Genomic DNA, 115343 nt, shown 5'->3' with positions numbered 1-115343 from the left:
ACCAGCAATTGGAGCAGCAGTCCCCCTTCTTTTGAAAGCATTTCCTAATATTTTAATCATTATTGTTGCTATTTCTATTTTAATTAATGCTCCTTCAATAGTTGAATTTATTAAGGTTGAAAAAGAAAAAGTTCATGATATTATGCCTATTTTAGTGGCAACTTTATCCCTAACTATTACATTGGGGGGATTTGCTTTTAGACAGTATAATCAATATAAAAGTAAACAAATTAAGTTTCAAAAAGAAGTAAGTGATACTTTATTCTTTAAGAATTTAGCGAATAATGCTAGTGTTTTTCAAGCTTTAGCTGATATTGCAGAAGAAGAAGAATGTAAGGAAATTATTTTAGTTTATTATCATTTATTAACCAGTAAAGAAAAATTAAATCCTGAACAACTTGATCAGAAAATTGAACAATGGATGACGGAAAAGTTAGGAATTGATATTAATTTTGATATTCATGGGCCACTGAATAATTTACAGAATATTCATGGTAAAATTCTAACAGAAGAAAGTAATGAAAATGAGCAAAAAGATGTGCCAATTTTATCCTATGATGAGAAAGGGAATATTTTAATATTACCCTTGAAACAAGCAAGAATGGTAATTGATTATGTTTGGGATAATGCGTTTCAATATAATGGGTGTTAATTAAACTGAATAATTACAGCTAATGTAAAAAGAGCTTTATTATTTAAAAATAAAGAAGATTTTGTTACACTTCTAAGCTAATAATTATACTAAAATTGATTATAGAGATAATTGACCCTGATTGAAAACAATGTTAAACAATTCTACAATTATCAGTGTATCGTCTGAAATCATGAGTGGCAGTCCCGTTTTTGCTGGTACTAGAGTCCCAGTGCAAACTTTGTTAGATTATTTAAAAGCAGGAGAATCAATTGATGATTTTTTAGACGGTTTTCCCACTGTCACCAAAGAACAAGTGATTACCTTACTTGAAGAAGTTGAAAAACAACTAATTAGTAAGGTCGCTTAACATAAAAATACTGTTAGATGAATGTATTGATCGAAGACTAGCGAGAGACTTTAGTAATTATGAAGTGAAAACAGTTTCACAAATGGGATGGTCAGGCACAAAAAATGGTCAATTACTTACTCTTGCAGCAGCCGAATTCGATGTTTTTCTAACAGTTGCTCAAAATTTACCTTTTGAGCAAAATCTCCAACAATTTGCTCTTGCTATTATCGTTCTACGGACTTTTTCTAATCAATTGTCTGACTTAAAGCAATTAGTTCCCCAGATTATCTCTATCTTACGAACAGTCCCTAAAGGACAAGCAACAATTATTAGTCAATCCTAATTGATATCAGACTAGCAATTTTTAACCAATTCCCGTAAACTGTGATCTTTGAAACGCACCCTCATCAAAAACCAGTAAAATAACATGACCAATAACCCCATCAAACCCTTTTATTTCGATATTACAGACGAAGAAATTGACTTTTTCGCCGAGGAGTCAAAAAAAATTCTTAAGTCCGGTAGACTCATTTTAGGGGAAAATACGGCCGAATTTGAAAAAGCCTTTGCTGAATATGTTGGCACAAAACACGCGATCGCCGTTAATACGGGTTCATCGGGACTAGAAATCATTTTACGTCTCAAAAAAGCTGGAGGGACAACGGTTTTAGTCCCTACTAACACTAATTTTGCCACCGTGGCCGCCGTTTTAAGAGTCGGGGGACAGGTTCAATATTTGGACATGGACGAGAATACCTTTGCACCCTCTTTAGAGATGGTAAAAGAAGCTGTGGAAAAAGGGGCAAACCCGGCCATTTCTGGGGTGTTATGGGTACATATTGGAGGTGTTATTTCCGCTGAGTTTCCCCAAATTGTGGAATATTGCCACGAAAACGGCTTATTTGTCCTAGAGGATACTGCCCATGCTCACGGGAGTCAAATTAAGGGGGTACAGGCCGGAAATTTAGGAGATGGGGCCGCTTTTTCCTTCTTTCCTACCAAAATTATGACCACCTTTGAGGGAGGAATGATCACCCTTAACGACGATGAAGAAGATTATATCGCGCGATCGCTGAGAAACCAAGGTAAGCGAGGAATGGACTTTGGGGGTTTACATACGGACTTTGGAAATAGTACCCGTATTAGCGAAATTCATGCGGTTTTAGGGCGAATTCAGTTGGCTAAGTTACCAGAGATGATCAAGCGACGACAACGGTGTTATGAGTTAATTACAGCACCTTTGAGAGAGACAGGGATCAAATTTGTTTCGACAGATCACATGGACAGTGCCAGTCAATATAAATTAATGGTACTGCTACCGGAAGGAAAAACAGTCCAAGAGGTTAAAAACGCTTTAGCAGCAGAGGACATATTTTTAGGGGGAACAGTTTACGAAATACCCTGTCATTTACAACCCGTATTTAAGGATATGTGTCCCGAACAAAGTTTACCTCGCGCTGAATATTGGTGTCCGAATCATATTTGTCCCCCGTTGACATCAGGAATGACAGAAGAAGAAGCAAAAATTGTCGGAGAGGCATTAGTCAGACATTTAACTTAATACCAGACCATAACCGATAATAAAAGCAGTCCCCTAGAAAATAACTAGGGGAGATCAGAAAAATATTCTCTCTTTTGGAATTTAACCCATGAGTCAAACACCTATCACAGTAACTTACTCCTTAGAAGAAATCTTGAAGGAGATCAACAATAAGTTAGACAAGATTGATGAGAAATTTGAGGCCAAGTTTGAAAAATTTGAGGCGCAATTTGGTGCTAAATTTGACACCTTGCAAAAAGATGTGAATGATTTGAAGGTAGGACAAACGAGATTAGAAGAAAAATTGACAGGGGACATAAAAGCCCTGGAAGTCGAGGTCAAAGGAATTAATAAACGGTTAGACTCTCAAGAGTTTATTAATCGTTCTATCGCAGTTGGGTTGGTTTTGGCGATTGGGGCAGGGCTAATTAAGTTCTTTTTCCCCAATTTTCCCAACGTACCCCATTAATTGAGTTCTGAAACAAGCGATCGCATCGTTACAAAAATTATTCATTCAACAAACAGGCGATAACTTCCGTAAACCTGTTCAGCGATTGTCCCTAATTATTGAGTAAACTAGAACATGGAGATTTTCGTGAGCTTTTTGGGAACTCTAACAGAGTGAGCCATCAAAGAAAGGAATCATCATTTCTAAGCTAACCCTAGGGAAACTTAAGAAGCTCATCGTTGATTCCTTAAGTTGTTTTCTAGCCGAGTTAAACCGTGATCAGTCGCTGTTAACTCAATTATTACTTGCATTGCACCTAATTACTTTTGAATCCAATTACAACACCCAACTATGACGGAAATTGTTTCTATCCACTCCTATCGCGGTGGTACAGGAAAATCCAACATGACGGCTAACCTAGCAACAACTATGGCTATGTTAGGTAAGCGTGTTGGTATTGTCGATACAGACATTCAATCACCCGGTATTCACATTCTTTTTCGCCTCGATGAAACAAAAATTCAGAAAACTCTCAATGATTATCTTTGGGATGACTGTGAAGCTGAACAAATCGCTTATGATGTAAGTTATGTTCTAACCGATCCCAATACACAAGTTAATAGCCCCAATGGCAAAATTTTCCTGATTCCTTCTAGTATGAAAAGTGAAGATATTGCCACAATTCTTAGTGAAGGATATGACGTAGAACTCCTACAACGGGGGTTTTATGAAGTTAGCGAGGCCTTTGATTTAGACTATCTTTTTGTAGACACTCACCCTGGTTTAAACGAAGAAACTTTGCTTGCTATTGGACTTTCTAGTACCCTGGTAATTCTTTTGCGTCCTGATCAACAAGACTATTTAGGAACAGCCGTTATTGTGGAAGTTGCCAGAGAATTAGAAGTGCCAAAAATGCTGCTTGTGGTTAATAAAGCATTGCCTGATTTTGACTTTGGTATTCTCAAAGATAAAGTCCATGAAACTTATCAATTACCTGTGGCGGGAATTCTTCCCCTCTCAACAGAAATGCTGCGTTTAGGTAGTCAAGGACTGTTTTGTTTACATCATCCTGACCACTCTTTAACTAAGGAAATACAACGAATTGTCTCCCATATTCAAGGCTCAATTTAGAGGACATTATTATGACTAAATCCTCCCAAGATGAGTCGTCTCGTTCCTCTGGTTTAACCTTCCGCGATTTCCAAAAACTTCCAGATCCACAACAACATTTAATTAACTGGATTCGTCGTCAAAATCAAGCTAGTTTACTCGATGTTGCCATTCATATTTGTCAAGATGAAGAAACAGCTTTGAAATGTCTAGAACCTTTAGTTAAAAAAGGTTTTTTAGAAGAAACTATCGAAGAAGATGAACGCTATTATCGAGTTACTTATCCCCCAAAACGGGGACAATCTTTGTTTAAAAAACTGGCCGAAAAAAAGAAAGCCTCAACAGAGTCTCAAGAAGAATCTGAAACTGACACAATTGATTAATTATTGCTCATTTTACCCGGTTGAAATCCCATGTTAGCTACCATTCCTGAAAAGTTTATGCACAGGGTCAGATGGTTTCTGGCCTGCGGTTGGCTGATTCTTATTTTTTCCCTCTTTTATGACCCAATTTCTCCTTGGTTAACTGATAGTAATACCCATTGGAGTCCTTTTAAAATTAATCCTGATGCTTGTATTACGGTTCAAGGAGTTTGTTTAGAACAAGAACCATATTATTTAGGTGCGTCTTTATTTTGGGGCTTAATTGTTCCTAGTGGCGTGTTTATGTTGTTAGTTTTTGGTCATGAATTTTGGCGGAGAATTTGTCCTTTGGGGTTCATGTCTCAACTGTTTCGTTCTTTAGGAAAACAACGACAACGGAAACGGGTTGATCCCAATACCGGACAAACTCACTATGAATTAGTGAAAATAAAGGCTGATTCTTGGTTGGGAAAAAATGCCTTAAAACTGCAATTGGCCTTGTTATATATTGGAGTTTGTGGCCGTCTTTTATTCTATGATTCTAATCGCACTATTTTAGGTGTTTTCTTATTATTGACCATTGCTTCTGCTATTCTCGTTGGTTATCTTTATGGGGGAAAAACTTGGTGTCAATATTTCTGTCCTATGGCCCCTGTACAAGAGTTTTATGGGGAACCGAGAGGACTTCTTAATAGTGTGGCCCATGAAGGAAAAACAACGGCAATTACTCAATCTATGTGTCGTCGTCAAAACGCTGATGGAACAGAAACCAGTGCTTGTGTTGCTTGTAATAGTCCTTGTATTGATATTGACGCAGAACGTTCCTATTGGGATGCTATTAAAAAGCCTGACTATAAGTTTCTTTACTACAGTTATGCGGGTTTAGTCGTCGGTTTTTTCCTTTATTATTATCTTTATTCAGGCAGTTGGGCTTATTTATTATCTGGTGCTTGGACTCATCAAAAAAATCAATTAGAACTCTTATTCTCCCCAGGATTTTATCTTTTTAATACCCCCATTCCTATCCCCAGATTAATTGCTGCACCCTTAACAGTTGGGTTATTTAGTGCTTTGGGATATTTTGTCGGCATTCAATTAGAAAAACTCTACAAAACCTATCAGTTTAAAAATAATCCTATCCTAACGCCTCAACAGTTACAACACCAAGTTTTTACCTTAACAACTTTTTGGGTTTTTAATTTTTTCTTTATTTTTGCGGGACGTTCTTATATTGGGAAGTTTCCCATTCAAGTACAATATTTGTTTAATATCTCATTAGTTTTAACCAGTACGTTATGGTTATATCGTACTTGGGGAAGAAGTCTAGAACGTTATTCCCGTGAAAGTTTAGCTAGTCGTTTACGACAACAGTTAACCCGCTTACAGGTTGATGTTTCTCGCTTCTTAGAAGGTCGTTCTATTGACTTATTAACCGCAGACGAAGTTTATGTGTTAGCCAAGATTTTACCTGGTTTTACTGGTGATAAACGTCTAGAAGCGTACAAAGGAATTTTGCGAGATTCTTTAGAAGAAGGTTATGTTAACACAGCAAGTAGTTTAGAAGTTCTGCAACAAATGCGCCAAGAATTAGGCATTAGTGAACAAGAACACTTAACTATATTAACAGAATTAGGGGTAGAAGATCCAGATTTATTAGACCCAAATCAAAAGCGTTCCCGTGAAAATCAATTGCGTTTACAAACCTTCCGTCAACGCATTCGGGGAATGGTTGGTAGTAAACGAAGACGGGGGGCCAAAGGGTTAGGACGGGAATTATTAAAGGTGGTAAAAAAGGAAAAAGCCATTGGTGATGTATTAGATAAAGAAGGGGGAACAGTTGAATCTTTATCACGAGAATATGGTATTACCTTAGAAGAAGAGAAACAAATTATTGCTAATTTAGATGGAGAATCTCAACTCGAACGTCGTAGTGATATTCTCTTACATCAATTACAAGATTTACAAGATATTGAACTCGCATTGTTACATCCTCCTGCTACTTTAGCTATTCCTCATTTAAGGACTGGTTTAGAGATTTTGCGGTCTACAGTTTCCCAAAAACAACGGGTTATTGCTAAGGGAGTTCTCAAGATTTTGGAACAATGGGACTCAGGAACCGAAGCAACTCGTATTGTGTTAGCATTAGCAAGTTTAACCCCTCATGTGTTACCAAATTTATTAGAAGATCATGAACAAAAATGGTCAGAAAGATTGAGTGACACTCATTTATCTCGTCTACAACAACAGTTAAAACAAGAAGGGCCAAAACCAGCTAAATTGTCTGATAAAGTGATGGCAAGTTACTTAGAAACTTTGCTCGCAGAACCAGATTCTTTAACCAAAACAGTGAGTCTTTATTTATTAGCAAAACTGGATAATGAACGGGGAAAACAACAGGCCCGTCAACTGTTAGATTCTTATTTAATGTTGAATCCTTCCCTGAAAGAAACCGCACAGCAAATCTTAGCTAATGCTGATGAACAAGAAACCAAAGTTGTCACACCCTTAGAACGATTATTGTATCTTTCTAGTTGTGATTTATTGAAGGCATTGAAAGCAGAAAGTTTAATGGAATTATCCTATCAAGTTCCTATAAAAGAGTATCAAAAATCTGATATAATTTGGGAACAAGGAGAAGTTTGCAAAGACTTATTGATGCTTTTAGATGGTCAAGTAGAGTCTCAACATCTCCAAGAAGATGAGACGGTTATTATGGAAGAAATTGAGCCAGTAAACCTCTTAAATGAGTTGGAAATTCTCGGTAATTTAGAAGCAATGGGAACCTGTATTGTAACTTCTCCTAAAGCATTTTTCTTGGTGATTGAAGGATCAATTTTTAATGAACTTCTCGCCCAAGATAAAGGATTTTCTCGTAAGGTAATTGAACAAGAAAGTCGTCGTTTACAACAGTTACAACAGTTAACCAATTCATAGTAAGATTATCAATTTAGCCATTCATCTAGGGAATTTAGAGAAAAATCAAACTACAATCATGCCATAATTAATCTTTGATAATGAGGTTGGGGAATGGGATCACCAAATTCTTGTGCGGTTTCAATCCATAATTGAATTGCTGCCTGAATATTTTCTAAAGCAGATATTTGAGTATTTCCATGAGCAACACAACCGGGTAATTCAGGCACTTCAACAATAAATACCTGATCTTCTTCACTCCAATACATGAATAATTGATATTTATACATAGCGTAAGTCCTGTACAATGTAGATAATGTTAGTTTAATTTATCTTCTATGACAACTACCCAAAGTATCCCCAAACTTCTCAGTTTTGATGATTATATCAACGACTATCCCGATGATGGCAAACAATATCAATTAATTGAAGGAAAATTAGTCGAAATGATGCGCCCTATTGGAAAACATGAAGAAATTGGCGGCTTTATCTCTTTTGAGTTAAGCTTAGAAATAGAAATCAGAAGGCTAAAGTTACCCTATTTCATTCCTAATACTGCTGCTATTAAACCTAATCGGCCTAATACGGGCTATGTTCCTGATATTATTGTCTTGGATCGGGAAAACTTAGTCAATGATCCTTATTGGGAAAAAGCATCTTCAATTTCTCTGGGAAAATCAGCTAAATTAGTGATTGAAATTGTTAGTTCTAATTGGCGCGATGATTACCTAAAAAAATTCGATGATTATGAAGAATTAGGGATTAAAGAATATTGGATTATTGATTATTTAGCTAAAGGTTCAGCCAGATATATTGGCAGCACCAAAGAACCTACTATTTCAATTTATCAGTTAATTAATGGAGAATATCAAGTTAGTTTGTTTAAAGGAGAAGAAAATATTACTTCTTCGATTTTTCCAGAATTATTGTTGACAGCAAACCAAATTTTTCAGGCAGAAAGCCGTCTTTAATTATTGAGTAAGGGAGTTAAACGATGTTAATTGCTTTTGATTTTTGGTCATAATGGGATTATTTACGTTGTTGTGCATTAGTATACGCGGGATCATGTTCTGCAAAACTCAAGATAAAAACTCGTTTCGGGGCTGGAGATTGATAAATTCGATAAACTAACCGATAAGCTATACCATTCCACTCAATTTCTAATGCACGACAATTAGTTAACTTTCCTGATAAGGTATGATTGGGAATAGTAGAGGTTTGATAAGGATCAAGGGCAAGTATTCGCTGATAATTAACAAAATCTTCCCTCAGTTCTCTAGGGAGTTGGGGTAAATCCTGAGAATTAATTAATTTGTGAACTTTAATCAGATATCTGGGTTTGATAACCACGTTTTTGTAACCAATGATTTAAAGATTCTTCATTAATTTCATCTTCTTGATCAAGAGTTGTAATCCATTGTTCAGACTTATCTAAATCATTGAGGCGTTCTATCGCTTTCTTTTCTGCTGAAATCAAGGAATCTATCGGCACTTTTTCGGCAATATAAGCCATCAAATCTAGTTTTTCTGGTAAACTTAAGCGATCAATTTCGTTTTTAAGAGTTTGGAGATTAAGGCTAGTCATAATTATAACAGGCATTTATCACTTAATAATAACTTAAGTATAGTTGAAAATATTATTTTGTCGGGATTCTTTGACCTAAAAATTCATTGATTTCTCAATGTCTGGGAATTGATGACACTTTTTGAACAGTTTCCTAAGCAGTTTAAACATCCCTTAACCCAGAATCGTGTCACAATATAAACAAAAATGTCACTATAATAACGGAGAGGAATATGGTTGCAACCCCAATCAAAACAGAGAAACGCCTAACCATACAAACTGCGGATATTGCTCAAGATACTAGCACAATTCGCTCCCTAGACTGGGATAGAGATCGCTTTGATATCGAGTTTGGACTCCAAAACGGAACCACTTACAACTCTTATATCATTCGTGGGGATAAAATTGCCTTAGTAGACACTTCTCACGCCAAATTCCGTCAGCTATACTTAGAGACGTTAACGGGATTAATCGACCCCAAAACCATTGATTATCTGGTCATCAGTCACACAGAACCGGATCACAGTGGTTTAGTCAAGGATATCTTAGCACTTGCGCCCCAAATTACCATTGTCGGGTCTAAAGTTGCCATCCAATTTTTAGAGGACTTTGTACACCAACCTTTTGAACGTATTTTAGTTAAAAGTGGGGAGTCTTTAGACTTAGGGAAAGGTCATGTTTTAGAATTTGTTAGTGCGCCTAATTTACATTGGCCTGACACCATTTTAACCTATGACAAAGGGACAGAAACCCTCTTTACTTGTGATGTCTTTGGAATGCACTATTGTTCCCATAGTCTCTATGATGAACATTTAGACGCGATCGCCCCAGACTATCACTTCTATTATGAGTGTTTAATGGGGCCTAATGCTCGGTCTGTTCTCTCTGCAATGAAGCGAATGGACACATTAGGAGAAATTACCACCGTTGCCAATGGACACGGCCCTCTATTGCGCTATAATGTTCATGAGTTAGTAGAACGCTATCGCACTTGGAGTGAGGAACAAAGCAAAGCCGAGAAAAGTGTGGCTGTGTTTTATGTTTCTGACTACGGATACAGCGATCGCCTTTCCCAAGCCATTGCTAAAGGTATTACTAAAGCAGGGGTTGCGGTTGAAATGGTGGATCTTAAATCTGCTGATCCCCAAGATGTGAATGAAGTTGTTAGTCGTTCTGCGGGAATTGTGATCGGAATGCCTCCCTTAGAAGGCAGTCACAACAAGGAAACTACCAGTAATATAGGAACCATTATTGCTGCGGTAAAAGATAAGCAATATGTGGGTTTATTTGAGTCTTATGGGGGAAATGACGAACCAATTGATCCCTTATTAACCAAGTTCCGAGAAGCAGGTTTAGGTCAAGGGTTTAAGTCCATTCGTGTTAAGGATATCCCAACAGAAGGCATTTATCAACTCTGTGAAGAAGCTGGAACCGACTTAGGCCAAACTTTAACCCTAGATCGCAAAGTTAAACAACGCAAATCTTTAGATACGGACTTAGATAAGGCGATTGGTCGCATTAGTGGCGGCTTATATATTCTAACAGCAACCAAAGGAGAAATCAAGGGGGCGATGTTAGCTTCTTGGGTGACACAAGCAAGTTTTGATCCTCCTGGGTTTACGGTTTCCGTGGCCAAAGATCGTGCGATAGAATCATTAATGCAGGTGGGAGATAGCTTCCTTTTAAACATCCTGGAAGAAGGGAAATATCAACCCTTAATGAAGCATTTTCTCAAACGGTTTCCCCCTGGTGCAGATCGTTTTGAAGGAATAAACATCCAAACGGCTAATAATGGATCACCAATTTTAGTTGATGCTTTAGCTTATTTAGAGTGTGAAGTGGTGAGTCGAATGGAGTGTAATGATCATTGGGTTGTTTATAGTAAAGTGACCAATGGACGAGTCTCAAACCCCGATGGTTTAACCGCAATTCATCACCGAAAAGTAGGCAATTACTATTAAACTGGTAGGGTGGGCAATGCCCACCTTTTTTTTGATTATTTTTTGTTATAAATACTATAAAGCAAGAGTATATCTTAATGCGTTACTAACTGTTTCCATTGATATTGAACCGATGATCCGATAAACCGCATTTAATGTAATCGTCGCTAAATTATCAGTCATAATCACCGAATCTGTCAATAAACCTGATTGTTGTCCTTCATGAGAATTGATTAAAATAGTAACACGACTAGAATGGCCAGCACGAGACATTTTACTGGTAATCATCGCAATAATTACTTGATTCAAATTAGTTTGTAAATTATCTGCTTGAACAATAAGTGCAGGTCGTTGTTTAGCGGTTATGAGGTCAGAATTTGGAAATAATACAAGGACAATATCACCTCGCCTAATCATGAGATTTTGTTCCATCATAATCATCATATATACTCATTTCTTCACTATTCCAATCATCGGCAAAACTAGCAAGATTTTCTCTTAAAATTTGTGCTTCTTGTGGATCAATTTCTTGTTCCTGTAAATTGATTTTACTAGAATCAATAAACGTAACAATGACTTTTGTCCCTTCTGGTATATTCTTAGGTTTTTGGGTCAGTTTTATTTGACCATTACGATAGATCCCTTCATAGTTAGTGAGCATTTTTTACTCCTTAATTTTTAATGATTCGGCTAAAGGTGAATTTATTTGTATTTCATGTTGCTTTAATATCTCTGATAATTTTGGAGATTTTGTTGTTTCAGTAATCAAATAATGTCTTGATAAGTTTTTATCTAACATATTAGATTCTAGAATCTTGTGTATTTGAGACAAATGATTAAATTGATTATTCATAGAATAAAAATGTGATTTTTCTACTTATACCTATTTTAGTACATAAAAACCACAATTTTAAGTTAACTGTAAAAAATTAATATTTTTTTTGTATTGTTGATAATATTTTCCTCGTACTCCTCCTCAAAAATCATACTCATCTAACATTTCATCATCTTGGTATATTATTGTGTTATCTTTCATGATAAATCAAAAATATACTAAAATGCCCTATAATATGGATTATCATGAAATAAATTATCAAATCAATTGCCAATGAAACATTATTTAGTTTATAGTCAACTGTCACAAAAACCTGATTCCGCACATGAACATCTTGATGTCATGTGTGCCAATTCTGTCGCTAATCTTGGCTATCCTTCCATTTTAGCTTATCCAGAGAAACAAACATCAGGATTTAATTTATTCCCTTTACTATCTCCCTTTAAACCCAAAAAACCTGCTCAAAGCTTGGTAGAATTTTATGATGTTCAAGATAAATTAAAGGTTTTACTCCTATCCATTCCTCAAATAATTGATAAAGGAATTAATCGTCTAAATCTTAGTACCTTAGTCTGTAAATATTATTTGCCAATTCATCTAAAAAATAATATTCAGGCAGTTCATACAAGAGACTGGAATTTTGCTAAAGCTGCTGTTAAGAACCAGATTCCAACCATTTTTGAAAGCCATTACTTTGCAGAAAGTCCTTTCGATCAAGACATTGTTAACAACCCTTATTTTAGAGTAATTATTACTCAATCAGAATTAACCAGACAAAGCATAATTGATGCAGGAATGCCAGCAGATAAAGCAATTTGGTTACATAATGGATTTAACCAATCTTTTCTAGAAAGGTATCCAGAAGATGCCCAAAAATGGCGCAATGAATTATTAAAAAATGACCGTCAATACCTAGTAATTTATTCTGGTGCATTATATCCTTTCAAGGGAGTTGATTTGTTAATTGATGTTGCTAAAGAATTACCGAATATTCAATTTTGTGTTACAGGAGGAACAGAAGAACAAGTTAAGCATTATCGACAATTATCCCAAGATAAACAAGTTAATAATATAAATTTTTTGGGTTGGATTGTACCGCGATCGCGTCTTGTTAGTTTATTCCAAGCTGCGGATATTTTAGCACATCCTCACCTATCAGGAAAGTCAGCAAATTTCACTAATCCTGTCAAATTTTTTCAATATTTAGCATCAGGAACCCCCCTTGTTTCTACAGAAATTCCTCCCTTAATGTACTTTAAAAATACTGTTCCTGTTGGGGTTTGGTGCGAACCGGATAATCCGATTATTTTTGCCGAGTCAATTGAAAAAGCATTGAAAATGTATCCTAGAAAAATAGGAGGGTATCAGGAAAATATCGAGTATGGGAAAGAATTTTCTTGGGAAAAACGAGCAGAAAAAATTTTAAAATATGTTCCTGAATTAATGATTGAGTAAAGATAAAACAATGGATTTAGAAAAAGAATCTCAATTATCCTTGAGAGAAAAAACGGACAATGTAACAATTATACAAGCATTAGAAAAGCGTCTAATAACAGCAACTGCTCCCGAAGAAATTGATGCTTGTTTGCAAATTTATCGAGAAGTTATACAACAAAAGGAGTTAATCAAATTCAATAAACATCAACGGACAATAGAAAACTTTCAAATCATTCGTCAAACATCTTTATGGGGAATTATTATCAGTATTGGTGTCGCCTTAATTATTAGTCGATTAACCATTCCAGGATTAATTTTAATCGGGGTTGTTTTTTATGATTTTATTTTTGATTATCAAAAATTTAGGAAATGATTAAAGAAACTTGTTACCTCATAATTGGGTGGGCTATAATGAATAATTAATCAATAAATTATGATCCCATAACCCACCAATAACAATTAAAGATTAAGGATTTTAAAATTCATCATTTCCCTCTTGATAACTTCCAACTAAATTAGGATCAGTATCCCGTTTTGAGCCTAATAAATCCAAACGATCAACCCGAATTACAGGACTCGAACGATTTATCCCTGTATTCCGATCTGTCCAAGTTTCAATTTCCAATGAACCTTGAATACCAATTAAGCCACCTTTCTTAACATAATTAGCGGCGATTTCTGCAGTCTTTCCCCAGATTTTTAAATTAAACCAATCTGGTTCATCACTTTTACTAGAACGACGATTAACCGCTAACGTCAAAGTACACAAAACCGTTCCCGATTCAAAATATCTGACTTCTGGATCTCTGCCAGCACGACCGACTAAATTAACAACATTTACGCCCATAAAATTTATGCTCGAATTTATTTGGTACTAACGTATTTTATCAGTTATCAGTTATCAGTGACCAGCGACCAGGTAGAAAATTTATTTTTGTCAATTTCTTCATGGATCTCTGCTGGCCTGCCTCCACAACGGGAACAAATCCCTCCGCCCCCTTGTCAAACGTGACATCACTGATAACTTCTACTTAACTATTGGCCGATTTCTAGTATAAATTGATTAATGCAGCTAGACTTACTAAAAGAAACGTAATAAAATCCGTTCGACCCCCTGTGGGTCATTGAACCATAGTAGTCTTTTATATTAAGGGGCATAAGCAAACGTGGGTATTTTTAGTCGTTTTTCCTTATCGCGGGACATGGGCATAGATCTAGGGACTGCTAACACCCTGGTCTATGTTTCCGGCAAAGGTATTGTCCTGAACGAGCCATCCGTTGTGGCCATTGATAAAGATCGCAAAATTCCCCTAGCGGTGGGGGAAGAAGCCAAAAAAATGTTAGGACGTACCCCAGGTAATGTGGTGGCTTTGCGTCCGTTGCGAGATGGGGTAATTGCGGACTTTTTGAGTGCCATGATCATGCTCAAAGAGTTTATTCGTCGGGCCCATGAAGGAAGTCCTTTGGGCAACCCTCGGATGGTCATTGGCATTCCTAGTGGCATTACAGAAGTGGAAAGACGGGCCGTCATTGATGCGGCCAGAGAAGCAGGGGCCAGAGATGTGGGTTTAATTGAAGAACCCATCGCCGCAGCTTTAGGGGCAGGTTTACCCGTAACAGAAGCCACCGGAAACATGATTGTTGACATCGGTGGGGGAACTACAGAAGTAGCAGTTCTGAGTTTACAAGGACGGGTATTAAGCGAGTCTGTCAGGGTTGCAGGGGATGAATTAACTGAGTCCATCATCCACTACCTGAAAAAAGTCCATAACATGGTGATTGGGGAACGGACTGCCGAAGAAATCAAAATTCGTCTAGCCTCTGCTTATCCCATGCGTCATGAAGAAGAACCCACCATGGAAGTGCGCGGGTTACACCTCATGTCAGGGTTGCCTCGTACCGTCACCGTCAAAGGGGAAGAAATCCGTGAGAGTATGGCCGAACCCTTAGCCGTCATTGTCGATGCCATTAAACGGACGTTAGAGCGTACCCCTCCCGAATTAGCGGCGGATATCATCGATCGCGGCATCATGTTAGCGGGTGGTGGAGCCTTATTACGGGGACTCGATACCTTACTCAGTCATGAAACCGGAATTGTCACCCATATCGCTGAAGATCCCCTGCTCTGTGTGGTCAAAGGAACTGGAGAAGTGCTGAAACACCCCACCGTTTTAGATCGGATTTTAAGCGAAAGCTCTCGCATGATGTAAACAGGACAGAAAGAAAGACACAAAATGCTGATAGTGCGTCGTTGGTATGCTCGGTATGGCTCCAAACTAATCTGGGCCGGGGTCGCTTTAGGAATGGGTTGGTTTCTGCGTCAAACCCAAGGGGCCGCTATCCTGGAAATGTATTATTGGGTGACTCGTCCTTTACAGTCCGAGTCCCCTCAAGTCGTACAAGAGCGACTAACCAACGCGCGAACCATTGAACTAGAACAGCGTTTAGTGGAATTAGAGCGACAAAATGAGCAATTGCAAAAACTGCTTGGTTATTTTGAAGCTCAACAAAAAAACGTGATTGCGGCTCCCATTATTGGCCGCAGCGCGGATGATTGGTGGAAACAGGTGATTCTGGGCCGCGGCAGTAAAGATGGCATAGAAGTCGGCTTTGTGGTAACGGGGATTGGCGGATTAATTGGTCGTGTTGTTGATGTCACTCCCCATACCAGCCGCGTTTTGCTCGTTAGTGATCCTACCAGTCATGTTGGTGCTAGGGTGAGTCGTACTGGTACGATGGGAGTCATTAAAGGGGATGGTTCCCGTATTGCCGTGATGCGCTTTTTTGAAAAAGTGCCTAAAGTCAGTCCTGGGGATACGATTACTACTTCTCCTGTTAGTCGTCTTTTTCCTGATGGTTTACCCATTGGACGAGTACAGTCTGTTGACTTGGAAAAGGGCCCGGCCCCCGAAGCGAAAATTTTATTAACTTCCCCGATTAATGATTTAGAATGGGCGGTTATTCATCCGTTTAAAAGTAAGTAAAAAGATTCATTAACTATTAATTATGAACCCATGAACTGGCAGCGATATTCTTTTCTTAATAATCTTATTATCGGCAGTTCAGCTACCTTGTGTCTGCTACTGTCTCTGACTCGTCTTCCTGGGATGGAATTACTCGGTATTGGCACTAATTGGGTGTTAATTTGGCTGGTAGTTTGGAGTATGAAAAGAACAGTATTTCAAGGGATGATAGCAGGGTTAGTTATGGGATTAATTCAAGATGGACTTACGGGGGCCTATCCTTCCCATATTTTGAGTTTAGTTATGGTTGGAGTTTTAACGGCACGTCTTCAGAAACAAAAATATATTCAAGAAGATTTTATCTCAGTTGCTTTAATTGTATTTGGTATGGTGATTGTTGCTGAAACAAGTACATCGATTCAATATATTCTAGGAGGGATGCGCCCCTTGACAGATATCTGGCGTGACTATCAACAATTAGTGTTATCTTCAGCCATTTTAAGTAGTTTATGGGCCCCTGTTGTCTATTATCCCCTTAATTCTTGGTGGGATAAAGCTCCTTATAAAGCGAGTAGTCAAAAATAGGTAACTGGAATTAGACAATAACAATCTGTTGATCGGGTTAAATCTAAGTTAGGATTAAGAGTGGCTAATTACTCTTCATTTAAAGTACCTCAGATAAAACAAGATTACGGAATTGACTAGAACTACCTAAATTATTAGGAGTGTCATTATCATTAAAGAAAACAAGACGGTCATAATCACCTGTAAAATATTGACCAAGACTAATACTGTAATCTTTCCAACCATTAACAGCTTCAGAATCATTTAAACCTTGATAATCATTAAAAGCTTGATTGCCAAAAGTTTGAGTTCCATACAGTTGAAATATGGTGTTGGTATTATTAAACAAATTATCATCATTATCTAAACCAACCCCTTGTATTTCTCCTTGTTCCCCACTTCTGAATTGAAAACTTAGGCGGGTATTTGCAGTAATGTTGTAATTAGTTAAATCAAAGGATTTCCAAGCATTATTCTCAAGTTTTACTTCATTACCATTATTAGGATAAGTGACAACAGCTTGGGGAGTATCTTGAGGTAAAGGCCTCCCATTATTAATGGAAGCATTGCCATAGGTTTGTAGGGTTTTGCTAGTAGTAGTCCCATTCAGATTTAAAGTCAGTTTATCATTAACAGGTGGAGGTGTATTTTCAGCTAAAACCAGATTACGGACTTGACTAGAACTACCTAAGTTATTAGGAGTATCATTATCATTCATGAAGACTAAACGGTTATAATTACCCGTAAAGAAGTCTCCCACGTTGATAGTATAAGTTTTCCAACCATCAACAGTATTGTAATTATTAAAGGCTTGATTTCCGAAGGTTTGTGTACCGAAAAGTTGAAAGAAGGTGTTAGTATTATCATAAATATTGTCATTATTATCAAAGCCTAATCCTTGGATTTCTCCTTCACTATCACTACGGAATTGAAAACTTAGGCGGGTATTTGCAGTAATGTTGTAATTAGTTAAATCAAAGGATTTCCAAGCATTATTCTCAAGTTTTACTTCATTACCATTATTAGGATAAGTGACAACAGCTTGGGGAGTATCTTGAGGTAAAGGCCTCCCATTATTAATGGAAGCATTGCCATAAGTTTCTAGGGTATTACTAATCTCTATTCCGTTAATAGTAATCATCAAACCTTGAACATTAACCGTAAAAGTATTATCAATAAATTGATCGTTAGCTGTTCCTCGAATGGTGATTTCTGCTGTTCCTGATTGATTAACTTGATAATCAAGAGTTAGCTGATTATTGTTAATAGTTGCTATTACTAACCCAGGATTACTATTAGTTAAAACACTCTTATTAATGACATCCCCATCAACATCACTAAACACATTTGTTAAGTCAATGATTGTATTAGCTGCATCTTCATTAACAGTAACAGGTGCAATCGGATTTTGAACTACAGGTAAATCATCTACAGGGTTTACAGTAACGGTGAAGATATTATCAACAAATTGACCATTAGATGTCCCTCTTACTGTAATATTAGCCGTTCCTGATTTATTATCTAGATAATCAAGGGTTAATTGACTATTGTTAACCGTAGCTATCACTAACCCTGTATTACTATTAGAGAAAATACTCTTAATAATGACATCCCCATCAACATCACTAAACACATTAGTTAAGTCAATGATGCTATTAGCTGCATCTTCATCCACACTAATGTTATTAAGAGGATTAGCAACGATAGGAGGATTATCAGGAGGGGCATCATAAACTAAAGTATAAGTATTATCTCCAGAAGTCGCCGTATAATCGAATAAATGAAGCTTATTTTCGTAAATTGGGCGGCCTGCTTGGGGGAAAGTGCGATCGGTTAACCAAACATTTTCTAATAAAACTTCTGTACCATCGGAACGTAAAACCCTTTCAATTCTCGATTCTCCGTTACTCGGATCATCAAGTTCAATATAATTCCAACCGTCAGTTAAGTTAACCGTAATTACTACATTGCGATCGCTTGTTGTTAAAGGGCCATCAGTTGTCCCCTCATAAACCGCGTTAACTGCTGCTGTCCCTCCGTTACTGAAATAGACAGTATCGGGAATAATATCAACGTCAGGGTTATTATTAACGAGATAATCAGGTAATCCGTCATCATTGGGAACTGTTGCCCGTACAATGTGGGTTAATTCGTGAATATTGACTTCTGCAATTTGGGAAAGTTCAGGAATACCTAAGCCGTTAATATGCTCAAAACTGGCATCATATTCCACAAAACGCCCTTGTAGGGTAGATTTTAAATACCAGTTAGCGGTTTGAGTTTGTCCGGGTGCAATATCTCCTAGATTAACTTTGAGAGAGGGCGTAATAGGTTGAGAACCGACGGAAGTACCAATTAAATCGAAGTCAATCAGTAAACCTTGTTCACTTTCGACGATTTTCGGTTCTGCGGAGATAATTTCTAAATCTTGGGCCGTTCCGTAACCTTGGTTTTGGACAATTAACCCTAAAGCAAATGGTACTGATGTTTCTATAGGATCAGTAAAGGGATCATCTGAGTAAACATTCCGTTCTAGGAAGTAATCTAAATATAGTTCAGCTTGGGGTAATACCGTAACTTCCGTAGGATAGAGATCAACGGTGATAGTTTGACCATTTTCGACATAACTGAAGCTTCCCCCGATATTATATTCAGTTTCGGTAGTAGGTGCGGCGTTAGCGGTGGGAATGATGGTAAAGTTAGCTGTTCCGATGCTATCTGCTGCCAGAGTACCAGTACCGTTGATCTCAGTTAAACCCATCAAGGTTGGGGACGTAATAGCAAAGCGATCATTAACCAGATTACCCTCAGAATCGGTGATTTCCAGATTAATCAGGATATTATCTAAGGAAATATCATCATTGAGGTTTTCTAAGGTCAAAACTCCCTCAAAAGCGGAACGAGTCATGATCGCATCTTGGCTGATTTCAATACCAACCCGTGCGGTAACATAAGGGGTAGGTGAACCCGGAATAAAGGGTATAGTAATCACACCAGGGACGAAACCACCACCACCACCACCAGTAACACCACCACCACCACCACCATAGGTGATTTGAGGTAAGGGACAATCTCCGTCTACATGATAGATAGGAATGGGGGTAATTTGTTCAACGTTGATGAAGTCGTCTAAACTGTGGTCAAAGTTTTGGTATTCCCAGAATAATGCACCAAAGATATCACAAGGGGCTGGGCCGTCTCCTGCTAAGCGTTCGAGACGTATAGGCACAACTAGGGAACTTTTAGCGGGAATTGTCCCTAAATAGTCGATTTGTGGGTCAATATCATAATAAGGATGTTCCCCAAAGGAGAAGTAAGCATCTTCTGCACCAATTAAGCCATGATTGGTAACAGTAACATCAATGATCTGCACTTCTCCCACTTCATCTAAACTGGAGAGATCGAAAGAACCAGGGGTTACGGTGACGACAGGTAAAGGTACTTCCGTTTCAAAGGTCGCTTCTAAGGTAATTTGGTAAACATCGGCGATTTCTGTGGGACGAACAACCCAGTTATATTTAACGGTTTGATAGGGTAAAAAGACATCAATATCTTTGGTAACACCTGCTTCTACAGCGAAATTTTGTGTCCCGATACCGTGTTTATCTGCTTCCACTCTCAGGGTATAGAAACCTTCTGTTAGGTTATCTAAGGAAAACATCCCATCAGGATCTGTATAGGTGTTGAGAATTTCTCCCGTGATACCATCTAAGAGGGTAATCGTCGTATTTTCAACTTTTGGCTGTCCATCTGCCAAATAATACAATTCATCAACAAAATTGAAGTTAACACCGCCAATAGCATCGGATACGGCGCGGAAATTAAAGGGCAGTTGTAAACTATCACTAGGACGCAAATTATCGTTAAAGGCAATACTACCTTGATACAGGGTTAGAGGTAAATTTGCATCTGGGGTTAAGGTGAGGGTGACAGTAGTTGACTCATTGGGATCTAACGTCGGAATTGTGGTATTTGTGGCTAAGGATAACCAAGGTACATCAGGCAGTAGAACATCTATATCACCCGACGCTAATGATCCGGTATTGGTTAAGGTAAACTCGACAATGGTTTGATCTCCCCGTAGCATTCCTGCATCTAAGGGGGATAAACTGGCCACTAATTGCGATCGCAGTGGGTTAACATCTACGGTAACAGGAATGCGACTGGTTACGCCTTCGGCAGTAGTTACTTCAATTTCAAAGGTATCCCGCAATATATCGGCATCTGGGGCTAAAATACTGTAATTTAGGCTACTGGTGTTATTATTGCCTATTGTGGGGTCAACGCTGGTACTAATTACCCAATCACTAGGCGCACCGATAATACTGGTAGTGAGTCCTGTTAAGCTTTGGGGGCTATAATTTCTTAGGGTAAGTTGTCCGGTTTTGGCCGCATCTTCCGTGACATTGAGTAAAACGGATGATTGGGTGAAACTTAGCCCTAAAACGCTAAATTCGTCCTCTGGGGTGGTTCTTTCGCCAGGGTTAAGGTATTGGGTAGCGTAGAGGTTATAGTTACCTGCTTGGCTGGCTGTGGGGGTAAAGTTATAGTTATAGTTACCGTTAGCATCGGTGAGAATATCAATGGTGAAAATTCCCCCAGTATTCTCATTTTCGAGGTAAACCGTCGCAAATTCAAAGGGTATGGGCTGTCCGTTTTGATTGCTGATAGTTTGTCCCGTTATCTCGATGGTTTGCCCTGCTACGCTGGTTATGATATCAGTTTCGATGGTTGCATAGTAAAGAGGTGTAACGGTGAGGGGTGTTACGGTAATAAGTTGGTTATTGTTTTCTGCGTCCCCTTCGTTGAGTTGTCCATCTGCATCTGTTACAGCGATCAGGTAGTAATTACCGGGGGTTTCAGGCAAAATAACGGGAATAGTGCGAGTATATTCGATTTGGGGGTCAATGGTTCCCGCAAACTCAATACCTCGCCCTAATGTTCCTCCTGTATCGTTCCCAATGGCGATATCATTACCGTTACCAAAGATAGCATCAGGGGAGAGATACAAACGATCTACCCAAGGGCCTGTGGCTGCAAAATTGCTATCATTTTTAACAGTATAGGTGACATTTGTAGTGCGATCGCTAAACCCATTTTCTCCACTTAAATTAGTAACTATTAAATCAGCATTTGTCCCATCGTTATCAATAATAGTTAAGGTGGCTGTGTTTTGTGTGCCAATAGTTGCCCCATTGGTAGGAGAAGTTAGGGTTAAATTAATCGTTTCGTTGCTTTCATTTAAAGCGTCATTAACAACAGGAATAGTAACTATTTTTGAGGTTTCACCATTGGCAAAAGTGACGTTAACTGAAGTATTAGAATAGTCTGCTGGACGGGTTGCGGTTCCGTCCGTTAAGTTAATGGTAGCACTGACTGATCCATCACTTCCTCCTGTACGATTTACTGTTACTGCAATGACAGGGTTTCCATTTTCATTAACACTGTAATTAGCTTGAGAGAAGACTAAAATACCAGGGACTGCATCATTATCAATAATGTTTAAAAATGCCGTTTGTTGCGTCCCCAATGTTGCGCCATTGGTAGGATTTGAGAGGGTTAAATTAACGGTTTCTGTGGGTTCATAAACGGGGTCATTATTGATGGGAATAGTAACAGTTTTGCTGGTTTCTCCATCAGCAAAAGTAACAGTAATGGGGGTGTTGGTATAGTCACTTACTGCGGTTGCTGTTCCATTACTAGGGGTTAAGGTAACACTAACTATGCCATCACTTCCACCAGTGCGGGTAAGAGTAACAGCAACGACAGGAGTTCCGTCTTCATTAACAGTGTAATTAGTTCCACTGAAAGTTAACGTGCCAGGAATAGATGGAAATTGTTGATAATCTCCTACTATCTTAATATAGGAGTTCGCTGCTCCTCCATGATCTGCACGCAAAATCTGGATGTAGTTTTTGCCCGTTTTTAAACTTCCTAGATCGATATTTGGATATTCATTGGCACTGGCTCCACCCTCTGCTGAGGCTCCAAATTTATACTGCCCATTTACCCAAACAAATATAGAGTTATCAGCACCAAAATTGCCTTTTAAATTGCTAACACCATAAAGTCCTCCATCAACTTCATAGATAATTGCTGTCTCTTGATTTGTAGTCCAACTTTGAGGAATTTGTTGTAGTTCGCTCCAAAAACCATTCTTAATTGCATTTTCAGTGTCTGTGAACCAGTTACCTAAATTGGTTGCTAAGGTTAAGTTAGGTTCAGGTAGAGAATTACTACTCCCAGGAGAACCAAATATATTTCCTAAAGTCTGGTTATAGTAACCAACGGAAATATCAGTTATGTTAACTTCTTCTTTTTCTTCAGCAATGGTTAATATTGCTGTTGTTTGTATGCCTAGTGTTGCACCATTGGTAGTATTTGAGAGTGTCAAGTTAATAGTTTCTGCTGGTTCAAATACGGTATCATTATTGATGGGAATAGTAACAGTTTTGCTGGTTTCTCCATCAGCAAAAGTAACAGTAATGGGGGTGTTGGTATAGTCACTTACTGCGGTTGCTGTTCCATTACTAGGGGTTAAAGTAACACTAACTATGCCATCACTTCCCCCTGTACGATTTAGGGTTATGTTAGTAACTGGTGTGCCATTTTCATTGACACTATAACTACTTGTATTAAAAGCAATAGTTCCTGGTCGTAAAGGATCATCATTAATGATAGTAAGTGTGGCGGTGTTTTGGGTTCCTAATGTTGCCCCACCTGTGGCATTTGTTAACGTTAAATTGATGGTTTCATCGGGTTCAAATTGAAGATCATTAACGATAGGAATAGTGATAATTTTGCTTATTTCACCACTGGCAAAACTAACAGTAATAGGGGTGTTATTGTAGTCAGATGGTGCGGTTGCTGTACCCCCTGTATAGTTAATGGCTGCGCTAACTGCGCCGTCACTTCCTCCTGTCCGGTTAACGGTGACAGCTACTACAGGAGTACCGTTTTCATTAATGCTATAATTAGCTTGAGAGAAGGCTAAAACACCTGGCACTGCCAGGTTATTGTCAGTAACAAACTTGACTTCATCGATAAAAATCCATTGCTTATTGGGAGCTGTTAAACTAATACTTAAATTACTTCCTGTAAAATTACCATTAAAATTGATAAATCCACGACTATTGTCAGCAATTTCGTTTCCTATCAGAGTAAAGTTTGAACCATTAATATTAATTGTATCGGGTAAATAAATCCATACTGTTTCACGGCGGTTAAAACCAACTTGAACTTGACTAATGCCGACAAAATTGCCAAAATCAAAGTTAAGAGTGGGATTAACATTAACCCAACCTACCCATTCGTAGGCTTTTCCATTACCTAGATTAGCACTCCAGTCATTGACCCCCAAGATACCATCTATCAGTTGGTTATTAGTATCATCAAAATAATTATAAAAGCCTCCTTGTGCTTGTCCTTGAGCAGGGGTTGCTGTATAGTTTAATGGGACAATATTGAGAATTGAGCTAAAAGCATTACTATTAAGATCTAATCCTGTTACTCCTTCAACAACAGCAATTAATTCATCAGGTTCTGTGCCTGGTTTATCCCGAAATATTCCTGTTCCTGAAACTCCAGCAATAGGAGAATTAGCCAGAATATAATTACTTTTTGCCCCTGATAATTGAATCTTATCTTCATTGATATTAAAGTCTTTAATCAGGGCATAATCAGCCGTTCCATTAGTGCTAGTATTGCCATCATCATAATAGGCTTTTGTCGCATCTCCTAAGATAAAGCGATCGCTACCTGTTCCCCCTTCTAATGTATCAATTTCACCCACTCCGGGAGCAACCGCAGTAGTATTAACACCAATCAGGCGATCGCTTCCATCCCCACCATTAAGAGAGTCATTACCTGTACCCCCTTCTAGGGTGTCATTACCAGCATTACCAGTAAGAGTATTATTGCCACTGTTACCTGTGAGGGTGTTGTTAAGGGTGTTACCCGTCGCATTGAGGTTATTTGTGCCTGTGAGAGTGATATTTTCAACATTAGCGAGGGTTTCAACGCTGTAGGAGATAGAGGCTTGAATGGTGTCGCTCCCTTCATTAGCATTCTCATTAATGGTGTCCCCTAGTTCATTAATGATGTAAGTATCATCGCCGACACCCCCTTGAAGGATGTCAATACCCGTACCACCGTTTAGGGTGTCATTCCCTGCACCACCCCTTAAGGTATCTTCAAGGTTGCCACCGATGAGATTATCGTTACCACTACCACCTGTAATGTCAAATTTCTCGATATTGACGTAATTTACAGAGTTGCCAGTGGTGGAGATGGTTCCACCGCCATTATTAGGGGTTGTGGTTGTTATATTAGTGCTGAGGGTGGAGTAATCAACTTTTAGGGTGTCGGTTTCGGTGCCACCGTCGGCAGTTTGGCTGGTTCCTAAACCTGCATCTAAAGTATCATTCCCTGCTTCACCGTAAAGTTCATCATTCCCATCGCCACCACTTAAAGTATCATTGCCATTACCGCCAAAGATACGGTCATAGCCTCCTTCTCCTAAGATAGAATCATTGCCGTCATTGCCATACAGGTCATCTCTATCACTACCACCGCCTCGGATAGTATCATCTCCTGCTTCTCCATAGAGAACATCTCGTCCACTACCGCCAATAATTAGGTCATTTCCCGCTCCACCGCCTACATCGGCTGACCACTCTGCATTCCAATTTGTGGCTGATACGTCGATGTTGTCGTTACCTGAACCGGTTCTCAGGTAGATTCTTTCTACCTCTTTGAAGTTTGTACCGTTATTTAAACCACCTGTTATTGTCCCATTGTTAAAATCGGAGTAATTTACAGTAGTGCTAGAGGTATCTGTTGAGTTATTAATTTGGAGGTAGTCAACCCCTCCTCCACCGATGATAGTGTCTGCTCCCGTTCCAGGATAAAACTGGTCATCTCCAGAAGTTCCGACAAAGTTATTATTTTCGCTGCCTCCCGTAAAATTCGCCATTTCTACCGCAATATTTACCCCATTAAGGCTAATAACTCCGTTATCATCTTCCGCTTGTAACGCTGCTAACTCAGTCTCACTCAGACTTTCCCCTCGTACCAATGCCGAAAATATTGCCCCTTCATCTCCTGCACTGTCATTATTGCCATTTAACACCACGTCCACATAATGGCCATATTCCTCTAACAATAAGGCTGCTAAGAGATCTATCCCCCCTAACCCCCCTTGAGAAGTGGGGGACTGAGAAAGTTGCTGTAAATACTCATAAGACAGATAAATAACCCCATTTAACTGCCCATAAGCCCCATAAGCTCCATTTAACTCCGACTGATAGCGGATTTCTAGGGGAGGAAACCCACTAAAATCATCGTTTTGCCATGCTGTCTGTAAGGTATCCGCGCTTTGGGTTGAGTTAAAAGCAACTGCCATTTTAGCGGCAAATTCAGAGTCATTGGCAAAGGTTTGTAATTGGGTTTGACTGAATAAAATTGCTTGTTCTAAAACAGCCATTAGGGATGGCTCAATGGCTAAAGAATTGACGGTTAGCAAGGAATTAATAGAGGAAAGTGTAGTCATAATTGATGGTAATCTAAAAATTAAATATAAAAAATAGACTAAAATAAACAGAATATTTGCTCCTCAAGTTAAGTATTTCGTGCATAAAAAATACACTATCCTCAACACAGAGTTAGCAGAATAAACGAGTTTAATTTGATAAAGATTAAACTAAAAACTATATAGTCAAATCTTTAAAATAAGTATAATCACTGAATACTTTGCTGTCAACCACTAAAACTCACTTTTTTTTGATTTGACAGAATTTAACTTGATCTTAATTTACAAATCTTCATCTTCATGTACAACTTTGTCCAATTTTACATAAATTAGGGACATAATAATATTATTTCCCTACCAGAAACCCGTAGGGGTTTAACAGTGTTAAACCCAAAATAAATGGACTTAATAATATTAAGCCCCTACCAGAAACCTTTAGTAGTTCACTCATGATCTAAGATAACCTGTATCCATTTTGGTGGACGAGGAATGGGATTTCCCAATTTATCTAACACCAATAAAGCCACTAAATGAACTGCAAATAAATAAATAATACTATTGACAAAAATGAGAATAACTGCTAACAATTCAATGAACCAAAAACTAGGTTGAGCGAGAATTCCTAACTTTAAAAATCCCCATTCAGCTAACCCTGTCATTTGATTAATCACATATTGCCATAAATCTTCTCCCAACAAAATTGAGAATAACCAAAAGCGAAAAAAGAAGCCAAAGGTGCCAATTAAAGCCCCAGTAAACATGGAAAACTCCCAATTAACCCCCCGTCGCCAACAGGCCCCTAATTGAACCCCCATCAATCCATAAGGCATTACAAAGACAATACTGCGGGTTGGCCCCATCAATACTGTTAACAATAATCCTGAAACTAAAGCCCCCATCCAAGCCCCTCGACTACCCCAACGGAGATAAACTAAAGCAATGGGAATGGGAAAAAAGAGCCGCAATAGGGGCCCTAGGGGAAAATAATAGTTAATTAACCAAATTAAGCTACCCGCACTGGCTAAAAACGCCGTTTCCACCATAGCTAAGGTTTGGCGGGTTTTGGCAGAAGAAAGGCTTAATGTCGCCATTTTAGGGGGTTCCGGTGGAGTCGGACTTGTTGAATCTTCCCCTTCATCTACCCAATTAGAATCATTCATTAAAGCATCAGTATCCTTTGCTGAAGGTTGATTAAGCGGCTCAGAAGAAGAACTCATTTAGGAAATAATTTGCTCTAGAGAATCAAGAGAAGGGATACAAAGAATATCATCTTCCCGTTTAATTAAACCCTTTTTTTCTAATTTAGTCAGCGATCGCGTGACAGTTTCCCGCGCTAACCCACTAATACTGCTTAACTCCCGATGAGGTAAATTAGGAATTTCTACCCCTCTTTCCGTCCGTTTGCCCTGACCTTCTGCTAAAAATAATAAAGTATCAGCCACCCGTGAGAGACTATCCGCTTCCCGTAATCTTAGCCGTCGGTTGATTTGTCTTAACCGTTTGGCCATTAATTGAGCCAAATGAACCCCCGCAATGGGATCACTCTCAAGTAAACTGACAAAATCTTGGGCTGGAATACTACTGACAGTGGTTTGAGTTAAGGTAATGGCATCAGTTGAACGGGGAACTTCCTCTAAAGCGGCCATTTCCCCAATCACCTCCCCTCTACCGACGATATTGAGGGTGACTTCCTTCCCATCAAAGTTGTGAGTCCGAATTTTCACCCAGCCTTCTAAAATAAAGTAAACGGAACCCCCCCAGTCATTCTCCAAGAGAATCACACGGTTGGCAGGATGAACACGGGTAACAGCGTGACTCATGACAAGTTCTAAACTTTCTTCTGGTAAACCAGCAAAGAAAGACGCTGTTTGTATTAACTTTTCTAAATCAGGAGATTGGTGACGAGAGTTGTTGATATCTTCCATAAGCCCATAAGCAGATTGCTAATTCATCTGCTATGCTAAGCCTATCAAAAATCATGGGCTTATTTTTTAAAGTTTCTAGAAGTCTTCTTTGTGATCTCACCTATTCTTAATTATCTTTAACAAATTACTGTGGCGGTTCAAGATAAGCTTCAATCCCTAATTACTGACCTTGAGCGGGTTCTGTGGGAAGGACAACTCGCTGAAAATCCAGAAGTGTTAATCCTTCTCGAAAGAGTACGACACTATCTATTGCTGTGTCAAGCAGGGGCAATGGATGAGAATTTTGACACTCAGGCCGAAAAGCTTACGAACATGGTGTTGACGCGCTTAGAAACGAGTCTGAATCAATGGTTACAACCCTTACAAGGTGAATTAGAGCAGTTACATCATCAGCGACAATCTCTCTTACAAGAAATTCAAACCCTGGAACAGCAACGCCAAGAGATTTTGTCAGAGTTTTTGGCCAAATTGTCAACTCATTGTGACAATAGTTTACCAGAACCCTTAGAACAAACCGAACCATCTTTATCGACTTCCTTATCTAGTTTTGATCAAACTTTACCCACGGTGTTTGAATCTTTACGGGAAGATTTACAGACTTATTCTGATTCTCTGCGAGAAGGACTGCAAAGGATGCACCAGTTAGGACAACAGGGAGAGGCCAAGTTTTTGGCTTATTGTAATCGTCTCCAACAACAATTAGAATTATCTCTCAATCAGCCAACTTTCAAAAGTCCAATTTCCATTAACAATCCTATCATTAATACGTCCTGGTATTTGGGTATTGATCTTACAACTAATCCTTTGACGGCAGTTTTATTACAGGTTAATTTAAACTCTCCTGAGCAATTTTCCGACTATCCTTTATCAGAGCTTCTTAACCTATCTTTCCCTAACCTTTCTCTTAATGAGAGTCCCTTAGATTACTGGAAACAATCCTTAAATCACCTCAGCACCAGCTTAACGGATCAATCATCACTCAGCATCGGGGAATTCACCTTAGAATCTATTCTAGGGCAATTAGAAGGGGTTGTTTTAATCTGTCCCGCTCGATGGAATTCAGGCGATCGCGCTTTATTGCAAACCCTATTATTAGAAACTCCTTTGATCAAGACTCCTCAGCAAATGCTCTGGGTTCCCAAAGCGATCGCCTTAGCTTTAGCTTATTGTCCCACTCAACCCCATTATGAAACCCCTCAATTATCTTTGGTCATTGAATTAACAGAAACCGTCACAGAATTAGCTTTAGTTGATATTTCCCAGGGATTTTCTGGGTTAACAACTCAACGGTTTGCTTACGGAAGTCAAGGAATGAATCAAGATATTTTGTGTCAATTAATTTACCCTCAATGGTATGGTCAAATGACTCAAACAGTTCCCACACTTCAAGCACCTTTTCCCCAACCTGGATACCCAGATTTATTGCTAAGAGAAGGCTTAAGTCAGCAATTACAGGAACATCCGTTAGGGAATGCAATGTTAGAAGCGGCTCAATTAAGCCGATTAATTTTACAGCAACAAGAAACCTTTTCTTCAACCATTGCTCAACAAATTTGGGGTGTTACCCGTCGAGAAATGACTGAACAAATCATTGAACCTTGGCGACACCAACTGCATCAAAAAATAACAACATTACTGACTCAAGTAGAGCAGTCATCAACTGCGATTACTCAAATCATTCTCTCTGGTGAAGGGGTTTCTGCTATTAGCTATGGGTTGTCCCCTTGGTTAACTGAAAAATTCCCTCATGCCACTTTAATTCAGGAAAAAAATAATGATTCAATCTACTCTATTTTCCAGGGAATATTCCCTTTGCTTTCAGATTCTTATAAAGCAAAAATATAAACTATTAGTTTTCTTTTTCTTGTTGATTTAAGGTGACTTGAATCAACTTTGGAGACGGATTAATTAATTGCAATTGTTGAGGTAAATCTCTCCAGGTGAAAGCTTGTTTAAATTCCAATTGCTCACTATCATCATCACCTTCAAGAGATAAGTTATCTACCCACAAACTTCCTCTAAATTGGGCCGGATGATCTGGGGAATTCTTAGGTTTAATTTCTAGTTGATAGTTAGGAGCAAAAATAAAAGCATCTAATTGCTCAAATTGTAAATTTATTCGAGAACCTTCATAACCCAAAATAATAAAATTTTCTGGGGAACAAGGTTGATTAGATTCACATTTATGAATAATATTATCTGCTTGAATATCCCCTAATACATAAAAGATAACTGTAACAGATTCCTCTTTACTCCCTGAATTGATTTCTATCTGGTTAATCGTATCAATTTCTGTAATTACATATTCATAGACTTTTTTATTATTTTCGATGCGGGTTGGTTGATCTTCTGACCGAGGAAAAGTAAATTCTGTTTCTCTTTCTGTTTCTTTTTCTGTTTCTCTTTCTCTTTTTGTTTCTTTTTCTGTTTCTTTTCTTCCTTTTTTCTCCTCATCAATTATTGTTAAATAATGATTCTCTGGCAATCTTAGTTTGACAGATTCTAAATCAGGTAATTCGGGCGGTTTGATGCCTGTATATTTAGCTTGATAAGTATCCGGTTCAGTGATGTTAATTTTATCAAGAGGAAACTGACAATCATTTACCCAGACATCACCTGTGACCTGACTTTTTGCTGTTCCTTGTCCAGTTTTTTTGCCCATTAACCATAAGACTGGAACCGGATCAGATAAGTAATTATCAAAAAAATTAATAGCTAATTCAAATGAGCTAGAATCTCCGTTTTTAATTTCAGTATTTACCGTTGCAATCCCTTGATTATCCCCTATTTTTTGAAAGCTTTCTAGAGAAAAGTTTCCAAAAGGAAGCTCGATTTTTTTGTGTTCAGCTAAGGCTAAAATATCTTCTTTTTCCGCTTTCCAATCTTGCTGATTTTTACAAATACGTAAAGCCTTAGAAAAATCCTCAGATTCTTGTGAAGAATTTGGGGAATTTAATTGTTCTTCCCATTCAATGTCATTAAATTCAAGCAGTTTAGGATGCTCAATGAGTAAAGATTTAATGCGAGTTTGGGCAACTTCAGCAATTCCATGATGGTTTTGGTTTTCAGTTACAGCTTTTGTGTTAGCATTAATCACGGTGGTCGTACTAATAATTAATCCGGCTGCAGCAACAGTTCCTACAGTTCCCAGTAACGTGACCATGAACAGCGTAAAGCCTTGGTTTTTGTACGGTTGTTTAGACTTATAATATAACTCTACTAAATGGGAATTTTTGAAGATCATAAATCACTCATGAAATTGAATAGCTTTACAATCTTAAAGTACCCTGTTAATTTTAAAAATTAACAGGGTACCTACAAAAAGTTTGGATATTTATCAGAAAGCACGGGATGTTCAAAACTCCTGCTTTTAAACCGGAAATCTAATGGGTACTAGATAAACGGGGACTATGGCTATTCTGGCTAATTTGAGCTTGACTGGTGGTGGGAGGTGCTGACGGTGAGGCAGAAGCGTCTTGTAGTACCTCTGGATTAAACCGATAACCCACATTTCGCACCGTTTGAATTAAACTTGGTTGACGGGGGTCAGTTTCAATTTTCTTGCGTAGGGAAAGAACATGAGTATCGATGGTTCGGGGATTATCAATGGCCTCTGGCCAAGCTCTTTGGAGCAATTCTGCACGACTGAGGGGGTTTCCTTCTGCTTGGGCCAACACATACAATAAGCTAAATTCTTGAGGGGTTAAATCGACAAAATCCCCACGAAATTGTACGCGACGCTGTACTAGATCAATTTTTAAATCGCCATAATCCAAATAAAGTGGGGCAGAAGCAACCCGTAACCGTCTGATTAAGGCTTCAACCCTGGCCATAAATTCTTGCATACCAAAGGGCTTACTTAAATAGTCATCAGCCCCCGCATTTAGCCCTTTAACAATATCCTTTTCTGTATTGCGAGCCGATAGAATCATAATCATCGACTGGCGTTGTTGATGGAGCCATTGGCACAATTCCATGCCATCTCCGTCAGGAAGATCAGAGTCAAGAATAACTAAGGCGGGTTGGCGATGAGCAAAGGCATTACGCGCTTGGTGCAGGTTAGCGCATTGCTGAGCCATGTAACCTGCTTGTTGCAAATGCCAACCTAATAATGAGCGTAGGTGAGGATTCCCCTCAACGATAGCAATGTAAATCAGACTCACCTTAGTTCTCATCCTTCTAATTTGACACTCCTTAGCCTAGCAAACGTAATGTCAAGAATTTGTAACATTGGCTACGACGTTTCGGCTAAGTTCCGAAGAAAATATTAAAGTTTACAGTGTTTTGTCTTTTTTTGTTAACTTTGATCAGTAATTTCTATTGAGGTTGTTTTCAAATGAATGGCCAAAGGATAAAATAGAAGATATACAGAGGATGAAATTTTCTTAAATTCTTAGTCTTTATAAACATTCTAACTTGTTTTTCTGAGAATGATTCATTAGAATCAAGTTATTTCTTTTTTATCAACCCCCATTTAAAGTCGCCTAACCTAACAATTATGCTTCAAGATCCCCAGACCATTCGTTATTATCAAAAACTCACTGATGGCATGGTAGATCTATGGAATCGTGGTCGCCGTTTTGATGAAATTCAGTCATACATGGATGGCTACATCGCTTGTTTACGGCAGACAAACACCCTAGAATCCTATCTAATTCATCGCTTAGAGGAAGATGCGTGGCGGTTCTTCCGTGACCCTTCTAATTTTGAGTTAGCTGCCTTACAAACCCAAACAGAAGCGGATTATTACTAACATATTCTAGTTTAGTGGGGTAGGAAATTAATCTCCTACCCCAAATTGTCTTAAGCTTAAGAAGCTAAAGCCACTTCAACTTGCTGTTGCAACTCGCCTTTTTGGTACATTTCAAAGACGATATCGGAACCGCCAATGAATTCCCCATTGATATAAACTTGGGGAATGGTGGGCCATTCTGAATACTCTTTAATGCCCTCACGAATTTGGGGATCAGCTAAGACATCAACGGTTTCAAAGGGTACTCCCAAGGTACTCAAAATTTGTACTACATTGTTGGAAAACCCGCATTGAGGCATTAACTTGTTTCCTTTCATAAAGACCAAGATTTTATTGCTTTTGACTAATTGATCAATGCGCTCTTTAACGTCTGGGGTCATAACTACTCCTAAAAAATTTACTGACGATTCGATGCAAATCATGAAAAATGATAATGATGGCGCGGATCGGCCTTCAGTTTCGATGATGTTTATTGTAGCTTAGACAATTTATTGGGCCGCTTCCCAAGCTTGAGGGGTATAAGTCTTTAAAGCGAGGGCATGAATGGCCTCGGATGCCATTGCCTCTTGAAGTGCGCCATAAACTAGCTGATGCTGCTTGATCATGGTTTTACCTTCAAAAGACTGAGAAACCACGATCGCTTCTAAATGATCGCCCCCACCTGTGAGATCTCTAACCACCACCTGAGCGTCGGGGAGTTGAGCCTTAATCATGTCTTCAACTTGTGTGAGTCCAACCATGGAATTTTCCCCAAAAAACAAATACTAAATTTATTGTGACTTAATTTGTGTGTGTGAGACACCTTGAGAGGAGTCTGTCAGGAAATGATCATAAGAACAGTTGATTAGTTTTGGGGCGGTGCAGTTGTCCCCTCGTTACCAAAAGGCATATCCACAAAACCGAGTTCATATAATTGTTGATAGGATTTTTTGCCTAAGTCGGTGGTGGGGTTTTGAGAGCGAATAATCTGAATTAAGAGGGGAACAGCTAATTCTGGTTGATTTTGCGCCCGATGAACTAAGGCTAATTGATAAGTTGCGGAATCTCTCAGTTGTCCGGTTTTTAGGGCGTTGCTTCTTTGAGAATCAAAAATTTTTGTATCAATACCAGAGAAACTATTGGCGAGTTGGAGATGAAAATTAGATAATTGGTTAAAAATTTTGCGTGCTTGTTGCAGTTTCGTGACGGCTAAGCCATAATTTTCTTGATTAATGGCTTCATTGGCCTCACTCATCAATTTTTCTCCTCCTTGCAAACTGAGAAGGCTATCTGCTTGATTAAGAGGACGTAGATTATTAGGATCAGTGGGATCATCAACTTCTTCTTCTGTACCTGTATCTGTTGGTGTTTGGGCTAAGGGAGCATTCTTGACGGGAAAAGCTTGAGCATAATTAGCGTTTGGTGTTCCGATTCCTAGAATACAGGAGAAAGCAAGGACACTCGATAAGCTGAGGGAGAAAATTGACAACTTTAACATGAGATGACTAGATTAAGCAAAAAGATAAGACGACAATGGACGAATCTTTGAGGTATCTTAACATTTGTCTGGAACACCAATAGATCCCATTTGGTCTTTAGGCGATCGCGGATTGGTTATTTTAAGGAAGTCTGTTGAATCGCTAAAATGGCTGCTTGAGTGCGATCGCGGACATCTAGTTTCTGTAAAATAGCATGAACATGAACCCTGACTGTTCCTGTGGCAATGCCCAAGTTAAGAGCAATTTCTTGATTGGTTTTTCCCAGAGCAATTAAACCTAAAATTTCCTGTTCTCTTTGGGTCAAAGGATTATCAATAACTTCAATTGTATCTGTATTTATAACAGGTTTTTGAGCAAAAACAGCGCGAATTTCTGTTGTCCCTGTTTGATCCCACCAAGATGCTCCCGTAGCAACAGAACGTAAGGCTAAGATAAGATGTTCTGCTTCAATTCCTTTGAGACAATAACCATTAACTCCGATAGCAATTAGACGTTCAATTAAGGATTTTTGGGAATGGGAAGTTAAGACTAAAATGGGTAAATTCGGATGCTGTTGTTTAATTTGACGACAAGCTTCTATTCCCCCAATTCCAGGTAAACCAATATCAAGCAATACCACATCAGGTAAATACTGATTGGTGAATTCTACGGCGGTTTCACCATCACTGGCTTCTGCGATGACTTCAATATCAGATTCTCGCTGAAGACGGGTCACAAGTCCTAATCTAAACAGTTCATCATCTTCAACTAATAAAAGTCTTAACGGGTTAGAAATTGTCATAACAATCATCCATTATTGCAGGTAAACGACAGCCAAAAATGGCTCCTTGGGGATAGCGAACTTCTGCCCAAATTTTACCACCATGAGCTTCAACAATTTGGCGACTTAAATATAGTCCTAACCCTGAACCTTTTGCTTGGCGATCGCTAACTCCTTGGTAAAATCGCTCAAATAATTGGGGTAGTTCTTCTTTCGTAATGCCTAAGCCATTATCTATGACTAAAATTTGTTGTTCATCTCCTTTTGATTCGAGTAAAATTTCAACATTACTGCCTCTTGGTGAATGGTTAATAGCATTACTCAAAAGATTAATAAAAACCCGTTTGAGTTGCCAAGCATCTCCTTTTACCCAAAGTCTATCGCCTATTATATTAATATGAATGCGACGGGATTGGGCTAAATCAGTTAAACTTGCAATAATTTCATTTAATAAGGGTCTTAAATTAACAGGTTTTGGGTCAATTTTTAAGCCTTCATTATCATTCCGATAAATATCAAGAACGGTTTCGACTAATTGTAAAGTAGATTGATGGGAACGACTGATCATCTCTAAAATTTTTTGTTGTTTTGGGCTGACTTGACCAAAGGAACCCAGTTGAAAAGATTTTAAGGTTTCTATTGCTCCCAATAAAGGGGTTTTTAAGTCATGGGTGAGAGTAGAAACAAAATCTTCTCGCATTTGAAAAAGTTGTTCTTGTGCCTTAATTTGTGCTTGCTGATTGGCAATTTTTTCTTCATAATTGTGATTTTGAACACTTAACCAACCTGTTACCAATAGAGCAACCATCGCAATAATTCTATTAGCAATGGTTGATAGGTTATGAATTTCAAGCACAGGAATAAATAAATTTAGTAATGTCAAAGTTGCTGTTGTTACAGTTACTAAAATTACAAAATTACGATTTATATGGGTATTAGCTAATAAAATTGCCCCTGTATAAAGATAGCCAAAAACATAAGCAGAAGGCGTTGCGTATTCCATCACAATGACGACGGTAACAATAGAGATAATTAAACCATAAGAATAAGAACTTTGATGAGTATAGGAGGAAAATACTTTTCTGATAAAAGAGATGGTTTTTGACATTTTTATGATTTTTTCTGGCACAATTAGATTAATAACTATTATATAGCGTTATTCTTTGTTCTCTTTTTCTCAACAGTCTGTTTAAAATCTTACCTATATCACCGGATATAGCTGGACTATATTGGTCAATATATTATCGTCAATTTAATCTATATCCAAGTAATACTAAAAAAATAAAATCACTATAAACATAAAATATTTATAAGCATAGATTCCCAAAAAGCTAGTCCAGACTATAATTAATAATGTAATTCATTGCTCTTTTGATTAAGCAGGAAATTATCATGGTTCAAGGCTTCATTCAAATAGCCATAACCTTACTGCTTTTGCTGATAATTGTCCCGATTTTCGGTAACTATATGGCAAAAGTATATCTTCAGCAAAAAACCTTATTAGATCCTATTTTATTGCCCCTAGAAAAGCTAATTTACCTTATCAGCGGGGTTCGCTCCCAACGAGAAATGACAGGTTGGCAATATGCTAAAAGTGTCATTTTCAGTAATTTAGTGATGGGGATTTTTGTGTTTTTGCTCTTCTCTTTTCAGGGAAGTTTACCCTTAAACCCGACTCAACTTTCTGCCCCTAGTTGGGATTTAGCTCTACATACAACTATTTCTTTTTTAACGAATACTGATCAACAACATTATTCAGGAGAAACTACCTTTAGTTACGGCAGTCAAATGTTGGCATTAGGGTTTTTAATGTTTACCTCAGCCGGAACAGGAATAGCGGTTGCTATTGCCTTTATCCGAGGATTAACAGGACAAGGACTCGGTAACTTTTATGTCGATTTAACCCGATCTATTACCCGTATTTTACTGCCAATTTCTTTAATTTCTGGCATTATTTTATTAAGCCAAGGTATCCCTGAAACCCTTGCTCCTCCTGTAACTTTAACAACTTTAGAGGGTGCAACTCAAACTATTGCAAGAGGCCCTGTTGCTCATTTTGAAAGTATTAAACAATTAGGAGAAAATGGTGGGGGATTTTTTGGAATTAATTCTGCCCATCCTTTTGAAAATCCCAATGGTTTGACTAACTTAATTGAAACTTTATTAATGATCTCAATTCCGGCTTCTTTAATTTATACATACGGAGTCATTATTAACAATAAAAAACAAGCATGGCTCATCTTTTGGATGGTCTTTGTCATCTATGTTTTCTTAATCGGAATAACCGCCATAGGAGAGTATCAAGGAAACCCTTTAATTAACAATTTATTAGGCACACAACAGCCTAATTTAGAAGGAAAAGAAATTCGGTTTGGATGGGCGCAAACCGCACTTTGGGCAGTGAGTACCACCGGAACCATGTGCGGCGCAGTCAATGGAATGCACGACTCTTTAATGCCATTAGGCGGCTTTTCCACCCTATTTAATCTATTTTTACAGATTATCTGGGGAGGACAAGGGACAGGAACTGCCTATCTCTTTGTTTTTCTCATTCTTACCGTCTTTCTCACAGGGTTAATGGTCGGGCGATCGCCGGAATTCCTGGGACGCAAAATTGAAAAACGGGAAATTGTCTTCGCCAGCGTTATCTTATTGGTGCATCCCTTCGCTATTCTCATTCCTGGCGCGATTACTCTAGTTTTTCCAGAAATTCTGTCTGGTATCAGTAATCCTGGCTTTCATGGCGTTTCCCAAGTGGTCTATGAATACGCCTCTGCTGCGGCCAATAATGGCTCAGGGTTTGAAGGGTTGGGAGACAATACCCTGTGGTGGAATTTGACCGCCAGTGTTGCCATGTTAGCCGGTCGCTACATTCCGATTATTGCGCTATTACTATTAGCAGAGAGCATGAGGCAGAAACAGCCTATTCCTGAAACAACAGGAACCCTGAGAACGGATACAGGCTTATTTACCTTCGTTACGGCGGGTGTCATCCTCATTTTAGGGGCGTTGACTTTTTTGCCTGTTTTAGCTCTAGGCCCCATTGCAGAAGGGTTTAAGTTATAGCAGAAGGCAACAGGGAACAGGCTTCCGTGAGCGTCAGCCGAACGGCAACAGTAAAACCTTTGTTATACCTGGGTTTGAGCCTTGAAAAATGTCCTAATTGCCTTGGCTACTGCTATAGCTTCCTAGGGGCGCAATGCTTGGGCCCAAAAACCAGATAAACTGCAAAAATTTGCCAAAAACCATGAAACAAGAGCCAAAATCAGAACAAACGAAAAAACTCCCCCATCAACCCACTCGTTCTCGTCATCGTCAACAGAAAAAGCAACAGCGAGTTAGTACCCAAGGTTTATATAAACGAGCGATTAAAGATGCGTTTATTAAGCTAAATCCCAAGATTATGCTGAAAAACCCTGTAATGTTTGTCGTTTGGGTAGGAACAATCATCACGGCATTGTTAACCCTTAATCCTGAGCTTTTTGGCACAGTTTCTGGGGAAAATCAACGATTATTTAACGGATTAGTCACAATTATCCTCTTTTTAACTGTTCTCTTTGCTAACTTTGCTGAAGCAGTGGCAGAAGGCCGAGGAAAAGCCCAAGCAGACTCCTTACGTTCCACCAAAGGAGATACCACCGCCCATCGCCTACTGGCCAATGGTTCAACAGAAGAAGTCAGTTCCACCCAATTGCGTAAAGGGGATAGATTGAAAGTTATTGCAGGAGAAATGATTCCTGCTGATGGGGAAGTGATAGAAGGAGTCGCTTCTGTCGATGAATCAGCAATTACGGGAGAATCTGCCCCTGTTTTAAAAGAACCTAGTTCCGATGTCGCTAGTTCTGTGACGGGAGGAACAAGAATCATTTCTGATGAATTAATCATCAAAGTAACCGCCGACCCAGGAAAAGGCTTTTTAGAAAGGATGATTGCTTTAGTAGAAGGGGCAGAAAGAACCAAAACACCGAATGAAATTGCTTTAACTGTCTTATTAGCTGTATTAACCCAAGTATTCTTAGTTGTCGTCGTTACTATTCCCCCTATCGCTAATTATGTGGGTAGTCCTGTTGGTATTGTCACTCTAGTCGCCTTACTGGTTGCCCTCATTCCTACCACCATCGGCGGATTATTAAGTGCGATCGGTATTGCCGGAATGGATAGAGTGGCCCAGTTTAACGTCGTAGCAACTTCTGGACGGGCAGTAGAAGCCTGTGGAGACATTAATACCCTGGTTTTAGACAAAACAGGCACAATTACCCTCGGAAACCGTCTAGCAGAGGAATTTATCCCTGTTAATGGTCATTCTCAACAGGAAGTCGCCCAAATTGCCCTGGCCGCCAGTTTGTTTGATAATACGCCGGAAGGAAAATCTATCGTTAAATTGGCGCAGCAATTAGGAGCATCGATTAATTTTGAGGAAAATGATGCAGAAAGTGTCGAATTTTCCGCCAGAACCCGCATGAGTGGGACGAATTTACCCGATGGGACAGAAGCCAGAAAAGGGGCAGTAGATGCGATTAAAGGCTTTGTACGGTCACGAGGGGGGAATTTTGCTGCCGATCTGACGGAGGCTTACGAAAAAGTCTCCCATCTTGGGGGAACGCCCTTAGCGGTTGCTCTTAATGGGGAAGTCTATGGGGTGATTTATCTCAAAGACATTATTAAACCTGGAATGCGAGAACGCTTTGATCAGTTACGACGCATGGGAGTGCGAACAGTGATGTTAACGGGAGATAATCGCATTACAGCTTCGGTAATTGCCCAAGAAGCAGGGGTGGATGACTATATTGCTGAAGCAACCCCCGAAGACAAAATTCGTGTGATTCAGCAAGAACAGGCTAAGGGTAAGTTAGTCGCCATGACAGGGGACGGAACTAATGATGCACCTGCTTTAGCCCAAGCAAATGTGGGGTTAGCGATGAATTCTGGGACACAAGCGGCGAAAGAAGCCGCAAATATGGTAGATTTGGACTCTGATCCCACTAAATTGATTGATTTAGTGACAATTGGCAAACAATTACTCATTACCAGGGGCGCATTAACCACCTTTTCTTTGGCCAATGATATCGCCAAGTATTTTGCCATTATTCCGGCCATGTTTGCCACCGCAGGGTTAGGAAGCCTTAATCTTATGGGGTTAGCCAGCGCACAGTCTGCCATTCTCTCTGCTTTAATTTACAACGCCTTGATTATTCCTGCTTTGATTCCCCTTGCCCTCAAAGGGGTCAAATTCCGTCCTCTCAGTGCAAATCAATTGTTACGGCGTAATATCCTCATTTATGGATTAGGGGGCATTGTTGCGCCATTTATTGGCATTAAATTGATTGATTGGGGGGTTGTTGCTATTGGGTTAGGATGATATTTAGTTGATCACAACTTCTTTACTTTTAACCAAAACTATACTGAACTTGGAATAAGCTGTTAAGCATTTAGATTGCTTATTTTGACAACAACTAATTAAAATGTAAGTCAGGTATAGCAATGCTTTGGCAGTTTTTGCAAAATTTACAATACGTCGTTTAAATGCTTAACAGCTTAGTAATTTGTACTTATGTTAGCAACAGTAAAACAAACAGCAACAATATGATGAAACCCCGACCAGCAAATAAACCGCATAGCGTCTATTTATCAACTCGAACCCATATTTGTCCTCATTGTGGCTATTCCCATGAAGAAAGAAAAGATAAGGGAGGAGCTAGGGTGTGGTTAGAGACTTATTTTGATGTCAAAGTTTTGGTTAATGAGAATTGGAATCCGCCAAAGAATCAAGAAGTAAAAAACGGTTGAAATAAATCATGAAAAATATTCATTTAGGTCAATTTACGGTGGTTGTTTGGGGAAAATGCTCAAAACATCCCATTGCCATCTCTCTTTTCCTTGCATTGTGCTTCAATTTAATTCTTTCTCCTGTTATCTATGGAGCAACTGGAGCCGCAATTACTCGTAATACGGCTTACGCTTTAGGTATGCTTCTGCTAGTAATAGTTAGTTTATCTTTCTATTTATTTGTAGTCATTTTTCAACCAGAGCGATTTTAAACCTAACAATTAATTTTTTGAAGAACAATCACCCTAAATATAGGAGATACAACAATGGTGAAAGATATCATAATTGGTCTTCGTAGTACCCTAATTCTTTGGGTATTAACGGCACTAATTTATCCTTTTTTGATGATTTTTATCGGTCAAACTGTCTTTCCTTATCAAGCCAATGGTAGCTTAATTACAGACAATCAAGATCAGGTGATTGGCTCGGCTTTAATTGGTCAAACTTTTACATCTGATCGCTATTTTATTTCTCGTCCCAGTGTGATTAATTATAGTGAAGGGGGAGACGCACAACCTACGGGAATATCTGGTGCTAGTAATTTAGCCCCTAGTAATCCTGACTTAATTAAACGGGTTGAAAAAACGATATTTGACCTACAACAAGCGCAAATTAAACCGACTGCTGACTTACTTTATACTTCTGGTTCTGGTTTAGATCCTCATATTACCCTTGAATCTGCCCTTCTTCAAATACCCCGTATTGCAGCTAGTCGTAATATTGATAATAATCAATTGGAAATCCTGATTACAAAGCACATAGATGGGCGATTTTTAAGTATTTTCGGCGAACCTGGGGTTAATGTACTAAAGCTTAATTTAGCATTGGATAGTTTATAGTTTAACGATAATATAGAATCAGAAGATTATCGTATTTTAATTTGTAACTTATGTTGAAAAAATTGATTCTCAACAACTGGAAAAGTTTTCGGGAGGCAGAATTAGAAATTAATGCTTTAACGATTCTAATTGGGACTAATGCGAGTGGTAAATCAAATGCGCTAGATGCGCTTGCTTTCTTAAATCGTACTGTTCAAGGTATTGATTTACAATCTGCCTTAGCTGGTGATAATAAAATAGCTGGAATTCGTGGAGGAGTTGAATGGGCGGCCCTAAAACCTAACCATCAATTTACCTTAAAAATTTTAGTAGGAACTGATGATGAACGCACAGACTACTTATATAGTATTACTGTTGAAACAACGCCGCGAGTTCAATTAGTATCCGAGTCTCTAGACAGAATAAAAAAACGTCCGACAACTGACAAAAATCCCTACCAAATCCACTTATTTTGGACTGATACGGTTTTACAAGAAAATCCTAGTATTACCGCAAGACTTTATAATAAAAAAAAGGGGAAACCGCAAGAAATGCACCGTTCTATGTCAATTTTAAGTCAATTAGAAATTACCAAAACTATTACACAAGAAATTACAGAAGGTATCGAAGTCGTGTCGCAAGTTCTTAGTAGACTCTTTATTTTAGAGCCGCTTCCATCCCTGATGCGTGACTACTCACCTTTAACTGAAAATCTCTATAGTGATGCCTCCAATATAGCGGGAGTTTTAGCTGCTTTAAAAGCTGATAAGAAAGCTGAAATTGAAGAAGCTATTTCAAGCTACGTAACTCAATTACCAGAAAAAGATGTGCGTAAAGTATGGGCAGAAACGGTCGGAAAATTTAATACAGATGCTATGTTATATTGTGAAGAATTTTGGGTGAGCGATCATGATCCTACCATAGTTGATGCAAGAGGAATGTCTGATGGTACATTACGATTTTTAGCAATTTTAACTGCTCTACTCACTCGACCAAAAGGAAGTCAGATTGTGATTGAAGAAGTAGATAATGGTTTACATCCTTCTCGATCCGGCCTATTATTAAAAATGCTTTTAGATATTAGTGAACAAAGGACAATTGATGTTCTTGTAACGACTCATAATCCGGCTATACTCGATGAACTTCCCTTAGAACTTGTCCCTGATGTTGTGGTTGCTCATCGTGATCTCAGTACAGGAGATAGCCAACTAACCTTACTGGAAGATTTGAAAAATTTACCAAAATTGATGGCATCTGGTTCCTTAGGAAAAGTGACCTCTCAAGGGTTAATTGAACAGAGTTTTAAGATAAACTAAGAGGCAAAAACATGGCGAAAGTTTTGATTTTTGATACCTCAATTCTCTGTGTTTGGCTACAAATACCTGGTAAAGAAATTTGCGGCTCTGATGAAGATCCTTGGAATCATGATAGAGTTAAAGAAATTATTGATAAAGAAAGAAAAGCCAATACAACTTTTATTCTACCCTTAGCAGCGATTATTGAAACAGGAAATCATATTGCTCAAGCTCAATCTCAACGATATGAAAAAGCGCAAGAATTAGCAAAATTAATGATACTTGCAGCTGATCAAACAACTCCTTGGGCTGCTTTTACAGAACAATCGGTATTTTGGCAAGCAGATGGACTCAAAAAGTTGGCCGAAGTTTGGCCTCCTTTAGCTAATCAGAGGTTAGCAATGGGAGATGCCACAATTAAAGATATTGCTGAGTATTATCATCGTTTAAAGATGGAAGTTGAAATTTTGACAGGAGATCAGGGCTTAAAATCCTATGAACCGACTCAACAACAAACTCAAAATACAAGTTACAGTCAAAGACGACGTAGAAATCGCTCTTGAACCTCCACTGCCGTTCATGCGAGTGGATTCCCATATAGACTCATAAATTCTTGTTAACTTGATAATCCTAGTGCGTATTTCATGATTAAGCCAAATGAATCCCTTTTTTCAGCATCTCATCGCGGAAAACACCGAATTTACATCGGAATGGCTCCTGGTGTCGGCAAAACCTACCGAATGCTTCAAGATGCTCAAGCTCTTAAAGAAGAAGGAATTGATGTAGTAATAGGATTACTTGAAACCCATAATCGGGAAGAAACTGCCGAACAAGCAGAAGGATTAGAAAAAATTCCTTTATTAGAGGTTAATTATCAAAATAAAAGCTTAAAAGAGATGGATGTCGAGGAGATTTTAGCCCGTTCTCCCCAACTTGTTTTAGTCGATGAACTGGCCCACACTAATGTCCCTGGATCGGTGCGAGAAAAACGCTATCAAGATGTAGAATATCTCCTAAAATCGGGGATAGATGTCTTTTCTACCGTCAATATCCAACATTTAGAAAGTGTAAAGGATTTAGTGACTAAGATTACTGGAATTGTCGTTAGGGAACGGATTCCCGATCGCTTGTTAGATGAAGCAGATGAGGTGGTAGTCGTTGATGTAACTCCCGAAATCCTTCAAGAACGACTAGAAGATGGCAAAATTTATGATGTTCATAAAATTGAGCAATCTTTAACTAACTTTTTCCAGTACCGTAACTTAGTTGCTTTACGAGAATTAGCGTTTCGAGAAGTTGCTGATAATTTAGAAGAATTAGCTGAAGAACAGTCAGGAAAAAAGGGATCTAATGGTATTCAAGAACGAATTTTAGTCAGTATCTCGACTAACCCCCATTCTTCTCGACTGTTACGAAGGGGTGCAAGATTAGTTAGTCAATTAAAAGGGCGGCTATATGTTTTATTTGTTTCCGATCCTGATCGCTTTCTCACTAAGGATGAAACCCTTTACATTGAAATGTGTGAAAGCTTGTGTCAAGAATTAGGGGGAGAATTTTTGCGGGTGTCTCATTCTGATGTGGTTAAGACGATCACTGAAGTCGCTCAACAATATCATATTACTCAAATTGTTATTGGACAGACTCGACAGTCTCGTTGGAAACTCTTGCTCAAGGGTTCAATTGTACAACGTCTTATTAGATCCCTTAAGGATATTGATTTACACATTATTGCCACGACTAACAACTAATTTACCTAATCGGATTCCCTGAAATATCATAAATCATGATATCCCATTGCCCATCTTTAGCTACTTCAAAGGCAATTTCCGTCCCATCAGCATTAATCGTCGGATTACGAACTTCTGCTGCTAAATTCTCAGTTAAATTGCGTTTTTGTTCCGTTTGACGATCGTATAAATAAATATTAGATTTACCTTGACGACTACTGCCAAAAACCAGATAACGACCATCTTCAGAAATCGAAGGATGAGAGGCAATTTCATCTAAAGAATTTAACCCTGGTAAAGCAATTAATTGACGTTTTTGAGCATCAAATAAATAGACATCTTGGGAACCATTTCTATCAGAAACAAACACAATATAAGTCGAAGTAATTTGAGGATCTAATTCCGCAGAACGACTATTTAAACTACGCCCTCCCGCATCAACTGGAAAATTTAACAGGCGAGGATAACCCGTACAACCCCCTAAAATACTGCTGGTTGCTACCATCAAAATAATAACAAAACGTTTCACAGGCTAAGGCTTTTCCACTGGAGTACCATCAGGAATATCTAACTCAATTAACGGGCCACGATCAAACACTTCAAGATCCCATTGGCCCCGTCGTGCTGTTTCAAAAACGATGTAGCGTCCGTCAGAACTAATATGAGGGTTTCTCACCCAATTGCGATACCCTTGGGTTAACAATTCCGCCCGTCGGGTGGCACGGTCATAAAGAGCCACATCTGGTCTTCCCTGAATACTAGAAATATACACCAAATAGCGTCCCGTGCGGCTTAAACTTGGACTTTCTAAAATAACATTACTTTGATTTAACCCTGGAAGATTAATAAACCCTTCCCCGCGCAGATCATATACTAAAATCTCGCTGGTACCATTACGATTTGATACCAGGGCCAACCAGCGGCCATCCCCACTTAAGGCGGGCTGCTCATCATTGTAACGACTGTTCAGGGTTGTTGGGGGTTGAGGACGATTAAAAACATCACAAGCTGACAGTAAACTCAGCAGACAAACCCCTGTGACTCCCCATAACCAGCGATAACCAAGGCCAAAAAGCGAGTTTGCGGTCACTGTTCATCAATTAATAATCAAAACGCTCGGTATTTGGGTTATCTTCAGGGCGATCGCCGCCATACCCTTCATCTGATGGTTTAGTTCCCTTTCTCCGTTCCGTTTCCGGTTTATCAATGGGTTGATAATCTACATAATCAGCGGGAGTCGCTTCTGGGGAACTAGGAGTATAACCCCTTTCGTCTGCTGGAGGACGGGGACGAGGTTGACGGGAAGGACGACGAGTCGATGTTTCAGGGGGGGTTCCTTCTGGACGGGGACGACTGGGACGACGGTTTTTGGGACGTTCTTCCCACATATCATCACCATTATCCCAAGCATCATAACCCTCGACTGGGGGACGACTGGGACGGGGTCGCCGTTTGGGGGTCGGTTGGCGATCGCCATAAGGTTCAGCCGAACGACGACTACTTCTAGGACTCCGAGGCTCTTCCTCAGTATAACTGTTACTGCGACTGCCTTTCGGTTCCGCATAACCTCTTAAACGAGGATTATTGCGAGAGACGGGTTCGTCTTCTTCATAGGGTTCAATGCGATCTAACTCAGCGTCAGTATAGACTCGTGTTTTACTGACACGACGTTCATCATCGACAAAAGAAGAACCCCGTCTTGCTTGTTCGGTAGTGGCCCCCCGTAAGCGAATGCTTTCCACGGCAAAAAAGACGGCCGACCCCGTTAAGAGGAATTGACCGAATTGTAAAATGGGATCGAGTCGCCATCCTTGAAACAGGAGAATTAAGCCACACAACAACCCAACAGCGGCAAAAAAGATATCGTGATCTCTCGATAATTCTGGACGAACAGTGCGTAAGAAGTATAGCCCTGCTCCAGCCACCGCTAGAAAGATACCGAGAATACTGGCTGAGTTCAGCCCAAAGTTAACCATTATTGCTCTCCATTCTCTTTTCTATATTAAATGTTGCCAGAGGACTCCCGTTACACCGACTATAGGAGGTTAGCGGTGAGATGAATGGCAACGAACAAAGAAATTGACCGAAGGAAATCCGTTTTTGGCAAGCGTTTAATATAATCACGGACAACCTCTGTAAGTGTATATTCTTTGGACTTAGCGTAGGATTCAAGTCTTTCCCACTCTTCGTCAGACAACCGAATTCTAAGTATTTTGTTTCTTGCCATTGTAGTTATTTTAGTGCTACAATTATTATAACCGAGTAACCAGTAATGTGGGCCGGTTAGTAAACGAAAAAACTAGAAAGTACCAATAATCTCCCGTTAAGGCTACGCCTGTAACGGCGAGAGTGTCAAGGTAGCGAGTTTCTGTAAAACTTTACCCTTAGCATACCCAATCGGGTTCACTGACTTAAACTTAACAAATAACGAATCAGACTACCTTGGTTTGATCATCCTAGAAGGCCCCACCCTGACAAAGATGGGTGGGGACAAGCCTAGTAGTTGCGCTTGATTTTATCGCTTTGACTGATGAAGATCAATGCAACGGTGATGGGAATAACGACGATAACGCTTCCCCAAACAAGACTCCATAGGAAATTAGCTAAAGATGGTGTCATATATTTGTTACCCTTTTTCTGGTTTTGATACCCAACGTTACTTATTCTAAAGGGTTTTCAAGCAGTTACGTCAAGGAATTTTCAAAAAATCTGGGAGAGGAGTGGAGGGTTAGGAGTTGGCGATCGCTATCTTTAAGGTTAGTTTAGGGTTTAGACCGACGAGATTTATTACTTGGGACACATATTGAAAAAATTAACAAATTGCTTTGATTTATCATCGTCTCCAACGGAGAGAAGGTCGCTTAATCGGTTTTGGAGAAGATGATTGAGAAGTAGATTGTATTCGTAAATATTCTTTTAAGGATTCAAACTTTAACTCTTCATAAGAAGGAACCCAAAAGGGTAAATCATTAACTTCTCTTTTTTCCCTTTCATAAATTAGTTCTAATCCTCTCAAAAATTCCTCAAAATAGTCTTCATCATTTTTATCAAATTCTAAATTTTTATTTTTTTCTGCTTTACTTTTATAGTCTCTTAAATGTTTTTTTGCTTTATTATCTACTAAACCTTCTTTACGAATACCTAAATGGCAAATTGTCCAACAGGATTTTTGTAAATAACTTGGTTCTTTTTCCCTGCTTTCGTATAATTCTGTAAAAGCTACAGATAACCCACTAAAAGCGGCACTAACTCTTTGTTCATCTAATTCGCCTTCCAATTTTCCTAAAATTTCATCAGCTAAAGAAATATAATTTAAGTAAATATCTAACGACCATTTTCTGCATTCCCCTTCTGCCGTTGCCCACTCATTATAAAACTGTCTATCTTTACCTGAAATATTATCAGCTTCATTTCTAAATAATTCTACACTTTTTTCTGGGTCTTTCAATTTGCGATATAGAGAACTTAAGGTTACTAAAAATTGTTTGTTTTTAATTATGTTAAAAACAGAGTGAGCTAGATGACAACCTAGGTTTTCTTTCCTAGAGTCTTCTTCTTTTTTACCCTGGTTAAATATCCGCTTAGACAAATATCCCCACTTTTTAAACTTCTCTTTCTCGTTATCATTCCTGTCTTTGTCAATCATTGACATTGCAGTTTCAACTAAATCAATATATGGTTTTTCAAATTCGCTGTCGGGGCAATTTTTAAATAAAATTTCTTGTACAGCCATAGCTATTTTATAATGGCGTGTCAAAATACGTTCTGCTGATGCTCTGGTTGCAAGTGCTTCTTCTGCAAGTGGCTCAATAACTATTTTCTCAAGCTGATTTTCTTCTAACTTTAATACTTGTGCTAAAATATCCTTATATAGAATATCTTCTTTGACCCCATGAATCACTGAGATGTAGGTAAAAGCATCTTGTAACGTTAGGTTTTTTTCTCGATTAATATAGTTTTCTTGAAGCTTGATTAAAAGGTCTTCTTCCAGATGTTTTTTTAATCCTTCTTCACCCCACCTTACCTCAAGAATTGCACCAAAAAATGTTCCTTCATGAGAATAAGCGGCTTCACCTTTAGCAGCATCCAGCAATTTATTGGCTCTCTCTTGAACAGTTGTAACCTTAAATAATTCTTTTAACCCTTCTTGTCCATATTCGCCCCAAACTGTCACAATTTGCTCAGCATCTTTTGGTGATAATCCTCTTAGTTCCTCTTCACCATATATATATTGTCTCCATTCAGTTTTCCACTCTCTTTTTTTTCTGATGAATTGCCAATCTAAATTCAAACAACATAGCAAAAATTTTATATCTTTACGATTTCTGTGTCGAGTAATTGCTGTCAATATATTTATTATCATTAATTCTGCTTGAGAAATTACAATTAACCAAGGTTTATCGTTAGACTGAGGTAAATCTTGAATAAAATCAAACCAATCAATCTCTTCTCTGGGATTGTTACACCATAAAATATACCAAGCTTTCTGTCTTCCTAATTGACAAACAGTTTGTAAAATGGCAGTTCTTTTGCCTTCTCCCGTTGCACCTCTTAAAAAGGTTACAGATGGTTTAGAATTATATTTAGCTCCTTCTAGAAGGTTAACTAATTGGTCAACAATTTCCCGTTGAGGTATGACAAAACTTCTATCTGATGTCGACTTTTGTGCTAATATATCAGCCCATTCTGGAGAACGACCATTAAAAAAGCTCAGCATTCTTCCTCTATCTGCTGGTTTTTGATATTGGTTAATTAGCTCTTCATCAACAAGTTCCCAACCTTGACCGATAAGTTTTTCAATATATTTTTGTTGCTCAGTTATTTTTTTTTTAAATAACCTTGTTGAACGGTATCTGTCAGAAACCGAATAAAAGCTTCAGTTGCTAAATAAGTTGTATAGTAGAAATAGCTGTCATTCTTGTGGGGATCGGCTAGATCAATAACTGCTTTAATGATAATGGCTTTAGTATTTAAAAGATTAGCTGTACGTAAGACAGCATAACTTTCCATTTCAATCCCTACTAATTTTCTTTCCCATTCTGCTGCTTCCTCAACTAATGTCACATCTTTGACAACAAAATCAGATGAACCCATTGCCATATCTTGTTCATTCCAGACTTTAGGATTTCTATCAGGTTTAAGAGTTCCTTTTATTTTTTTATTCGTATGGATTTCACCCATAATTTCTTCTGTAAAAAAACTACGCATATACTGGGAATATTTCTGATTAATTTGTTCGACTTTCTGCTCTTTTTCGATTTTGCCATTTTTAAATGAGCCAAATCGATAATGATAGGCTTTATCAGGTATAATTAAATCTCCAATATTTACCCCTTTATCTTCACGTCCAGCACAGATACCAATCATCCCTAGAAGTTCAGGTTTAAAGGCAGTAATTGCTTGTGTTGTTAAGATGGCAGAATCAGTTAATCCCATTCCCCTTGCGTAAGCGGCAGCAATAGTAATATCTGTTTCTGGTAGTGTCCCAATTTTATACTGAAGACTGGATATTGGGTCATCCTCAAATTTACTCCAATTAAAATCTTCTCTGTCTAATAAATAGTCTAATTCGCTCTTTAAAGCACTAATAACTACTATATCTACTGGGACACAATCGCTCATACTTGTCATCTTACTGATAAAAAACCTAAAATAATCAACTTATTGCTAGTTGAGTTTTATAATCTTATCATGAATAGGGAGTTTCCTTAGTGGTGAGTATTTATGAGTAAATCGAATCAGTCTCCCGATTGTATGGTCATGGGATTAAGTTTAGCTACGGCCCCGTTTCTGTTGGGTTTGCTAGTCGTTCATGCTGTAGCTGAGGAATTATTACAACTGGGACAAAACAGCGAGGAGATTTTTCGGGGCGATCGCTTACCCATTCTCAACTTTCCCGAAACCACTGATGAGAGCAACGAATAATTAAGCCGTTTATTAAAGTATCCTTTAAATTTCTGCAAATCCCCACAATAAACCCCCCTAAATGAGAGAAGAACCGATAAAATAATGGGGGTTATACCTCTGCGCGAAAGGCAAAAGGCAACACTTCGACTTCGCTCAGTGATCAAAGGAACAAGTAGAGGTCAGCGACTGTTGACAGCTACGGATGTCCTATCTGATAACCCGATCTGACTTGAGCTATCTAACCAGAACTCAATCGTAAAAATGTCCCTTGAGGTTCCTATGAGTCCGCTTCTTGAATCATTGCAGTCCACTCTTGAAGACGTAAATATTTTCTCCACCTCTGACCTATTTTTGCGCCAGCGTCTCAAATTAGTCGAAGATTTGTGGGAAGCGGTATTACGGGCAGAATGTGGCCAAGAATTAGTAGATTTACTCAAAAAACTGCGGAAAATTTGCTCACCAGAAGGACAAGTTACCGATAAACCGAAAACATCCGTTAATGAACTAATAGAAGGGTTAGAACTCAATGAAGCTATCCGCGCAGCGCGGGCTTTTGCTCTTTATTTTCAGTTAATTAATATTGTTGAACAACACTACGAACAACGAGATCAACAATTAAACCGACGGGCCACCTATCAAGACCCCGCAAAAGAAAAAGCTAGTAGCAACGAAGAACAGTCTACTACTGGGTCAATGGGGGCTGATTTACTGGAAAAGAGCTTAGTAAGTAGCGAAAATCCCCAAGAAAAAGCAGGAACATTCCATTCCCTATTTCCCCAATTAAAACAGCTAAATGTTCCCCCCCAAGTAATTCAACGTCTCCTTAATCAATTAGATATTCGCCTCGTTTTTACCGCACATCCCACAGAAATTGTCCGCCATACCATTCGCCTTAAACAACGACGTATTGTGAACCTTCTGAGGCGTTTAGATCGGGCAGAAGAAGCCTTTCGGGGAATGGGACTCAGTACCTCTTGGGAATCAAATTCAGCTATTGAACAACTCACCGAAGAAATTCGTCTCTGGTGGCGTACAGATGAACTGCATCAATTTAAACCTAGTGTTCTCGATGAGGTAGACTATACCCTCCACTACTTTGATGAGGTTTTATGTGATGCTCTGCCCCAACTTTCCGTAAGATTACAACAAGCCTTAAAATCTTCTTTCCCTTGGTTAAAATCTCCCCGTAACACCTTTTGTCGCTTTGGATCTTGGGTAGGAGGCGATCGAGATGGCAACCCTTCTGTTACGCCTGAAGTGACTTGGCGAACAGCCTGTTATCAGCGTAATCTGATCCTAGAAAAGTATTTATTAGCCATTGACGATTTGACAGAAATTTTAAGTCCCTCTCTCCATTGGAGTAATGTCTCTCAAGACTTATTAGACTCTCTGGAACGCGATCGCGTGAAAATGCCAGATATTTATGATGACTTAGCCATTCGTTACCGTCAAGAACCCTATCGCCTCAAGTTAGCTTACATTCAAAGGCGGTTAGAAAAGACCCGCGATCGCAATAATCGTTTGGCTAACCCAGACAAGCAACAAGTAGTGTCAGAAACGGCTGAACAGAATATTTATCATTCCGGGGCCGAATTTTGGGAAGAACTCCAGCTAATTAAACGTAATTTAGAAGAAACCGGACTAAAGTGTCAGGAACTGGAAAACTTAATTTTTCAGGCGGAAATGTTTGGCTTTACCCTGACTGAGTTAGATTTTCGTCAAGAATCTTCCCGTCATTCCGAGGCGATCGAAGAAATTGCCAGTTATTTAAACATTCTGCCCCAACCCTACGGTAAGTTATCAGAAGCGGAAAAAATTAATTGGTTGGTCAAAGAATTACAAACCCGTCGCCCTCTCATTCCCCTGGATATGCCCTTTGAAGGCAAAACCTACGAAACCATCGAAACCTTGAGAATGCTGCGGTATCTCCAACAGGAATTTGGCTTAGATATCTGTCAAACTTACATTATCAGCATGACTAATGATGTCAGTGATGTCTTAGAAGTGCTGCTATTAGCCAAAGAAGCGGGACTTTATGATCCGGGAACCAGCACAACCAGCATTCGTATTGTTCCCCTGTTTGAGACGGTAGATGACTTAAAACGGGCCCCAGAAATTATGGGGGCATTATTTGAGTTACCCTTATACCGCGCTTCCTTAGCGGGAGGATATGAATACCTCAACGGCTCAGAAACAGCCAATTTACCCATTCCTGTCTTACAACCCACCAATTTACAAGAAATTATGGTGGGTTATTCTGATAGCAACAAAGATTCTGGGTTTTTGAGTAGTAACTGGGAAATTCATAAAGCCCAAAAAGCCCTACAAAAAGTGGCTGAACCCTATCACATTGACCTCAGACTATTTCATGGCCGGGGTGGTTCAGTGGGACGAGGTGGCGGCCCTGCCTATGCCGCTATTTTAGCCCAACCCACTGCTACCATTAACGGACGGATTAAGATTACGGAACAGGGGGAAGTGTTAGCCTCTAAATATTCCTTACCAGAACTTGCCTTATACAACTTAGAAACCGTCACCACAGCAGTTATTCAAGCCAGTTTGTTAGGGAGTGGGTTTGATGATATTAGCCCTTGGAACGATATCATGGAGGAGTTAGCGAGTTGGGCGCGTAAAGCTTATCGGGGCTTGATTTATGAGCAACCCGATTTTATTGACTTCTTTATGTCCGTGACTCCCATTCCAGAAATTAGTCAATTACAGATTAGTTCTCGTCCCGCGAGACGCAAGAGTGCGAAAAAGGATTTAAGTACCTTACGGGCTATTCCTTGGGTATTTAGTTGGACACAAAGCCGTTTTCTGCTTCCCGCTTGGTATGGTGTGGGAACCGCCTTACAAACCTTTTTGGATCAAGAACCTGATGAGAATTTGAAGTTACTGCGTTATTTTTACTTAAAATGGCCATTCTTTAAAATGGTGATTTCTAAGGTAGAAATGACCCTCTCCAAAGTCGATTTACAAATTGCTCATCATTACGTCAGAGAGTTATCAAAACCCGAAGATCTTGAAAGATTTGAACGAGTATTTGACCAAATTTCCCAAGAATATCATCGGACAAGAGATATTGTTCTAACCATTACCGATCAACAAAAATTATTAGATGGGGATATCCCCTTACAGCGATCAGTTCAGTTAAGAAATGGAACAATTGTTCCTTTGGGATTTTTACAAGTTTCCTTACTCAAACGGTTACGTCAATATACCCATCAAGCTGAGTCTGGAGTTGTTCATTTCCGCTACTCAAAAGAGGAGTTATTACGGGGCGCATTATTAACAATTAATGGTATTGCGGCCGGAATGCGGAATACGGGGTGACATCCTCCCACGCACGCCACTACGTTTTGTGCGGGGAACCTCCCTAACTCACGATAGGGCATTCCTGGTTATTCTCGCTCATGCGAGGTTTCGCCACTTATCTAAAACTCGTTGGTACAAATGATGATAAACATCTCCCACCGTTGGTTCCCCGACAGAACGACTAATCAGGCGTTTTCGTTTTCCAGAGTCCCTGGATACTTGTCGATTTGTTCAATTTTTTGTCGTATTTCCCAAGCTCGGTCGGTTCCGTCAATTGACTACCTTTCACTCTCATCTTGGATGGGTACACCCCAACTTGGGCTGCGATTTAGGTTTTTTACCTGGCGGCCACATCTATTATGTCACAAAACTGTTGCTTTGGCTATCATCCCTCGATTTTCGTTCCTCAATCGGGGATTTCTCGCCAAAAAGAGGTTAAACAGTAACACAACCTTCTAGGTTGTCACAAACAAGGATTGTACTGAAGATGATGCCGGGCAGGTTTATCCAACATTTTTGTTAAAATCATGGATTTTTGCGAGAAACCCGCCCCTAGGAACATCTTATCGTCCGAGAACTTCCAACTGAACAGGGGCCACACCGCTATTCACTACGCCAATAAGACTGGCAGCACCTCTGGATAAGTCGATCACTCGTCCATGGGCGTAGGGGCCACGATCATTAATGCGAACAGTGACAGAGCGACCATTATTCAGGTTAGTTACCCGAACTTGAGTACCAAAGGGCAGGGTTTTATGAGCCGCAGTTAAACCATTTTGATTGTACCGTTCTCCATTGGCCGTTAATCGACCATGAAATCCAGGGCCATACCAAGAAGCCATACCCTTACGACGACTGGTGACAGTTTGAATACTGGCTATCCCTGTGCTATTGGTTGACTGATTGGGGTCTACAATAGCCGTTAAGGGGGCTGCTTGTCCCATCAACCGTCGTATACGATTTGTCGCTTGCAAGGCATCTACTGCTCGATTATTGGTGGTATCTGGTAAAATAACCTGTCCATCAACCTTAACCAATTCTTCTGAGTTGATTTTGATCCGATAGGATTTATCGGTTTTATCTTGGACGACAATGATCTGTTCAGCTTTGAATTTTTCGTCTTGACTGAGTTCATTCAAGCGTTTGGCCAACCCTTGGGCGCGAACAATAGCGTCACTTTCGATTTGGGTTAGATCAATCTCATTATTCCCGTCTTGAATGGCTGCTAGGTCAGCTTTCGACCCCAAAAAGGTTAATACAGGAATCTGACGGATTTTTAGGGTAACAGCCAGTTTGTATTTCCATCGGTGGAGATGGAGGGTGACAATCTCACTTTGAGGGAGTTGATTCTCTAAATCAGTTTTGACAGGCCCTAAACTGACAACATTTTGGGCTTGAAATTGGGAACTTTCTGGGGTGATTAGTGTCCCAATTCCTAGAAGTTCCCCTAGTTGATCCACCTTCTCCTTGGCATCGGATGCCAGAGAGCATTGGAGAGAGAGTCCAATCATGGTGGTCGTCCCCAGGGTAGTCATGATTGCCGTTGTTGTTAGTCTGGTCCAAAATTTATTGTTCATAGATCTTGTGTTAAGTGAGTTGTTCGACCCCTCGAAACTTCGTTGATTCAATGGATTTTCCAACCTTGACTCCTCACAGAACTGTCTTTTACATTTCTTAAACTGTTACACCGTAACATGAAATTTTCGGGGGGTGTTGCCTTCCTGATAATCATTCAGGTGGGTTTCTATTGAATCTTTTAATAAAGGTTTACAGGAAAACGGATATGCAATACGATAGTAGATTTGACTAATTTTGAGTAAAAATGACTGCTCAGATCCATGTGATCTAGCTAACAATTAACCAAAGGTTAATCAGGGAATGAGTGATGGGATAAGGAGATTAAGGATGTAACACAAACGGCGACAAGTCCTGCCAACTTAAGTATTTCTACTGAGAAGGTAATGTTACAGTTTAAACATAGTCACCCTGAGAAACGCCAAAATCTTGATCATTGTCGCAGTCTTTCATCAGAATTTTAAATAACACTTGACAAACAGCAGATTAATTCTTTATTCATGATGTCGAAGTATGCTCGTGTTAAAGTGTTCACAATTCTTATGTAAACGCTATTTATGAATAAACCTTGTCAAACTCCTCATTGTGGCTATCATTGGGATGGCAGTAACCAACGTTTTTTTGAAGGGTGGTATTATCGGGTAACTTTACCAGAATGGGGTCAAACTTTTGGGTTTATGTACTCCATTGATGATCCCGTTGGAGGAAAATCTCATAGTGGAGGGGCGGCCCAAATTTTAGGGGCAAATGATCAATATTTATGTCGTACTTTTCCCGATGTTAAAACATTTTGGGCAAGCTATCATCAGTTAGGTTTAGGCCATTGGGGCAAAACTAAATTATCTCTAAAACCTCAATTACTTGATCCAGTTATTTTTGAACAAAAGATTGAAGAAGGATATCAAGCAAACGCTATATTAAATCAAGGTTATATCTGCGATCGCGCGACTAAAAATTATTGCCGTTGGTGTTATGAAATTGAACCAATTGATGGTTGGGGAAATCGTAATTTTTCGCAAAAACCAACCGCAGGATGGCTTTCTTTTTTGCCAATTTTTGACCCAGGATGGCAAGTTTTAATGGCTCATGGCTATGCCAATGGTTGGATTGATTGGAATGGGAAAATATATGATTTTACTCGGGCCCCTGCTTATAGTGAAAAAAATTGGGGACGCTCTTTTCCTATTAAGTGGTTTTGGATTAATTGTAATAGTTTTCTTGAAGAATCTGAGTTAACTTTAACCGCCGTTGGCGGCATTCGAGAGGTTTTCGGGTGGACTGAATCAGTGGGATTAATTGGCTTACATTATCAAGGAAAATTCTATCAATTTAAGCGAGAAAATAGCCAGTTATCTTGGCAAATTAAGCCTTGGGGAAGATGGGAAATGGAAGGAAAAAATGCAGATTTTACAATTAAAATTGTGGGAACAACTGACCAAGCTGGCAATTATGTTCGTGTACCGACGGCTGAGGGATTACAGTTTAATTGTCGAGATACCATGCAAGGAAATCTTAGTCTAGAATTACGGCAAACTCAAGGGCAATTAATCCTCAAAGCTGTTAGTCATTTAGGGGGTTTAGAAGTTGGGGGAATATCTTGGGATAATCCTTGGCTTTATAAGACTTCCGATGTTTAAATTTCTCCGGCCCATCTTCTTGCTTCTTCTTCAAGTTGTTGGATGTCTTCTCTCCAATATCTTAGTTTTTGTCGGCGTTTTCTTCTGTCTTCAGGTGAAATTGCTGGTAAACCCCGATTGGGATTATATTGACAATGTTGGCGAGGTAATCCTTTAAAATAGATAGTCCCTTCATTGGGATAAATCTCTCTTTGTCTAAGCCATTGTACACAATCTCCTTGCCAACAGAATACATGGTCATGAGTTTCACCACCATAGAAACGAAGCTTTTTAAGACATAAATTATCATCTTCAAACAACTTTTTTTCTAATTCTGGAGTTTTTGGAAATAATCGAATCTCACTCCCACGTCCTCTAAAAAATTCGACAATAAGCCACTGTCCAAAATCAAAAATACAAACTTCTGTCATTTCACTGCCATCTTCTTTAAGAATGGTAGTATTTTGGTTGCCTAAATCACTACTTAAAACTTTGGCTGATGAAGGAGGGAGAAGGATACGAATTCTCTCAAACCTATCACAATAATTCCACCAAAAGTCCTTTCTTCTTTCTAATTGATTTTTTTTCCAGTCCTCAAGATAAAGACGCTGCAAAATCAATTGAATTAGTTGTTGAAAATCTTGGTAATTGGCTGCTCCCATCCATTGACACAAGGATTTTTTAGCCGAAGAAGAAAGTTGGTTCCAGAAAGAATTAGGGAGACTTGGGCTAGAATATTGCTTAATCCAATTAACTAATTCAGGGTACTTGATACTATCTTCTCTAGAAATATTCTCTAACAACAAATTTACCCCATTAACTTGCCGTTGCTTATTCATCTCCTCTAAACAATTTATGAGCCAGGTTACTTGAGTATTATTGCGAGTAGTTGAATTAATAAATTGAGAACAAACTTTATCAAGTGCATGATTGATTTCGAGAATTTTTTGAGGTAAATCTAAATTGGCAAAAAGTTGGCGAGGAGTTTGTAATTTATCTAAACTAATTTTTGCTAAATTGTAAGCATAATTATTCTGATCTTGTAAAGACTTAATTATTTTAACAATACAGCGATCTCGATCAGTTTGGGGAACATATAACGTAAATTGTTCAAGCAAAGAGTTTGACACCTCTGGACAATTTATTGACTGACTATAATGAAGAACTAAATTCCAAAATAAATAATGTTTTAACCAAGGATTATCTTTGGCAAAATTCCAAATATTTTCAGAAATATTGTTACTTTTTTCTTGATTTTTTTGCTCCCATATTTTCTTTAAATTAATACAATGAATCCACTCTAAACTACTAAGATTTTGGGTATTACCTTGTTCAATATCTTGAAAAATTTCATCTAGAGAACGAGGATACTTAACATTATGATTAGTTATCCCATCAGCTAAAGCAGGAGACATAATCCCTGATTCGTCATTATTTGATCCCGCTAATCTTAAAAGTTCTCTGGCTGTGAGTTGGGAGAATTCTGGTAATATTAGGGTTGAAAAATGAAATGTCATGTCTATTTTTTTCCTTCTGATGAGTTATTATTTTTTTCTTTATCAAGGAAGTCTTGAATATCCACTGGACGAAATTGAAAGCGAAAAATGACCTTGCGATCGCGTGGATTATCAAAGGATGAATCAGCATCAATTTCACCTCGACCAGCTGATAAAAGTTTTTGCTTAAACTGTTCTTTTGTGGGAAAATTGATCTGATTTGAAAAAATATAATCTGAAACACTTAAAGATCTTCGCAGACTTAGTTCCATATTATCTTTTTCAGGGCCTTTAGAACTGGTATGACCTTCAACAATAACCCGAATAATTTGACGATCAAACAAATCATCTGAAAAAATTACTTGACTATAAACAGGAATAAATTGTTGTAGAAATTTCTTCCCTTCTGGCTTAAGTTCTGTACTTCCTTCATCAAAAAGAATCTGTTCTCCTAAACTTACATCACCTGTTTCTGGATCGACAGTAAAAAGACCTGTTCCTCCTACTTTTCCTTCAACTGCATTGATAATTCTGATAGGTAATTCATCAATAGCTTGTTTATATTTTTGTAATTCTGTCTCAAGTTTTTTTGCTCGTTGAATTTCTGCTTGTAATTGTACCTGAACAGTCACAAATAACAAAGCAAATAACATTAATAATCCAGACATTAAATCCCCAATAGAGAGCCAAACTCCTGCATCCTGCTCCTCTAATCCTTCTGCATCTAATTCATGATCCTCTGAGCCATTCATGCTTAAATACTCCACTAATTTTGTTATGTTTGTTATTGAAATCCACTTAATTTTTGTATGAATTAGTGAATTATCTGGGCCCTTCCATTACCATTACCATTACCATTACCATTACCATTACCGTTGCCATTCTGATTCTGAGTATTATGTAAATTATTAGCTGCTGTTACTAAATATTCAGCAACATTCATTAATCCAACAGATGTTTGGTTCAGTTTTTCACAGATTTGAGCCGTGCTACGATCTGCTTCATTAAAGCTATTGCTGTAAGATTCATTAGCTTGTTGTAAATAATCATTCAACTGTTCTTGTCCTAACTGGAGAGCCTCATAAAATTGATTTGTCATACTTTGATAAGCCCTTTCAACTCTCTGCGCTTCCCCTCCAATCGTACGGGCTAATTCTTGTAATTGTCCTAGACGTTCACTAGAATTCATACCGATAGCAATAGCCAAATTATTGACGATTTCTACGCTGTTTTTAATGTTGTTTAAACTGTCATCAATCTGCTCTGACATCTGTTGTCGTTTAGTTGCTTCATCATGAAAGGTTTGTTGTAAACTAGACACGACTTGAGCAAGTCCATCTCGTTGTTGTCCAAGAGTTTCATTTAGAAGATTATTTTGTTCGTTAAAGAATGCTTGTAATGCTGCTTGATAGTCGAGACGAAAATGTTCTAATTCTGATTGAACAGTGTGACGAGTATTTTGCAACATTGCATCAATATTTTCTAATGTTCCGAGGAGGTTCTCTTTAGCTTGATTGAGTAAGTTAGAGGCTTCTTGTCCAACACTTATTAATGTATTTGATTGCTGTTGAAATGTTTGATTAGCTTGTTTAAGAATCGACTCAGTAGATGAGTGAACATCTTTCAACATTTCCCGTTGTTGCTGTGCTTGAGTATCTAGGGCTGTTTGTAAATCTTCTCGAATTCCTCGGAATGTATTAGATGCTTGAATTGCACTTTCTTCAAATGAAGTTCTTTGAGCATCTAACCCTTTAATACTTTGTTCAACGGCTCGATTAATTTCTGAGGCAACTTGTTCAAGAACTCCTTTTGTATCAACACGGAATTGAGCCAAAATTTCTTGTAAATTTGAGGCAAATTGTTGAAGTTCTTGCAAGGTATCTTGTTGAAAAGTTTGAATTGTTTCTACTGCACCTGTTAAACTTTGAGCAATTCCCCCTAGCTCTGTTTTCAGTTCTTTTACTGCTTCAGAAGCATCTTGAGTTAATTTGGCACTTTGATCTAAGCGAGTAACAACAGGTTCAATTAATTCATTACGAAGTTGGTGAACTAGGTTATTTACTGTTGTTCCTTGTTCTTCCTGGAGTTGTCGTAGAGCTTGCAATTCTTGAACAATAAGATTATTTTCTGAGGAAATAGCTTGTTTAATAGCCTGTCCAATTGCGTCAGCACTTAACCCTGACAAACTATCAGCAACGGATTGAAGGCTTTTAGCAGTTGTTTGATCAGAACTTGTATCAAGTCTGGATAAAAGACGTTCTGAGGTTTGAATAAAGGCAATTTCACTGAGTTTTTTTCGGAGTTTGTTGCGATAATCACTTCTATTTTTTGCTCCGAAATATAGCCCGATCATTGAAATAATAGATGTTGATACACCAACTAATGAAGTAAAAAAAGCAACTTTCATGCCAGAAAGCAATTTTGTGCTGGCATCAATTAGGGTATTGGTATCAGCAATGTTATCTAAATTCACCCCCTGTAATCCGAATGAAATCCCGATAAATGTACCGAGTATTCCTAAAGCAGTCAGTAGGGTTGGTGCATAATAAACAGGACTACGAGGAACAGGCTTATTCAAGATAGAAGGGTAAGATAGTAAAACAAATAAATTATTTTCTTGTCTGATTTTAACTCCTAATTCTATATCTTCCACCTCAAAATGCTTTGTAATCCATCGAATAATCTTTGGATCAATATTATGAAATAATATAATTCCTTGTGCTTTGTATTTCTCAATAATTTGAATCCCTTTTTCAGTTAACGTACAATCAGATTGTTGATAGTTTCGACAAGCTAGTATCTCTACTGCTACAAACAAAATAAAGACGGCAAGTATAATTACTAAACTTGCCATTGTTAAGGGGTCATTAACGAGCTTACTTAAGGTAGTTAACATAAATTTTTCTTCCAATTAATTGTTGCTAAATTTTTGAATTTCTGTGGATGATAATACTTCTTGCGCTACCCTAATCGGAAGATGAGCAGCATCTTTAAATCCCTCGATGGGACTAACAAGCTGTAAGCTATACAAAGGTTCATCATTCTCTGTGTTTTGATGTTCTATCAAATACACAAAATTAGGCGAATAACAACGCAATAGACGAACCTGTAAGCGAGTTTTTAGTTCTCTGAGAGACTGCGCTAACCCCGAATTTTCCTGAAAAAGATCTTTGGCGACTTTCCAGGCATGATTAACAGCAACAATTTCTTTGATCAGTTGTTCGAGGGAAGGAGAGAGTAATTCCATATGAAATTGTGATTACAACTAAGCAGCATTTTTTCTTGAAAGAAACAGCAAAAGCCCTTTCTTCCTGCAAATTGTCTACCCCTATGCTGAGTGTTCCCATTTCAGGTTTATAAATATACAGAGGGAATGAGAAATATGTGTAAAAATGTAAATAGGTAATCTATAAGCTGGAGATGTATTATATGGCTGGTCTGAGTGATTTGGTGCAAAAAGCCTTATATCTGGGAGTTGGTATTGCTTCTTATGCAGCGGAAAAAGCAAATGTGAACTTACAGGAGTTGAAAGTGCAGGCCCAGAAGTTGGCCGATGAAATGGTAGCACGGGGAGAAATGACGACTGAGGAAGCGCGTAAATATGTGGATGATCTGATTCAACAAGCGCAACAACAAGCCCCTGATGCAACGGAGAAATCTCAATCAGAAAAATCAGGACCTCGTTTAATTGAAATTATCCCAGAAGATGAGGAGGAAACGCCCGCCTCGAAACCGGAAAATTTAGATGAGTTAAAGAAACAAGTTGAATCTTTACAAGATGAATTAAAACGCTTAAAACGTCAATAATTAACTTTTTCTCTCGCCTAATTTAATAGATGGCGATTATTTACAGTTTAATCAAAAGGCATAAGATGGAAGACTGGCAAAAAGAATTAGTGGAATGGTTAGGAACGGTTACAGTTGCCGTTGAGGAGTTCGTGGATGAAGTGGGTCAAGTTGTTGAAACAGCATCTGAAGAATTCCAAACGGATTTGGTGAGGGAAATTGATCAATTTTTTGAGGATGTTTTTAGTCCAATCATTGATATTTCTATTGAAGAAGACATCAATATTTCTTATTATTTTAATGAAGATCCTGATTTGATGCTTTCCCCGAAAATTGAGCCAACATTTAATGTTCATCCGGCTTGTCGGGGTTGTCATCATTATCATGGACGGGTTTACGGTAAGCATTTATTAGTCTGTGGAATGCACCCCTCTGGTTCTCATACTTCTCAATGTCCTGACTGGGAAGGGACTAATAATATTTCCCAGATCAATGATAATAATTAAAATAATTAAAAGGTGGAATTTTAGGACAAATTCCACCCTATAAAACGCTCTGCAACTCATCAAATCTAGTCAATTTTTTACACGCAAATTACCTCATTCAAACCTTATCTGCTGTCTTGGTATAGGGTTCACAGTCAAACGGTTGTACCCCCATCTCACTATAGTCGTCTTTGGCCGGACTAAAAATCCGGGCAAAGCCTTCCGTAATATATTGAACCCAATTTTGTAACTTTTCGTTAATTTTCATACTATTTGCCTTCCACTCGATTTAATTGCTTATTTAAGTTAGTCTCAACTTTGTCAGTTCAAAGAGAACAGTTTTTTCTCCTCTAATCTGATTATGTAATGAGAGACTAAGGTTTTAGGGATCTAAGCAATAAATATTTAATTTTCTTTATAATAGTTAGCTTTTGAGGGGATATTGTTTGAAGTTTTCTAAAGAAACTTATCTTTTTTGCAAACTTTTTTCGTACTTCCTACTAATTATTACCTCATTTTTTGGTAATTGACAAGCCTTTTAACGAAAATCTTGCACCTAGCTTGAAAAACCCGATTTTTTACCAAACAGTAAGGAAGTCATGCTTGGTTTGCTGTCTTTAAAAATCGGGTTTTTGTGATTTTTAAATTATGGTGCAAGATCTCAGTTTTGGTAAAATCTACTATAATTAAATTAATAAAGAAAAATTTTTAGGCATCAACCATGTTAAAAGAAGACCAAGAACTGACCCTAAACCCCCAAAACTACAGCCTTTTGACGGATTTGTATCAGCTAACCATGGCCGCTTGTTACGTTGGCGAAGGAATAGCAGAACGTCGGGGGAGTTTTGAACTGTTTGTGCGTAATTTGCCCGACCATTTGGGTTATCTCATCGCCATGGGACTAGCTCAGGGGTTAGATTATCTTGAAAAATTCAGGTTTAACGAACAGCAGTTAGAAGCGTTGCAGAAAACAGGGATTTTTGACCAAGCACCGCCGGAATTTTGGTCATTGTTGCAGACAGGAAGCTTTACGGGGGATGTATGGGCGGTTCCCGAAGGTACGGCGGTGTTTGCTAATGAACCCTTATTGCGGGTGGAGGCCCCCTTATGGCAAGCGCAAATTGCGGAAACCTACTTATTAAATACCCTAAACTATCAAACTTTAATCGCCACCAGAGCCGCTAGAATGCGAGATATAGCAGGGAAAACGGCAACTTTGTTAGAATTTGGCACGAGACGGGCTTTCAGTCCTCAAGGGGCAATTTGGGCGGCTAGGGCGGCTTTAGCGGCAGGGTTTGACGCGACTTCTAATGTGTTTGCGGCCTTGCAGTTAAACCAGAAACCCAGTGGAACCATGGCCCATGCTTTGGTAATGGCGATTAAAGCCTTATCAGGTAGTGAGGATGAGGCTTTTGCGGCTTTTGGTCGTTATTTTCCTGGGGCAACGTTGTTAATTGACACCTATGATACAGTGGCTGCGGCGGAACGGTTGGCCCAAAAAATGCAAGCAGGAGAGGCAGAAATTAGGGGAGTACGCCTTGATTCAGGGGATTTAGTCACATTATCCCAAAAAGTGCGATCGCTGCTGCCGACGGTCAAAATTTTTGCCAGTGGGGACATTGATGAATGGGAAATTAAGCGTTTGCAGGAAGCTAAGGCGGTTATTGATGGCTATGGGGTGGGAACTCGCTTAGTTACGGGGGAACCTGTTAATGGGGTCTATAAATTAGTTGATATTGATGGCATTCCAACCATGAAACAATCTAGCCATAAAATGACTTATCCGGGGTGTAAACAGATATTTCGGACAGAAGTTCAGGGAATAATTAAGGGGGATAGGTTAACATTAGCAGATGAACCAGCCCAAGCAGGAGAAATCCCTTTATTACAATTGGTCATGAAAGATGGTAAACCTTTAAATAATCCTGAAGCTTTAGGAACAATTCGCCAACGGGTTCAAACATCAGTTAAGAGTCTGCCAGCAGAGACGCGTAATTTGAGCAATCCGATGCCAATTTCTGTTAAAATTTCTGCTAAATTAGAAGCTTTACGTCAATCATTAGTTGTTTAAGTTTGGAGTGACCTAACGTGACAAAAATTGCTCTATTTGGAACCAGTGCAGACCCCCCAACAGCAGGACATAAATCCATTATTCGGTGGTTATCTGATCATTATGATTGGGTTGGGGTTTGGGCTTCTGATAATCCTTTTAAGGAACATCAAACCTCTCTTGATCATCGGATAAAAATGTTGCAATTATTAATTGATCATATTGAACCAACCCGTCATAATATTTATCTTTCTAAAGGGTTGAGTCATCGCCGCAGTTTGATAAGTGTGGCAAAAGCTAAGGAAATTTGGGGACAAAAAGCAGACTATACTTTAGTAATTGGATCTGATTTACTTAAGCAAATTCGTCAATGGTATCATGTGCAAGAATTGTTAGCTGAGGTGTCTATTTTAGTTGTTCCTCGGCCTGGTTATTTGATTAATGAATCTGATTTACAAGCATTAGCAGAATTAGGGGGAAATTATCAAGTTGCTGATTTAGATGCACCTGCAGTTTCTTCTACTGCTTACCGAAAACATCGAGATGAAGATGTCTTAATTCGTCCTATTCAAGATTATATTCATCAAGAGCAATTGTACCCATGAGTTTAGACAAGAATCAGTTGATTTTAGAAGATTTCAAAGTTGGGGTTGATAATGTTATTTTTTCCATTGATTCTCAACAAAATCGCCTGTTAGTTTTGCTGGTTAAAAGAGAGGATGAACCCTTTCTTAAAAAATGGGGTTTACCAGGAACTTTAGTGCGACAAGGTGAATCTTTAGAAGATGCAGCCTATCGCATTTTGTCGGAAAAAATACGGGTAAATCATCTGTATTTAGAGCAATTATATACCTTTGGTGGCCCCCATCGAGATCCCAGGGAATTACCTAATAGTTACGGAGTGCGTTATTTGTCAGTAAGTTATTTTGCTTTAGTGCGTTTTGAAGAAGCAGAATTAATTACTAATTATCATCATAATACTGCTTGGTATATGATGGAAAAAATACCAGAATTAGCCTTTGATCACAATGAGATTTTGAATTATGGTTATCAACGCTTACGCAGTAAATTAGAATATAGTCCCATTGCCTTTGATGTGTTACCTGAGTTGTTTACTTTGAATGATCTCTATCAATTTTATACCACTGTTTTAGGAGAGAATTTTGCTGATTATTCTAATTTTCGCTCTCGTCTTTTAAAGTTGGGATTTTTGATAGATACGGAAAAAAAAGTCTCAAGAGGTGCGGGAAGACCAGCTAGTTTATATCGATTTGATGCGGAAGTATTTGCCCCTTTAAAAGATAAGCCTTTTGTCTTTATTTAAACCCTAATTAAACATTATGAAAATTGCGATCGCTCAACTTAATCCGATTATTGGAGATCTGTCTAATAATGCCCAAAATATTGAAAAAGCTGCTCAATTAGCTGTTAATAAAAATGCTCGTTTGTTGCTTACTCCTGAACTTTCTTTGTGTGGATATCCCCCTAAAGATTTAGTCTTAAATCCCAGTTTCATTGAGAATTTATCGATTGAATTACAAGCATTAGCGGTAAAAATACCCCCAGGATTAGCTGTTTTAGTGGGAACTGTTACTAAAAATCCTAATGCGAATATTCGGGGAGAGAAACAGCTTTTTAATAGTATTGCTTTATTAGAAAATGGGAGTATAAAACAGGTTTTTAATAAGCGTCTTTTACCGACTTATGATGTGTTTGATGAGGAGCGTTATTTTGAAGCAGGAAGACAGAGTAATTTTTTTGAATTATTGCCTAATTCTCAAACTTCTCAAACTTTAAAAATTGGGGTGACAGTATGTGAGGATTTATGGAATGATGAGGAATTTTGGGGAAAAAGAAGTTATGAAGATAATCCGATTCAAGACTTAGTTAAATATGGGGTTGATTGTATTGTTAATTTATCGGCTTCTCCTTATAGTATTGGTAAGCAAAAGGTCAGAGAAGCAATGTTAAAACATAGTGCTGAAAGGCATCAAATCCCCATTATTTATACTAACCAGATTGGAGGAAATGATGACTTGATTTTTGATGGTAATAGTTTTGCTGTAAATAGAAAAGGAGAAGTAATTTTACGAGCAAGAGGCTTTCAAACGGCGGTTGAAATTGTTGAATATAATCAAAATAATCAAGATTTAGATCAGAGTTATATGGCTGAATTTTCTCAAACAGAAGAAGAAGAAATTTGGTCAGCTTTAGTTTTAGGAGTGAGAGATTATGCTCAAAAATGTGGCTTTTCTCAAGCTATTTTAGGGTTAAGTGGGGGCATTGATTCATCCTTAGTTGCTGCCATTGCTGCTGAAGCTTTAGGGTCAAAAAATGTCTTAGGAATCTTGATGCCTTCCCCTTACAGTTCTCAACATTCAATTATTGATGCTGAAGCCTTAGTTAACAATTTAGAAATTAACAGTTATACTCTACCCATTGGTGAGGTTATGAAGTCTTATGATAGTCTGTTAAAACCTTTATTTGTTGGGACAGAATTTGGAGTTGCTGAAGAAAATTTACAGTCAAGAATTCGGGGTAATTTATTAATGGCCATTGCTAATAAATTTGGACATTTATTACTATCAACCGGAAATAAATCAGAAATGGCTGTGGGTTATTGTACCTTATATGGAGATATGAATGGGGGGTTAGCGGTGATTTCAGATGTGCCTAAAACCCGTGTTTTTGCCCTCTGTCGCTGGTTAAATCGTCATCAAGAGTTGATTCCTCATAATGTCTTAATTAAGCCCCCTAGTGCCGAATTAAAACCCGATCAGGTGGATCAAGATTCTTTGCCACCTTATGACATTTTAGATGAGATTTTAGACCGTCTAATTCATCATCATCAATCTATAAAACAAATTGAAGCAGCAGGGTTTGATTATGCTATAATTGACAAAGTAGTTAAATTAGTAACTCGTTCTGAGTTTAAGCGAAAACAAGCTCCTCCAGGATTAAAAGTAACGGATAGAGCTTTTGGAACGGGGTGGAGAATGCCTATTGCTAGTCGCTGGAAATTGGATTAAATTAAATTGATAATTAACTTAAAAAATCATTGACTTCCTATGACTAAATAGCTTAATAACCAATTGGCCATGGTTGCGCGACGGGTATCTCTAGGTTCAAAAGTACCAATTTTATAACCTTGAAAGCCTAATTTTTCTTTAAGTAGTTGTTTATTTTCCTTGGGAATGGAACGAGTTAATTTAACGGTTGGAGGTCGATTTTCAATGAAGTTTGGGGGTTCAGGATAGTCTTGTTTCCAAGATTCTTCGACTGCTGTATTATCCCAAGTTTGACTTGCTTCATCATAACGATATCCTAAATAATACCAAACTAATTGATTGACAGTCTCATCGTCAATTTTTTCATCAAGAATGGCTTGAATGGTGTCAGTATTGAGAGGAGGTAAGTTGCTCATGATGCTGAAAATAGTAAGATAATTAGTTAGATCTAATATAACGTTTTAGGTGAAAATGCGATCGCCTTCTTCTTGGCAAGTTAGCTTAATTCTTGTGATGGGTGTGTTGGCGGTTTCTACGTCGGCGGTTTTTGTTCGTTTAGCATTAGCCGCAGGGGGAACATCTGGGGTAGGTTTTAGTTTATTTTTAGCAGCGTCTCGATTGATTATTGCCTCTTTTTTATTGCTTCCTGGTTGGCGAAAGATTCCTAATTTTCAAGAAACTTCTACTGCTTATTATTATGCCATTGCTGCGGGATTTACGTTAGCATTTCATTTTGCTACTTGGATCACTTCTTTATCATTTACTTCTATTGCTGCGTCTACAACCTTAGTCACCACTAACCCTATTTGGGTTGCTGTTTTATCATGGCTTTGGTTTAAAGAAATACCAACAAAAAAGACAATTTTAGGCATTATTATTGCCTTGATTGGGGGAGTTTTTATTGTTATTGGAGATGGGACAAATTCAGTCGCGGCAAGTAATCCTTTTTTGGGTAATGTTTTAGCTCTAGTTGGAGCTTTAACTGTGAGTCTTTATTTCCTTTTAGGACGAGAAGCACAACGGCATGGCTTAAGGGTTAGCAGTTATATTGTCATCGTTTATACCATAGCTGCTTTGATACTTTTTCCCTTCCCTTTAATCATTGGTTCTGGTTATTTAAACTATCCTACTTCTGTCTACTTTTATGTGTTATTGATGGCTATTTTTCCACAATTAATTGGTCATACTGCCTTAAATTGGTCAGTGCGTTGGATTTCTCCCATATTAGTCACTTTAGTTATTCTATTTGAACCTGTTTTTGCTAGTTGTTTGGGGTTCTTTCTGTTTGGAGAAATGCCAACAATTTTAGTATTAGTTGGCGCAATTATTTTGTTATTGGGAGTTGCGATCGCAGTTATTGGTTCTCAAAAAAATGATCAAGTAGCTTAACAAAATTTTAACGCCGGAAACTAAGGTTTCCGGCGTGATACTTCAGAGTTTATTTGTCAGTTATTCTCTGTTAATTAAGCAACAATACTAGAGTTCCCTTCAATGGGAAAACCGAACTTTTTCCAAGCAGCTAAACCACCGATTAATTCTCCGACATTTTGATAACCTGCTTTTCTCAGCAAGCCAGCTGCTGTTGAAGTTTCTTCGTCGGTAGAACCGTAAACATATATATCCCGTACAGATTCAAGATTTGACAAAGCTCCCTCCACCAGTTGATTGAGTGGCAAAGAGACGGCACCCGTAATGTGACTGATGTTAAAAGCATCTCTAGAACGCACATCAATAAGGGTGAATGCTGGTTCACCCCAATCAAGACGCTCCTTCAAGTCAGAGACGCTAGATGTCGATTTTAAAGGCTTTGGAATGATAATCATAATTATTGTGTGTGTGTTTGCTTCCTCTACAGTGTAACAAAATATTAACTGTCTGTAAAGTTTTATTGCATTGCTCTTGACAGCAATTCGACCTAAAGCGTTCTGTCACGCCATTCTGATCCAATAAAAAAATCTTTTTCTATACCATGCTAAAAGTGTATTGTCAAACACTTGTCAAAATACGTTACATTTGTTAACATAGATTTATATAGGGCATCGCCAATCAAGGTGATCGCCGTTTGTGACCTAATCAGATGGAGTGAGTGACCATGAATCAGCAACAAACTTGGACAGCCTCTTCCAGAAAAAAGACAGGGGAAAAGATGAGCTTATTGGCTTTACTGTTTTTTATGATGGGAGCAGTAAACGTTTATGGGTATTTACAAGGAAGTGATAACCAAGTGACATCATCAACAACCACGGATGGAAGTCGCCTCTTAAAAGTCGTTATTTTGGCGATGGTGGTTGCCGGAATGATTGAATTTGTGGTTAATTAGATTTAAGATATTATCGATGATGTTTGTGACGATCCCCTGTTAAAAATAAGGGGATATTAATATTTTTATCGACTAAAACCAGGTGAATAATAGCCCTTCGAGAAAAAGTGACTTGCTTGCCTAATTATTAGGTATAGTAAACCCATATTCTTCAAAGACTTTTTTACCCTGATCGCTCAATAAAAAGTCAACAAATTTCATTGCTTCTTCAGGATTTTTGCTGTCTTTAACAACTGCAACCGGATAAACAATGGGAGCATGGGAACCTTCCGGTGCTGTTGCTGCTATTTTCACTTTATCTGAAATTTTAGCATCGGTTCCATAGACAATTCCTGCATCAACATTTCCCGTTTCTACATAAAATAGAACTTGACGAACATCTTTAGCAAAAACCAATTTAGAGGTTAATTTATCGAAAGATTTTAAAGAAGTTAGGACTTCTTTGGCATATTGTCCAGCTGGAACACTTGTCGGCTCACCTAAAGCAATTTTATCAAGATTAGCATTACCTAAAGTTTCAAAAGTCAGAGTTTCTTTGAAGTCTTTAGGGGTGACTAAAACCACTTGATTCTCTAAAAGATTTTTGCGTGTTTCTGTTAAAATTAAATCTTTTTGTTGTAGGGCATTCATTTGTTTAGGGGCAGCAGAAATAAAAATATCTGTTGGCGCACCCTGTTCAATTTGCTGTTGTAAAGACCCTGAAGACCCAAAATTGTAGACAATATCAATATTAGGATTTGCCGTTTGATAAATAGGTTGAATTGCTTTCATAGCATCCTGTACACTGGCCGCCACAGATACAGTTAACGTCACTTTAGGGGTATCTTTTTGATTAGAATTAGAGGCAGTACAAGCAGTTACAAAAGCCGCTAAACTTAAGGCAATAAAGTGTTTTCTTTTCATGATTAATTTCTCGCTCCTTAACAAATCTTACAAAAAAACATGGCTCAATTGATTTAGAAGCTATCTTAAGAGCCATGTTGAATGAAGTGACGAAAATTTAAAGAAAACTTAAGAGATCAATCATTAATCAACTAAGTTTATCAATGAACTTCTTTCCTGTCGAAGATATACTGAAGTTGATATTATTCAACCCCAAACATCACATCACTGGCTTTGATGACAGCATAAGCTTCTTTTCCTTCTGTTAAACCTAGGCTTTCAGCAGATTCTTTAGTGATCATGCCACTAATTTCCACCCCAGGAGCGACTTCTATGGTGACAATTGCATTAACACTACCTAGTTCGACTTTCGTAACGGTTCCTTTAATGGTATTGCGTGCGCTACTTTGCATTATGCGTTCTCCAATGACTTGAAATTGAGCAAGGCTAATCATAACATATTAGATCCATGCTTTGTTACCTGCTAATGGTCTGATTTTTTCTTGTTAACTCCCTCAACGAATAAGACCTTTTAAAGAATAAAATCGCCCTTTTCTTGAAGGGTAATCAAGTTTAGAAATCATGACAAATTTTAAAATTCATCAATTAATCGTAATTTTGGGTTACAAAAGACACAGTTAAGATTTAATTAAGTTCTAAAAAATCATCAAAACCCTAAATTATACTAAGTAAATAAGGAAAATTAGCTCCCCTAAAACAACTAAGTCAATCCCTGACTGTCTAGCTGTTAGACATCTCAAAAACTACCAATTCAGGGGAAGGAAAAGCCCAACTCAATCCGTGAATCGCCTGAGTAAATTTACTCATGAATTTCTGGTTAATTTTGAAGAAAGACAGAAAAAACAAAGAAGAGTTTAAGGTTTGTTGTTAACCTACAGATAACCCTGAAAATAGTAACAACGCTTTTTAACTCATAACGCCAAGAAAGGAAGGTTAAACATGATAAAAATCGCAGTTCCGAAAGAAAGTGAATTAGGAGAATTGCGAGTCGCCTTAGTTCCCGATACCGTCGCCCGCTTCGTCAAGTTAGGGTTTGAAGTATTGGTGCAGACTGGGGCTGGACTTGCGGCCCATTTCACCGATGCTGAATACGAGGCAGCCGGAGCGCGCATGATCAATTCTCCCAGTCAGTTATGGGGAGAAGCCGAGATCCTATTAAAAGTCGCTCCTCCGGGAGAACAAAACGGACAACCAGAACTCAACTGGCTCAAACCAGGGGCCATTCTCATCAGTTTTCTCAACCCCTTGGGCAACCCAGAAGGCATTCAGGAATTAGCTCAGCGGAAAATTACTGGCCTCAGTATGGAATTAATCCCCCGTACCAGCCGCGCCCAAAGTATGGATGCGTTATCTTCCCAAGCCAACATCGCGGGCTATAAAGCGGCCCTCATTGCGGCAGCTTCCTTACCCAGACTTTTTCCGATGATGACGACTGCGGCGGGGACTATTCCTCCTGCTAAAGTGTTAGTCGTTGGGGCGGGAGTCGCCGGGTTACAAGCGATCGCCACTGCCCGTCGTCTTGGTGCCGTAGTAGAAGCCTTTGATGTGCGTCCTGCGGTTAAAGAAGAAGTGCAAAGTGTGGGAGCCAAATTTATTGAAATTCCCATCGAAGAAGACACAGCCACCACTGGAGGTTACGCCAAAGAAGTTGGCAAAAGTACCCAGGAGCGTATTCGAGAAGTTCTCACCGAACACATCAAAAAATCTGATGTGGTGATCACCACCGCCCAAGTCCAAGGCAAACGGGCCCCTCTCATTGTCACCGAAGAAATGGTCGGGGAAATGAAAGCTGGTGCGGTAATTGTCGATCTCGCGGCGGGACAAGGTGGAAACTGCGCCTGTACCGAACCAGGTAAAGACGTATATTACAACGGTGTCACCATTATTGGCCCCCTTAACCTCCCTGCTTCCCTTCCCATTGATGCTAGTCAAGTTTATGCCAAAAACCTGCTTACTTTGGTGAAATACCTCGTCAAAGATGGGGAAATGAATTTGGACTTTGAGGATGACATCATCGCCAGCACTTGTGTCACCTTCAACGGCGAAATTCGCAACCCCAAGGTTAAAGAAGCTCTGGCTACCTTAGTTGAAGCATAGAAATAAGTAATAAGTAATAAGTAATTAATTTCTAACTTTTTACGTTTAACTTGTTACTTTTTAGTTTGATTTACCGAAGTTAGGAGTATGATTATCGATGACGACAGGATTATTAATTGGTTTAGTGGTGTTTGTCTTAGCCTCTTTTGTGGGGTTTGAGGTGATCAATAAAGTTCCCCCCACCCTTCATACACCACTGATGTCTGGGGCGAACGCAATTTCCGGTATTGCGGTAGTGGGTGCGTTACTTATTGCCGGCCCCAAGGAATGGAATCTTACCGTTATTTTAGGCTTAATTGCGGTGGTATTGGCTACCATCAACGTCGTGGGCGGTTTCTTAGTCACCGATCGTATGTTGCAAATGTTTAAGAAGAAGGAGGCCTAGACATGAACGATACCTTATGTACTGATGTTCTTTCCGGCCTCACCACTGCCATAGAACTTACTTATTTAGTCGCTGCTGCCCTATTTATTGTCGGGTTAAAACAACTGGGATCACCTGCTACGGCCCGTCAGGGTAACATTATTGCCGCAGTGGGGATGTTATTAGCAACGGTAGCCACCCTGATTAATCAAGCGGTGTTGAACTATGAGATGATCCTCATTGCCATCATTATTGGTTCAATTATTGGGGCTATTACGGCTCAAAAAGTAGCTATGACGCAGATGCCCCAAATGGTGGGTATTTTCAACGGCTTAGGGGGTGCAGCTAGTGCTTTAGTTGCTGTGGGTGAATTTTGGCGTTTACTTGATGCTGGTGGCCCCATTCCCTTTGATGCCACCTTGGTCGCTATTTTAGGGGTATTTATTGGGGGTGTTACCTTAACGGGTAGTTTACTGGCTTTTGCTAAGTTACAAGGGTTAGTTAGTGGCTCTCCTGTTACTTTCCCCTTACAACAGCCTTTTAATATCCTGTTGTTCCTCTCCTTCATTGTTGCCAGTGTTTATCTTTTCTTTAACCCGGCCAACCCTGCTATTTTCTTGGCATTAGTGGCGGTTTCTCTCCTCTTTGGGGTATTATTCGTTCTGCCTATTGGCGGCGGCGATATGCCCGTTGTTATCTCCCTCTTAAACTCTTTCTCAGGTTTAGCAGCCAGTGCAGCCGGGTTCATTTTGGTGAACAATATGCTGATCGTCGCGGGTGCTTTAGTGGGAGCATCGGGTATTATTTTAACGCAAATCATGTGTAAAGCCATGAACCGTTCCTTATTAAGCGTCTTATTTGGGGCGTTTGGTAGTGCTGGTGGTGCTGTTGCAGGTGCTTCTGGTACAGCGACGGATAAGGTGGTACATTCTATTGATGCCGAAGAAGGGGCCATGATGTTGGGTTATGCCCGTTCTGTCGTGATTGTACCAGGTTATGGCATGGCTGTGGCTCAAGCGCAACATACCGTCAGAGAGTTGGCTAATCAACTGGAAAAAATGGGTGTGGAAGTTAAATATGCCATTCACCCCGTAGCAGGACGGATGCCTGGACACATGAATGTTTTATTAGCAGAGGCTAATGTTCCCTATAACCAATTGTATGATATGGACGACATTAACCCTCAATTTGAGCAAACTGATGTCGCCTTAATTATTGGTGCTAATGATGTGGTTAACCCTGCGGCCCGTCATGATCAGAGCAGTCCTATCTATGGAATGCCTATCTTAGAAGTAGACAAAGCTCATCATACTATTGTCATTAAACGGGGGATGAGTGCGGGGTTTGCGGGCGTAGAAAATGAATTGTTCTACGATGATAACACCATGATGCTTTTTGGTAGCGCACAAGATGTCGTCTCTAAATTAGTGGCTGAAGTGAAGCAATTGTAATTGGTTTTTTTAGCTTAATTTTGATGTTTACCTCCCTGTTTAATCAATAGGGAGGTATAATTTTGACACTCTCACCGTTAAGGCTGCGCCTGTTTACTGTTAGCAGCCCTACTGAGACAGATTCACCAAAACAACAGCATCATTGTAGAGTGGATCACCTTGAGGAATAGAGGTTCTACTAACGGGATCATAGGAATCAAACTCAAATTCAAAGAAATAAAGAACTTGGTTGTCAGCTAACTTTAAGGTGTTTCCATCCCCTTGCAATAATCCATTACTATTCAAGATACTTGCGACTTTTCCTCGTGCAGTGGCATCAGTAATAATGGCATCTAACTGTAGATATTTGCCGTCGTTGGAAGCGTATTTAACATTAGGTTGGGTTGGAGAATATTTATTCGTAAGCTCAATAAATTCAACAAACGTACAGCCTCCATTTTCAGCCACGGTTACGATAGTTGGTTTGTCTTCTTCAACATCAGCCGGCTCATTAGAACCAGTTCCCGTGACTGGAGTCCCAATGAGTTTAGTCAATCCAAGATCAACCTGAGCAACCGTCGTTACAACCGTTTTCGGATCGGCAGTTGGCGGAGGTTCATTTATGCAGGGAATATCAAGGCTTAATACTTTTATTTGTAACTTACCCTTTTCTTTTGGATTAATCGTGTTGTCAGGATCAACATAAAACTTGGGAATATCTTGTCCATTACTGCCGACTATTTCTGAGCGAGCAAAGGCTTGAGTTGTAATTTGATAGCTGGTATTAAAACGAGAGTTATTTTTACCAGAAGCAACCGTTTTCAGTTGTTCAAAAGTCGTCCCATAAATATTTAATTGGGCCAGTTGTTTATCTTCTCGGACACAGGCAAAAAATCCTTTCACATCAGCTTCTTTTTGGGGAAGACGATACCATTCTTTACCTTGAGCAGTGGCAACATAGGTGTTAGGACTTTCTACCTCAGGGGGTAAGTTTCTACATTCTTTTTGCTTCGGATCTAAGGCTGTTAACATCATGTCAACTAGGGGTTCATTCTGCCATTTACTTGTGTCTGATTTTGTATCATCGTTGTATGTACCATCGTCCTTAAAAGATGGCCCCCAACGAGAAAGAACTGCCGGCCCGCGCCAAGGCTTTTTCGGATCAGCATCTTCGATATAATAAACAATTCGTTGAGTCACCCCTGGTACTTTGAGCATCAGAACTGGAGTTTTACCTGTTGTATTAAAATCAGGGGCATAGAGTTTAAAATCAATAGGCTCTAATTTTGTTTCAATTACCGATGCCCCACGAACTTCTTCGGAGATAAATTCAGCGGCCCGGTTCATATCATATTGCATTTCTGAGGTGGCATTAGCGACTTTATTTTCCCGTAAAATGTTGACTAAACCCCATCCGGCCGCCATAACAACCACTAAGGTTAAAGCAGCCGCAATCAGTAATTCTGCTAAGGTCCAACCAGCAGAAGAACGTTTTTTTTGTAGAAGTTGTAAATAAATTTTGATCATGATTTTCCTTTGATGATTTTATATGGATGTTTGACAATTATCTGCTGTGACTGATGAGGAAGTATCCCCCTTATAGACACCTTTTCGCATAATTCCTAATCCCGGACTAATCACTAGACATTGTTTTTCGTCTGTTGCTTTAGCTTTCTTTGGTTCAACGACAATGGTTCCTGGTGCGGTTGTGGTACCTTTAAAAGAAAAGGTGATACCACTATCAAGCTTGGAGCCTATTTTCATAACAACACCGTCAGGTAATTTCCGATTTGTAGACACTAAACAACCAGTATCTGAACTAGAAATCGTTGGGGGATCAGCATCTGTATTGAGGGTTATGGTGCATTGTTTTGACAGACGAATCGCCTGTTTTTGAGAATCTTGTAATGAACTATAAACTTGATCTAACCCTTGTTGAACTTTGTCCCCTTGTAGCATACTCATGAGACTAGGTGCGCCGATCGCGGCTAAAATTCCTGTAATAACAACAACGACCATAATTTCGATCAAGGTCATGCCTTGATTAGCATTACTTTTTGCATTCCGCAACCGCAGCAGGTATAACCTCTGCATAATTTTCAGCGATAATGGAGGTTTTGCCACGGGCATCATCAGCCAATAGATCTCCGTCCTCGTCCTTGGTTTTTCCTGGTACATGGGGTTCTCCAACTCGATAATAAACTTGTAAAACGTTGTATTTAGTCGCACTGTCAACGGTAGTGATACGAACCAGACGATAGGGTTTACTGACTAAATTATTGGGGTCATCAGGGTCTGCTGCATTACCACTGCGAACAACTTGCATGGTGGCAGCTTTGTTGGTGGTGGTTCTTTTAGAATCTTTTACCGCCACAAATGAAGGATAACCATTGGTGGCATCAAATTCATGATTTCCTTTATCATCTGTTTTGTATCGTTTGAAACTTGCCACGTTGACGGAATAAGTATCAGGATCATCATCCCCACTTAACTCATCATTTAATTTAGTGTTTAATTGCCCCCCAAAAAGCTGAGTCGCATTAGCCGGAACAGGCAGCAACACACAATAACCTACGCCCAATGCCATTGAGTCAAGGGTCATAGCACTAGCTTCTGCTTGCAGTTTTTCGAGATCTTCTTGAATCCAAAAATTGGCTTGGGCTTGTCGTTCGGCTTTAACTTGCATGACAGTGTTAATGGTCATGGCCTGTAGGGTTCCCATTAAAAAGGCCGAAGATACTAAAATGGCCACTAACACTTCTAAGAGACTAAACCCTTGGTTTTTTTGGGGTTTGACTTGACGAATAATTAGATGAAACAGTAGTTTATTCATACCTTACCTCTCATTACGTTGCCATGTGGATGAACTGGATAGCTGAGGGGGAGTATTTTTGGGCTGTAACCCTAAATCTTCCCATCGGGCGGTTTGCACAACGGCGGTATTGCTGGTATTGGAGCCGCAGGATTTGCCATTTGACCACTCATTAGCCCAAATTGTCCCTTTTATACCTCCTGTTCCTCCTCCGGTTCCGGCAGTGCCGACGGTGTATTCAGGGGCAAAAATAAAGGCTTCAATTCGTTTATTTCCAGCAGTACAAATGGTGTTGGTGTTGTCTCCATAGCCGAAAATTTTGAAATCTGTCGGTTTACATCCACTTATAGGATTCCCAGAAACATCGTTACAGCTATGGGTAATATTACTGTTACTCTTAACAACCATGCTGCCTTGGAGGTACAAGGTGACTTGTTTGCCTGGGGTTACGGTTAAGGAGTGGGAACCAGAATCAAAGTTTATTTGATCAACCTTATATTCATAGACCTGTACACTTTGTCCATTAAGGGTTTTGGTGGTGTAAGTATCTCCGACTCTGGGTAAGGTAATATTGCCAGATGTGGCCGTCAGAGAACCGTCTTTATTTTCTCCCATCACCCCAAGATAAATGGCAGTGTCAGGAATCTCAGGAAGATCAGGAAATTCCAGGTTAGTATGTTTGGCTTCGTAAGGTTCTCCGGTAATGGGATCAGTTCCCTTGACGTTTACAGTGTCGAGGGGAGCATCACAGCTACCGAGTAAGACATCGCCTTCTATACCGTTGCCTCCTGTAGCATCAGGATCATCGGCTAACCAAACCCCAGGCACATTGGTGTTTTCAACGGGGCCAGGGGAAACGGGAATATTTACTTCGAGTTGGCTGGTGGCTTCAGTCAGTTTGTTACTGGTGCGAACCCTTCCTTCAACAGTTAATTTCCCAATATTTGGGGCTTTACCAGGGGTGGGATAGTCATATTTGAGTAATCGATAATCTCCTTGCTGGGGGTTATCGGGGTCAATGGGCTGCCATTCTTGTTTGAGGGAGACATCCTCAACGTCTGCGACTTCTCCACTCTCACAGACAGTTAATTTGGGGATATTTGAGATATTGGCCCAACTTTCTTTGGTTCCGCTATCGGTACAGTTACCACTACTATCTCTACCAATACAGTCGGGATACATGGCAATGTAGCGGTTATCGTTCATCAGGGAAGTAATACGGGTGACACCGACTTCAGCGGCCCCAATGCCTTCTGAGGTGCTTTGTTGCGCTTTAACATAACTGCGGTTGGCTTGGGATTTTACTAGCATGATGGTTCCTGCTAACATCATCACCACACCCAGACAAAGGGTAAAGGGAAGGGCAAAGCCTTGATTATTAGGGCGATTGAGTAAAATTAGTTTAAGTTTAGGATTCATTGCTATACCTGGGAATGAATAACCGATAAGGGGATAGGATCACCCCTGCTTAGGCATTAAGTCAGGGGTAGAACGGGATTTTAATTAAATTTCAGGCTCAGGCTCAGGCTCGCAACTCTTACTATCATCAGGTTCAAACTGACAGGTTTGAACGCTGGAGGGCTGACCAATACTGACTTCCGGCATTCCTTCAGGGACTCCTACACCCAGTTCTGACCATTTTCCGGTTTGCACCACTAAAGCACCACTCTTGGAGTTGGAGGCACATTGAGGGGTTTTATTCCAAGTCTTGATCCAAGCAGTTCCATTCATCCCGCCTTGTCCATTGCCACTTCCCAAGACTCCCCCATCATAATCAGGCGCAAAAATGAAGGCATGAAGTTTATTGTTACCGTTTATACAAAGTTGACCATCAGTTGCATGACCGAAAATTTGGAAGTCGGTGGGTTTACAAAGATCGGCACTATAACCATCACAACTATGGTTGAGATCAGAACCTTTATCAATATTGCCGAGAAGGTGGAAGATAACTCTCTGACGTTTGTTGTTATCGCTAACAGTATTAATGGTTGCAGCACCGCTAATAGAAGTAATTTCGTATTCATAGACGCAGACAGATTGACCATTTGTCGTTTCAATTTTGCTGGTTGTATCTCCTGCTCTGGGAAAGACGTTACCAGTACCGCTATTGATACAAGTGCTGGTTGGCGTTGGCGTTGGCGTTGGTGTTGGCGTTGGCGTTGGTGTTGGCGTTGGCGTTGGCGTTGGTGTTGGCGTTGGCGTTGGCGTTGGTGTTGGGCTATTACCATTTTTAGCCGCTAAAGCAACTCCCCCAAAAATATTGTTGAATGCTCTGTCTACCAAGCGATCTATGGCATGAGCAACGGTTGAAAAAGGGCTGTTATCGGGGTTACTTGCTTTCTTTCCATTACCATTTCCGCCATTACCATTCCCTGAAATGGTGATGGCTTTTTGTGCTTCAGGAAGGTTATCAGGAATGCTTGGTAACTCAGGAAAATCATAGGGGGCCTCTATTGGTTCTTTAAAGGTGCTTTCGTCTGGAAGTTCTTCATCATTAATGGCTTCTTGAACACCACCCTTTTCACCGAGTACCTTTTCTTTAACCCCGGCTAAAGCTGTCTTGAGTTGTTCATCACTGAAGCTACAATCATCATTACCTAGCCAAACGTGGGCAGCCACGATATCATCGACTGTTCCTTCTTTAACCCATAAGCCAGGGGTATCTGCATCGTCAACTGTACTATCATTTTTACTCACTGGGATTTTTACAACTAATTGACTAGGAGATTCTTTGAAGTTTGCTTTGTTTTCACCCTCTTGATTATTAGTAGGATTTGCTTTCGCCTGAACTTCTAATGTTCCTAAACCTGGGGCTGTAGATCCTGTGTATCCGACAAGTTTAAATTGTCCTAGTTGTTTATTAGACTCATCTATATCTGTCCAGTCTGGATCAGCATAGCCAGAAATCTCTGTTTTAATCTCTGTTTTTTCCTGCTCAGTTAGGGATGTATTGGCACAAGAACTTTCCATCGTTTCTTTAAATTCTTTGCCAATCTCTGTGTTTAGATCAGCCACATCCGACCATTTAGTATGATCGTATTCAGCCAAAAAGGGATATTCAGCTAACAGGTATTGAATTCTGGCGATCGCAACTTCACCCGCACTTCTTCCTTGGGCGGTGGCTTGTTGGGCCATAACTTTTTCTTTTTTGCTGCTACTATTGAGTAGCATGACACTGGCTGTGGCTGCAATAACTAAGCCTAAACAGCAAGCAAATACCAAGGCAAATCCTTTGTTCTCTTTACGAGAAAGACGAGAGAGATATATAAATGTTTGAGTGTATCGTATATTCATAAGTTTATTCCTACATTTCCAAATAAAGTCCTTAAAATAGTCAAGTTTAGTATTACCTACCATGACGCTGACCTACCTATTGACAGATAGATCATAGGCTTATTATGGAATGGTTTGTCACAAATAACTGTGACTTAAGTTTGGTTATTGAGTGATATGAGTCACCTCTCTATTATTCCCATTTTTCTGGAAAATAAAAACAGTAATTATATGGATTTTCTCAATATATATAATGCCCAAAAATGGGACTTTTTAAAAGATAGAATAAATTATTAAGTAGAGTTTATATTAACATAATGAATTTGTGTAGTTATCTTCAGTATATTTACATAAATTTCTTGATTTATGGTCTGATTTTCTCACAGTAAACCGTAAATTTACGGAGAAGGAAGATAAGAACAAATTAACAACTAAGTAAGTGTTAATAAATTAAATAAAAATATACTGAGATCTTGCACCTAGTTTGTAAACTCTAATTTTTTAGCCATTACTACGAACTTTTTAGCTTGTAATGATGTTAGCTTGTAAAAATTGCTGTAAATCTTCAAAATGAATGCCATAAGTAATGGTGGGTTGATCATACCCTTTCAGGGACACAGTATATTGATAAAATAGGTTTTGTGCTTGGGTTAAATCAGTTAAAGATTTGTAGGTTTGTTCTCCAACAGCTACATCTAATCCTAATTCTTTGGTGGCTGATTCAAGACGGAATGCGGCGTTAACTGTATCCCCAATCGCAGTATAATCAGGATGATCGCCGCTGCCTGTATTTCCTACCATAGAATAACCTGTATTAATTCCTGCACCAATGTTTAATTCAAAGGGAACGGGATATTGTTGACTCAATTTTTTTGTCATGGTGTTAATATCACTAACGGCCTGAAAAATCTGCATAATATCAGCTTTAGGGACTTCGTTTTGACCATGAAACCAGATAGCCATCACCGCATCTCCAATATATTTATCTACCCAACTCCCTGAGTAACGAATAATTTCCCCTGCTTGACGAAACCAATTACCAATTAAAGATGATAAAATTTCCTCATCTAACTGTCTGGTTAAGGTGGTAAAGTTTCGCATATCAACCACCATGACAGAGGTAAGACGACGTTCATGTAAAACTATGGTATCGTGATCCAAGGGTTCTGTTATCATATCGTCGTCAGTCTGGTGATCGCTTATAGGACAGAAAAATTTAACCTCAGTTTTGCCAAAGGTTACTTGATCTTCATTGTGAACGGTGACAGGAATACTGACGCGACGACTATTAACAAAGGTTCCGTTACGACTACCTAAATCAATTAACAAAAATTCCCCAGTTTCTGTAGATTGTAAAATAGCATGATTACGGGAAATACAATGATCAGCAATGGTAAAATCGTTATCCCTTCCCCGTCCAATTGTCCAATAGTTTTTTCCCACTAAAGGAAAATAGCGTTTACCCTTAGCGGTATTCAACAGTAAATGGGGTGTTTTTCCTAGATTTTCCACAGGTGTCTAAGGGGTGACAACAATCAGGAACAAAAAGTCTATCGTATTGTGTTGCCCTAAGCGAAAGAAGCAGCAAACCAAAATAGACTGTCCACTAAGATTGTACTCAATACGGCCCCAGCAAATGCCCACCAATGTCGATCAGATTGCTGCATTGCCCATAAACCCATTCCTAACAGTGCATTGGCTAAAACTACTGCCCAACTCAGGCCCCAAGGAGTTTGTACTTGGGCCAAAGCCGCTTGAAAAATGGGAGTCGCTAAGCTAGGATCGACTTGCATTAGTTGTCGCCAATGGGGAATTAAGCCCGTGATATAAAAATAAATATCAGTGATAGCTGTGCCTAACAGTGATCCCAAGTAAAAGAAATTACCGATTTTGCCCCAACCGCGCCACAGACACCAAAGGGCGATCGGCACTCCCATTGATTCAACGGGAAGGTGAATTAATGGTTCCCATCGTAACCATCCCCAATATACAGAACCGGCCAGCCAACTCCAACTAAAACCAAAGAGGAGATCTCCCCAGAGTTGCGTTTTAGGCTGTCTCATTAAGTAAAAGCTTACCCATAACCATCCTCCCGTCATAAGTACGCTTATTTCGGGAAATAAACGCACTAGGGGGGCTTCAATAAAGACAGGGACGGATACCAAAAACCCTGCTGCCAAAAAGACTAACCAGCTAGAAGTAGATTGATGAGTCAGGGGAATGTTCCCCAGAGAGTCTGACTCTGAGACTGTAAGACAGTTGGAGGACAAGGATGAGGGAGAGGAAATCAACTTTTTGTTAACCTTAATGAATTTATGAGTGCTTTCTTTACTTTACTTAACTTATCGCAAAATTTCTTCTTTAAGAAAGATAGCAATAGGGCTTGAGGTTTTTTACCTGGTGAAAAGCTGAAACCTTGTTGCAGCTTACTTTTGCACTTCGACGATGCTCAGTGCAAACCTTTTGCCTGACCCCTAGCGGTATATCCCCCTGGGGGGCATATTTCTCATATTAGCGAACTCTCCCAGGTTAGTCAACTTCTGACGAATTTAGGGGCGTAGGTTCCTTTCGCCCCTAGTTCTGAATTGCTAAAAAGCATTTAAAATGGGTTTTAGCCTAACAACCCCACACAATTCGATACAATATTGTCAATGAGGCAGAATCGAGCTAAACTCTCGAACGAACACCACCCACGACTGAATGGAGTAGCTGGAGAAAAAAACACACATGGGCAAAGTAGTCGGCATTGATCTGGGGACAACGAATTCTGTCGTCGCCGTGATGGAAGGCGGAAAGCCAGTCGTTATCGCCAATTCAGAAGGAATGCGTACTACCCCTTCTGTGGTTGGTTTTAATAAAGATGGGGAATTAGTAGTTGGACAAATGGCAAGACGACAAGCTGTTCTTAACCCTCAGAACACATTTTATGGCGTAAAACGCTTTATGGGTCGCCAATATGCCGAACTAACCCCCGAATCAAAACAAGTTCCCTACACCATTCGTCGGGATGAATATGGCAACATAAAAATCAAGTGTCCCCGTCTCAAAAAAGACTTTGCCCCGGAAGAAGTATCCGCCATGATTCTCCGTAAGTTAGCAGAAGAAGCAGAACGCTACTTAGGAGAACCCATCACAGGGGCAGTGATTACCGTTCCCGCCTATTTTAACGACTCTCAACGACAAGCTACCAAGGATGCCGGAAAAATTGCCGGATTAGAGGTTTTACGCATCATTAATGAACCTACCGCCGCATCATTGGCCTATGGGTTAGATCAACGTACCTCCCAAAAAATCCTCGTATTTGACTTAGGGGGGGGGACATTTGATGTCTCTGTCTTAGAAGTAGGCGATGGTGTGATTGAAGTTAAATCTACCAGTGGCGATACCCAATTAGGGGGTAATGACTTCGATAGGCGCGTTGTAGACTGGTTAGCGGAACAATTCTTAGAAAAAGAAGGGGTAGATCTTCGCAAAGATAGACAAGCCTTACAACGCCTCACAGAAGCCTCGGAAAAGGCAAAAATTGAACTGTCTGGGGTAACAGTCACCGATATTAACCTCCCCTTCATTACTGCCACAGAAGACGGCCCTAAACACATTGAAACCACCCTTACACGCCCTCAATTTGAAGAACTCTGTGGGGACTTGGTAAGTCGTTTACGTCGTCCCATTAAACGGGCCTTAAACGATGCCAGATTAACTCCAGTACAAATTGATGAAGTGGTGTTAGTGGGAGGGGGAACCCGAATGCCCATGATTAAAGGGTTAGTCCGTAGCTTCATTGATAGAGAACCCAATGAAAACGTTAACCCCGATGAAGTTGTCGCTGTCGGGGCCGCCATTCAATCAGGAATTTTAGGGGGACAAGTTACAGATATCCTCCTTTTAGATGTGACTCCTTTATCCTTGGGGTTAGAAACTATTGGCGGTGTCACGAAAAAATTAATCCCCCGTAATACAACTATTCCCGTCCGTCGTTCTGATATTTTTTCTACTGGGGAAAATAATCAAACTATGGTAGAAATTCATGTGGTACAAGGAGAAAGGGAAATGGCATCAGATAACAAATCTTTGGGAAGGTTTAAACTGACAGGTATTCCCCCGGCCCCCAGAGGTATTCCTCAAGTGCAAGTAGCCTTTGATATTGATGCGAATGGTATCTTACAAGTTACGGCCCGCGATCGCACAACAGGAAGGGAGCAAAGCGTTACCATTCAAGGGGCCTCAACTCTCAGTGAAGGGGAAGTTAACCGCATGATCCGAGATGCCTCTGAATTTGCGGAAGAAGACAGACAACGACGGGAAAGGGTAGAAAAACGTAATCGGGCCAAAGCATTAACAGATCAGTCCTTACGACGCTTAAAAGAAGTAACTCTGGACTTTGGAACTCAATTTACCAGTTCCTACCGTCGTCAAATAGAATCTCTCAATACAGAAATTCTTGATAGTTTAGAGAAGGATGATGAACGTCGCTTAGATCGGGCCCAAGCCGACCTACAAGATGTCCTTTATGAACTAAATCGAGAAGTGCGTTTACAATATGACGACGAGGAAGATGAAGGCATTTTTGAATCCATTCGTCGTACCTTTACAGGAGATCCCGAAGACGACTTACCCTATAACCCCCGTCGTACAACCTATCGAGAGGATTACAGTACACCCCGTTATAATGAACGTCAGGACTACAGTACCCCCCGTTATAATGAGCGTCAAGACTACGATGCCCCCCGTTATGAGGAACGCCGTGACACCCGTTCCCCCCGTTACGAGAAAAAATACGATGATGACTATGATGATTGGGAACAAGATTCAGCGTCCCGTTCTCCTTCCCGTCGTCCCCCTGCTGAACCGGAAAGATATCCCCAAAAAGAGTCTGGAAGTTATTATAGCCGCGATCGCTCCCGTCGTATTCCAGCAGAAAATAAATGGGATGAAGATGATGATGATTGGTTCTAAGTATCGGACATAACCTTTGTCCTTGTCTAATAAAAGCAATTGTTGAGACTGCCACTCTGATTAAAACTGATATATGCAGCAAATCCGTAACTATTATGAGATTTTAGGGGTTTCTAGAGATGCCACCAATGAGGAGATTAAAAAATCCTTTCGTAAACTCGCTCGGCAATACCATCCTGACGTAAATCCAGGAGATAAGACAGCCGAGGAGAAATTTAAAAATCTGAATGAGGCCTATGATGTTCTCTCCGACGAAACCAAACGGGCCGATTATGATCTAAAGCGGTTTAGCAAAGGTAAACGCCGTCCCTCTCGTGTACAGGACAGAATTCCCCGTAATGGCAACCGCAACAATAACAATTATCCTCAAGAAAGTGATTTTTGGAAATTTCAGGATTTCGACCCTGGTAATACCAAACGGGCCAAAGTAGTCAACCCCTCGCGTACTGCGCGAGATGTGGAAGCGAAGTTAAATATTCCCTTAGAAAAAGCTTATCATGGGGGAAGGGAACGGATACGCCTTGAAGATGGGCGATCGCTAGAAGTAGATATGCCCCCAGGTATGATCAGCGGTCAAAAAATTCGTTTGAAAGGCCAGGGCCTTGAGGGGGGCGATCTCTATCTTAAAATTACCATTAATCCCCATGGCTTTTTTGAGTTACAAGGCACTGATATCGCCTGTCAAGTCCCCTTAACCCCCAGTGAAGCTATTTTAGGCGGGGCGATCGAAATTCCCACCATTGACGGATTAGTTAAAATGACCGTTCCTAAAGGAGTCCGCGTGGGACAACGTTTACGGTTAGCCAATAAAGGGTATCCTGATGGAGCGGGTAAACGGGGGGATCAGTTGGTAGAAATTCAGATTGTGATTCCCCCAGATCCCAGTGAAGAAGAATTAGCCCTTTATGAGCAAATTCGTCAAAAAGAACAGTTTAACCCTCGTCAAAACTGGCTTTAATCCTATCATAAGATTACAGCAATATGGACGTTCCGCGCTTACATCCTGATACCCTGGAAGAAGTTAAACAACGGATGGACATTTATGATGTCATCTCTGATTATGTTGTCCTAAAAAAACGGGGTAAAGACTATGTGGGTTTGTGTCCTTTTCATGATGAAAAAACCCCTAGTTTTAGCGTGAGTTCGACTAAACAACTGTATTATTGTTTTGGGTGTGGAGAAGGGGGAAATGGGATTAAATTTCTCATGGAAGTGGGAAAACAATCTTTTAGTCAAGTTGTTTTTGAACTAGCAAGACGCTATCAAGTTCCTATTAAAACTTTGGAACCGGAACAACGTCAAGAATTACAAAAAGAACTTTCTCTACGGGAACAACTCTATGAAATTTTGGCAGTTGCTGCTAACTTTTATCAACACGCACTTTCTCAACCTCAAGGCGAAATATCTCTTAATTATCTTACCACAAAACGGCAATTAAAATCAGAAACTATTCAACAGTTTCAGTTAGGATATTCTCCTGCAGGATGGGAAACTCTTTATCGTTACTTAGTGGAACAAAAACGTTATCCTATTGCCATAGTTGAAGCAGCAGGATTAATTAAATCTCGTCAAAAAAGTAGTGGATATTATGATAGATTCAGAGATCGTTTAATGATTCCTATTAAAGATATTCAAGGGCGTATTATAGGGTTTGGTGGTCGAACTTTAAGCGATGAAGAACCCAAATATCTTAACTCTCCTGAAACCCCTTTATTTGATAAAAGTCAGACATTATTTGCCTTAGATCAAGCGAAAAATAGTATTAGATCTTTTGATAAAGCAGTAGTTGTAGAAGGTTATTTTGATGCGATCGCCCTTCATGAAGTGGGAATTACGAATACAGTTGCTTCTTTGGGAACTGCCTTTACTCAAGCACAATTAAAACAGTTATTAAGATATACAGAATCAAAACAAGTTATCTTTAATTTTGATGCAGATCAAGCAGGAATTAAGGCAACACAACGGACAATTAATGATATTGAATCTTTAATTTATTCAGGACAAGTTAACCTAAAAATCCTCAATCTTCCCGATGGAAAAGATGCAGATGAATTCATCAAAAATCATAAAGATGGATTAGAAAAATATCAAAACTTAATTGAAAATGCACCTCTTTGGTTTGACTGGCAAATTCAACAATTATTAATTAATAAAAGCCTAAAAAAAGCTGATAATTTTGAACAAATTGCCCAACAAATGGTAATATTATTGAATCGTTTAACTGATAGTAATAAACGGGCTTATTATACAGGATATTGTGCAGAAATTCTCAGTCAAGGAGAGGTAAGATTATTAACCCCTTATTTTAAAAAATTAGAAACCCAACTAAGTAAACCCCAAAGAAAATTATCAGCTAAACAATCATCTTTATCCCTCAAACCTGCCAATTTTTCTGAAGATAGTTTATTAGAAGAAGCGGAAAGAACTTTATTAATAATTTATCTCCATTATCCTGAATATCGTCAAGAAATTTTGCATAAATTAGAAGCCAGAAATATTTTCTTTTGTTTATCTCCTCATCGTTTTTTCTGGCAACAAATTCTAGAAATAGAACAGGAAATTACTTCAAAAAATACCTTAGAATCTAATGCCCTAATTTCTCAACTACAGGAAAAAATCTTACAATCATCTCAACCCATTGAAAAAATAAATCAAATCTTACACCTAACAGAAACCAAACAACAAGATGATAGTAGTCGTTTTTCTTTAGTCATTGATGCTGCTTTAATTTCTATGGAAAAAGTCAGCCTCGAAAAATATTGCCGTTATTGCTATCAAAAATCAAAAAGTATTAATGAGAAAGAAGATCCCAACAGTTATCAATATTATGTGCAGGAATTTTCCATCAGTAAACAAAAAATCATGAAATTAGAATCTTTACGCAGTTTCTCACAACTCGATATTCACGGAACTGGTTAACACTAAGATATTTCACAAAGTAGGGTTGATTTATGAATTAACCCTACAAACAAGACAATTTTCACCCTGTAGGGTGGGCAGTGCATCAGCTTACAAATTCTTTAAAAAAGACGATGATTATTATCATAATGAATTCTCGCCCCGGCCCATTGTAACTTTTCTCGTAAAGTTTGATAAAAAGAATAATTCTCCCGTAAAACAATAAATCTCGCCATACAACTCGCCATTCTGACTGATACCCATTGTTTCGGCCAAATAGAAGTCGCTAAACAACTATCAGTCCACAATTTCGTATTTAATTCATAATCCCCCAAGGGCCAAATATCGACAACAGAACCAGGAGGAATAACAATGGGACGACTTGATAAACTAAGAGGACAAATAGGAGTTACTGCGATCGCATCCATTCCAGGATGAATAATAGGGCCATTGGCCGAGGCCGTATAACAAGTTGACCCCGTGGGAGTGGCCACTAATAACCCATCTCCTTGATATTGATCGACAATTTCCCCATCCACCTCAATTTCTAAGATAGCAGTAGGCATTCGGTCAATACTGGCCGGTTTGACACACATTTCGTTAAGACAATAGAAACGCTCACTACTCGCTTGAGGGTTGCGGCGATCGCCTTCAAATATCCGCGCTTCTAACATCATCCGTTGTAACATAGCATAGCGATCGCCTTGTAAACGATCCCAAACCTGTTCCGTATCCTGAAATAATTCAAAAGGTTCCGTCAAAAATCCTAAATGTCCCCCCACATTCACAGCTAAGATAGGGACACCTTCAGGGGCTAATTGTCGCGCTCCGGCTAAAATCGTCCCATCACCCCCTAAAACGATGGCCAAATCGATTTTTTCCGTAGCTGAGGAGAGAAATACCGGATAGGGGTTATCCTTAAAGCCACTAGGCCCCATTAAGACTTTACAGTTACGGGCTTCCAATTGTCGAGCGCAGGTCTGGGCCCAAGATTTACTTTGGGCATCTCCGGCTTTATGGGCAATAATAACCTGTTTCAGTTCCACGTTAGTTTATTTTGAGGTTAACATTGAGGAATGGCGAGGAGAGAAAGCCTTACCTAACCTAATTTATCGTGTTTCTTTGATTTGTCAGGGATAGATGATTGCATCTTTTCCAATTTTAAGTATCGTAGAAGTTAGGCGAGTCGCCTGGTACTTATCTTGAGGTATTCACGTTTATGACTATGAATCTTCTTCAACTGATCAATTATCTGTTACCTGCCCTTATAAGTATGATGATTCTCAGCATGGTTGTGGCTTCTCTCCCTGATGTTTTAAGGAATGATGTACCAACTTCCGTTATTGAAGAAGTCCAACCCTTAGAAAAGTCTACGGGAAATTTACAAGATTTACAAGGGCTAGAATATAAAAATTCCCCACAATTGCTCTGAAAAATTCAAGACACTGACTTAATGTTAGACTGAGTTAAACTTATCCTGACGGGCGTAATTCCTGCTTGCGCCCTTATGCTTAATTCCTCCAATTATGGATGAATTTTATGTTTATTTTGCTTTTAAAAAGTATGGCAAAATTTAAAAAAAATTGTTGTATTAATTATCACAAAAATCGATTCTAATGAAGGAGTTAAGCCGCAGCAATGCCAACACCTCCCGCACCAATCACAATAACATCAAAGTTTTTCATGATATTTTTTAGGACTTAATTGGTTTATTGTGCAATGATTTTTTTGCTCTCAATTTAATGATTAACTCGCCCCATTTCCCATTTGTCCATAAGTTTGCCAAGCTAAATCTAATAACCCATTAACAATGGCCACCGCTACCACAGCACTGCCCTTCCTTCCATCCACTGTAATATAGGGAATTTCGGCATCATGTAGCCTTTGTTTAGCCACATCTGCCCCAATAAACCCCGCAGGAGTGCCAATCACCAGAGCAGGTTTAATATTTTCATCTTCCACCAATTCCACCAAAGCTGTCAAAGCCGTTTGCGACTCCCCAATAACAAAAATAGCTTCAGGATAACGTTTGGCCAAGGTTTTCATCCCCCAGGCTGTTTTAGTTTGCGTTTTTTGGGGGCGGGTAATGGTTTGGGTACTACAATAAACCGCATTAGCAAAGCTTTCCTGAAGATTTTGCACAATACCAACCTGTACCATTGGCACATCTACCACAATGGTACTACGGGCCGCTAAGGCAGCGGCCCCCGATTGCAATGCACGCTCCGAAAAGCGAATCAAAGAAAGATAGTCAAAATCGGCGGTTTGATAAATAACCCGACGGATAATTTCATATTCTGCCGGAGACAAAGCTGTCTCACCGATTTCACCATCAATCATGGCCAGACTTTGGGCATCAGTTAGGTGCCATTCCATAGTTAGCGCACAGAGTTAAGTATTAGTATTGGAAGTGGTGGCTTGGTTAAGTAGGGGAGATAGATAAGCCACTAACGCCCCTAAGGCAAAGCCCATCACATTGCGAGACAAGGGCAACCAGTCAGAAGTTCTTGTCACCACTGGGCCAATGCCGAAAGCGATGAAAAGTATACCCCAAAGGGGAGAGATAATCAAAACCCATTGCCAAGCAAAGACTTGATCTTTCTTACGAGGAATTCCGGCAAACCCAAAGACTAAACCCCCGACAATAGAGGTAATTAAGGTCAAAATCCATTGTTCTCTAGGTAAACCAGGCACAACGCCACAGCCTCCCTTAACTAAACAGCCTTTCACGGTATTTAATGAACTCATGATGGCATTATTTTCCCCGTTGTCTCGGACATAGTATATATTGCCGAAACGGGCTTGTAATTCAATCCAGAAGGTGCGGGGTAATAATTCATAAACATCATCTCCAATACTAAAGGAAAGGATGTTGCCGCCGCGAGAATCTGCCACTAGAAGGATACTTTTGTCATCGAGTCCCCAAAATTTAATCACCGCACGGCCAGGGGAACGATCATATTGAGTTAAGACTCGAAGTTTCCATCCTGTTTCCTGTTCAAAGGTTTCAATCTCGTTGATCAAAGAGGCTTCTTGAGGATAAGGAAGAAAATTAGCTAAATCAACGACAGGTGTTACCTTATTGGGTAATAACTCTGGATTATTAACTGCTAAAGCGGTATTTGGCGAAAAAAAGAAAATAGCAAGGCTGAGAACACAAGTAATAAGGGTGAGGAGAAAAGGTTTCAGTCCAGGTTTTTGCATAGGGATAGAGCTTCAGAAGGTCGTCAACAATTAAATAAATCTTAATCAATATTATATTTCTTTACAATTTTTTACATAAGAATTAAGGTTTCTCCTCTTTAATTTTCTGGTAGGGGGAACGGTTCCAAGTTCGCCAAGCCGCTTTAACTCCACTGGCAAGACGACGGGTTCCTTGTTGTACCTTGTTTACCTGTTGCTTCGTACTATTTAAGCTGCGATCGACCTGTTTGACGATGTCTGAGGCACTTTTTACCCCACTGTCAATGTCATCCGTCAATTCACTAATTTCTAGCCCTGTGAGGCGAATTGATTCTAAGGTGGGAGGAAATTCTCGCTCTAGAGTATCAAACAATTTTTCCGCACTCCGGGCGGCCCTGGCTAATTCTTGTAAAACAGGTAAAGCAGCCACTAACAACGCAGTCAGACTGACAGCGACGAGTAAAAGAGAACATCCAAGCCAAAATAGGGGATCACTCACAATTGTTTTGCTCTAAGGATTATGATCTGAGGGGCTAACATCTGCCGTAATGTCACGGGGTAAAGGGGTTTCGGAGATCTCGGTTTCAGTGGCTTCAATACCAGCAGCGATCGCCTCTTTCAGTCTCGTTAAGGTTTCACCCCAGTTTTTTTGGGCCGACTCTGACAGGCGATCGGCCTGTAGTTGTACAGTGGTTGATAGATCCTCAGCCATTTCGGGTAAAGCATCAGCGGATTTTTTAATAATACGTCTGGTTTCTCTTCCTGAACGGGGGGCCATTAACATTCCGGTAACGGTGCCAAGCAAACCGCCGATCACCATTCCCGCTACAAATAAACCGCCATTGTTATTCTTTGACATGGTTTCGCCTCTTGTTCTAACATCCATTTTAGGCAGAATTGGATCATCGCTAACGGATCATTGATTTTTTTGCGATCTGTAATTTAATCCTAAAATTAGACCATGATCCTAACTGAGTCGTAGGATAATAACAAGCAGTAATAGTTGATTAGAGAGATTATTGATTAATGACACGGTTAGCCCTACTGAGTGTATCAGACAAAACAGGAATTATCGATTTAGCGCGTCAATTAGTATCAGAATTTGGCTTTCAATTAATCAGTAGTGGTGGAACAGCAAAAGCACTACAGGAAGCTGGATTAACTGTGACTAAAGTTAGTGACTATACAGGATCACCAGAAATTTTAGGAGGGCGAGTCAAAACCCTCCATCCTCACATTCATGGGGGAATTTTAGCAAGACGAGATATTGCCCAAGATCAAAAAGATTTGACAGCGAATAATATTCGTCCTATTGATTTAGTAGTTGTTAATCTTTATCCCTTTGAGCAAACTATCGCTAAGCCTGATGTAACGGTAGCAGAAGCCATTGAAAATATTGATATTGGTGGCCCTACTTTACTTCGTGCCTCAGCGAAAAATTTTGCTCATGTGACTGTTTTATCTAATCCTAAATATTATGAAGATTACTTACAAGAATTACGCCAAAATAATGGTGAATGTTCTTTGATTTTTCGGCAAAAAATGGCAGGGGAAACCTTCGCTTTAACTAATGCTTATGATGGAGCAATTACTAATTATTTTGCCAGTCTTTCAACAAAGACAGAGACTACTTTACCTACTCGTTTTACGGTTTCAGGAAAAGCCTTTCAAACCCTGCGTTATGGGGAAAACCCTCATCAAAATGCCACTTGGTATCAAACAGGTACAATAGCGTCAGGTTGGACAGCAGCGACTCAATTACAGGGAAAAGAACTTAGTTACAATAATTTAGTTGATTTAGAAGCAGCAAGACGTATTATTGCCGAATTTGACCCCAAAGAACCCGCAGCAGCCGTTCTTAAACATACTAACCCCTGTGGTGTTGCTGTAGGAAATAGTTTAGCAGAAGCTTATGAAAAAGCGTTTAATGCCGACTCTACCTCAGCATTTGGGGGAATTGTTGCGTTAAATCAACCTTTAGATGGGGAAACTGCCGAAAAATTAACGAAAACTTTCTTAGAATGTGTGGTAGCCCCAGAATGCACCGAAGAAGCAAAGGAAATTATCAGCAAAAAATCTAAAGTCAGAGTCTTATTATTACCTGATCTCAAAAATGGCCCTTCTCAAACTGTAAAAGCGATCGCGGGAGGGTTATTAGTGCAAGACTCTGATGATGCAGTAGATGTCCCTGATAACTGGCAAATTGTTACAGAAAAAAAACCCACCTCTGAACAATTAGCAGAATTATTGTTTGCCTGGAAAGTAGCAAAGCACGTTAAATCAAACGCTATTGTTATCACTAAAAATCGTACCACATTGGGTATTGGTGCGGGGCAAATGAATCGTGTGGGTTCGGTTAAAATTGCCTTAGAGCAAGCAGGAGAAGCCGTTAAAGGGGGATATTTATCTAGTGATGGGTTTTTCCCCTTTGATGATTCTGTACGTACCGCAGCAGCCGCAGGTATCGAAGCCATTGTACAACCTGGAGGCTCATTAAAAGATAAGGATTCAATTGCTGCCGCCAATGAGTTAGGATTAGTGATGGTATTAACAGGAATACGTCATTTTCTCCATTAATTATCGTTAGTAGGGGTAATTCATGAATTACCTCTACAGAAAAGGGTGGGAATTAAGCTTTCCTTAATGCAAGATCTAACTGTTCAACCTTTAACTGATGAATGGGTTGCCAAGCTAAAACATCATTAAATAAAGCCTCATAACCAGCGACATTGGGGTGAAGTCCATCATCCATTAAACGCGATCGCAGATAATTTTCTCCCCTTCCTAACCATAGATCAAAAATATCTAAATAGGGAATGTGACGAGACTGACAAGCTTTTTTTGTCGCTTCCTTAAACCGATATTGATCAAAATGATTAAAATAAAAACAATCAATAAAGGGCATTTTTGCTTCATTTACCGGAAGCATTCCCACAAATAAAACCGGACACAATTGTTGTGCCTTGTCCAATAAATCTGCTATTTGTTGTTGAAATGTCTCAAAATCTGTAAATAAACGACCATCTGACCTTCTTAACCTAGCTGAGTCATTCACCCCAACAGACAGGATAATCACATCAGGGACTCGGTTTCGTAATTCTCCCCGATAGCGAAATTCACCTTCTAGCCGTTCTGATACTTGGGCCGTGCGATCGCCGCGAACTCCTAAATTATATAAGACATGACCATTATCGTCCCCCATCCATTGACGACGCAACCGTTCAACCCAACCCCCTCCTGCTGTGTCACCATAGCCATAGACTAAACTATCCCCTAAGGCCACCACTCTCAATGACTGAGCTTGAAAGGATGAATTGCTGATCTGATGGGGTGTTGCAACCGTTGACATGAAAACGACTCCTCAAATAAACTTTTAATAACTTTATATTTCTATACAAAACTTGATTTTAGCTCAAATAAGCAATTATTCTCAGTTTCCTTGGATACGATCGAGATAAATTGTCATTATGATAGAATAGGGGATTAAATTTATTTCACTTCAACTTATGCAAAAAAGACACGGCTTTGATTCATCACAGATTATTTATCGCGCCCAAGAGTTATTAGATGCAGCTTCTAACCGTTATCGCATCACCGTTCAAGTTGCTAACCGCGCCAAGCGTCGTCGTTATGAAGAGTTTGATAGTATTGATGATCCAAGCATGAAACCTGCTATCCGTGCCATCATTGAAATGTCAGATGAATTAACTCAACCAGAAATTATTAGCGACTAAGAAAATAAAACATGATTAGGAAAAACCCTTCACGACCGATAAACCTGCCAAAATTGTTCGTGATCTTCCTTCTCAGTGTTAGCTTAACCTGGGGAATCGGACAAATTTTAGGACGAGGTTTTGCTCATTGGGGGTTACAACCCGTTAACGCTCAAGACTTACGCCCTGAACAAGCAGCAGCAATTATCTACCAAAAACAACCCGATCTTCCCAAAGAAAATCAATATAAGAGTGTTGAAACTGGGGAAATTGACCCTAATCATACCTTAATCAGTCGCTTTATCCGTTACCATCGGGATTTTAAACGACGCTCATCACTATTGGGTTTAGATTGGAAAATCACCTTAGCGGATTATTTGGGCATTAATCAGAGTATTCGAGAAAATAATTATCCAGGGGTTTCTACCCTCACCACCAGTCCTTTAGAAGCCGATATTGAAGCCATACGTCAACTAAACCGCCGTCAACGACAAGCCTTAGTTGATGAGTTGGTGAAACTTTACACCCCTGAAACTCCAAAAACGACGACGGAAACCGAAGGAAAACCAGCATTAGAAAACCCTGCAACCCCAACCCCTTCAACCCCTGGACTCTCTAAACCTGGGGATGCTCAATTATTGATACCTTGAACAAAAATGGGCGATCGCGTACTGAAACAGGGACAAGGATGGCGTGTTGGCTGGAACCCCCAAGCTTCGAGCTATCCGGCTTTAGTTGGGGGGGAAGATTGGGCTATAGAATTAACTGAGACAGAATTTAATGATTTTTGTCGTCTTTTTGCACAATTAGCAGAGACAATGACGATGATGGCTCAAGGGTTAATGGAGGAGGAGAGAATCGCTTGTGAGGCGGAAAGTGACTTATTATGGTTAGAAGTCGAAGGATATCCGACAAACTATTCATTGCGTCTGATTTTAAATCAAGGTCGCCGTTGTGAGGGAAATTGGCCCGCAACAGTGGTTAGTCAGCTAGGCCAAGGAATTCAACAGTTGGAAATATTTTAACTTGCTTTTTTTAAGAGAATGTGTGTATAATAAAAATCTGTGAATAATCGGGGCGTAGCGCAGCTTGGTAGCGCACTACTTTGGGGTAGTAGGGGTCGTGGGTTCAAATCCCGCCGCTCCGATTTAATTAAATATGGTGAGAGTATTTTAGTGCTACTAAAATACGACGTAACTTGATTTTGAGGTGTCAATAATTGTACCTTAATTTTGAGGCAACTAATTTCAGGAAAATTCTTGATTATTGGTTGTTTAAGCCACCATTCAGTTAAACCATTAGCTCTTAAAATACGAGAAATATAAAGTCCCCTTAAAAGAAGGAGGCTTTAAACCCAAATTTTCGGTAAGATTACGATCATCGATGTCTTTAGAGGAGTTAGTAAAAAACAGTGTTTGTCCTAAACGGTTACGAATATTTACTCGGCTTCTTACTCGCTTGTAGTTTAGTTCCCATTCTGGCCCTAACCGCATCTAAACTCTTGCGCCCCAGTGGAGGCGGCCCCGAAAGACTCACCACCTATGAATGTGGAATGGAACCCATTGGGGGTGCTTGGATTCAATTCAACATCCGTTATTATATGTTTGCCCTGGTATTTGTGGTCTTCGATGTGGAAACCGTCTTTTTATACCCTTGGGCCGTTGCATTCAGTCGTTTAGGGTTGTTAGCCTTTGTCGAGGCCCTAATTTTTATCGCCATTCTCGTTGTCGCCTTGGTTTATGCCTGGCGAAAAGGCGCGTTAGAATGGTCATGAAACCTAGCAATTATCCCTTGAGAATTGTTGTACATTGATTATCATTAATCTCTCATGAGTCCGAACCCAACCTCCGATTTATCAGCATTAGAGCAGCTACAAACAGAAAAAATCCTCAACCCGGCTGCTCGTAGCCAAGTGACCCAAGATTTGTCAGAAAATATTATCTTAACCACCGTTGACGATCTCCACAACTGGGCCCGCTTATCCAGTTTATGGCCTTTGTTGTACGGAACGGCTTGCTGTTTCATCGAATTTGCAGCCCTCATCGGTTCTCGCTTCGATTTTGATCGTTTTGGTCTAGTACCTCGTTCTAGCCCCCGACAAGCGGATTTAATCATCACTGCGGGGACGATTACTATGAAGATGGCTCCTGCTTTGGTGCGTCTTTATGAAGAAATGCCTGAACCCAAATATGTGATCGCCATGGGTGCTTGTACCATCACTGGGGGAATGTTTAGCAGCGACTCCACTACCGCAGTGCGTGGGGTAGATAAATTAATTCCGGTGGATGTGTATATTCCTGGTTGTCCTCCCCGTCCCGAAGCAATTTTTGATGCGATTATCAAACTTCGGAAAAAAGTCTCTAATGAGACGATTCAAGAACGGGCAACGGTGATGGAACAAACTCACCGTTACTATAGCACTCCCCATAACATGAAGGCAGTTTCGCCGATTTTGACAGGGAAATATTTAGCCACAGCAACCCGTCAAGCTCCTCCCAAGGAATTGACTGAGGCGATCGGCATGGAAGTTCCCCCCGCTTTAGCATCCCAGAAACAGAAGGAGGAAGTATCAGGTGGTTGAGGAAAATACTCCAGAAAATACCCCAGAAACTGAAGAAGCAGCCATTATTCAAGCTGGCCCTGTTTCTAGTTGGTTAACGGAAAATGGCTTTGATCACGATCTTTTGGAACCGGATCATTTAGGGGTAGAGTTAATTAAGGTTGCACCAGAATTTCTGATCCCTTTATCTACGGCCTTGTTTGCTTATGGGTTTAACTATCTGCAATGTCAGGGGGCTTATGATTTAGGGCCAGGGAAAGAACTGATTAGCTTCTATCATTTGATTAAGGTAGGGGATAATAGCGATCGCCCTGAAGAAGTGCGTCTTAAGGTGTTTTTACCCAGAGATAACCCCCATGTTCCCTCAGTTTACTGGATTTGGAAAGCAGCAGATTGGCAGGAACGGGAAAGCTATGATATGTATGGCATCATTTATGATGGACATCCTGATCTGAAACGTATTTTAATGCCGGAAGATTGGATTGGTTGGCCCATGCGGAAAGATTATGTTTCCCCCGATTTTTACGAGTTACAAGACGCTTATTAATGTCGGTGTCTAGTAATAATTTTTCCCCTCAAATGTTGTTAGTTTGAGGGGAACTTTTTTATACCCAGAAAATATTAAAATGTTTACCCCTTGCCTGATCTCGACCCCAAGACGGTATTAGGATTGGCGATCGCTTGGGTAAGGCGATCAAGCATCACGGCTAACAAAACAATGCCTAATCCCCCGACAGCAGCTAATCCTACATCTAAACGACCAACTCCTTGTAAAACCATCTGTCCGAGTCCTGGTACAGCAATCATAGAGGTAATGACGGACATAGATAAAGCCATCAGAATCGCTTGATTGACCCCAGTTAAAATAGTAGGCATTGCTAGGGGAATTTGTGCTTCCCATAAAACTTGTAAAGGTGTTGAACCAAAAGCGATCGCTGCTTCAATTACTTCTGGGGAAACCTGTCTAATTCCTAAATTGGTGAGACGAATTAGAGGAGGGACGGCAAAAATGATAGTGGCAATTACTCCAGGGACTTCCCCAATACCAAAAAGCATAACTACAGGGACAAGATAGACAAAGGATGGTAGGGTTTGCATCACATCTAAGAGAGGACGAATTAAGCCTTCAACCCGATCATTTTTCGCACTAAGAATACCGATGGGAATACCAACAACTAGGCAAAATACTACCGCAGTGATTACTAAAGCTAAAGATACCATTGCTTGTTCCCAAATATCAACAAAACCAATTAAGGTTAAGGATATGATGCTATAAATTGTGATTTTTTTTCCTGCTAATTTCCATGATATAAAACCAATAATTATTATAAAAATTAAAGGAGGAATGGAAGTAAAAATCCATTGTATACTTTTTAATGCCCAACTAATCGGAAGGCCAATGGCTTGAAAAAAGGGGCGAAAATTATCAACAATAAAGTTGATAATTTGGGTAATCCAATCATCAAGCGGAATTGTATAAAGTTGAAATGGGTTTAAAATATTATCTATAACAGTCATGAGTCATTGATTTTTTACTTTTGATTTGTCGTTTTTCTCGGATTAATTCTTAGCTTTTTCTATCCAACTATTAAATAAATCTTGATTATTGGCAACCCATTCTTCAGCATGACGACGAATATCTTCTGGTTTTTTTTCGCCCTCTTGAATCCGTAAGCTTTCTTTATTAATATCATCAATAGGAATTTTTACTAATTCAAACCAACGTTTGGCTAAGGGATTATCTGCCAAGAATTTCTTATTAGCGACGATGCTTTGTTCTGTTTTCGGAAAACCAATATTTTTACCATTAACAGAGGTATCTTTTGCGGTGAGATTACCCATTTCTTTAGGTAAAGATGTGAAAGGAACTTCTAACCATACTACATCTTGATCTGGTTTTAAGACTGCACCAATCCAATGGGGATTATAGGCATAGAATAATATAGATTCTCCTTGTTTGTAGCGAGTAATGCTATCAGCTAGTAAAGCAGTATATTGTCCTCGATCATGTTCCACTGTATCCCTTAGTTTATAAGCATCAAGGTGGTGTTCTATAATTAATTCACAACCCCAACCTGCATTACAACCGACTAAATTGGCTTTGCCATCACCATCAGAATCAAACAGTTTAGCAATTTTTGGATCTTTCAATTGTTCAAGGTTAGTAATATTATATTTATCGGCTGTTTTTTTATCTATTTGATATCCTTGTATACCATCGGGTGTCAGAACGCTAACTCCCTCTAATTTTGCTGCACCACCCGCATTTTCAAAGAATTTTTCGTGTCCAGGATTATAATAAACTGTGCTATAGTCTAAATCTCCATTAGCTAGAGAAATATAAATTGCTGGATACTCAATTTCTTTGGGAGTTTCTACTTTATAACCAAGTTTTTCTAAGCCAATGTTGACAATTTCTGTTTGAAAATGTTCTTCTATCCAGGTACTATAAGCAGTACGCAGAGTCATTTGAGATGTTGAGCCATTGGTACTTTTAGAAGGTTCAGGTGCTGGTTTGCAAGCCATTAAACCTGTTAACAAAATCATTGAGACTATTTTTAAGCTAAATCTTAACACTTGTTTGACGATCATTGTTTAATAATTAACCTATTCTATCATAGCTCTAACATCGTAGATATCTTGGAGAAAAGCGCGAATATAATCATTAGCAGGTTGAGTCATAATCATTTTTGGAGTGTCAACCTGAACTATCTTTCCGTCTTTCATTACGGCAATGCGATCGCCCAGTTTAAAAGCTTCATAAATATCATGACTAATAAAAATAATCGTTTTGTGGAGTTCTTTTTGGAGGCGCAATAATTCTTCTTGCATTTCTCGTCGAATGAGAGGATCTAATGCGCTAAAAGGTTCATCCATCAGTAAAATTTCTGCATCGGTAGCTAATGCTCTAGCTAAACCAACTCTTTGTTTCATTCCACCACTTAAAGAAGAAGGTAAATAATTTGCCCATTGTTCTAAACCTACTATTGCTAAGGTTTTTAATCCTTTTTGACGACGTTTAACTTGATCAATGCCCCGTATTTTTAGCCCATATTCTACATTTTCTAGGACAGTTTTATGAGGAAATAGCCCAAATTGTTGAAACACCATTGATATTTTCTCTAAACGGATCTCTCGCATTCTTTTCTCATTTACATGGGCAATATCTTCACCATCAATGTAAATATGTCCACTGGTAGGCTTAATTAAACGGTTAATACAGCGAACTAGAGTTGATTTTCCTGAACCAGATAATCCCATAATTACAAACAATTCTCCTTGATTAATATTTAGAGAGATATCTGCAATACTGACAACCTGATTTGTTAATTCTAAAATATTATCTTTAGTTTTACCTTCTCTAAATAACTTGAGGGCAATATGAGGTTTATCTCCATAAATTTTAATTAGATTTTCCAAGGAAATTTTGGGTTGTAAATTGTTCATTTTTTATAGTAAGTATTATAAATATTTCCGAGACTATGGTCAGGATTAATTTCAATTACTAAATCTACTAATGTAGAGTTTTGGAGTAAAGGAGTAATAAATAATTCTGGGTGAAGTGATTTCCAAAAATAATCGACAAAATCATCAATTTCTTGTTCACTCATGCCAGTCTTTCCTAAAGCAATCATTTTTTGTTCAGCTTCTTTGCGCCATTGTTTACTAAGATGATAGTCAATAGGATAAAGAATCATCAGGCGATCTAAGCGTTCCCACAGAGGTAAATAGTCCTTTAATTTCTGATTAATATACTTAGCAAATTGTTGATCTTTTTCTGTTTTAATGGGATCTGGTGATTGATCAAATTTCGTTTCTTCTATGGGACGAACACCAACAAACCAGCCTTCAAATAATACAATATCAGCTTGATCAATAATTTCAGATTCAATTCTATCACCTTCTCCAAGCCATAAAGATTTATCAAAACGAGGAATAGAAATAGGTTGAGAATTATTAGGATCACGCAATTTATCTAGGATATTAATTCCTAATTCTACGTCATGGGTTCCTGGAGGGCCACGCCAAATGAAACGGGGGTCAATTTCTTTTAATTTCTGGCGTTCAGCATAAGTTTTATATAAGTCATCAATAGAAATATCAATTGTTGTGTAACCGAGATGTTTTAAAATTAAGTGAGTGATTTTTGATAAGGTTGTTTTTCCTGTACCTTGTCCTCCTAAAATTCCTTGAATTAAAGGTCTTTCAAGTTTATTTTTTTTCTCAGCTAATTGGATTGATAAAGGTAGCCAAAATTTCCATAATATTGAAAGGATATCCTTTTTTTTTAGTCCTAATTCTTGAGATTTTTTCTCTACTTCTTTGTGGGTTTTTTTAAAGAGTTTAGCCCGATATTTAATCTTTTCTAATCCATTAGATTCTGTAATTTCAAATGCTTGACATTGATTAATATTGGCGAGTTCTTCTTGCAGTAAAACCTCTAATTCTAGGGAGGATAAATGGTTTTGTTGAGTCCAATTTTGAAGTATTTGTTTAGAATTCATAAATAATTAATCCTAAATTATGAACCGAGTTTCAGTGCCTCTAAATACAGACTATAGGTGAAACCAACTTTAAAAAGGTTTAAAATATCAAGCCAAAGTGATCGATCTTCTCGCTTACGACGACGATAAGCTATATTACTAATTGTTTCTGTAAAGATGAGAAGAATTGCTCCCACAGTAACATCCCAATAGGCTTCTTGTCCAGCAGTAAGTGAAACAGCTTGTCCCACAAAAAAGCCTAATAATACACTTATGAGACTTAAAGAAATCCGTCGCCAAGGATTACTAAAAGTTTGATTTAATCGACTTTGTGTAAATTCAACTAAGGTATTGAGTCTAGTTCGCTGCATTGCTTAAATTTCCCTATTTTTTGATTTTATCTATCAAGACGATCTAATAAATATAAACCAACAACAAGGCCAACAAAGTGACATAAAACCGTATGGGTATTGGCAAGAAGTAGTAAAATTTCGCTAGGTGTTGGTAGCTTGCTGGTATCATAAACAGCCGCGCCTTGAGGAATATTAGATAATTTCTGCCAGAGAATTCCAACAAACCCTTCTGCCCCAATAATTGAAAAGAAAATCCCAACTAAATTAGATAATAGCCCTGCTCTAATTAGTTGTAAAGTTGATGCTTTTTTCGGGCGTTGTGTGGCTTCAGGATTTCTCATCAACCGAGCAATTTTTTTATAGCGGAAACAAATAATAATACTGATAATTAGGGCTAAAACGCCAGCAATGGAGCAGAAAATACTAAAGCTAGTGCCTTCCGCCGATTTTTGTTGAACTACTAAACCCGCTAAAGAGAGGGATAAAAGAGCAACGGCCAACACGCCTAAAATTAACTGTCCCCAGAAACCAATATTTCCTGCCCATGAGAGAATGGTTGCAGCGCGTTTGACATTAGGGGGAAGAGGGCGAGCAATTTCGTAGTTTTGACTCATAAGGCTTAAAATTAATATTGATCAAATCATAGCAAAAAAAATTATATTTTAGATTAAAAATTATCTTCCCGTTTCATAAATTCTAAATTATCAACATGAATAGGATTTTCTAATAAGTATTCAATCAGATCAATCTCCGGTTCATTTTTATTAGTTTTGTTTTTGGCTTTCAATACTTCTACCATAGCTTGTATCTCTTTATTCTTGGCATATTCCTCAAAAATAACCCTTAGAAAACTATCAATTTCCTCGTGATTACTTATTCAACGACTGAGCGTTACTCATTTTTTTTTGGTGCAATAGGGGCAGGGGGAGCTTGGGGCAATAAATCCAGATCAGGAGAGGGGACTGGTACAGGTTGGGGTTTGGGAATTCTGCCTTCTGGTTGCGTATTGCTGGGCGGTTGTACAGGAATCGGCACAACGGTAGTCGGTTCTGGAGTAGGAGAAACTTTCGGTTCTGGAGTAGGAGAAACTTTCGGTTCTGGAGTAGGGGAAACTTCCGGTTCTGGAGTAGGGGAAACTTCCGGTTCTGGAGTAGGAGAAACTTCCGGTTCTGGAGTAGGAGAGGGTAGGGGTTGAGGATAACGATTATTACGCTGACGAGGGACAGGACTTGGTTCAGGTTTAGGGGTAGAAAAGACTTCAGGTTCAGGAGATTCGATCACCGTTGATGGGGTGGGTTTAGGCTGCGATCGCTCTTTCGTCGCCAAGATGAAACCTAGGGTTAATCCCCCAATAATGGCACTAACAGCTAAAAAAGAGCCTAAAACTAATAAAGTCCAAGGGGTTTCTATTTCGATTGTTTCTGGGGTATGGGTGATGGGTTGAGGAGTTGGCGTGACTGGGGGAGATAAATCTTTTGGACTAACCACCATTGTTGCTGCGGTGACGGTTGAATTCTGGACTTGCAAAGCCGCTAACATTTTTTTCGCGGTGGTAAAGCGATCGCGGGGATGAAACCGCAAGGCGTTATCAATTACCGTAGCGAGGTTGGCATGGAGTTCGGGGACATCTTTGCGCCACAAAATTTCCCCTGTGTGGGGGTCAGTATCTAAATATTGAGGGGTTTTGCCTGTGAGTAAAAAAACTGCGGTTAGGGCTAAACTATATAAATCGCTGGAATAGACCGGACGGCCTGCGGCTTGTTCTGAGGCCATATAACCAGGGGTTCCCAAGGCGACGGAATAGGCGGTTTGTCCGTTAGGGTTGACGACAGTGGCCACGGCTTCTTTGACAATGCCAAAATCAATGAGGACGGGTTTACCATCGCTGGCCCGCATAATGATGTTATCTGGCTTGATATCTCGGTGAATGATGCGGCGACTATGAATGTAATCCAAGACAGGTAAAATACCCATCAGAATCTCTCTAATTTGGGTTTCTGAGAGGTTGCCTTGTCGTTGGTGAATTTGGGTGAGGGTTTCGCCTTCAATCCATTCTTGAACCAGATAAAAATCCCCATCTTCGGAAAAATAGGCATAAAGGGCGGGAATTTGAGGGTGATTTTCCCCTAGTTCTTCTAAGATAGCGGCTTCTCGTCCAAATCGCTCCTTTAGCCAATCAGGAATTTCAGCCGATCGGACAGCTGGTTTGAGTTGTTTAATTACACATTTTTTGCCGGAGGGCATATGGGTATCAACGGCGAGAAAAGTTTCTCCAAAACCGCCTTTACCCAAGGTTCCCAGAATTTGATAACGATTGCTTAGTACAGAAATAGCCATGAAAGACAAGGCAAACCTACTATTGCCCAAAGGAGACAAGTTAGATTCATTGTAGCTAAACCTTGTCACTAGACGATTTAGACGGTAGGAATATTATTTTTTAGGTGGGCATTGCCCACCCGAATAAGGCACTAAATGTTAATTAAAGTGCGAATATTGCCAATATCGATGCCTAAATCAGCAAATTGAGCCTTGTGATTAATCAAAGCTGTTCTCAACTCTTCAGGAACATCATCATCTTCATTTTTGACAATTAAGCCGTACTTAATGCCATTTAAGACAAGGACAGAATAAAGTTGATTGCTGCATTCTATCGGATCAGGTGCGATCGCCGGATCATTTTCAGCACCAAAGCTACCATTGCGTAATGCCATTGAACTATAGGCAATTTCTCCTCCCTCATCCGATTGAGAATCATTAACCCAGGTGTGCCACAAAGTCAGATGGAAGATGACATAACGGCAACACTGTTTTAAATTGTCGATATCGGCTGGATTAGGAGTATCGGAGACAGTAATCGGTCGGATAACCTTCACCGCACCATCAATTGTCGTTCTGGGGATATCTGGTTTATCCAATTCGCTAATATCGTACCATTCGTAATCACTATCCGTATTCGCCATGACTCCTTGCACAGGTTGATAAGTCAGGCTATGCTCCACTAAATCGTCAGAAAAACGGCGAATTTCTACCCATTCTTGGGCGATAGCTTCCTTATGCTTCTCAAAAAATCCGTCAACGTATTCGGTTAAAATCTGCCAGTATAGATTAGCTGCTTTGGCATAGGTATGACCTTCAAAGATGGGTTGACGAGGTTTCCAGTCTTTCCAATCGTAGTTTGCCACCACTTCCTTGCAGATTTGCAAAAATCCTGGATAAGTTAGGGGTCCATTGGTAACAAATAATCCACTAGTCGGATGTGCGAGTAAAACATCCCCACGCCGATTGATGTTAATAATACTCTTTAAGTGGGGAGTTAACATCAGACGGATCGGATTTTTTCGCAAGTTACGGAAACAAGCTACCGCATACTGTTCCATCTGCACATGAGCTTTAGAATAATGCTCAACCGTTTCTCCCATAAAGAAAGAACAGCTACGGAAAATGCGTTTTGCTTGCAGCCACTTTTCCGGGTCATTGGGGGTATAAGTCTCCGGATCTTTGAGGGGAGAATGGGGAGCAAACGAATCAGGATAGCGGTTTTGAATCGTGATGGCTGTAGGAATAATTTGACCATCTTTCAATTCAAAAAAGGCTTCTACATTAGTGAGATCGTGTTCATTATCTTTTTCGTAGGTATCCCAATTGAATGTCACTTTAAACTGATTGGGATTGTTCTTATTGCGTTTAAGCAAGCAAGGATTCATCCCATTAAGAATCCGCAAGACAAAATATTCATCACTTCTGGTGTAATGGGGATTTTCCCGATCTAAATTGATAGTTAGATTCGGGGGATAATCCGCTTGAATTTGGCTGAGGCTAGGTTCTTTGGGATTAAGGGTGTTAGCGATGACGTGCTTAGCTTTAATGGGGGTGAGAGTATTAGCTGCCTCATAGGCTTGAAATATGCGCCCAATCGCATAATTATCGGGGGTTTCTTCTGGATTAGGCATTAATATCCGCGCAAAGGGACTTTCTGGGTCATAAGTCCAGTAAGGAACTTTTAATGTCCCGAAGTCATAGGATTTTTGCGTTACATTGTCTCCACCTTTAATGATGTAAGCAAGGCGATTGGTATAAACGGGCTGATTGTTGGCATCAAACTTAACCCGATTGTCTATGACTCTTAATTCTAAATCTGGCAAATCTTTGAACCCTGCTTTGTCGGGATCGTAGTAGATTTCAAAGCGACCATTATGATCCGTTACACCTTTGCCTAAATAATCACTCGGTGTCCCGATGTCTCGGTCCCATAGTTCCAATCCTATGTTGTGTAATGGCTTGTTAGTATCAATAAAAACCAACTGACCGGTCGCTTTATGCAACTGTTCTATGGGTTTTGTTGGTTTATCCTCTTGGGATTTATAGATTTTTTTTTCGGATTTTTCTGCGATTAATTTCTGTGCAAAGGGGGTATTAATTACTTTCAATACCAATGCAGCTTTTAATTCATCGAAAATGGTTTTTGTTTTGGACATAATTAATCGATGCTCCTGAATTGAGATGACTATTTTTATTATTCCTGATTGCTGTTCATCACAGACTTTATGTAGCCCAATTTACTTGTCATAGGCGATGACAAAACGCTTGAGGATGGCATTCGGTTGAGATTCGAGTTTTCCTTCATCCCCCGGAATCACTCTGACTCCTGGACGTAGCAGGACTTGTTTAATCACTTCAGGAACCACAACTCCGGCAATATGTTCACCTAGACAGGTATGATCCCCATAGCCAAAGTGCATATAGTTATGTTTTGGCCGTTCAATGGAAAAGTCATCAGGATTTTTAATGATTGCCCCATCAAACATGGCTGAACCGAGACTGACTAAGACTAAACTTTTGGCAGGGATGCGAGTAGCTCTTGGTGTTCCGGCGGCTACAGTGTAATCTGACTCACAAAAGCGAGGCAGGGAGGGACTCACAGGGTTAAAACGGAGTGCTTCCCAAACATACTTAGCTAATGTCTGGTCGTCATTGGCCTGAGCCGCTTGTACCGCTTTGGGCAGGATATCGGGACGACGTAAAATTTGTTCTAGGGACTGGACGATGGCCTGAGCCGTTGTTTCTAGGGTAGAAACGAGCAAAAGAGCCATATTGGTGAGAATTCTGCTGTCGTCAAAGGGAATGTTGTTGTCAGTAAAGTTAATTTTAACTAACCGAGTGAAGATGTCCTTTGGTGCGGAAGATTGACTGTTATCCGCTTTTTTCTGCTGTAGAAGTTGGGTGAGATAGTCCCGCATTTCTTTGCCAGCTTGGACACAAGCTGCATCGATTTGGGGATCGTTGGCTAGGTTCCTTAACATACCACTTTGGGTCGCTATTGACCAGCGATACATCGTTTCTAAGTTAGGACCAGGGAAGCCATAATAATCACCGCACATTCTTACCAAGACTAATTTTGCCAAGTCATTGACGGTTTCTATTTTTCCGGTGGCTGCTGACTTATCTAAGGCAGCTTTGGCAACTTCTCCGGCCGCTTTTGTGATTTTGGGAAAATCCTCCCATTCCAACATGGTTTTCATGATGGACTTTTCTCGCCAGTTAAATTCCGTGTTATCCCTCGATAGCATAACAGGCCCGTGATTAGGGTCCATTTTAGGAGCGTTCAATCTCACGGAAAAAACTTCTGGACGAGAGAAAACTTCTTGTACGTCAGGAAATAAAGTCACCAGGACGAATTTGGGCGTGATAAAGATGGGGCGATTAGCTCTTACTTCTTTGAAGAAGTTACGGGTATCTGTTGCCATCCCTTGTCCAACCAGTTTCACTCTTTCTGCCACATTATCAGCCGCAATACTGTCATACCTTTCTAAATAAGAAAAGGGAATATAACTAACTGTCCACTGCGCCCAGGGTGCGTTATTGGGGTCGTCAACATGAATAGTTACAGTATCAGGATGAGCAGAGGTGGGGGAGCAACCGTTACAACGCGATACATATTTGCCTGTATCTGCTTTTAACGCATACTTTCCATTCCCTAAGAGTTCGGGCATAAATTGCGCGTGGGGTAAGGAAGGATCATCTACATGAACGGTAACGAAGTCTGGACAAGTCCCATTAACGATGCAACCGTTACACCTCGCGACATATTTACCCGTGTCTGCCTTAAGCGCGATTTTCCCCCCTCCCACGTCCACAACCTCAAAATGTGCGTAGGGATGATCGGAGACAGGACTATCAATATGTACAGTGATTGTGTCAGAAATATTATTCACCGTTTGCTGACAGTTATTGCAGCGAGAAAACCATTTTCCCGTGTCTGCTTGTAACGCTATTTTTAGACCTTTAAGCATTTTGGATTTAACTCCTAATTTTGGCTAAAACGTTGCTTTACTAATTGACAATTGATTAATTTAGGGTTGAAAAATAGCCTATTTCTCAATCTTAGGAAGGATTTTTTCTAAATTTTTGGGCCGATAGTCGGGACGATTTTTCAGGCGCTCAAGGGTACTGTCATGCAGTTCTTCAAGAGCATCTCCTACTTCACGGAATTTGATTCCTGCTAATTTAAAGAATCCCGGATTGTTGGTGAATTCGCATTCATAATTAGGCTGAATCCCCGTAGGAATAGCACTAACATCTAATTCCAATCCTAATCCTAATCCAAGCTCTCCAATCGAATCAATCATCCATTTTAAAGCCGCATCTGATAGCCCTCTATTTTCTTCTGTGCCACCACCAACGCAACCATGATGGCCCGGGAACCACTTTTGAATGACCCGTTGATTCTCCGCTTTGGGATTTTTGGTCATAGGAGTCACATCAAAAACTTCCCTGATTTCATCGATCGCCATAGCGTGCAGTGCATTCTGCACACAGTGATTCAAGGTCGTATCATAGAATTGATAACGGCGATGAAGCATCGGCTGAAACGCTCTAAATATGGGAGGAACAGGAATTCCAAGCGCGCCTACCGTATCAAAACAACCGATTAAGGTGATAGGAACGCGATCGCCGTAAGCTTGACGGTATTGAACCGCTTCGTTATCGGTGGGTTTAACATCTCGTTTACGATAAAGTTCATAAGCTTGACCCGCTTTAGTAACGTTAGCCCGATCTAGAAGTCCCGAACAATACATCATTCCGACTAGACTTCTGACGGTATAAGCCCCCCGACTGAAACCAAACAGATAGATTTCATCTCCAGGTACATAGTTGAGAGACAGAAATCGATAGCCATCTTGTATGTTTCTATCAATGCCTACTCCGGCCGTACCTCCTGAAAGCTTTTGGCTTTCGGTACCAATACCCGCATCATAAAATACAATCTGTGGTGTGCCGTCAGTAGCAACTGGTTTCACTGCTTGACTCAGTTTAACCACATTACTTGGATAAGGACTTTCCAAATCTTGCCAAGTCCCATCACAGCAAACAATAAGGCGTTTCATGGGTAACTTTGTTCCTGTTTTTAGGATGCTATTGCCCTGATAATACTGTATAAAGTTACACTGAATCTTACTTAATTTACATAACTTCATAATAACTGGAGTTTAGAGTAAGTTGTTATGCAATAAAACTAATCAATCAAACTTTCTAATGCTTCTTGTAAATCTTGGGTTAAGCTTTCTACTGCTTGACGACGGGATTTTTTATAATCATCAGAACGCGCAGAAACTGAAATCGGTTCACCAATAGTTATTTTAGTTTTTTGTTGCCCTAATTGGGGACGAAAAAACGCATTTTCTCCCTTAATTCTAGCGACTAAATCCCACAATAATAAAATCGTCTCAGCAAATCTTTCTGCTGTTGGTTTCTCTTTTACATAATAGCCTGTTACTGCCACAAAAGACTCCACTAAACGCATATGCCACATTTTAAAACTTGCTTCTTCTGCAATGCGATCGCCTAACCCTTTTTCTACCATTGATAATTGCTCAATTTCCTTAAAGTCTTCTCGATAAATATAATCCCATCCCGCTTGTTCTAAACGACGACAACGCTCAATAATACTGCCTTTTGGTTGAAGCTTAAAATAGGTTTCTGCTACTTGTAAAGCCGTATTCATTAAATTATTAAGTCTTTCTGCTAAACTTTGCTCAGATGTATTCGGTAAATCTTGATGATAAAACTTATGATAAAAATCCTCCATCACGGTTAACATCCGTTCCCCTAATTGGTATAATCTTTTATAAATATCTGCCTCATTTATTCCATTTTTATGATTACTATTAGTAGAAATTCCGCTATCTTTTTCTAATTGAGTTAATAAGGCTTCTATTTCATCCCAAGGAGGTGTAAGATAATAATATTGAATGCCAATAGGAACGATAAAAACCTCCTCTGTGCGGTTAGCTTTTCGTAAATCTTCCGTACACCAAAACCCTAATTGAGCAATACCTGGTTCTAGGGGACTAATAATTTCATTATGACCATTTGTTGCTCCTTCTGGTGCTGCTGAAATTGGAAACTTACTATTAGCAAATAAATCTCTTGCTGAGCGTAAACCAGGGAGATCTAATTTCCCTCGTTGTATAGAAGTTCCCCCTAATTGTGAGTATAACCAACCCACGGCTGAACCGGCCCAAAGCGGAATTCCTCGATCATACATAAAATGAGCATGAATGGGAGAATTAAGGGCAATTTTATTTTGTTTAGCGACTTGTGGTAGCAGTTTCCAGAGCAGATATCCCATGCAGTAAGGATCATTAATATTGGGATGACGAAAAGCCATGAGAAAGCGTATTTTTCCGGCTTGAAATTCTTGATAAAGATGAGCTAATTTTTCGATATTTGCCCCATCAATTTGTTTAATATTTGTTTGCCATTGTAACCACAATGGCAAAATAGTTTGACATCCTCGCAAAACCAAAGGATTGAAAGTAGGAGGAATAAATTCTAAAGGAGGTTGAGCTTGTTGTGATAATTGACTCATGATGACAGGTTTATTTTGATAAGGAATAATAATTATTCGCTAAGTTAACAAATTATTGTTGATAGCAAACTTGATTTTTCTGGTACTTCACCGATTTATAATTTATCAATTTTAGCCCGTAGTTCTTCAATATCTGAAGGAGAAGACTTAAGTTTCTTGGCTTTAAGATTAGCTAATTCAGACTCAACATTTTTGTTTACTTCTAGCTCAATAAACTGTTTTTCTAGAGGATCACCCAGATGTCCCATTAATTCTGATTGGGCTTCGAGTTCTAAAATTCTAGCATCAATTTTCTCAAAAAGATTATCGGAACTACCAGGGGTAAAATTGCCCATAACTTCATTGAGTTTTTGGGAAGCCATAGCAGAACGAAGTCGGGCCAAATAAAGACTTTTTTTGGCTTTTGCTTCACTATATTTTTGTTCTAATTGCCGTAAATCATGCTTAACTTTCTGAATAATTTGCGTTTGTTGACCCAGTTGATTTTGAATGGTTTGGGCTTGTTGTTGATAAGATTGACGATTAAGTAACGCCTCTCTAGCTAAGACTTCATTGCCCTTTTCTAAGGCTAATTCTGCCCTTTCATACCATTTATTGGCCGCAGCCTCATAACGGGCCAATTGACGTTCTGCACTCTTATGGGTGGCGATCGCCTCAGCTAAAGCACGACGCATGGCAATTAATTCCTGTTCCATTTGGGCGATCGCATCTTCTAATAGCTTTTCGGGATCTTCTGCCTCATGGACAAAGCTATTTATTTGCGCCCGTACCGCCCGACTAACCCTTTCCAACCATTCCATTATGATTCTCCTAACTTGTCATCACCCGCCTGACTCTACTTTACCGAATCTAAGGCCTGTCGTTGCTGAAGTTGTTCAAGTTGGTTAACTTGTCGAGGCAGTAACTCAGATGGTACTTGGTTCAGTCCATTTTGCAGTTCTAAACGAGTCTTATGATTAAAACCAAGGGGTGTCTCTATATTGTTGCTTTCTTCCCTGTGAAGTTGTTGTTTAATTTGTTGACGGATTTGTTCATCCTTAGATACTTCTATTGTACTTGAGGGGGGTGGTGGGGGTTGAATGGCGACGGGTTGAACCGCCGGAGGTTGAAAGGTGTTAAGGGGTGGTGGTGGGGGTAAGAGGATGGTTGTTGGACGGGGAGGGACAGGAATGGTGGTGGAAGACGTACCATAATTGGCAGGAACTTGGGGTTGCAAGGAAGGGGGTAAAATGGCGTTGGTTAGGCTTAAGGGTTGATTGACATTCACCACATTCGCCGCTACAGGTTGGGGTTTTGACCCAGAATCTAGATTTTTGGGACTGGGTGACTTAGGAACAGCTTTAGTCGAGACGATACTCAAAGCATCTAACTTAATTGAGTCTGAAGACGCTTTTTCTGGGTTTGGGGTTGGCAACTTAGATAATGTTTCGGTGGGGTTTTCGGTGGCTTTTGTCTCTGCTGTTTTGATCGTTTGAGCCTTCCATAACTGTACCCCACAAATGCCCAAATTAGAGGCTAAGATTAATGATAAGGAAGCCAGTCCCCAAGGGCTTGTAAAGGGCATTAATGCTTGCTTTAACCATAGGGGAAGGGAATGATCGGGGTCTTCCTCAAAGCTAAATTGATCGGCCTCAAAGCTTGAGGGTTGATAGACAAGATTGATGGTAGTTTCGTCTACTGCTTCTGTCTGATTCTGGTTAATCCGGCTTTCTGCAATGATTTCAGCCTCAATGGGTGCTTCAGAATGGTTGATTGAACTGGGGTGAGACTGATGGGTGATTTTTGCCGATGAATTGGGGTTATCAGAGAGATTCATGGTGGTTAGGGCGTTTCTAAAGATATTTTTAAAGCGATCGGGTGATGACTTACTGTTAATGTTTAGCACAATTAGGCAAAATTAGCCTAGGGTTGCTTTGCAGAAGTTAAACCCCACATTCCGCACTTTATTTTGTCATACTGTCGTGACGACTCCCGACATCGACCCTAAGAGGGTACGATGCGGGCAACTCCTGCGTCTATGAAAGACAGAGAGAACTTCCTTAGAGGTAAGATCAGTATTGGAATTAACTACTACTGGCTTACCTTTACGGCGTTTTATGGTGGGGAACTCGTCCAGCCCCACTCGTTTTATATTGATAGATGCCGAGATATCTCTATCAACCAAAACTTGTTCAATTTCATCCCAATATTCTCTGATACTGCAATCAGTGAAAACAAATTCATCACGATAACACAGCAATTGAGAGGTATACATTGGATTCACTTCAATTACAGCAACTCCAGCTTTCTCAGCTATGTAGTTAAAAATTGAAAAGAACTGTCCAAAAGCAGCGTCAGCCCAGGACTTATTTAGCCCTCTCCGCGCACTTTGCCCGTTTGGAAGATAATGGAAATTATCATCTTGAACGGGTTTATTTTTTCGACTTAGACCTTGAAGGTTCAGCTTTTCATGAAAGAAAACCTCTTTTTCTGTTATTAATAGTTTATGGGCTGTTTTGAAGGCATGATCTTTTCTGGCTCTAGCAATTCTTTGATGTTCTTTACTTTCTCTTTTGGCTAGTTTTCTTCTGGCTCTACTTCCCTTTTTCTTGTTAGCTTTTCGCTTTGAAACTTTGGCTAATCTAGCCTCAGATTTACGAAAAGATTTAAAAGATGGGAGTTTTTCTCCGTCAGAAGTAGCCAGATAATCATTCTCATAAAGAACAGCGTCTAGCCCTAGAGAGTTATCCCATGTGGGAATAATTTTATTAGGATTAAATTCAGGAATAGTTGGATCATCAAGTCTTAAATTGATATACCATCCATCTGCTTTTTTAATAATTTGAACTTGTTTAAGAATCACGCCATCAGGCAAATATCGGTGCATTCTTACTTTAATCAATCCCATCTTAGGAATTTGAAGGTAAAGATATTTCCCACCGATAGAGCAAGAATGAATGCTTAATCCCCCTCCCTCAAATACCATTGAGCGAAATCGATTGGTTGATTTAAAGCGAGGTTTACCCGATCTTTTGCCATTACTATCTCCTGAAATGTATCGAGAAAAAGTCTTTTCTACTCGTTTACAGACTTCCTGCAAAGTTAAAGATGGAACTTCTGATAAATCTAATTCTTCTCCTG

The 115343-nt window shown here is 39.5% G+C and carries 110 protein-coding genes and 1 tRNA gene (1 of these 111 only partly in view); 51 read left to right on the top strand and 60 right to left on the bottom strand.

Annotation, left to right across the window (positions count from 1 at the left end; genetic code table 11):
* The 8 genes from VB691_RS18680 to VB691_RS18645 form a co-directional block, all read left to right on the top strand.
* Nucleotides 1-652, top strand: partial view of a TMEM143 family protein gene (locus VB691_RS18680; RefSeq protein WP_323293028.1) — the 3' end only. Its footprint begins 689 nt before the window's first position; 652 of the gene's 1341 nt are visible here — the last part of the coding sequence; the start codon falls outside the window, past its left edge; the stop codon is at nucleotides 650-652.
* Nucleotides 653-782: 130 nt separating this feature from the next.
* A complete protein-coding gene (locus tag VB691_RS18675) occupies nucleotides 783-1001 on the top strand; it encodes a DUF433 domain-containing protein (protein ID WP_323293027.1) in 219 nt (72 codons plus the stop codon).
* A 64-nt stretch (nucleotides 1002-1065) separates the two neighbouring features.
* Nucleotides 1066-1326 carry a hypothetical protein gene (locus VB691_RS18670; RefSeq protein WP_416245286.1) on the top strand — a complete coding sequence of 87 codons (261 nt, stop codon included), beginning with the start codon at nucleotides 1066-1068 and terminating at the stop codon, nucleotides 1324-1326.
* Nucleotides 1327-1410: 84 nt separating this feature from the next.
* Nucleotides 1411-2544 carry a DegT/DnrJ/EryC1/StrS family aminotransferase gene (locus VB691_RS18665; protein ID WP_323293026.1) on the top strand — a complete coding sequence of 378 codons (1134 nt, stop codon included), beginning with the start codon at nucleotides 1411-1413 and terminating at the stop codon, nucleotides 2542-2544.
* A gap of 88 nt (nucleotides 2545-2632) precedes the next feature.
* The gene (locus VB691_RS18660) at nucleotides 2633-2992 is read left to right on the top strand and encodes a hypothetical protein (protein ID WP_323293025.1); all 360 of its coding nucleotides are present in this window, start codon (nucleotides 2633-2635) and stop codon (nucleotides 2990-2992) included.
* A 330-nt stretch (nucleotides 2993-3322) separates the two neighbouring features.
* Nucleotides 3323-4102, top strand: a complete 780-nt coding sequence (locus VB691_RS18655) for a MinD/ParA family protein (RefSeq protein ID WP_323293024.1) — start codon at nucleotides 3323-3325, stop codon at nucleotides 4100-4102.
* An 11-nt stretch (nucleotides 4103-4113) separates the two neighbouring features.
* Entirely contained in the window at nucleotides 4114-4464 is a 351-nt protein-coding gene (locus VB691_RS18650) for a hypothetical protein (protein ID WP_323293023.1), read from the top strand.
* Between the two features lie 30 nt (nucleotides 4465-4494).
* Nucleotides 4495-7377, top strand: a complete 2883-nt coding sequence (locus VB691_RS18645) for a 4Fe-4S binding protein (RefSeq protein ID WP_323293022.1) — start codon at nucleotides 4495-4497, stop codon at nucleotides 7375-7377.
* Nucleotides 7378-7433: 56 nt separating this feature from the next.
* On the opposite strand, the gene VB691_RS18640 is transcribed toward VB691_RS18645, so the two are convergent.
* Nucleotides 7434-7646, bottom strand: coding sequence for a type II toxin-antitoxin system HicB family antitoxin (locus VB691_RS18640; protein WP_323293021.1), 213 nt, complete (start codon nucleotides 7644-7646; stop codon nucleotides 7434-7436).
* 48 nt (nucleotides 7647-7694) lie between these two features.
* On the opposite strand from VB691_RS18640, the gene VB691_RS18635 reads away from it, so the two are divergent.
* Nucleotides 7695-8327 (top strand): Uma2 family endonuclease, encoded by a 633-nt coding sequence (locus tag VB691_RS18635; RefSeq protein WP_323293020.1) that lies wholly within the window; start codon nucleotides 7695-7697, stop codon nucleotides 8325-8327.
* A 58-nt stretch (nucleotides 8328-8385) separates the two neighbouring features.
* Here VB691_RS18635 and VB691_RS18630 read toward each other — a convergent pair whose 3' ends face one another.
* Together VB691_RS18630 and VB691_RS18625 are read right to left on the bottom strand one after the other, a co-directional pair.
* Entirely contained in the window at nucleotides 8386-8706 is a 321-nt protein-coding gene (locus VB691_RS18630) for a hypothetical protein (RefSeq protein ID WP_323293019.1), read from the bottom strand.
* Nucleotides 8678-8941, bottom strand: a complete 264-nt coding sequence (locus VB691_RS18625; RefSeq protein ID WP_323293018.1) for a hypothetical protein — start codon at nucleotides 8939-8941, stop codon at nucleotides 8678-8680. Before VB691_RS18625 ends, VB691_RS18630 begins: the two co-directional genes overlap by 29 nt.
* Before the next feature lie 212 nt (nucleotides 8942-9153).
* Here VB691_RS18625 and VB691_RS18620 point away from each other — a divergent pair, with 212 nt between their 5' ends.
* Entirely contained in the window at nucleotides 9154-10881 is a 1728-nt protein-coding gene (locus tag VB691_RS18620; RefSeq protein ID WP_323293017.1) for a diflavin flavoprotein, read from the top strand.
* 54 nt (nucleotides 10882-10935) lie between these two features.
* Here VB691_RS18620 and VB691_RS18615 read toward each other — a convergent pair whose 3' ends face one another.
* Nucleotides 10936-11277: a type II toxin-antitoxin system PemK/MazF family toxin gene (locus VB691_RS18615; RefSeq protein ID WP_323293016.1), complete on the bottom strand. Its 342-nt coding sequence runs from the start codon at nucleotides 11275-11277 to the stop codon at nucleotides 10936-10938.
* Nucleotides 11270-11521 (bottom strand): hypothetical protein, encoded by a 252-nt coding sequence (locus VB691_RS18610; protein WP_323293015.1) that lies wholly within the window; start codon nucleotides 11519-11521, stop codon nucleotides 11270-11272. Before VB691_RS18610 ends, VB691_RS18615 begins: the two co-directional genes overlap by 8 nt.
* A 447-nt stretch (nucleotides 11522-11968) precedes the next feature.
* Here VB691_RS18610 and VB691_RS18605 point away from each other — a divergent pair, with 447 nt between their 5' ends.
* Together VB691_RS18605 and VB691_RS18600 are read left to right on the top strand one after the other, a co-directional pair.
* Nucleotides 11969-13150, top strand: a complete 1182-nt coding sequence (locus VB691_RS18605) for a glycosyltransferase (RefSeq protein ID WP_323293014.1) — start codon at nucleotides 11969-11971, stop codon at nucleotides 13148-13150.
* Nucleotides 13151-13160: 10 nt separating this feature from the next.
* Nucleotides 13161-13505 carry a hypothetical protein gene (locus VB691_RS18600; RefSeq protein WP_323293013.1) on the top strand — a complete coding sequence of 115 codons (345 nt, stop codon included), beginning with the start codon at nucleotides 13161-13163 and terminating at the stop codon, nucleotides 13503-13505.
* A gap of 102 nt (nucleotides 13506-13607) precedes the next feature.
* On the opposite strand, the gene VB691_RS18595 is transcribed toward VB691_RS18600, so the two are convergent.
* The gene (locus VB691_RS18595) at nucleotides 13608-13979 is read right to left on the bottom strand and encodes a single-stranded DNA-binding protein (RefSeq protein ID WP_323293012.1); all 372 of its coding nucleotides are present in this window, start codon (nucleotides 13977-13979) and stop codon (nucleotides 13608-13610) included.
* Nucleotides 13980-14334: 355 nt separating this feature from the next.
* Between VB691_RS18595 and VB691_RS18590 the strand changes: the two genes are divergently transcribed.
* The 3 genes from VB691_RS18590 to mreD are packed head-to-tail and all read left to right on the top strand — an operon-like array spanning nucleotide 14335 to nucleotide 16680.
* Nucleotides 14335-15342, top strand: coding sequence for a rod shape-determining protein (locus VB691_RS18590; RefSeq protein WP_323293038.1), 1008 nt, complete (start codon nucleotides 14335-14337; stop codon nucleotides 15340-15342).
* A 24-nt stretch (nucleotides 15343-15366) separates the two neighbouring features.
* Nucleotides 15367-16116, top strand: a complete 750-nt coding sequence (gene mreC, locus VB691_RS18585; protein ID WP_323293011.1) for a rod shape-determining protein MreC — start codon at nucleotides 15367-15369, stop codon at nucleotides 16114-16116.
* Between the two features lie 30 nt (nucleotides 16117-16146).
* Complete coding sequence (gene mreD, locus VB691_RS18580) at nucleotides 16147-16680, top strand: rod shape-determining protein MreD (protein ID WP_323293010.1); 534 nt, start codon at nucleotides 16147-16149, stop codon at nucleotides 16678-16680.
* A gap of 79 nt (nucleotides 16681-16759) precedes the next feature.
* On the opposite strand, the gene VB691_RS18575 is transcribed toward mreD, so the two are convergent.
* The 3 genes from VB691_RS18575 to VB691_RS18565 all read right to left on the bottom strand — a co-directional run bounded on the left by VB691_RS18575 (nucleotide 16760) and on the right by VB691_RS18565 (nucleotide 28113).
* A complete protein-coding gene (locus VB691_RS18575) occupies nucleotides 16760-26209 on the bottom strand; it encodes a Calx-beta domain-containing protein (RefSeq protein ID WP_323293009.1) in 9450 nt (3149 codons plus the stop codon).
* 422 nt (nucleotides 26210-26631) lie between these two features.
* Entirely contained in the window at nucleotides 26632-27348 is a 717-nt protein-coding gene (locus VB691_RS18570; RefSeq protein ID WP_416245294.1) for a DUF2232 domain-containing protein, read from the bottom strand.
* A gap of 57 nt (nucleotides 27349-27405) precedes the next feature.
* Complete coding sequence (locus VB691_RS18565) at nucleotides 27406-28113, bottom strand: Crp/Fnr family transcriptional regulator (protein ID WP_323293007.1); 708 nt, start codon at nucleotides 28111-28113, stop codon at nucleotides 27406-27408.
* Between the two features lie 129 nt (nucleotides 28114-28242).
* Between VB691_RS18565 and VB691_RS18560 the strand changes: the two genes are divergently transcribed.
* Nucleotides 28243-29958 (top strand): hypothetical protein, encoded by a 1716-nt coding sequence (locus VB691_RS18560; RefSeq protein WP_323293006.1) that lies wholly within the window; start codon nucleotides 28243-28245, stop codon nucleotides 29956-29958.
* 4 nt (nucleotides 29959-29962) lie between these two features.
* Here the strand turns inward: VB691_RS18560 and VB691_RS18555 are convergent, their stop codons facing one another.
* Together VB691_RS18555 and VB691_RS18550 are read right to left on the bottom strand one after the other, a co-directional pair.
* The gene (locus VB691_RS18555; protein ID WP_323293005.1) at nucleotides 29963-31276 is read right to left on the bottom strand and encodes a hypothetical protein; all 1314 of its coding nucleotides are present in this window, start codon (nucleotides 31274-31276) and stop codon (nucleotides 29963-29965) included.
* A 220-nt stretch (nucleotides 31277-31496) separates the two neighbouring features.
* Complete coding sequence (locus VB691_RS18550; RefSeq protein ID WP_323293004.1) at nucleotides 31497-32276, bottom strand: response regulator transcription factor; 780 nt, start codon at nucleotides 32274-32276, stop codon at nucleotides 31497-31499.
* A gap of 335 nt (nucleotides 32277-32611) precedes the next feature.
* Here VB691_RS18550 and VB691_RS18545 point away from each other — a divergent pair, with 335 nt between their 5' ends.
* Complete coding sequence (locus tag VB691_RS18545; RefSeq protein ID WP_323293003.1) at nucleotides 32612-32866, top strand: DUF6761 family protein; 255 nt, start codon at nucleotides 32612-32614, stop codon at nucleotides 32864-32866.
* 56 nt (nucleotides 32867-32922) lie between these two features.
* Here the strand turns inward: VB691_RS18545 and grxD are convergent, their stop codons facing one another.
* The 5 genes from grxD to VB691_RS18520 all read right to left on the bottom strand — a co-directional run bounded on the left by grxD (nucleotide 32923) and on the right by VB691_RS18520 (nucleotide 36212).
* Nucleotides 32923-33246 carry a Grx4 family monothiol glutaredoxin gene (gene grxD / locus VB691_RS18540; RefSeq protein WP_323293002.1) on the bottom strand — a complete coding sequence of 108 codons (324 nt, stop codon included), beginning with the start codon at nucleotides 33244-33246 and terminating at the stop codon, nucleotides 32923-32925.
* Nucleotides 33247-33354: 108 nt separating this feature from the next.
* On the bottom strand, nucleotides 33355-33606 hold the full coding sequence (locus tag VB691_RS18535) for a BolA family transcriptional regulator (protein ID WP_323293001.1): 252 nt from the start codon (nucleotides 33604-33606) through the stop codon (nucleotides 33355-33357).
* A gap of 104 nt (nucleotides 33607-33710) precedes the next feature.
* Nucleotides 33711-34343, bottom strand: a complete 633-nt coding sequence (locus VB691_RS18530; RefSeq protein WP_323293000.1) for a hypothetical protein — start codon at nucleotides 34341-34343, stop codon at nucleotides 33711-33713.
* A gap of 116 nt (nucleotides 34344-34459) precedes the next feature.
* Nucleotides 34460-35125, bottom strand: coding sequence for a response regulator transcription factor (locus VB691_RS18525; RefSeq protein WP_323292999.1), 666 nt, complete (start codon nucleotides 35123-35125; stop codon nucleotides 34460-34462).
* On the bottom strand, nucleotides 35112-36212 hold the full coding sequence (locus VB691_RS18520; protein ID WP_323292998.1) for a HAMP domain-containing sensor histidine kinase: 1101 nt from the start codon (nucleotides 36210-36212) through the stop codon (nucleotides 35112-35114). The genes VB691_RS18525 and VB691_RS18520 overlap by 14 nt, the downstream gene beginning before the upstream one ends.
* Nucleotides 36213-36496: 284 nt before the next feature.
* Here VB691_RS18520 and kdpA point away from each other — a divergent pair, with 284 nt between their 5' ends.
* The 8 genes from kdpA (at nucleotide 36497) to VB691_RS18480 (ending at nucleotide 44791) form a co-directional block, all read left to right on the top strand.
* On the top strand, nucleotides 36497-38170 hold the full coding sequence (kdpA, locus tag VB691_RS18515) for a potassium-transporting ATPase subunit KdpA (protein WP_323292997.1): 1674 nt from the start codon (nucleotides 36497-36499) through the stop codon (nucleotides 38168-38170).
* A 181-nt stretch (nucleotides 38171-38351) separates the two neighbouring features.
* Complete coding sequence (gene kdpB / locus VB691_RS18510) at nucleotides 38352-40463, top strand: potassium-transporting ATPase subunit KdpB (RefSeq protein WP_323292996.1); 2112 nt, start codon at nucleotides 38352-38354, stop codon at nucleotides 40461-40463.
* Nucleotides 40464-40687: 224 nt separating this feature from the next.
* Nucleotides 40688-40891, top strand: coding sequence for a hypothetical protein (locus VB691_RS18505; RefSeq protein ID WP_323292995.1), 204 nt, complete (start codon nucleotides 40688-40690; stop codon nucleotides 40889-40891).
* An 8-nt stretch (nucleotides 40892-40899) separates the two neighbouring features.
* On the top strand, nucleotides 40900-41142 hold the full coding sequence (locus tag VB691_RS18500) for a potassium-transporting ATPase subunit F (protein ID WP_323292994.1): 243 nt from the start codon (nucleotides 40900-40902) through the stop codon (nucleotides 41140-41142).
* Between the two features lie 54 nt (nucleotides 41143-41196).
* The gene (gene kdpC, locus VB691_RS18495) at nucleotides 41197-41769 is read left to right on the top strand and encodes a K(+)-transporting ATPase subunit C (RefSeq protein WP_323292993.1); all 573 of its coding nucleotides are present in this window, start codon (nucleotides 41197-41199) and stop codon (nucleotides 41767-41769) included.
* A gap of 50 nt (nucleotides 41770-41819) precedes the next feature.
* Nucleotides 41820-43064, top strand: coding sequence for an AAA family ATPase (locus VB691_RS18490; RefSeq protein WP_323292992.1), 1245 nt, complete (start codon nucleotides 41820-41822; stop codon nucleotides 43062-43064).
* Nucleotides 43065-43075: 11 nt separating this feature from the next.
* Nucleotides 43076-43606: a hypothetical protein gene (locus tag VB691_RS18485; RefSeq protein WP_323292991.1), complete on the top strand. Its 531-nt coding sequence runs from the start codon at nucleotides 43076-43078 to the stop codon at nucleotides 43604-43606.
* 81 nt (nucleotides 43607-43687) lie between these two features.
* Nucleotides 43688-44791, top strand: a complete 1104-nt coding sequence (locus VB691_RS18480) for a universal stress protein (RefSeq protein ID WP_323292990.1) — start codon at nucleotides 43688-43690, stop codon at nucleotides 44789-44791.
* A 1-nt stretch (nucleotide 44792) separates the two neighbouring features.
* Here the strand turns inward: VB691_RS18480 and VB691_RS18475 are convergent, their stop codons facing one another.
* The 6 genes from VB691_RS18475 to VB691_RS18450 all read right to left on the bottom strand — a co-directional run bounded on the left by VB691_RS18475 (nucleotide 44793) and on the right by VB691_RS18450 (nucleotide 50392).
* Complete coding sequence (locus VB691_RS18475) at nucleotides 44793-45299, bottom strand: Tol biopolymer transporter periplasmic protein (RefSeq protein ID WP_323292989.1); 507 nt, start codon at nucleotides 45297-45299, stop codon at nucleotides 44793-44795.
* Nucleotides 45300-45302: 3 nt separating this feature from the next.
* The gene (locus tag VB691_RS18470; protein ID WP_416245292.1) at nucleotides 45303-45797 is read right to left on the bottom strand and encodes a TolB family protein; all 495 of its coding nucleotides are present in this window, start codon (nucleotides 45795-45797) and stop codon (nucleotides 45303-45305) included.
* A 73-nt stretch (nucleotides 45798-45870) separates the two neighbouring features.
* On the bottom strand, nucleotides 45871-46746 hold the full coding sequence (locus VB691_RS18465; RefSeq protein ID WP_323292987.1) for a Ycf66 family protein: 876 nt from the start codon (nucleotides 46744-46746) through the stop codon (nucleotides 45871-45873).
* A 520-nt stretch (nucleotides 46747-47266) separates the two neighbouring features.
* Nucleotides 47267-47389 (bottom strand): photosystem II reaction center X protein, encoded by a 123-nt coding sequence (gene psbX / locus VB691_RS18460; RefSeq protein WP_323292986.1) that lies wholly within the window; start codon nucleotides 47387-47389, stop codon nucleotides 47267-47269.
* A 214-nt stretch (nucleotides 47390-47603) separates the two neighbouring features.
* Nucleotides 47604-49487 (bottom strand): hypothetical protein, encoded by a 1884-nt coding sequence (locus VB691_RS18455; protein WP_323292985.1) that lies wholly within the window; start codon nucleotides 49485-49487, stop codon nucleotides 47604-47606.
* 101 nt (nucleotides 49488-49588) lie between these two features.
* Nucleotides 49589-50392 carry a hypothetical protein gene (locus VB691_RS18450; RefSeq protein ID WP_323292984.1) on the bottom strand — a complete coding sequence of 268 codons (804 nt, stop codon included), beginning with the start codon at nucleotides 50390-50392 and terminating at the stop codon, nucleotides 49589-49591.
* Between the two features lie 102 nt (nucleotides 50393-50494).
* On the opposite strand from VB691_RS18450, the gene VB691_RS18445 reads away from it, so the two are divergent.
* The gene (locus VB691_RS18445; protein WP_323292983.1) at nucleotides 50495-50695 is read left to right on the top strand and encodes a hypothetical protein; all 201 of its coding nucleotides are present in this window, start codon (nucleotides 50495-50497) and stop codon (nucleotides 50693-50695) included.
* Nucleotides 50696-50956: 261 nt separating this feature from the next.
* The gene (gene ppc, locus VB691_RS18440) at nucleotides 50957-54010 is read left to right on the top strand and encodes a phosphoenolpyruvate carboxylase (RefSeq protein WP_323292982.1); all 3054 of its coding nucleotides are present in this window, start codon (nucleotides 50957-50959) and stop codon (nucleotides 54008-54010) included.
* Between the two features lie 545 nt (nucleotides 54011-54555).
* Here ppc and VB691_RS18435 read toward each other — a convergent pair.
* Nucleotides 54556-55569, bottom strand: coding sequence for a septal ring lytic transglycosylase RlpA family protein (locus tag VB691_RS18435; protein ID WP_416245281.1), 1014 nt, complete (start codon nucleotides 55567-55569; stop codon nucleotides 54556-54558).
* A gap of 555 nt (nucleotides 55570-56124) precedes the next feature.
* Here VB691_RS18435 and VB691_RS18430 point away from each other — a divergent pair.
* Nucleotides 56125-57204, top strand: a complete 1080-nt coding sequence (locus VB691_RS18430) for a tocopherol cyclase family protein (protein ID WP_323292980.1) — start codon at nucleotides 56125-56127, stop codon at nucleotides 57202-57204.
* Here VB691_RS18430 and VB691_RS18425 read toward each other — a convergent pair.
* The 4 genes from VB691_RS18425 to VB691_RS18410 all read right to left on the bottom strand — a co-directional run bounded on the left by VB691_RS18425 (nucleotide 57201) and on the right by VB691_RS18410 (nucleotide 61926).
* Nucleotides 57201-58700 (bottom strand): EH signature domain-containing protein, encoded by a 1500-nt coding sequence (locus tag VB691_RS18425; protein WP_323292979.1) that lies wholly within the window; start codon nucleotides 58698-58700, stop codon nucleotides 57201-57203. The genes VB691_RS18430 and VB691_RS18425 overlap by 4 nt on opposite strands.
* A gap of 2 nt (nucleotides 58701-58702) precedes the next feature.
* A complete protein-coding gene (locus VB691_RS18420) occupies nucleotides 58703-59431 on the bottom strand; it encodes an OmpA family protein (RefSeq protein WP_323292978.1) in 729 nt (242 codons plus the stop codon).
* 62 nt (nucleotides 59432-59493) lie between these two features.
* Nucleotides 59494-61575: a hypothetical protein gene (locus tag VB691_RS18415; RefSeq protein ID WP_323292977.1), complete on the bottom strand. Its 2082-nt coding sequence runs from the start codon at nucleotides 61573-61575 to the stop codon at nucleotides 59494-59496.
* 15 nt (nucleotides 61576-61590) lie between these two features.
* On the bottom strand, nucleotides 61591-61926 hold the full coding sequence (locus VB691_RS18410; RefSeq protein ID WP_323292976.1) for a hypothetical protein: 336 nt from the start codon (nucleotides 61924-61926) through the stop codon (nucleotides 61591-61593).
* 182 nt (nucleotides 61927-62108) lie between these two features.
* Between VB691_RS18410 and VB691_RS18405 the strand changes: the two genes are divergently transcribed.
* Both VB691_RS18405 and VB691_RS18400 read left to right on the top strand, forming a co-directional pair.
* Entirely contained in the window at nucleotides 62109-62486 is a 378-nt protein-coding gene (locus VB691_RS18405) for a hypothetical protein (RefSeq protein WP_323292975.1), read from the top strand.
* Nucleotides 62487-62551: 65 nt separating this feature from the next.
* The gene (locus VB691_RS18400; RefSeq protein WP_323292974.1) at nucleotides 62552-62971 is read left to right on the top strand and encodes a hypothetical protein; all 420 of its coding nucleotides are present in this window, start codon (nucleotides 62552-62554) and stop codon (nucleotides 62969-62971) included.
* A gap of 97 nt (nucleotides 62972-63068) precedes the next feature.
* Here VB691_RS18400 and VB691_RS18395 read toward each other — a convergent pair whose 3' ends face one another.
* On the bottom strand, nucleotides 63069-63218 hold the full coding sequence (locus VB691_RS18395) for an isochorismate synthase (protein ID WP_323292973.1): 150 nt from the start codon (nucleotides 63216-63218) through the stop codon (nucleotides 63069-63071).
* A 453-nt stretch (nucleotides 63219-63671) separates the two neighbouring features.
* On the opposite strand from VB691_RS18395, the gene VB691_RS18390 reads away from it, so the two are divergent.
* Genes VB691_RS18390 through VB691_RS18375 form a run of 4 tightly spaced genes read left to right on the top strand, consistent with a single transcriptional unit; the run spans nucleotide 63672 to nucleotide 68029 of the window.
* Nucleotides 63672-65021: a nicotinate phosphoribosyltransferase gene (locus tag VB691_RS18390; RefSeq protein ID WP_323292972.1), complete on the top strand. Its 1350-nt coding sequence runs from the start codon at nucleotides 63672-63674 to the stop codon at nucleotides 65019-65021.
* A 17-nt stretch (nucleotides 65022-65038) separates the two neighbouring features.
* Nucleotides 65039-65605: a nicotinate-nucleotide adenylyltransferase gene (locus VB691_RS18385; protein WP_323292971.1), complete on the top strand. Its 567-nt coding sequence runs from the start codon at nucleotides 65039-65041 to the stop codon at nucleotides 65603-65605.
* Entirely contained in the window at nucleotides 65602-66324 is a 723-nt protein-coding gene (locus VB691_RS18380) for an NUDIX hydrolase (protein WP_323292970.1), read from the top strand. The genes VB691_RS18385 and VB691_RS18380 overlap by 4 nt, the downstream gene beginning before the upstream one ends.
* 16 nt (nucleotides 66325-66340) lie before the next feature.
* The gene (locus VB691_RS18375; protein WP_323292969.1) at nucleotides 66341-68029 is read left to right on the top strand and encodes an NAD+ synthase; all 1689 of its coding nucleotides are present in this window, start codon (nucleotides 66341-66343) and stop codon (nucleotides 68027-68029) included.
* Nucleotides 68030-68055: 26 nt separating this feature from the next.
* Here the strand turns inward: VB691_RS18375 and VB691_RS18370 are convergent, their stop codons facing one another.
* The gene (locus VB691_RS18370; RefSeq protein ID WP_323292968.1) at nucleotides 68056-68424 is read right to left on the bottom strand and encodes a DUF1823 family protein; all 369 of its coding nucleotides are present in this window, start codon (nucleotides 68422-68424) and stop codon (nucleotides 68056-68058) included.
* A gap of 55 nt (nucleotides 68425-68479) precedes the next feature.
* On the opposite strand from VB691_RS18370, the gene VB691_RS18365 reads away from it, so the two are divergent.
* The gene (locus VB691_RS18365; RefSeq protein ID WP_323292967.1) at nucleotides 68480-69397 is read left to right on the top strand and encodes a DMT family transporter; all 918 of its coding nucleotides are present in this window, start codon (nucleotides 68480-68482) and stop codon (nucleotides 69395-69397) included.
* A 74-nt stretch (nucleotides 69398-69471) separates the two neighbouring features.
* Here the strand turns inward: VB691_RS18365 and VB691_RS18360 are convergent, their stop codons facing one another.
* Entirely contained in the window at nucleotides 69472-69831 is a 360-nt protein-coding gene (locus tag VB691_RS18360) for a rhodanese-like domain-containing protein (protein ID WP_323292966.1), read from the bottom strand.
* A gap of 269 nt (nucleotides 69832-70100) precedes the next feature.
* Here VB691_RS18360 and VB691_RS18355 point away from each other — a divergent pair, with 269 nt between their 5' ends.
* Nucleotides 70101-70328 (top strand): hypothetical protein, encoded by a 228-nt coding sequence (locus VB691_RS18355; RefSeq protein WP_323292965.1) that lies wholly within the window; start codon nucleotides 70101-70103, stop codon nucleotides 70326-70328.
* A gap of 120 nt (nucleotides 70329-70448) precedes the next feature.
* Here the strand turns inward: VB691_RS18355 and modA are convergent, their stop codons facing one another.
* Both modA and VB691_RS18345 read right to left on the bottom strand, forming a co-directional pair.
* Nucleotides 70449-71231, bottom strand: coding sequence for a molybdate ABC transporter substrate-binding protein (gene modA / locus VB691_RS18350; protein ID WP_323292964.1), 783 nt, complete (start codon nucleotides 71229-71231; stop codon nucleotides 70449-70451).
* A gap of 182 nt (nucleotides 71232-71413) precedes the next feature.
* Nucleotides 71414-71623 carry a TOBE domain-containing protein gene (locus VB691_RS18345; protein WP_323292963.1) on the bottom strand — a complete coding sequence of 70 codons (210 nt, stop codon included), beginning with the start codon at nucleotides 71621-71623 and terminating at the stop codon, nucleotides 71414-71416.
* Nucleotides 71624-72170: 547 nt separating this feature from the next.
* Here VB691_RS18345 and VB691_RS18340 point away from each other — a divergent pair.
* From VB691_RS18340 to VB691_RS18330, 3 genes are all read left to right on the top strand, one after another.
* Nucleotides 72171-73328: a Re/Si-specific NAD(P)(+) transhydrogenase subunit alpha gene (locus VB691_RS18340; protein WP_323292962.1), complete on the top strand. Its 1158-nt coding sequence runs from the start codon at nucleotides 72171-72173 to the stop codon at nucleotides 73326-73328.
* Between the two features lie 97 nt (nucleotides 73329-73425).
* On the top strand, nucleotides 73426-73713 hold the full coding sequence (locus VB691_RS18335; protein ID WP_323292961.1) for an NAD(P) transhydrogenase subunit alpha: 288 nt from the start codon (nucleotides 73426-73428) through the stop codon (nucleotides 73711-73713).
* 2 nt (nucleotides 73714-73715) lie between these two features.
* The gene (locus tag VB691_RS18330; RefSeq protein WP_323292960.1) at nucleotides 73716-75143 is read left to right on the top strand and encodes an NAD(P)(+) transhydrogenase (Re/Si-specific) subunit beta; all 1428 of its coding nucleotides are present in this window, start codon (nucleotides 73716-73718) and stop codon (nucleotides 75141-75143) included.
* A gap of 108 nt (nucleotides 75144-75251) precedes the next feature.
* On the opposite strand, the gene VB691_RS18325 is transcribed toward VB691_RS18330, so the two are convergent.
* The 7 genes from VB691_RS18325 to VB691_RS18295 form a co-directional block, all read right to left on the bottom strand.
* Nucleotides 75252-76649, bottom strand: a complete 1398-nt coding sequence (locus VB691_RS18325) for a hypothetical protein (protein WP_323292959.1) — start codon at nucleotides 76647-76649, stop codon at nucleotides 75252-75254.
* Between the two features lie 18 nt (nucleotides 76650-76667).
* Entirely contained in the window at nucleotides 76668-77216 is a 549-nt protein-coding gene (locus VB691_RS18320) for a type II secretion system protein (RefSeq protein ID WP_323292958.1), read from the bottom strand.
* Complete coding sequence (locus VB691_RS18315; RefSeq protein ID WP_323292957.1) at nucleotides 77173-77955, bottom strand: prepilin-type N-terminal cleavage/methylation domain-containing protein; 783 nt, start codon at nucleotides 77953-77955, stop codon at nucleotides 77173-77175. Before VB691_RS18315 ends, VB691_RS18320 begins: the two co-directional genes overlap by 44 nt.
* Before the next feature lie 3 nt (nucleotides 77956-77958).
* Nucleotides 77959-79353, bottom strand: a complete 1395-nt coding sequence (locus VB691_RS18310; RefSeq protein WP_323292956.1) for a hypothetical protein — start codon at nucleotides 79351-79353, stop codon at nucleotides 77959-77961.
* 84 nt (nucleotides 79354-79437) lie between these two features.
* Nucleotides 79438-81228 carry a hypothetical protein gene (locus tag VB691_RS18305; RefSeq protein ID WP_323292955.1) on the bottom strand — a complete coding sequence of 597 codons (1791 nt, stop codon included), beginning with the start codon at nucleotides 81226-81228 and terminating at the stop codon, nucleotides 79438-79440.
* 501 nt (nucleotides 81229-81729) lie between these two features.
* Nucleotides 81730-82719: an adenylate/guanylate cyclase domain-containing protein gene (locus tag VB691_RS18300; protein ID WP_323292954.1), complete on the bottom strand. Its 990-nt coding sequence runs from the start codon at nucleotides 82717-82719 to the stop codon at nucleotides 81730-81732.
* A 56-nt stretch (nucleotides 82720-82775) separates the two neighbouring features.
* Nucleotides 82776-83477 carry a DUF3120 domain-containing protein gene (locus tag VB691_RS18295; RefSeq protein WP_416245291.1) on the bottom strand — a complete coding sequence of 234 codons (702 nt, stop codon included), beginning with the start codon at nucleotides 83475-83477 and terminating at the stop codon, nucleotides 82776-82778.
* Between the two features lie 457 nt (nucleotides 83478-83934).
* Between VB691_RS18295 and dnaK the strand changes: the two genes are divergently transcribed.
* From dnaK to dnaG, 3 genes are all read left to right on the top strand, one after another.
* On the top strand, nucleotides 83935-86163 hold the full coding sequence (gene dnaK, locus VB691_RS18290; RefSeq protein ID WP_323292953.1) for a molecular chaperone DnaK: 2229 nt from the start codon (nucleotides 83935-83937) through the stop codon (nucleotides 86161-86163).
* 73 nt (nucleotides 86164-86236) lie between these two features.
* Nucleotides 86237-87121 carry a J domain-containing protein gene (locus VB691_RS18285; protein WP_323292952.1) on the top strand — a complete coding sequence of 295 codons (885 nt, stop codon included), beginning with the start codon at nucleotides 86237-86239 and terminating at the stop codon, nucleotides 87119-87121.
* 23 nt (nucleotides 87122-87144) lie between these two features.
* Entirely contained in the window at nucleotides 87145-89082 is a 1938-nt protein-coding gene (gene dnaG / locus VB691_RS18280; protein WP_323292951.1) for a DNA primase, read from the top strand.
* 101 nt (nucleotides 89083-89183) lie between these two features.
* On the opposite strand, the gene VB691_RS18275 is transcribed toward dnaG, so the two are convergent.
* Entirely contained in the window at nucleotides 89184-90107 is a 924-nt protein-coding gene (locus VB691_RS18275; protein WP_323292950.1) for an NAD(+) kinase, read from the bottom strand.
* A gap of 173 nt (nucleotides 90108-90280) precedes the next feature.
* Here VB691_RS18275 and VB691_RS18270 point away from each other — a divergent pair, with 173 nt between their 5' ends.
* Nucleotides 90281-90493, top strand: coding sequence for a hypothetical protein (locus VB691_RS18270; protein ID WP_323292949.1), 213 nt, complete (start codon nucleotides 90281-90283; stop codon nucleotides 90491-90493).
* Nucleotides 90494-90807: 314 nt separating this feature from the next.
* On the opposite strand, the gene VB691_RS18265 is transcribed toward VB691_RS18270, so the two are convergent.
* The 4 genes from VB691_RS18265 to VB691_RS18250 form a co-directional block, all read right to left on the bottom strand.
* Nucleotides 90808-91437, bottom strand: coding sequence for a precorrin-8X methylmutase (locus VB691_RS18265; protein ID WP_323292948.1), 630 nt, complete (start codon nucleotides 91435-91437; stop codon nucleotides 90808-90810).
* Nucleotides 91438-91452: 15 nt separating this feature from the next.
* Complete coding sequence (locus tag VB691_RS18260; protein ID WP_323292947.1) at nucleotides 91453-92265, bottom strand: TPM domain-containing protein; 813 nt, start codon at nucleotides 92263-92265, stop codon at nucleotides 91453-91455.
* An 82-nt stretch (nucleotides 92266-92347) separates the two neighbouring features.
* Nucleotides 92348-92743: a DUF948 domain-containing protein gene (locus VB691_RS18255; protein ID WP_323292946.1), complete on the bottom strand. Its 396-nt coding sequence runs from the start codon at nucleotides 92741-92743 to the stop codon at nucleotides 92348-92350.
* 12 nt (nucleotides 92744-92755) lie between these two features.
* Nucleotides 92756-93103 (bottom strand): YtxH domain-containing protein, encoded by a 348-nt coding sequence (locus VB691_RS18250; RefSeq protein ID WP_323292945.1) that lies wholly within the window; start codon nucleotides 93101-93103, stop codon nucleotides 92756-92758.
* A 167-nt stretch (nucleotides 93104-93270) separates the two neighbouring features.
* Here VB691_RS18250 and purH point away from each other — a divergent pair, with 167 nt between their 5' ends.
* Nucleotides 93271-94821, top strand: a complete 1551-nt coding sequence (purH, locus tag VB691_RS18245) for a bifunctional phosphoribosylaminoimidazolecarboxamide formyltransferase/IMP cyclohydrolase (RefSeq protein WP_323292944.1) — start codon at nucleotides 93271-93273, stop codon at nucleotides 94819-94821.
* Between the two features lie 52 nt (nucleotides 94822-94873).
* Here purH and VB691_RS18240 read toward each other — a convergent pair whose 3' ends face one another.
* Nucleotides 94874-95593, bottom strand: a complete 720-nt coding sequence (locus tag VB691_RS18240) for a GDSL-type esterase/lipase family protein (RefSeq protein ID WP_323292943.1) — start codon at nucleotides 95591-95593, stop codon at nucleotides 94874-94876.
* A 157-nt stretch (nucleotides 95594-95750) separates the two neighbouring features.
* Here VB691_RS18240 and VB691_RS18235 point away from each other — a divergent pair, with 157 nt between their 5' ends.
* The 7 genes from VB691_RS18235 (at nucleotide 95751) to VB691_RS18205 (ending at nucleotide 99064) form a co-directional block, all read left to right on the top strand.
* Nucleotides 95751-95978 (top strand): DNA-directed RNA polymerase subunit omega, encoded by a 228-nt coding sequence (locus VB691_RS18235; protein ID WP_323292942.1) that lies wholly within the window; start codon nucleotides 95751-95753, stop codon nucleotides 95976-95978.
* Nucleotides 95979-95989: 11 nt separating this feature from the next.
* Nucleotides 95990-96607 carry a hypothetical protein gene (locus VB691_RS18230; RefSeq protein ID WP_416245273.1) on the top strand — a complete coding sequence of 206 codons (618 nt, stop codon included), beginning with the start codon at nucleotides 95990-95992 and terminating at the stop codon, nucleotides 96605-96607.
* Nucleotides 96608-96613: 6 nt separating this feature from the next.
* On the top strand, nucleotides 96614-96982 hold the full coding sequence (locus VB691_RS18225) for a DUF1818 family protein (RefSeq protein ID WP_323292940.1): 369 nt from the start codon (nucleotides 96614-96616) through the stop codon (nucleotides 96980-96982).
* A gap of 48 nt (nucleotides 96983-97030) precedes the next feature.
* Nucleotides 97031-97104, top strand: a tRNA-Pro gene (locus tag VB691_RS18220).
* Nucleotides 97105-97368: 264 nt separating this feature from the next.
* Entirely contained in the window at nucleotides 97369-97731 is a 363-nt protein-coding gene (ndhC, locus tag VB691_RS18215) for a photosynthetic/respiratory NAD(P)H-quinone oxidoreductase subunit C (protein ID WP_323292939.1), read from the top strand.
* Between the two features lie 54 nt (nucleotides 97732-97785).
* A complete protein-coding gene (ndhK, locus tag VB691_RS18210) occupies nucleotides 97786-98538 on the top strand; it encodes a photosynthetic/respiratory NAD(P)H-quinone oxidoreductase subunit K (RefSeq protein ID WP_323292938.1) in 753 nt (250 codons plus the stop codon).
* Nucleotides 98531-99064 (top strand): NAD(P)H-quinone oxidoreductase subunit J, encoded by a 534-nt coding sequence (locus VB691_RS18205; RefSeq protein ID WP_323292937.1) that lies wholly within the window; start codon nucleotides 98531-98533, stop codon nucleotides 99062-99064. Before ndhK ends, VB691_RS18205 begins: the two co-directional genes overlap by 8 nt.
* Nucleotides 99065-99147: 83 nt before the next feature.
* On the opposite strand, the gene VB691_RS18200 is transcribed toward VB691_RS18205, so the two are convergent.
* From VB691_RS18200 to VB691_RS18130, 15 genes are all read right to left on the bottom strand, one after another.
* Nucleotides 99148-100035 carry an ABC transporter permease gene (locus tag VB691_RS18200; RefSeq protein ID WP_323292936.1) on the bottom strand — a complete coding sequence of 296 codons (888 nt, stop codon included), beginning with the start codon at nucleotides 100033-100035 and terminating at the stop codon, nucleotides 99148-99150.
* Between the two features lie 42 nt (nucleotides 100036-100077).
* Nucleotides 100078-101109, bottom strand: a complete 1032-nt coding sequence (gene proX / locus VB691_RS18195; RefSeq protein ID WP_323292935.1) for a glycine betaine/L-proline ABC transporter substrate-binding protein ProX — start codon at nucleotides 101107-101109, stop codon at nucleotides 100078-100080.
* Between the two features lie 15 nt (nucleotides 101110-101124).
* Nucleotides 101125-101964, bottom strand: coding sequence for a glycine betaine/L-proline ABC transporter ATP-binding protein (locus tag VB691_RS18190; RefSeq protein ID WP_323292934.1), 840 nt, complete (start codon nucleotides 101962-101964; stop codon nucleotides 101125-101127).
* The gene (locus tag VB691_RS18185; RefSeq protein WP_323292933.1) at nucleotides 101961-103022 is read right to left on the bottom strand and encodes a glycerate kinase; all 1062 of its coding nucleotides are present in this window, start codon (nucleotides 103020-103022) and stop codon (nucleotides 101961-101963) included. The genes VB691_RS18190 and VB691_RS18185 overlap by 4 nt, the downstream gene beginning before the upstream one ends.
* A gap of 17 nt (nucleotides 103023-103039) precedes the next feature.
* Nucleotides 103040-103372 (bottom strand): DUF565 domain-containing protein, encoded by a 333-nt coding sequence (locus VB691_RS18180; RefSeq protein WP_323292932.1) that lies wholly within the window; start codon nucleotides 103370-103372, stop codon nucleotides 103040-103042.
* A gap of 26 nt (nucleotides 103373-103398) precedes the next feature.
* Nucleotides 103399-103968, bottom strand: a complete 570-nt coding sequence (locus VB691_RS18175; RefSeq protein ID WP_323292931.1) for a DUF3611 family protein — start codon at nucleotides 103966-103968, stop codon at nucleotides 103399-103401.
* Between the two features lie 53 nt (nucleotides 103969-104021).
* Entirely contained in the window at nucleotides 104022-104153 is a 132-nt protein-coding gene (locus VB691_RS18170) for a hypothetical protein (protein ID WP_323292930.1), read from the bottom strand.
* A gap of 92 nt (nucleotides 104154-104245) precedes the next feature.
* A complete protein-coding gene (locus VB691_RS18165) occupies nucleotides 104246-105691 on the bottom strand; it encodes a protein kinase domain-containing protein (protein WP_323292929.1) in 1446 nt (481 codons plus the stop codon).
* Nucleotides 105692-105822: 131 nt separating this feature from the next.
* Nucleotides 105823-107829, bottom strand: a complete 2007-nt coding sequence (locus VB691_RS18160) for a lipoxygenase family protein (RefSeq protein ID WP_323292928.1) — start codon at nucleotides 107827-107829, stop codon at nucleotides 105823-105825.
* A gap of 81 nt (nucleotides 107830-107910) precedes the next feature.
* Nucleotides 107911-109644, bottom strand: coding sequence for a cytochrome P450 (locus tag VB691_RS18155; protein WP_323292927.1), 1734 nt, complete (start codon nucleotides 109642-109644; stop codon nucleotides 107911-107913).
* 78 nt (nucleotides 109645-109722) lie between these two features.
* Nucleotides 109723-110739 (bottom strand): DUF2235 domain-containing protein, encoded by a 1017-nt coding sequence (locus VB691_RS18150; protein WP_323292926.1) that lies wholly within the window; start codon nucleotides 110737-110739, stop codon nucleotides 109723-109725.
* Between the two features lie 128 nt (nucleotides 110740-110867).
* Complete coding sequence (locus tag VB691_RS18145; RefSeq protein WP_323292925.1) at nucleotides 110868-112223, bottom strand: 1-acyl-sn-glycerol-3-phosphate acyltransferase; 1356 nt, start codon at nucleotides 112221-112223, stop codon at nucleotides 110868-110870.
* Nucleotides 112224-112318: 95 nt separating this feature from the next.
* Nucleotides 112319-113023, bottom strand: a complete 705-nt coding sequence (locus VB691_RS18140; protein ID WP_323292924.1) for a PspA/IM30 family protein — start codon at nucleotides 113021-113023, stop codon at nucleotides 112319-112321.
* Nucleotides 113024-113058: 35 nt separating this feature from the next.
* Nucleotides 113059-114108, bottom strand: a complete 1050-nt coding sequence (locus VB691_RS18135; RefSeq protein WP_323292923.1) for a hypothetical protein — start codon at nucleotides 114106-114108, stop codon at nucleotides 113059-113061.
* Nucleotides 114109-114174: 66 nt separating this feature from the next.
* Nucleotides 114175-115343 (bottom strand): transposase (locus VB691_RS18130; RefSeq protein WP_323292922.1); only part of this gene is annotated, 1169 nt, incomplete at its 5' end.

Source organism: Crocosphaera sp. XPORK-15E (assembly GCF_034931425.1).
Taxonomy (GTDB): domain Bacteria; phylum Cyanobacteriota; class Cyanobacteriia; order Cyanobacteriales; family Microcystaceae; genus UHCC-0190.
Note: the sequence above shows the minus strand (reverse complement) of the source record. Positions and strands in the feature narration are given on the sequence as shown.

Excerpts from the sequence above, each read along its gene's own strand:
- VB691_RS18675 (WP_323293027.1), top strand. The coding sequence starts at position 783 with ATGTTAAACAATTCTACAATTATCAGTGTATCGTCTGAAATCATGAGT.
- VB691_RS18665 (WP_323293026.1), top strand. The coding sequence starts at position 1,411 with ATGACCAATAACCCCATCAAACCCTTTTATTTCGATATTACAGACGAA.
- VB691_RS18660 (WP_323293025.1), top strand. The coding sequence starts at position 2,633 with ATGAGTCAAACACCTATCACAGTAACTTACTCCTTAGAAGAAATCTTG.
- VB691_RS18655 (WP_323293024.1), top strand. The coding sequence starts at position 3,323 with ATGACGGAAATTGTTTCTATCCACTCCTATCGCGGTGGTACAGGAAAA.
- VB691_RS18650 (WP_323293023.1), top strand. The coding sequence starts at position 4,114 with ATGACTAAATCCTCCCAAGATGAGTCGTCTCGTTCCTCTGGTTTAACC.
- VB691_RS18645 (WP_323293022.1), top strand. The coding sequence starts at position 4,495 with ATGTTAGCTACCATTCCTGAAAAGTTTATGCACAGGGTCAGATGGTTT.
- VB691_RS18640 (WP_323293021.1), bottom strand. The coding sequence starts at position 7,646 with ATGTATAAATATCAATTATTCATGTATTGGAGTGAAGAAGATCAGGTA.
- VB691_RS18635 (WP_323293020.1), top strand. The coding sequence starts at position 7,695 with ATGACAACTACCCAAAGTATCCCCAAACTTCTCAGTTTTGATGATTAT.
- VB691_RS18625 (WP_323293018.1), bottom strand. The coding sequence starts at position 8,941 with ATGACTAGCCTTAATCTCCAAACTCTTAAAAACGAAATTGATCGCTTA.
- VB691_RS18620 (WP_323293017.1), top strand. The coding sequence starts at position 9,154 with ATGGTTGCAACCCCAATCAAAACAGAGAAACGCCTAACCATACAAACT.
- VB691_RS18615 (WP_323293016.1), bottom strand. The coding sequence starts at position 11,277 with ATGATTAGGCGAGGTGATATTGTCCTTGTATTATTTCCAAATTCTGAC.
- VB691_RS18610 (WP_323293015.1), bottom strand. The coding sequence starts at position 11,521 with ATGCTCACTAACTATGAAGGGATCTATCGTAATGGTCAAATAAAACTG.
- VB691_RS18605 (WP_323293014.1), top strand. The coding sequence starts at position 11,969 with ATGAAACATTATTTAGTTTATAGTCAACTGTCACAAAAACCTGATTCC.
- VB691_RS18600 (WP_323293013.1), top strand. The coding sequence starts at position 13,161 with ATGGATTTAGAAAAAGAATCTCAATTATCCTTGAGAGAAAAAACGGAC.
- VB691_RS18595 (WP_323293012.1), bottom strand. The coding sequence starts at position 13,979 with ATGGGCGTAAATGTTGTTAATTTAGTCGGTCGTGCTGGCAGAGATCCA.
- VB691_RS18590 (WP_323293038.1), top strand. The coding sequence starts at position 14,335 with ATGGGCATAGATCTAGGGACTGCTAACACCCTGGTCTATGTTTCCGGC.
- mreC (WP_323293011.1), top strand. The coding sequence starts at position 15,367 with ATGCTGATAGTGCGTCGTTGGTATGCTCGGTATGGCTCCAAACTAATC.
- mreD (WP_323293010.1), top strand. The coding sequence starts at position 16,147 with ATGAACTGGCAGCGATATTCTTTTCTTAATAATCTTATTATCGGCAGT.
- VB691_RS18575 (WP_323293009.1), bottom strand. The coding sequence starts at position 26,209 with ATGACTACACTTTCCTCTATTAATTCCTTGCTAACCGTCAATTCTTTA.
- VB691_RS18570 (WP_416245294.1), bottom strand. The coding sequence starts at position 27,348 with ATGAATGATTCTAATTGGGTAGATGAAGGGGAAGATTCAACAAGTCCG.
- VB691_RS18565 (WP_323293007.1), bottom strand. The coding sequence starts at position 28,113 with ATGGAAGATATCAACAACTCTCGTCACCAATCTCCTGATTTAGAAAAG.
- VB691_RS18555 (WP_323293005.1), bottom strand. The coding sequence starts at position 31,276 with ATGGTCACGTTACTGGGAACTGTAGGAACTGTTGCTGCAGCCGGATTA.
- VB691_RS18545 (WP_323293003.1), top strand. The coding sequence starts at position 32,612 with ATGCTTCAAGATCCCCAGACCATTCGTTATTATCAAAAACTCACTGAT.
- grxD (WP_323293002.1), bottom strand. The coding sequence starts at position 33,246 with ATGACCCCAGACGTTAAAGAGCGCATTGATCAATTAGTCAAAAGCAAT.
- VB691_RS18535 (WP_323293001.1), bottom strand. The coding sequence starts at position 33,606 with ATGGTTGGACTCACACAAGTTGAAGACATGATTAAGGCTCAACTCCCC.
- VB691_RS18530 (WP_323293000.1), bottom strand. The coding sequence starts at position 34,343 with ATGTTAAAGTTGTCAATTTTCTCCCTCAGCTTATCGAGTGTCCTTGCT.
- VB691_RS18525 (WP_323292999.1), bottom strand. The coding sequence starts at position 35,125 with ATGACAATTTCTAACCCGTTAAGACTTTTATTAGTTGAAGATGATGAA.
- VB691_RS18520 (WP_323292998.1), bottom strand. The coding sequence starts at position 36,212 with ATGTCAAAAACCATCTCTTTTATCAGAAAAGTATTTTCCTCCTATACT.
- kdpA (WP_323292997.1), top strand. The coding sequence starts at position 36,497 with ATGGTTCAAGGCTTCATTCAAATAGCCATAACCTTACTGCTTTTGCTG.
- kdpB (WP_323292996.1), top strand. The coding sequence starts at position 38,352 with ATGAAACAAGAGCCAAAATCAGAACAAACGAAAAAACTCCCCCATCAA.
- VB691_RS18505 (WP_323292995.1), top strand. The coding sequence starts at position 40,688 with ATGATGAAACCCCGACCAGCAAATAAACCGCATAGCGTCTATTTATCA.
- VB691_RS18500 (WP_323292994.1), top strand. The coding sequence starts at position 40,900 with ATGAAAAATATTCATTTAGGTCAATTTACGGTGGTTGTTTGGGGAAAA.
- kdpC (WP_323292993.1), top strand. The coding sequence starts at position 41,197 with ATGGTGAAAGATATCATAATTGGTCTTCGTAGTACCCTAATTCTTTGG.
- VB691_RS18490 (WP_323292992.1), top strand. The coding sequence starts at position 41,820 with ATGTTGAAAAAATTGATTCTCAACAACTGGAAAAGTTTTCGGGAGGCA.
- VB691_RS18485 (WP_323292991.1), top strand. The coding sequence starts at position 43,076 with ATGGCGAAAGTTTTGATTTTTGATACCTCAATTCTCTGTGTTTGGCTA.
- VB691_RS18480 (WP_323292990.1), top strand. The coding sequence starts at position 43,688 with ATGATTAAGCCAAATGAATCCCTTTTTTCAGCATCTCATCGCGGAAAA.
- VB691_RS18465 (WP_323292987.1), bottom strand. The coding sequence starts at position 46,746 with ATGGTTAACTTTGGGCTGAACTCAGCCAGTATTCTCGGTATCTTTCTA.
- psbX (WP_323292986.1), bottom strand. The coding sequence starts at position 47,389 with ATGACACCATCTTTAGCTAATTTCCTATGGAGTCTTGTTTGGGGAAGC.
- VB691_RS18455 (WP_323292985.1), bottom strand. The coding sequence starts at position 49,487 with ATGCTGAGCTTTTTTAATGGTCGTTCTCCAGAATGGGCTGATATATTA.
- VB691_RS18450 (WP_323292984.1), bottom strand. The coding sequence starts at position 50,392 with ATGAGCGATTGTGTCCCAGTAGATATAGTAGTTATTAGTGCTTTAAAG.
- VB691_RS18445 (WP_323292983.1), top strand. The coding sequence starts at position 50,495 with ATGAGTAAATCGAATCAGTCTCCCGATTGTATGGTCATGGGATTAAGT.
- ppc (WP_323292982.1), top strand. The coding sequence starts at position 50,957 with ATGAGTCCGCTTCTTGAATCATTGCAGTCCACTCTTGAAGACGTAAAT.
- VB691_RS18435 (WP_416245281.1), bottom strand. The coding sequence starts at position 55,569 with ATGAACAATAAATTTTGGACCAGACTAACAACAACGGCAATCATGACT.
- VB691_RS18430 (WP_323292980.1), top strand. The coding sequence starts at position 56,125 with ATGAATAAACCTTGTCAAACTCCTCATTGTGGCTATCATTGGGATGGC.
- VB691_RS18425 (WP_323292979.1), bottom strand. The coding sequence starts at position 58,700 with ATGACATTTCATTTTTCAACCCTAATATTACCAGAATTCTCCCAACTC.
- VB691_RS18420 (WP_323292978.1), bottom strand. The coding sequence starts at position 59,431 with ATGAATGGCTCAGAGGATCATGAATTAGATGCAGAAGGATTAGAGGAG.
- VB691_RS18415 (WP_323292977.1), bottom strand. The coding sequence starts at position 61,575 with ATGTTAACTACCTTAAGTAAGCTCGTTAATGACCCCTTAACAATGGCA.
- VB691_RS18410 (WP_323292976.1), bottom strand. The coding sequence starts at position 61,926 with ATGGAATTACTCTCTCCTTCCCTCGAACAACTGATCAAAGAAATTGTT.
- VB691_RS18405 (WP_323292975.1), top strand. The coding sequence starts at position 62,109 with ATGGCTGGTCTGAGTGATTTGGTGCAAAAAGCCTTATATCTGGGAGTT.
- VB691_RS18400 (WP_323292974.1), top strand. The coding sequence starts at position 62,552 with ATGGAAGACTGGCAAAAAGAATTAGTGGAATGGTTAGGAACGGTTACA.
- VB691_RS18395 (WP_323292973.1), bottom strand. The coding sequence starts at position 63,218 with ATGAAAATTAACGAAAAGTTACAAAATTGGGTTCAATATATTACGGAA.
- VB691_RS18390 (WP_323292972.1), top strand. The coding sequence starts at position 63,672 with ATGTTAAAAGAAGACCAAGAACTGACCCTAAACCCCCAAAACTACAGC.
- VB691_RS18380 (WP_323292970.1), top strand. The coding sequence starts at position 65,602 with ATGAGTTTAGACAAGAATCAGTTGATTTTAGAAGATTTCAAAGTTGGG.
- VB691_RS18375 (WP_323292969.1), top strand. The coding sequence starts at position 66,341 with ATGAAAATTGCGATCGCTCAACTTAATCCGATTATTGGAGATCTGTCT.
- VB691_RS18370 (WP_323292968.1), bottom strand. The coding sequence starts at position 68,424 with ATGAGCAACTTACCTCCTCTCAATACTGACACCATTCAAGCCATTCTT.
- VB691_RS18365 (WP_323292967.1), top strand. The coding sequence starts at position 68,480 with ATGCGATCGCCTTCTTCTTGGCAAGTTAGCTTAATTCTTGTGATGGGT.
- VB691_RS18360 (WP_323292966.1), bottom strand. The coding sequence starts at position 69,831 with ATGATTATCATTCCAAAGCCTTTAAAATCGACATCTAGCGTCTCTGAC.
- VB691_RS18355 (WP_323292965.1), top strand. The coding sequence starts at position 70,101 with ATGAATCAGCAACAAACTTGGACAGCCTCTTCCAGAAAAAAGACAGGG.
- modA (WP_323292964.1), bottom strand. The coding sequence starts at position 71,231 with ATGAAAAGAAAACACTTTATTGCCTTAAGTTTAGCGGCTTTTGTAACT.
- VB691_RS18345 (WP_323292963.1), bottom strand. The coding sequence starts at position 71,623 with ATGCAAAGTAGCGCACGCAATACCATTAAAGGAACCGTTACGAAAGTC.
- VB691_RS18340 (WP_323292962.1), top strand. The coding sequence starts at position 72,171 with ATGATAAAAATCGCAGTTCCGAAAGAAAGTGAATTAGGAGAATTGCGA.
- VB691_RS18335 (WP_323292961.1), top strand. The coding sequence starts at position 73,426 with ATGACGACAGGATTATTAATTGGTTTAGTGGTGTTTGTCTTAGCCTCT.
- VB691_RS18330 (WP_323292960.1), top strand. The coding sequence starts at position 73,716 with ATGAACGATACCTTATGTACTGATGTTCTTTCCGGCCTCACCACTGCC.
- VB691_RS18325 (WP_323292959.1), bottom strand. The coding sequence starts at position 76,649 with ATGATCAAAATTTATTTACAACTTCTACAAAAAAAACGTTCTTCTGCT.
- VB691_RS18320 (WP_323292958.1), bottom strand. The coding sequence starts at position 77,216 with ATGCAGAGGTTATACCTGCTGCGGTTGCGGAATGCAAAAAGTAATGCT.
- VB691_RS18315 (WP_323292957.1), bottom strand. The coding sequence starts at position 77,955 with ATGAATAAACTACTGTTTCATCTAATTATTCGTCAAGTCAAACCCCAA.
- VB691_RS18310 (WP_323292956.1), bottom strand. The coding sequence starts at position 79,353 with ATGAATCCTAAACTTAAACTAATTTTACTCAATCGCCCTAATAATCAA.
- VB691_RS18305 (WP_323292955.1), bottom strand. The coding sequence starts at position 81,228 with ATGAATATACGATACACTCAAACATTTATATATCTCTCTCGTCTTTCT.
- dnaK (WP_323292953.1), top strand. The coding sequence starts at position 83,935 with ATGGGCAAAGTAGTCGGCATTGATCTGGGGACAACGAATTCTGTCGTC.
- VB691_RS18285 (WP_323292952.1), top strand. The coding sequence starts at position 86,237 with ATGCAGCAAATCCGTAACTATTATGAGATTTTAGGGGTTTCTAGAGAT.
- dnaG (WP_323292951.1), top strand. The coding sequence starts at position 87,145 with ATGGACGTTCCGCGCTTACATCCTGATACCCTGGAAGAAGTTAAACAA.
- VB691_RS18270 (WP_323292949.1), top strand. The coding sequence starts at position 90,281 with ATGACTATGAATCTTCTTCAACTGATCAATTATCTGTTACCTGCCCTT.
- VB691_RS18265 (WP_323292948.1), bottom strand. The coding sequence starts at position 91,437 with ATGGAATGGCACCTAACTGATGCCCAAAGTCTGGCCATGATTGATGGT.
- VB691_RS18260 (WP_323292947.1), bottom strand. The coding sequence starts at position 92,265 with ATGCAAAAACCTGGACTGAAACCTTTTCTCCTCACCCTTATTACTTGT.
- VB691_RS18250 (WP_323292945.1), bottom strand. The coding sequence starts at position 93,103 with ATGTCAAAGAATAACAATGGCGGTTTATTTGTAGCGGGAATGGTGATC.
- purH (WP_323292944.1), top strand. The coding sequence starts at position 93,271 with ATGACACGGTTAGCCCTACTGAGTGTATCAGACAAAACAGGAATTATC.
- VB691_RS18240 (WP_323292943.1), bottom strand. The coding sequence starts at position 95,593 with ATGTCAACGGTTGCAACACCCCATCAGATCAGCAATTCATCCTTTCAA.
- VB691_RS18235 (WP_323292942.1), top strand. The coding sequence starts at position 95,751 with ATGCAAAAAAGACACGGCTTTGATTCATCACAGATTATTTATCGCGCC.
- VB691_RS18230 (WP_416245273.1), top strand. The coding sequence starts at position 95,990 with ATGATTAGGAAAAACCCTTCACGACCGATAAACCTGCCAAAATTGTTC.
- VB691_RS18225 (WP_323292940.1), top strand. The coding sequence starts at position 96,614 with ATGGGCGATCGCGTACTGAAACAGGGACAAGGATGGCGTGTTGGCTGG.
- ndhK (WP_323292938.1), top strand. The coding sequence starts at position 97,786 with ATGAGTCCGAACCCAACCTCCGATTTATCAGCATTAGAGCAGCTACAA.
- VB691_RS18200 (WP_323292936.1), bottom strand. The coding sequence starts at position 100,035 with ATGACTGTTATAGATAATATTTTAAACCCATTTCAACTTTATACAATT.
- proX (WP_323292935.1), bottom strand. The coding sequence starts at position 101,109 with ATGATCGTCAAACAAGTGTTAAGATTTAGCTTAAAAATAGTCTCAATG.
- VB691_RS18190 (WP_323292934.1), bottom strand. The coding sequence starts at position 101,964 with ATGAACAATTTACAACCCAAAATTTCCTTGGAAAATCTAATTAAAATT.
- VB691_RS18185 (WP_323292933.1), bottom strand. The coding sequence starts at position 103,022 with ATGAATTCTAAACAAATACTTCAAAATTGGACTCAACAAAACCATTTA.
- VB691_RS18180 (WP_323292932.1), bottom strand. The coding sequence starts at position 103,372 with ATGCAGCGAACTAGACTCAATACCTTAGTTGAATTTACACAAAGTCGA.
- VB691_RS18175 (WP_323292931.1), bottom strand. The coding sequence starts at position 103,968 with ATGAGTCAAAACTACGAAATTGCTCGCCCTCTTCCCCCTAATGTCAAA.
- VB691_RS18170 (WP_323292930.1), bottom strand. The coding sequence starts at position 104,153 with ATGGTAGAAGTATTGAAAGCCAAAAACAAAACTAATAAAAATGAACCG.
- VB691_RS18165 (WP_323292929.1), bottom strand. The coding sequence starts at position 105,691 with ATGGCTATTTCTGTACTAAGCAATCGTTATCAAATTCTGGGAACCTTG.
- VB691_RS18160 (WP_323292928.1), bottom strand. The coding sequence starts at position 107,829 with ATGTCCAAAACAAAAACCATTTTCGATGAATTAAAAGCTGCATTGGTA.
- VB691_RS18155 (WP_323292927.1), bottom strand. The coding sequence starts at position 109,644 with ATGCTTAAAGGTCTAAAAATAGCGTTACAAGCAGACACGGGAAAATGG.
- VB691_RS18150 (WP_323292926.1), bottom strand. The coding sequence starts at position 110,739 with ATGAAACGCCTTATTGTTTGCTGTGATGGGACTTGGCAAGATTTGGAA.
- VB691_RS18145 (WP_323292925.1), bottom strand. The coding sequence starts at position 112,223 with ATGAGTCAATTATCACAACAAGCTCAACCTCCTTTAGAATTTATTCCT.
- VB691_RS18140 (WP_323292924.1), bottom strand. The coding sequence starts at position 113,023 with ATGGAATGGTTGGAAAGGGTTAGTCGGGCGGTACGGGCGCAAATAAAT.